The organism is Sphingobacterium sp. 1.A.5, assembly GCF_002734235.1.
Classification (GTDB): Bacteria; Bacteroidota; Bacteroidia; order Sphingobacteriales; family Sphingobacteriaceae; genus Sphingobacterium; species Sphingobacterium daejeonense.
In genome coordinates this window covers 1-85060 of the sequence record NZ_PEBA01000008.1, presented here as the reverse complement: position 1 = coordinate 85060, position 85060 = coordinate 1, and the positions used below count along the sequence as shown (strand labels likewise).

Annotated in this window: 69 protein-coding genes and 1 pseudogene; 15 read left to right on the top strand and 55 right to left on the bottom strand. The window is 39.8% G+C overall.

The features are described 5' to 3' along the window. The 36 genes from CRT24_RS20610 to CRT24_RS05660 form a co-directional block, all read right to left on the bottom strand. A partial coding sequence (locus CRT24_RS20610) for a hypothetical protein (RefSeq protein ID WP_218962586.1) occupies positions 1–619 on the bottom strand: 619 nt, incomplete at its 3' end. Between the two features lie 920 nt (positions 620–1539). Next, positions 1540–1929: a hypothetical protein gene (locus CRT24_RS05830; protein WP_144034514.1), complete on the bottom strand. Its 390-nt coding sequence runs from the start codon at positions 1927–1929 to the stop codon at positions 1540–1542. A 557-nt stretch (positions 1930–2486) separates the two neighbouring features. Continuing rightward, a complete protein-coding gene (locus tag CRT24_RS05825; protein WP_099370309.1) occupies positions 2487–2780 on the bottom strand; it encodes an AlpA family transcriptional regulator in 294 nt (97 codons plus the stop codon). Between the two features lie 233 nt (positions 2781–3013). Next, positions 3014–5407, bottom strand: a complete 2394-nt coding sequence (locus tag CRT24_RS05820; protein WP_099370308.1) for a polysaccharide biosynthesis tyrosine autokinase — start codon at positions 5405–5407, stop codon at positions 3014–3016. A 22-nt stretch (positions 5408–5429) separates the two neighbouring features. Next, positions 5430–6185 carry a polysaccharide biosynthesis/export family protein gene (locus CRT24_RS05815; protein ID WP_099370307.1) on the bottom strand — a complete coding sequence of 252 codons (756 nt, stop codon included), beginning with the start codon at positions 6183–6185 and terminating at the stop codon, positions 5430–5432. A 134-nt stretch (positions 6186–6319) separates the two neighbouring features. After that, complete coding sequence (locus CRT24_RS05810; RefSeq protein ID WP_257213978.1) at positions 6320–7288, bottom strand: glycosyltransferase family 4 protein; 969 nt, start codon at positions 7286–7288, stop codon at positions 6320–6322. Further along, a complete protein-coding gene (locus CRT24_RS05805; RefSeq protein WP_099370306.1) occupies positions 7285–8187 on the bottom strand; it encodes an NAD-dependent epimerase/dehydratase family protein in 903 nt (300 codons plus the stop codon). The genes CRT24_RS05810 and CRT24_RS05805 overlap by 4 nt, the downstream gene beginning before the upstream one ends. Then, complete coding sequence (locus tag CRT24_RS05800) at positions 8184–9440, bottom strand: glycosyltransferase family 4 protein (protein ID WP_218962585.1); 1257 nt, start codon at positions 9438–9440, stop codon at positions 8184–8186. The genes CRT24_RS05805 and CRT24_RS05800 overlap by 4 nt, the downstream gene beginning before the upstream one ends. Positions 9441–9445: 5 nt before the next feature. Continuing rightward, the gene (gene wecB, locus CRT24_RS05795) at positions 9446–10585 is read right to left on the bottom strand and encodes a non-hydrolyzing UDP-N-acetylglucosamine 2-epimerase (RefSeq protein ID WP_099370305.1); all 1140 of its coding nucleotides are present in this window, start codon (positions 10583–10585) and stop codon (positions 9446–9448) included. Between the two features lie 61 nt (positions 10586–10646). Next, positions 10647–11774, bottom strand: coding sequence for an NAD-dependent epimerase/dehydratase family protein (locus tag CRT24_RS05790; RefSeq protein WP_099370304.1), 1128 nt, complete (start codon positions 11772–11774; stop codon positions 10647–10649). A gap of 3 nt (positions 11775–11777) precedes the next feature. Then, on the bottom strand, positions 11778–12200 hold the full coding sequence (locus CRT24_RS05785) for a WxcM-like domain-containing protein (RefSeq protein WP_180269072.1): 423 nt from the start codon (positions 12198–12200) through the stop codon (positions 11778–11780). A gap of 28 nt (positions 12201–12228) precedes the next feature. Further along, the gene (locus CRT24_RS05780) at positions 12229–13260 is read right to left on the bottom strand and encodes a polysaccharide biosynthesis protein (RefSeq protein ID WP_099370302.1); all 1032 of its coding nucleotides are present in this window, start codon (positions 13258–13260) and stop codon (positions 12229–12231) included. 18 nt (positions 13261–13278) lie between these two features. After that, a complete protein-coding gene (locus CRT24_RS05775; protein ID WP_099370301.1) occupies positions 13279–14424 on the bottom strand; it encodes a glycosyltransferase family 1 protein in 1146 nt (381 codons plus the stop codon). Positions 14425–14451: 27 nt separating this feature from the next. Next, complete coding sequence (locus tag CRT24_RS05770; protein ID WP_099370300.1) at positions 14452–15315, bottom strand: hypothetical protein; 864 nt, start codon at positions 15313–15315, stop codon at positions 14452–14454. A gap of 11 nt (positions 15316–15326) precedes the next feature. Continuing rightward, positions 15327–16499 carry an EpsG family protein gene (locus CRT24_RS05765; RefSeq protein WP_099370299.1) on the bottom strand — a complete coding sequence of 391 codons (1173 nt, stop codon included), beginning with the start codon at positions 16497–16499 and terminating at the stop codon, positions 15327–15329. Next, complete coding sequence (locus CRT24_RS05760; RefSeq protein ID WP_099370298.1) at positions 16499–17908, bottom strand: lipopolysaccharide biosynthesis protein; 1410 nt, start codon at positions 17906–17908, stop codon at positions 16499–16501. Before CRT24_RS05760 ends, CRT24_RS05765 begins: the two co-directional genes overlap by 1 nt. Further along, on the bottom strand, positions 17892–18809 hold the full coding sequence (locus CRT24_RS05755; RefSeq protein ID WP_099370297.1) for a hypothetical protein: 918 nt from the start codon (positions 18807–18809) through the stop codon (positions 17892–17894). The genes CRT24_RS05760 and CRT24_RS05755 overlap by 17 nt, the downstream gene beginning before the upstream one ends. 13 nt (positions 18810–18822) lie before the next feature. After that, positions 18823–19680 (bottom strand): glucose-1-phosphate thymidylyltransferase RfbA, encoded by an 858-nt coding sequence (rfbA, locus tag CRT24_RS05750; protein WP_099370296.1) that lies wholly within the window; start codon positions 19678–19680, stop codon positions 18823–18825. 13 nt (positions 19681–19693) lie between these two features. Then, positions 19694–20548 (bottom strand): dTDP-4-dehydrorhamnose reductase, encoded by an 855-nt coding sequence (gene rfbD, locus CRT24_RS05745; protein WP_099370295.1) that lies wholly within the window; start codon positions 20546–20548, stop codon positions 19694–19696. A gap of 9 nt (positions 20549–20557) precedes the next feature. Continuing rightward, positions 20558–21097: a dTDP-4-dehydrorhamnose 3,5-epimerase gene (gene rfbC / locus CRT24_RS05740; protein ID WP_099370294.1), complete on the bottom strand. Its 540-nt coding sequence runs from the start codon at positions 21095–21097 to the stop codon at positions 20558–20560. Between the two features lie 6 nt (positions 21098–21103). Next, on the bottom strand, positions 21104–22153 hold the full coding sequence (gene rfbB / locus CRT24_RS05735) for a dTDP-glucose 4,6-dehydratase (RefSeq protein WP_099370293.1): 1050 nt from the start codon (positions 22151–22153) through the stop codon (positions 21104–21106). Between the two features lie 14 nt (positions 22154–22167). Next, positions 22168–23451: a nucleotide sugar dehydrogenase gene (locus tag CRT24_RS05730; RefSeq protein WP_099370292.1), complete on the bottom strand. Its 1284-nt coding sequence runs from the start codon at positions 23449–23451 to the stop codon at positions 22168–22170. Between the two features lie 36 nt (positions 23452–23487). After that, positions 23488–24456, bottom strand: coding sequence for an SDR family oxidoreductase (locus CRT24_RS05725; protein ID WP_099370291.1), 969 nt, complete (start codon positions 24454–24456; stop codon positions 23488–23490). A 15-nt stretch (positions 24457–24471) separates the two neighbouring features. Further along, the gene (locus tag CRT24_RS05720) at positions 24472–24951 is read right to left on the bottom strand and encodes an adenylyltransferase/cytidyltransferase family protein (protein ID WP_099370290.1); all 480 of its coding nucleotides are present in this window, start codon (positions 24949–24951) and stop codon (positions 24472–24474) included. 19 nt (positions 24952–24970) lie between these two features. Beyond that, complete coding sequence (locus CRT24_RS05715) at positions 24971–26350, bottom strand: nucleotide sugar dehydrogenase (protein ID WP_099370289.1); 1380 nt, start codon at positions 26348–26350, stop codon at positions 24971–24973. Positions 26351–26396: 46 nt separating this feature from the next. Beyond that, positions 26397–26945, bottom strand: a complete 549-nt coding sequence (locus CRT24_RS05710) for a winged helix-turn-helix domain-containing protein (RefSeq protein WP_257213977.1) — start codon at positions 26943–26945, stop codon at positions 26397–26399. 158 nt (positions 26946–27103) lie between these two features. After that, positions 27104–28843, bottom strand: coding sequence for a lipopolysaccharide assembly protein LapB (locus CRT24_RS05705; protein ID WP_099370287.1), 1740 nt, complete (start codon positions 28841–28843; stop codon positions 27104–27106). A 199-nt stretch (positions 28844–29042) separates the two neighbouring features. Beyond that, positions 29043–29912 carry a glucose-1-phosphate thymidylyltransferase RfbA gene (gene rfbA, locus CRT24_RS05700; protein ID WP_099370286.1) on the bottom strand — a complete coding sequence of 290 codons (870 nt, stop codon included), beginning with the start codon at positions 29910–29912 and terminating at the stop codon, positions 29043–29045. An 18-nt stretch (positions 29913–29930) separates the two neighbouring features. Then, complete coding sequence (gene rfbD, locus CRT24_RS05695) at positions 29931–30800, bottom strand: dTDP-4-dehydrorhamnose reductase (protein ID WP_099370285.1); 870 nt, start codon at positions 30798–30800, stop codon at positions 29931–29933. Between the two features lie 2 nt (positions 30801–30802). After that, a complete protein-coding gene (gene rfbC / locus CRT24_RS05690; protein ID WP_099370284.1) occupies positions 30803–31369 on the bottom strand; it encodes a dTDP-4-dehydrorhamnose 3,5-epimerase in 567 nt (188 codons plus the stop codon). A 171-nt stretch (positions 31370–31540) separates the two neighbouring features. Continuing rightward, positions 31541–32593 carry a dTDP-glucose 4,6-dehydratase gene (gene rfbB, locus CRT24_RS05685; RefSeq protein WP_099370283.1) on the bottom strand — a complete coding sequence of 351 codons (1053 nt, stop codon included), beginning with the start codon at positions 32591–32593 and terminating at the stop codon, positions 31541–31543. Between the two features lie 69 nt (positions 32594–32662). Continuing rightward, entirely contained in the window at positions 32663–33775 is a 1113-nt protein-coding gene (locus tag CRT24_RS05680; protein ID WP_099370282.1) for a hypothetical protein, read from the bottom strand. A 417-nt stretch (positions 33776–34192) separates the two neighbouring features. After that, positions 34193–34978 carry a tyrosine-protein phosphatase gene (locus CRT24_RS05675; RefSeq protein ID WP_099370281.1) on the bottom strand — a complete coding sequence of 262 codons (786 nt, stop codon included), beginning with the start codon at positions 34976–34978 and terminating at the stop codon, positions 34193–34195. A gap of 111 nt (positions 34979–35089) precedes the next feature. Then, the gene (locus CRT24_RS05670; protein ID WP_099370280.1) at positions 35090–36079 is read right to left on the bottom strand and encodes a mannose-1-phosphate guanylyltransferase; all 990 of its coding nucleotides are present in this window, start codon (positions 36077–36079) and stop codon (positions 35090–35092) included. A 2-nt stretch (positions 36080–36081) separates the two neighbouring features. Next, on the bottom strand, positions 36082–36606 hold the full coding sequence (locus tag CRT24_RS05665; protein WP_099370279.1) for an exonuclease domain-containing protein: 525 nt from the start codon (positions 36604–36606) through the stop codon (positions 36082–36084). A 23-nt stretch (positions 36607–36629) separates the two neighbouring features. Beyond that, positions 36630–37910 (bottom strand): replication-associated recombination protein A, encoded by a 1281-nt coding sequence (locus CRT24_RS05660; protein ID WP_099370278.1) that lies wholly within the window; start codon positions 37908–37910, stop codon positions 36630–36632. 214 nt (positions 37911–38124) lie between these two features. Here CRT24_RS05660 and CRT24_RS05655 point away from each other — a divergent pair, with 214 nt between their 5' ends. Further along, positions 38125–40248 (top strand): catalase, encoded by a 2124-nt coding sequence (locus tag CRT24_RS05655; RefSeq protein WP_099370314.1) that lies wholly within the window; start codon positions 38125–38127, stop codon positions 40246–40248. Between the two features lie 904 nt (positions 40249–41152). After that, on the top strand, positions 41153–41377 hold the full coding sequence (locus CRT24_RS20605) for a hypothetical protein (RefSeq protein ID WP_144034513.1): 225 nt from the start codon (positions 41153–41155) through the stop codon (positions 41375–41377). 181 nt (positions 41378–41558) lie between these two features. On the opposite strand, the pseudogene CRT24_RS21390 reads toward CRT24_RS20605, so the two are convergent. The 3 genes and pseudogenes from CRT24_RS21390 to CRT24_RS21385 form a co-directional block, all read right to left on the bottom strand. Further along, positions 41559–41963: pseudogene (locus tag CRT24_RS21390) on the bottom strand (CinA family protein); the annotation flags it as partial. 178 nt (positions 41964–42141) lie between these two features. Beyond that, positions 42142–42819 (bottom strand): DUF421 domain-containing protein, encoded by a 678-nt coding sequence (locus CRT24_RS05640; protein WP_099370313.1) that lies wholly within the window; start codon positions 42817–42819, stop codon positions 42142–42144. 281 nt (positions 42820–43100) lie between these two features. Further along, complete coding sequence (locus tag CRT24_RS21385; RefSeq protein WP_373604700.1) at positions 43101–43253, bottom strand: hypothetical protein; 153 nt, start codon at positions 43251–43253, stop codon at positions 43101–43103. Positions 43254–43577: 324 nt separating this feature from the next. Between CRT24_RS21385 and CRT24_RS05630 the strand changes: the two genes are divergently transcribed. The 4 genes from CRT24_RS05630 (at position 43578) to CRT24_RS05610 (ending at position 47790) form a co-directional block, all read left to right on the top strand. Further along, on the top strand, positions 43578–44087 hold the full coding sequence (locus tag CRT24_RS05630) for a ferritin-like domain-containing protein (RefSeq protein WP_099370274.1): 510 nt from the start codon (positions 43578–43580) through the stop codon (positions 44085–44087). Positions 44088–44606: 519 nt separating this feature from the next. Beyond that, a complete protein-coding gene (locus tag CRT24_RS05620; protein WP_099370272.1) occupies positions 44607–44858 on the top strand; it encodes a hypothetical protein in 252 nt (83 codons plus the stop codon). Between the two features lie 1712 nt (positions 44859–46570). Beyond that, positions 46571–46951: an AraC family transcriptional regulator gene (locus tag CRT24_RS05615; protein WP_257213976.1), complete on the top strand. Its 381-nt coding sequence runs from the start codon at positions 46571–46573 to the stop codon at positions 46949–46951. 83 nt (positions 46952–47034) lie between these two features. Then, positions 47035–47790, top strand: coding sequence for an SDR family oxidoreductase (locus tag CRT24_RS05610; RefSeq protein WP_099370270.1), 756 nt, complete (start codon positions 47035–47037; stop codon positions 47788–47790). 983 nt (positions 47791–48773) lie between these two features. Here CRT24_RS05610 and CRT24_RS20830 read toward each other — a convergent pair. The 6 genes from CRT24_RS20830 to CRT24_RS05570 form a co-directional block, all read right to left on the bottom strand. Next, positions 48774–48980 (bottom strand): hypothetical protein, encoded by a 207-nt coding sequence (locus CRT24_RS20830; RefSeq protein ID WP_180269071.1) that lies wholly within the window; start codon positions 48978–48980, stop codon positions 48774–48776. Between the two features lie 2666 nt (positions 48981–51646). After that, positions 51647–52012 carry a response regulator gene (locus CRT24_RS05590; RefSeq protein WP_099370267.1) on the bottom strand — a complete coding sequence of 122 codons (366 nt, stop codon included), beginning with the start codon at positions 52010–52012 and terminating at the stop codon, positions 51647–51649. Between the two features lie 42 nt (positions 52013–52054). After that, entirely contained in the window at positions 52055–52864 is an 810-nt protein-coding gene (locus CRT24_RS05585) for a protein-glutamate O-methyltransferase CheR (protein ID WP_099370266.1), read from the bottom strand. Position 52865: 1 nt separating this feature from the next. Beyond that, positions 52866–53234 (bottom strand): response regulator, encoded by a 369-nt coding sequence (locus CRT24_RS05580; RefSeq protein WP_099370265.1) that lies wholly within the window; start codon positions 53232–53234, stop codon positions 52866–52868. A gap of 13 nt (positions 53235–53247) precedes the next feature. Beyond that, on the bottom strand, positions 53248–56829 hold the full coding sequence (locus CRT24_RS05575) for a response regulator (RefSeq protein ID WP_099370264.1): 3582 nt from the start codon (positions 56827–56829) through the stop codon (positions 53248–53250). Continuing rightward, positions 56829–58301 (bottom strand): ATP-binding protein, encoded by a 1473-nt coding sequence (locus tag CRT24_RS05570; protein WP_099370263.1) that lies wholly within the window; start codon positions 58299–58301, stop codon positions 56829–56831. Before CRT24_RS05570 ends, CRT24_RS05575 begins: the two co-directional genes overlap by 1 nt. A 93-nt stretch (positions 58302–58394) precedes the next feature. Between CRT24_RS05570 and CRT24_RS20595 the strand changes: the two genes are divergently transcribed. Continuing rightward, the gene (locus CRT24_RS20595; protein WP_144034511.1) at positions 58395–58598 is read left to right on the top strand and encodes a hypothetical protein; all 204 of its coding nucleotides are present in this window, start codon (positions 58395–58397) and stop codon (positions 58596–58598) included. Positions 58599–58912: 314 nt separating this feature from the next. On the opposite strand, the gene CRT24_RS05565 is transcribed toward CRT24_RS20595, so the two are convergent. Continuing rightward, a complete protein-coding gene (locus CRT24_RS05565) occupies positions 58913–59422 on the bottom strand; it encodes an RNA polymerase sigma factor (RefSeq protein WP_099370262.1) in 510 nt (169 codons plus the stop codon). A 2399-nt stretch (positions 59423–61821) separates the two neighbouring features. On the opposite strand from CRT24_RS05565, the gene CRT24_RS21380 reads away from it, so the two are divergent. The 4 genes from CRT24_RS21380 (at position 61822) to CRT24_RS05540 (ending at position 67006) form a co-directional block, all read left to right on the top strand. Beyond that, positions 61822–62082, top strand: coding sequence for an LD-carboxypeptidase (locus CRT24_RS21380; RefSeq protein ID WP_099370260.1), 261 nt, complete (start codon positions 61822–61824; stop codon positions 62080–62082). A gap of 205 nt (positions 62083–62287) precedes the next feature. Beyond that, positions 62288–62797 (top strand): hypothetical protein, encoded by a 510-nt coding sequence (locus CRT24_RS05550; protein WP_099370259.1) that lies wholly within the window; start codon positions 62288–62290, stop codon positions 62795–62797. A gap of 770 nt (positions 62798–63567) precedes the next feature. Then, positions 63568–64680 (top strand): lipopolysaccharide assembly protein LapB, encoded by a 1113-nt coding sequence (locus CRT24_RS05545; protein WP_099370258.1) that lies wholly within the window; start codon positions 63568–63570, stop codon positions 64678–64680. Positions 64681–64858: 178 nt separating this feature from the next. After that, entirely contained in the window at positions 64859–67006 is a 2148-nt protein-coding gene (locus CRT24_RS05540; RefSeq protein ID WP_257213975.1) for a carboxy terminal-processing peptidase, read from the top strand. A gap of 486 nt (positions 67007–67492) precedes the next feature. Here CRT24_RS05540 and CRT24_RS05535 read toward each other — a convergent pair whose 3' ends face one another. Both CRT24_RS05535 and pgi read right to left on the bottom strand, forming a co-directional pair. After that, positions 67493–69091 carry a M20/M25/M40 family metallo-hydrolase gene (locus CRT24_RS05535; protein WP_218962584.1) on the bottom strand — a complete coding sequence of 533 codons (1599 nt, stop codon included), beginning with the start codon at positions 69089–69091 and terminating at the stop codon, positions 67493–67495. Positions 69092–69535: 444 nt separating this feature from the next. Continuing rightward, the gene (gene pgi / locus CRT24_RS05530) at positions 69536–71182 is read right to left on the bottom strand and encodes a glucose-6-phosphate isomerase (protein WP_099370256.1); all 1647 of its coding nucleotides are present in this window, start codon (positions 71180–71182) and stop codon (positions 69536–69538) included. A 72-nt stretch (positions 71183–71254) separates the two neighbouring features. Here pgi and prfB point away from each other — a divergent pair. After that, positions 71255–72338 (top strand): peptide chain release factor 2 gene (gene prfB / locus CRT24_RS05525; RefSeq protein WP_144034510.1). Its coding sequence is split into 2 segments (ribosomal slippage): positions 71255–71314 and positions 71316–72338, totalling 1083 coding nucleotides; the frame shifts between segments, so codons are not numbered across the junction. 129 nt (positions 72339–72467) lie between these two features. On the opposite strand, the gene dcd is transcribed toward prfB, so the two are convergent. Next, positions 72468–73004, bottom strand: a complete 537-nt coding sequence (gene dcd / locus CRT24_RS05520; protein ID WP_099370254.1) for a dCTP deaminase — start codon at positions 73002–73004, stop codon at positions 72468–72470. A 258-nt stretch (positions 73005–73262) separates the two neighbouring features. On the opposite strand from dcd, the gene CRT24_RS05515 reads away from it, so the two are divergent. After that, positions 73263–73901, top strand: coding sequence for a 4'-phosphopantetheinyl transferase superfamily protein (locus CRT24_RS05515; protein WP_099370253.1), 639 nt, complete (start codon positions 73263–73265; stop codon positions 73899–73901). A gap of 301 nt (positions 73902–74202) precedes the next feature. Here the strand turns inward: CRT24_RS05515 and CRT24_RS05510 are convergent, their stop codons facing one another. Both CRT24_RS05510 and CRT24_RS05505 read right to left on the bottom strand, forming a co-directional pair. Then, on the bottom strand, positions 74203–75237 hold the full coding sequence (locus CRT24_RS05510; protein WP_099370252.1) for an AI-2E family transporter: 1035 nt from the start codon (positions 75235–75237) through the stop codon (positions 74203–74205). Beyond that, a complete protein-coding gene (locus CRT24_RS05505; RefSeq protein WP_099370251.1) occupies positions 75200–75469 on the bottom strand; it encodes a hypothetical protein in 270 nt (89 codons plus the stop codon). Before CRT24_RS05505 ends, CRT24_RS05510 begins: the two co-directional genes overlap by 38 nt. Positions 75470–76185: 716 nt before the next feature. On the opposite strand from CRT24_RS05505, the gene CRT24_RS05500 reads away from it, so the two are divergent. Together CRT24_RS05500 and CRT24_RS05495 are read left to right on the top strand one after the other, a co-directional pair. Continuing rightward, positions 76186–79083, top strand: coding sequence for a SusC/RagA family TonB-linked outer membrane protein (locus CRT24_RS05500; RefSeq protein WP_257213974.1), 2898 nt, complete (start codon positions 76186–76188; stop codon positions 79081–79083). Between the two features lie 17 nt (positions 79084–79100). Further along, on the top strand, positions 79101–80696 hold the full coding sequence (locus tag CRT24_RS05495; protein WP_099370249.1) for a RagB/SusD family nutrient uptake outer membrane protein: 1596 nt from the start codon (positions 79101–79103) through the stop codon (positions 80694–80696). 117 nt (positions 80697–80813) lie between these two features. On the opposite strand, the gene CRT24_RS21195 is transcribed toward CRT24_RS05495, so the two are convergent. From CRT24_RS21195 to CRT24_RS20825, 4 genes are all read right to left on the bottom strand, one after another. Beyond that, positions 80814–80939, bottom strand: coding sequence for a hypothetical protein (locus CRT24_RS21195; RefSeq protein WP_257213973.1), 126 nt, complete (start codon positions 80937–80939; stop codon positions 80814–80816). Positions 80940–81241: 302 nt separating this feature from the next. Continuing rightward, entirely contained in the window at positions 81242–82012 is a 771-nt protein-coding gene (locus tag CRT24_RS05490; protein WP_099370248.1) for an enoyl-CoA hydratase/isomerase family protein, read from the bottom strand. Position 82013: 1 nt separating this feature from the next. Next, on the bottom strand, positions 82014–84533 hold the full coding sequence (locus CRT24_RS05485) for a DUF5686 and carboxypeptidase-like regulatory domain-containing protein (RefSeq protein ID WP_099370247.1): 2520 nt from the start codon (positions 84531–84533) through the stop codon (positions 82014–82016). A 256-nt stretch (positions 84534–84789) separates the two neighbouring features. Continuing rightward, positions 84790–85060 (bottom strand): hypothetical protein (locus tag CRT24_RS20825; protein WP_218962583.1); only part of this gene is annotated, 271 nt, incomplete at its 5' end.

Here is an 85060-nt window from a genome sequence, read left to right as displayed (position 1 = left end):
TGAACGTTGAATAGTACCTGTCATAGATGGCAATGGAGTCCACGGGCAGTTCCTCGATCCAATGGGAGGCCAGGGTCAGCTCGCTGGTCCGGTATGGGGCTATGCAGGCATGGGTCACCAGGTCGTTCAGCACATCGTAGTGATAGAAGGTCTTTGCCTGCACGAAGCTCGAGTTCTGGTTGCTCTGGCCGCCAAAGTTGGCCTGCAGGGAAGGTGTGTTCACCAGGGCAAGGTTGGAGCCGTCAACTGCGATCAGGCGATAGCCCATCCATCTCCKGGTATCCCCCGGTGCATGGCGCAGGAAGCTCTCGCAGAGCACCCGGTTCCAGACCAGGAAGAAAAGGGGGCTCAGCTTGCTCCTCTGCTGGGAAAAGGCACTCACCGAGCAACTGATCTTCTTGCCCAGCTCACCAAAGAAACCTTCCAGTTCGACAGAGAGGGTCCGCTTGCACATCTTGGCGATCAGCAGGACCAATCTCTCGAAATTGAGCTTCCGGTCCCGGGTGAAATGGGTTTTGGAATTCCTGAAAAGATTGAGCAGCAGAGGRTCTGTTAAACAGATAGAAATAAAATTTTTTAGGTCTGAKAYGATTTTAAGTGCTATTTTTACATCGGCCATAAACGCGGTTGTTTAGATTTGTTTAGTAGTGAATTCAAAATTAAACATTTACGTGATTTATGGCCTTCTTTTTTTCTTAACTTAATGACATTGCCCGATGGGGTTTTGCTCCTTTCGAAAATCACATTTCACGCCACACAACCCCGCTAGGGGGGTGCAACTATTCTAGAAATGATTATTCGATGCCATCCAACCCTGTAGGGGTGTCACTATAATCCCTTTCCCACGACATGCCTGTCATCCCTAATCGCAAGATTAGGAAACTATTTTTATGATTTAGAAACAATAGTGGTCGGTGTCTTCACTGACCACGGCGAACCACGTCCAACACAACGCCATCGCCTTGGCATGTTTGTTAAACTCCAGCTATAATAGTGTCACCCCGATGGGGTTTTGCTCTTTTCGAAAATCACATTTCACGCCACACAAACCCGCTAGGGGTGCAACTATTCTAGAAATGATTATTCGATGCCATCCAACCCTGTAGGGGTGTCACTTTAACCCCCTTTTCCACGACATGCCTGAAATCCCTAATCGCAAGATTAGGAAACTATTTTTATGATTTAGAAACAATAGTGGTCGGCGTCTTCACCGACCACGGCGAACCACGTCCAACACAACGCCATCGCCTTGGCATGATTGTTAGATTCTCTTAACTTAATGACATTGCCCATCGGGGTGTAACTATTATAGCGGCAGGGGAGGACACCTGCCACGGCGGAGCAACGCCATCGGTGTGGCATATTTATTTAAACCACCATGATTTAAACATTTATGTTGTACTAGGAATTAAAATTGGAAATTTACTGGATTTGGGAATTAAGAAACTTGTAATGACTGCGTTGGTTCTGGTGGTTTTGTGAATACTTTGCTTAAAACCCTTTTAACTAATGAAATCATTTCAAGCACTAGACAACCACTCAATGTAGAGAATTCTTTTTAAAAATTCTTTTCCATGGAATAATATAAACGAGTAAAGTAATTGAAAAGAAAAACAATCGATACCGTGCTGTCACCAGTCCATCTTGTTTATAAAAATAATCATATTTATCGTTATAAACTAATTTGATCTCAGCTCCAACTGGATATTTTGAGCACTCCTTACTCCCCACTCGAACTTTGTATAGATTTTCCTTATATCTAATTTCGATTGAGTTATTTTTACGAGATCCACAATATTGCTTCTCAACTACAAAATTTTGAGAAGCTACCTTCTCCATCTTTATAGATTCCCTATAAAAATATATGTTATAAACAATCCCAATAGCGAGAATACCAATAATAAATGGCCTTGCTTTTTGTTCACTCATATAATTCATTGTATTCTATTGGCATGATTCAAAGTAAATAAAAAAAGCGCTGCTTAAATATAGTATTTAACAATTCTATAAAAATAAATGATAATACCACATCTATAGGATTGAATAGCGTAGGCATATCATATCTAAAACATTGAAATCAACTCAAACATCAACACCATCGGTGTGGCATATTTATTTAAACCACCATGATTTAAACATTGTTTTTGGAAAAGGAATTAAAATGGGAAAATGCTGGATATGTGGGCGGGCAGGTTGTAATGGCTGTGTTGGTTTGGGTCGTTGCGTTGGTTGCCCTTCGGCTCCGCTAAGGGACCCGGTCGAAACCAGGAGCAGAAGAGCCAAACCCAAAAACAATAAATAAGACTTCAAGATTTTTAGTGGATATTTATTTCTAGAATAAATATCTTGAAGTCATAGAAGTACAATTAACAGCTAGATTATTTGGACAAGTAAATATCTAAAACTGATAAAAAGTACTAAAACAATAAACAAGAAGTTTATTTTGTTTTTTTTAAACTGAGAATTCGGTCAATATCTTCTTGTCGCTAATAATCCCTTCCACCGACCTTAGTTGGTTTTAATTCACCGGAATTTCTTAACCGAAAATAAGTTGATTTACTGATTCCCAACATTTTGATGATATCATCCATGTTGTAGAGCCTAGGGGCAGGGAGTTCAGGAGGGGAGGTAGAATTATTGATTTTGGTAATCTTGGCAAGGTATCTAGAAATATGGGTTATTTCACTTGTTTGAATGCTACTATTATCATAGAGCCTCTCTAGAGTTTTACGAATTCTAAGAATTGTTTTGTTGTTGGGGTTCTGGGAATCTGTTGACATACGAACTATATTAATATTGGATTAAAAAAATAAAATCAAAACCTTCTCACTAAACAATATAAATTTGATATTTAATTAATTATTTATCGAATAAATAATTTTAAGTATTGATTACCAGAATGTTACCAAACAAAAAATATGTGAAAAATAAACTGATGTGGTCGTAAACTAAGGGGTATTTTGAAGAATAAAAAAAGGGAGCTGAGTTCCCTTTTCTTTGTTTTATCTGATTATTACTTTTTCTTTTTGAAAAGCTTTTTGAATTGTTTCCCAATTTTAGCTCTTAATGATACTGAACTCGCATCAACATAGCCATAACCATAACCGTAGCCATAGCCATAGCCATAACCTCTCGCAAAGTCAACATCATTTAAAACTACTGCCATATTGCGCAGTTTGCCATCTTCATAAAGTTCTTTAGGAACGTTTAACAAACGTTTATCAAGGTAGTTCGCCCTAGTAACATACATAGTCAGATCTGCAAATTCAGAGATCAATAGGGTATCAGTTACCAAACTTACCGGAGCAGTATCCACAATAACAAAGTCATAATGTTCACGACCATACTCGATTACTTCCTTAAAGTGGCCATTCATCAATAATTCAGCTGGGTTTGGAGCAATATAACCAGAATAGATAATATCAAAATCATAAGGAGCAGGCTTGCGTATAATAATATTATCAACAGGCATATCCGGATTGATCAAATACTGAGTAATACCAATATTGGTATGTTGCAAATGTGATAAGCCCAAATAATCCAATACTTTTGGAGAACGGATATCCGCACCGATCAACAGAACCCTTTTACCAGACATTGCTAGAATTCTGGAAAGATTCGTCGAAACAAATGATTTACCTTCACCCGAAGTGGTTGAGGTGACAAAGATTACAGCTGAGTCCTTCTTGGCCCCCAACATAAAAGCAATATTTGTACGCAAAATCCTAAATGCCTCTGCCAAGGATGATCTATCATTATCCTTAACTACTGGATCATCAGAAGCCGGAATCTCACCCAATATAGGAGCATTGAATTTCTCTTCAATATCCTTTCTGGAATGAACCTTATTGTCCATTAAGAATTTAAGGTATAAAATACCAAATGGAATTAACAATCCTGCCAATAATGCCCCTGCAAGGACAATTGATTTTTTTGGAGATACAGCTATATCAGATCCGTAAGCTTCATCAATAACTTTTAAAATCGCAGGCGTCGCCGAAGCTTTAATTTCAGTTTCTTCCCTTTTCTGCAATAAAAATAAATATAATGATTCAACAATTTGTTGCTGCCTAGAAATATCTTTAAAGCCTCTTTCTTGATTTGGCAATTGATTTAACTTACCTTCAAATTTATTCTTTTGTCCTTGCAAAGAATTAACATTACTTTGCAAACCTTGTTTATAATTATTTAAAGATATTCTTAAAGTACTACCTAATTCATTAATATTTTTGTTTAAATTTTGAACAACTGGATTGTCTGGCGTAGCAGATTTTAATAGGTCATCACGTTCTAAAACCAAATCATTATAACTTTTTACAGTCATTTGAATGGATTGGTCTTCTAGTCCAATATTTGATGGCAAAAGGTTCCCAGTATTTGAATTAACAGCAGATCCCATCATCTCAGCTAACCTCAACTGGGTTTGATATTCAACTAATTTACGTTCATTTTCTGAAGCATTTTGCATATATAGTTGAACCTCAGAACTCATATCAACCATATTATTGCGGTCTTTATAATCTGCCACTTTAGAATCTGCTGAAGCTAAATCTTTTGAAATTAATTCTAATCTAGAATCAATAAAATCGGATGTTGCACGACTTACCCTGGTTTTATCTTCTGTTACATCTTTATTATATTGATCTATTAAGGAATTTAAAATAAGTTCTGCTTTATCTATATTTCCAGAATTTAAAGAAAAATTCACCACATAAGATTGCTTTTCTTTATTAGGTGTTATATTAACATTTTCAAGTAACTTATCGACTGTGGTGTTTACAGGCTCAAAAGCTATTACAACATCATCTTTAATTTGCCTATTCCCTTGCGGCAAAATCATAATTGGACCAATACTTGAAACTACTTTTTGTCCAAGAGTATAATTCTTAATACCGTTGGATTTATCTTCAAGTTCAAATGCGTCACCACGTTTCCTTAATATTAACTTTATTTCGGTTGAATCTAACCTTCTATTATTTGGCTCTAAAATAACTAAACGAACAGGAGATAAAGATTCAACCATTTCAGAACTTTTAACATTTCCCTTTATAGAATAAGAAATGTTTAACCTATTCTGTTCAACTACTTTTTTAAAAATTCTTCTTGACTTCATTACATCAATTTGATCAAGTACAAATGCTGATCCTGCAGTAACATTCGCCAATGATGCTAATTCAGTCAACCCAGATAATTCGCCAGATGCTTTATCCTCATCTTGTAGCAAAATTTTAGCTGTAACACTATAAATTTTATCAGCATAACGCAAATAGATAATGGCACCAATAATCAAAACTAAAACAGAAATAATAAACCATTTCCAATAATAAGCATATTGTTCAAAGATTTGCTTTAAATTTATTTCCGGTTCCTTTGAATCATTTGGCAAAGTGTTCTGAATATTATTCATGAAAAATATTTTACTAATTAAATTAACGAACTACGACCGCAACTATAGTTATAATTAAACTTGCAATCGATACAAAAATAGATGTATTTTGAGTGTACTTTGAGGATTGAATTCTTGCTCCATTTGGCTCAACGTAAACAACATCATTTTGAGACAAATAATAAACAGGTGAATTTAAAGCGTCCCTTTTAGTTAAATCTACTCGATATTCAACTTTTTGACCATTTTGTTCTCTTATGACTAAAACATTTTTTCTAACTCCATTAATAGTTAAATCTCCCGCCATTCCTAAAGCTTCTAATAAAGTTATTCTGTCATTTTCTACTTCGTATGTTCCAGGTTTAAGAACCTCACCTAATACTGTGACCCTAAAATTTCTAATGGTCATGTTTACTCCCGGATTTACAATATATTTTCCAACTTCTTCTTTTAAATCCTTTATAGCTTCCACTCTTGTTTTCCCTGCTAGTTTGACTTCCCCTAATTTAGGAAATTCAATATTACCCTCACTATCTATAACATAAGTTGGAATAAATGGATTAGCATTTTGGGGCGTCCCTGTTTGATAGATGTTTATTTGATTAAATGGTTCAGTAGCACGAATATCGTCAGCGGTAATTGAAATAGTTAAAATATCTCCTGGTTGTAATCTAGGAGCATTTAATTCATAAGATGTATTCAAAGCTGTTGAATCAGGCTGAAAATAAATTAAATCTTTCTTTGAAGCACAGGATCCAAACAATGACAGCAAAACAATTAAAACCAAAAAAATTCTCATAAATATTTTATTTAATTGAGCAATTACTCAAAAATTAGTCCAAGAATTATAAATCATCAACAAATGTAATCTTTTCCTTTAATATGGAAGAATCCCTCATAATTTAATTCGAAAAGCATTCTATTATAATTCGCCTAATTTTTTAGATTGTTAATTCTTGTAATAAATGTATTTTTTAATAAAAGATATATGATGCTTAAAAATACAATTAGACCTAAGGAAAATAGTATTTGAACTCCATAAGTATATTTTGATATATAGATTATGAGTAATCCAATAATAAATTGTAATAAACCATATATGGTTGAAATCAACAATCTATTAATTTTACCTTCATTTGCTAAAAATTGATACAAGTGGCTCCGATGGGCTTGAAAAATATTCTCTCTTGAAATCAACCTACGGATAATTGTCCAAACTGAATCTAAACCATATACAAGCAAAAACAATAAATAAATTATATTACCAGTTTTGATAATTAATAGCCCAAGTGCAAAGATTAAAATAAATGCTATACTAACTGATCCAACATCACCCGCAAAGGTTTTTGCTTTATTTCTAAAATTAAAAAATGCAAAAACCAACACACCTAAGATGGTGAAAATTAAAAATTCTGGATCAATAAAATGTATTTGTTGATTTGCGATTAATAATAAACTGCCAACAGCCAAACTATTAGAGGCAGTAATCCCATTTATTCCATCCATAAAATTATAGGCATTTATAATTCCTACAATAACTATAAAAGTTAAAACTAAATTATACCATGGAAGAGAAAAAACATTCAATTCATAAGCCATTAACAAAACAGAAGTAAAATGGATCAATAAACGAATCCGATTGGACAAAGTGAATATATCATCTAAGAAAGAAACAATAGTCATTAGCGTTAACCCTAAAAAAAACCAAGGATAATTAAATCCAGACCATATAAAATAAAACAAGGCAGCAAAATAAAAAATAATCCCACCCCCTCTTAAAGTTATTGTGTTATGAGATGATCGTTCGTTAGGTTTATCGATAATATTAAAACGATCAGCAACCTTGAAATAAAATATTTCAAGAATAAATAATAAAGCAAATACAATTAAATATACCATCATTTAAATGATTCAATAGTTCTTCTTAATCCATCAATTGCAGAAATAGGTAATTTTGTTATATTTAAATCTGCTTTAATTTTTTCATTTGAAACTCGATAAGACTCTGTTAATTTCTTTAATCTTTCTGAATTAATTGGCAAAGGCAAAATATCTCCAATTTTAACCAAACTTTTGACAATTGATGAATTTATTTTTAACTTTTGACTTTTTTTACCAAGAACATCCGAAATCAAATCCACCAATTCATTGGTTGAAATAAAATCATCATCAGCTAAATTATAAGTATTAGATTTTAAATTTTTATTATCAAGAATTTGATACACTAAAAAAGATAAATTATCAACACTCAGAAAAGATCTTTCGTTTACAAAAGAGGCCAATGGCCATGGTAAACCCTTTTCAACAACTTGGTAAAGCAGATTTAAATTGCCTTTATTTCCAGGACCATGAACCATGCATGGTCTTAAAATAAAAACTCTCTTGCCTTCTTTTAATATTGCGTTATTAAGGAAATTTTCTGCCTCTTGTTTTGATTTACCATATGGAGTATGTGGTTCTGTAGCTATTTCCTCAGTCAAAACTCCTTCCACAACATCTGCAACCGCTTTTACTGACGAGAAAAATAAAAAATCCCTAACATTAGAATTTTTAAATTTTTCAAATAGCTTTATTGTCAAATCCCTGTTGATCCAATAATAACTCTCAGGATCAGAAGTATTTGAAGTATCGTGAGCTTTACCCGCTAGGTGGATTATAGCATCAAAACCATCGAAATTCATTTCTTCCCAGTCCTTTCTTCGCAAAGAAAGGCTCTCTGTTTCAATACTAGTATTTTCTTTAAAATATTTTATCAGATTTTGTCCAACAAATCCTGAAGCCCCTGTGATTAACACTCTCATGAAGCAATAAGTTTATCAATTAGTTCAACATATTGTTGGGTTACCTTCTCTTTAGTATACCTAGCTTGAATTACTTGATAACCTTTTTCACCCATTTGTGAAAGTTTTGTACTAGATACATTTGTAATAAAATCTACTATACCATTCACCTTATTTTCTAATAGGTCTGATTTAATTAATTCAGCACAGCCAATCGGTTCCAAAAAGTTAGTGATTGGTGTATTTTCACCTGAACAAACCAATAAAGGTTTCTTACATGACATTATAGTATATACCTTCGATGGAAAGCCATGACCTTCCATTTCTTTGGACATAAAAATAAATTGAAGATCTGAAAAAGCTAATAGTTGAGGCATCTTTTCTCGTTGTTGGTATGGAAGAACATGTACTTTTTCTAACCCAAATTCGCTTTTCTTTTGAATTACATAATCCTTCATCACTCCCTCACCTATAATATAAAATTCTACTTGTAAATCTTTTAATCTCTTTGCAGATTCTAATAATGGCTCCCAATCTTGAGCATGCCCTATATTACCAGCATACATTAATTTTAAAGAGCTATTTTTAACAAAAATAGAAGTATCTAGATTAATGCTATCACTATCAAGAGGCTTGTATAAATCTGAATCAACGAAATTTGGAATAATATGTAGCTTATTTTTATCTTCAAATCTATTTACAATTGTATTATAAAAAACTTGATCAATAGTTGTGACCGCATCCGATTTATTGTAGATAAATCTCTCCAACCATTTTAAAATTTCTATAATTGGTTTAGATTTTAATCCACCTTGTTCAATCAGAAAATCCGGATAAATTTCTTGTACATTATAAATTACCTTTGAACCCTTGATCTTGCCAATTAATAAATTTATAAACCCAATTGTCAATGGGGGTGAGGGAGATAAAATAGCATCAAATCTTTTAAACGATAATCCTAATATAATTGCCAGTAAATGCCAGTAAATAAACCCCAATATCCTTAAAAAGGTAGATTTGAATTTTTTCTGTGGCACATGAATAACCTTTATTCCATTAAAATTACTAGTATAATAAAGTCCCAACCATTGTTTTTCCAAAGGCTGTTTTGCCAACTCTTCTTTTACAACATTGTAATGGGGAGTAGTAGTTAATACTGACACATCATATCCCGCCTTTTGAAACGCCAATGCGATATCATTATATAGATAAGCAGTTGACACTCCATCAGGGCTAAAAGCTATCCCATGTATCAATATTCTTTTTTTCATCATCAAACCTATATTTCCTCCGACCAAACAACTCTTTTCACATAATCAGTATAGGACAAAATAATCCTTACCATTTTTTCGGAGACATTAGGCATTGAATAATCAGCTACTGGTCTAAAGTTTCTCTGTTCGCCTACTTGCTGTTTTAATACCTGTGTTAAACCCTGCAGTATTCTTTCTGGAGATAACCCCACCATCATCACCGAAGCTTCTTCCATGGCTTCAGGTCTTTCATGAGCCTGACGAATATTTAATGCTCTAAAATTTAGAATTGAAGACTCTTCTGAAATAGTTCCTGAATCTGATAAACAAGCATATGAATGCATCTGTAGTGCATTGTAATCATGAAAACCTAATGGTTTCAAAAATTGAATTTCTGGACGCATTTCAATCTTCATCTTTTCAATCATATTCCTTGTCCTTGGATGGGTTGAAACAATAATAGGGTACTGATATTTCTCCGCTATTGCGTTCAATGATTCCATTAAACCTCTAAAGTTCTTTTCATTGTTTATGTTTTCCTCTCTATGAGAAGACACCACAAAAAATTCACCTTTATCCAATCCTAAGTCTTCCAGCACTTTGGAAGCTTTGATTTCAGGTAGGTAATGGTTCAAAACTTCATACATTGGTGAACCAGTTTTTATGATTCTATCTGCAGGCAATCCTTCTCGTAAAAGATATTCCCGTGCAATATCAGAATAAGTAAGGTTTACATCGGCTGTATGGTCAACAATTTTACGGTTTGTTTCCTCAGGCACCCTTTGATCGAAGCAGCGATTACCTGCCTCCATATGAAAAATAGGAATATGTCTCTTCTTGGCAGGAATAGCGCAAAGACATGAATTAGTATCTCCTAGAACTAAAAATGCTTCTGGCTTTAATTCTTCCAATAATGGATCGATTTTGATTAAAATATTACCCACAGTTTCAGTAGCAGTTTTTCCTGCTGCCTCCAAAAAGTAATCTGGTTTTCTTAATCCTAAATCTTCAAAGAAAATTTGGTTTAATTCATAATCATAATTTTGTCCCGTATGTACTATTATATGGTCAACAGCTTCGGAGGCATCTAAAGCACTCAGAACTCTTGAAAGTCGAATAATTTCAGGCCTTGTTCCAACGACCGTCATTACTTTTAATTTTTTCATTTTTATTTTTTTGTCGGATAAAATAATCAGTGTTCAATTCTTGTTGATCTAATGGGTAAAATTATACTTCCAAAAAGTAAGTGTCAGGATCAGAAGGGTCATATGGTTCATTGATCCAAAACATGGTAATCAACTCTTCTTCACCTATATTCTTAATATTGTGTGTATACCAGATTGGCATATCTACATAAGAAGGCTCATTACCATCAAGGTAAAAATCCAACACTTCATCGCTGTCCATCTTACGCAATTGGATCAAAGCTTTTCCTTGAATCACAGCAAAACGTTCAATCTTTCGCGTGTGATAATGATTTCCACGGGTAATTCCGGGCACTGTTGTTGAATAGGATGATTGGCCACCAATGCCCATACGTATAATTTCTACAAAAGTCCCCCTTGGATCTGTATGTAATTGAAATTTTCTGGGATAGATTGAGGAATGATCCATATAACTTCTAAAAGTATTGAAGAGATTAAGCTCAAACTTACTGTTTAATACAGGAATTTCACCTTTATCTAAATATAATGCTTTGAAATTCTCCAATAATCCTAAAACCTCTGAAACCTTTTTGGAATCTCTTGCCTCAACAATGTAAGAAGGTTGATGTTTTGACTCTTTAATAAGTCTAATAATATCATCCACTAATTCTTGCACATAAATCAAGTTGACTTGCCCATCATTAGCAATGGCAGGCGTCTCACCATGGGTTAATTGATGGCAAAAAGTAGCAATAAATGAATTATAATAAGGACGACCAAATGAACCATAAACATTCGGAATCAATAATCCAGTAAGTTTTCCACCGAATTCTTCAGCCCATTTTTGTAAAGCTTCTCGACCTTCCTTTTTAGACTTCCCATATAGATTGTCTCTTTCTTCTTGGGTAGAAGATGAAATAAATACATGTGCCTGAGAATTTGTGCGCTTTAAAGAAGCTATTAAATTGTTTACTAAGCCTACATTGGTCTCATAAATAAATTGTTCACTCTCATGGCGATTCATTGCGGCAAGATGAACAATAACATCGCACTGTGACACAAACCCATCTAAGGCTTTCTCATCTGAAAAATACTCTTTATTAAAGTCTACTAATTCAAAAACCTCTGGTTCTAGGCCTAATGTATTATACAAATGCGTTCCTACAAAACCATTCTGACCTGTTATCCCAACTTTAATTTTACCTTGCATCAATTATTTTTTATTAATAAAGTAGTCCAATGGATAGGTATAATCATCATTTGGAGCGTTTTCAATTCCATAATCTGAAAAAACCAATAATTCACTGTTTTCAGTCATTGCTTGGAAGGCTGTGCCATATCCAGCAGATAAATGCAACACTTTATTTTCTGAGCTATCAACAATTTCTGTACGTACATTTAAATCTCTAGAGGCTTCTTCCCAATTATCTATTTCTACTATATCAATTTTAAAGGATCCGCTCAAAACATAAAACCATCTTTGTTCCATCTTATGTGCTCTCCAGCCTCGAATTAATTCTAAATCAGTGTTTTTAATAATATAAAATCTTTTGACATCGGACATATCAAAATCATTCACAAAACGTATTTGTCCTCTATGATCTTTAGCGATCCCTCCTTGAATATATTCCACCATTTTTTTAATTAATAATATTATTAGATGATTATGGATATTGTAAAACATCTTCTCCAAAAATTTCTTTTCGGATCAAAGGTAATTTTGATATTAATTTTTTAAGCCCCTCTACTCCTTGTTGTTCTGTATTATGAGAATGATAATCCTCAACTTTAGAAATATCCTGATCGCCTTCAGAGAAATACTTGGCATAATTTAGGTCACGATTATCTGCAGGAACTCTATAAAAATCACCCATATCCTCAGCTTTCATCATTTCCTCTCTGGTACACAATGTTTCATACAATTTTTCACCATGACGTGTACCAATTACCTTTACAGGAACTTCCTTACCTGTTAATTCAATCAATGCTTTCGCCAAATCACCAATAGATCCAGCAGGAGCTTTATTCACAAACAAGTCTCCAGGATTACCATGCTCAAAAGCAAACAATACCAAATCAACAGCATCCTCTAACGACATAAAGAAACGAGACATATTTGGATCTGTAATCGTAATTTCTTCTCCTTTTTGAATCTGGTTTAAAAACAATGGAATTACAGATCCGCGAGAAGCCATTACATTTCCATATCTGGTTAAACAAACAACCGTATCCTTTAAATTTCTTGCTTCAGCAACTGCCACTTTTTCCATCATAGCCTTGGAAATTCCCATAGCATTAATTGGATAAGCCGCCTTGTCTGTACTTAAACAGATTACTTTTTTTACTCCATTAGATGCTGCTGCGCGTATAACATTTTGTGTTCCTTCAACATTTGTCTTAACAGCCTGCATCGGAAAAAATTCACAAGAAGGAACTTGCTTTAAAGCAGCAGCATGAAAAATATAATCCACGCCTCTAGTTGCAGGCTCAACACTAGCAAAATCCCTAACATCTCCAATATAATATTTGATCTTGTCATTTTTATAGAGATTCCGCATATCATCCTGCTTTTTCTCATCTCGTGAAAAGATTCGGATCTCACGAAAATGATCTGAACCTAAAAATCTGTTAAGAACCGCGGTACCAAAAGATCCAGTTCCACCGGTTATAAGAAGTACTTTATTGTTTATTTCCATTTCTATTAATATCTTTTTTTATTTCGACTGACCACATTTTGCTAAAAACTGTAAGGTTTCAGATGCACATTTATCCCAAGAATATTTAGTAGACAAAGTAGTTGATTTAGTGGCTAAATTAAATCTCATTTCACTATCTAGAATAACTTCTTTGATACATTCATAAATAGATTCAACATTTTCTACATTAAAATATTTTCCTGCATTATTTAAAAATTCTGGCATAGGTTGTTTCTCACTACAACAAATAGGCAAACCGCTCGTCATAGCTTCAATTAATATGTTTGGCATATTTTCACATGTTGATCCATAAACAAATAAATCAGCTTCTTTATAAATATTTTGAATTTCTTCAAAAGGAACTTTTCCTAAATACTTTATGATTTTTTCATTTCCTTCTCTTATTTTCTCAAAATTTGAAAATCCCCCTGCCTTTCCACCAACCACTAAAAACTGTATATTGAATCCATCTCTTTTTTTAAGGTTTACAATAGCTTCTGCTATCTTATCATGATGCTTATATACATCTAATATTGAAACATATAGTATTTTATATGGATTTGATTCTGTATAATGTTCAATATTTCTTTGATATTTAACAGAATTTCTAAAACGGTCCGAGATCCCATGATGTATTACTTCCCAATTTTTTATATTTATTGAATTATAATTTCTTGATATATAATCATGCGCGTATTTAGATATAAAAATTGTTCCTTCAGCCTTATTGAAAGAAATAGACTGAAAAATTCTTAACAATACAAATTTCAACCTATATAATGAAAAACCAAATCTATTAGCTTCTTCTGTTTCAAACACCAACATATTTCTACACATGGTTACAAAAGGTAGCTTTCCTCCAAAATAACTTCCTCCTGGATTAAAAATTAAATTTATTTCCTCATCCGTAATGATTTTTTTAAAATTTTGTTTTTTCCATAAAAATCTTTTTAAAAAATTTGAATCTTTGGTTTTCGGAATAGAAATTTTTTTTAACCAATTATGATTTGGCAATTTATTTAAAATAGGTTCTATACCAACTACAATAAATTTAGATATTTCATTTCGTCTTAATTTATCATCATCAATTGCAAATAATAATTCTGTTAAATGTGATACTCCACCGCCTGAGATTATATTAGTAGCATCAATTAGTATGTTCATTCAAATTAATTTCTAAAACAATTAAAATTACCCTAAATTATATTTCTTAATAAATTTTTGAGTTTCAATCCACCAAGCGCGGTTATTATTCCAGTTTATTGGTTTCCTATTATCAATATTCATAGGGGGGCTCCAAATTACAACTCCATCACAATATTGATACAAGGTTTCTAAAATAAATGCCCAATCTTTAGCTGAAACAAATTCTTTATTCCAATATTGTGGCCAAATAAATCCATATACAGGAATATTAGGATTATTCTTTTTTAAATTATTAATTTGATGTTTCGTTGCCCATTCCCATAACTCCATACTCTTATTTCTAGTATAAAATGCTGGAAAAGCAACATCATTTGATTTGGTTATAAATTTGATATCGTTGTTTAGTTTTTCCCATTGAGCTATGTAATTAATTCTCTTAACACTATTAGCTCCTGACCTTTGGTTATACAAATATAAATCTCTATAAGGCATCATGCCAAAATAGCCAATATTCCTATTTGGTAGTTTATCTTTGAAATAATTAAATACTGTGACGTATTTATTTCCATTTGATTTGTGTTTCGCATCTCTTAAATCCCAACTCTCTATATCTAAACATATGGGATAATTGTTTTTAGAAACTCTGTTAATCTCTCTATTAAGTTTATTATAGTTAATTTTACCTTTATCTAACAGGCTATCCTCATAAATAACATTTATATTCTTAAGCCCATATTTAGTTAGGTCTGGTTTGTCTTCAATCATTATACCATCATAAATGACAAATTTTTTATTTTGTATTTTTGCAAAATTTTCAATATTTATATCCTCATAGGGTTTAATAAATAGAAAAGCACTACAAACGATTCCCCCAATTATAATAATAGCCAATAATATTTTCTTTTTCATCAAATTAATTTTTATTTTTTACTGTCGATATATTCTCTACTTATATCAAATGATCTATAAAATAACAGCTCTCTAGTTTCATCTTCTTCTTTTTTAAAGACACTAGTATACGGCAGATATAAATTATATTTATGAGTACCTGGAACATTCTCTGAAGTATCTCGCATATAAAACATATATTTCGGAGCGAAAGCTATGCCAAACACAATTGGAATGATAAATATTTTAATTTGCCTATACCTTTTTACAGTAGATAACATAAATAAAAAATTAACAAAATATATGGTTAGAAATGGCATGAAATAATTAATGAAACGGCTCAATCCGGTTAAATAAGAAACTACTACAGCTATTGTAAAATATATAAAGATTAAATTAGGAAACATAACCTCTCGATATTTTACATATTTAATATATATATATATTGGTCCTAAAAAATAAATTAAGAAATAAAATGTAAATCCAGCAAAAGAAGGAGTAAACATTTGATATTCAAGCACCCTAGTCCTCAAATCTTGATTAGGGATAAAGTTAGTAACAACTTGTAAAAATAAAAAAGCACAGATAACGATTATGAACATTTTAAAAAGGACCCTCTTAGTTAGATATGCCTCTTTAATAAACGGGATAACAAATAGTATTACTGCAGATCCATGAAACATCACTGCACAAGCAATTATTAAATAATATTTTAACAATTGCCTTTTTTCTAAATAAGGATATGCAATTAAAAACAAACAGATTGCTATCGATTCCCTTAAAATTTCAAAATTTAGATACAAATAATAAAAAAGAAAATAAATTAAAATTGCAGTAAATTTATAGGAAGTGTATTTTTTAAAAAATTTGAATAAAATATAATTAACGAAAATAGCATGAACAAATTGGAGAAAAGAGAAATCATCAACTATAGATTTGCAAACTGAATTAAAAATAATCCATAATGGCTCATACCTTAAATTTGTAAAAGTCTCTAATTTTAATTGCCCTAATTTTGGGATTTGAGACTCAAATGATCTGAAATATTCTAAAGTATCTCCACCTACCTTATATCTTAGACCAGAAAGAATAACTAAAGTCAAAAAGGATAAAAAATATAAAATTTTTCCAGAGCCACTATTGATTCGGGTATCATAAAATGTTACTCCTAACAATATAAATATCAAAGGAATTAAGTATACCATTATTTATTTATTAAAATAATCTTCTTGCCCTTTTTTAAATTATATATGATACCAATAACATAAAATACTAAAACAAAAACAAGAATAGTTAATCTTTCGTTTAAACTAAATGTATAATTCATCAAAATTATAGCCAAAGCAAATGCAGGAGTTGCAAAAATTATAAATTTTAAAATATTAAAAGGAATATAATATAATTTATTTGAAACATACCAACTTAAAACAACTAATACTACATTAGTTATTATCATTGATAATACAACGCCTTGTATTCCAAACTTTGGTGTTAAAATAAAAAGACTGACCATATTTACTAATACAGAAGCAAAAAAATTGTACGTTATAAATTTAGTTTCTTCTTTGATTTTAGGACCAATATCAACTATTTCTTTAAAAATCATTAAGCAAAAGAATAAAGAAAGACCTCCAATATATTTTGCCGATTCAGAAAATTCAGAAGTAGAAAAATATTTCACCAACTCATTTGAAAATAAACAAATTACACAAACTAATAAAAACACCGGCGCAGCTACTATAGGTAATATTTCCTTCAATATTATATCCGAATTTCGTTTTTTTAATGTAGAAAATAAAAACGGAGTCCACGCCATTATAAAAGCAGTATAAATTATTTGTACTGCTGATGCAAACCTTAAAGATAGAGAATACACTCCTATAGCAGAAAGAGATAAGACATAAGCTAAGAAAAATCTATTTGCATAAGTAATGACAAAGCTTCCTACCCTAGCAGGCACCATAGGTATGGAAAATTTTAGGGATTTTTTCAAAATAACTTTGGAATATCGAAATTGAACAAAATTTTTTAAATAAAACCATAGAAAAAAGCATGTAATCACCGAACTCAAAAATTGAGAAATTATTACTGCATTAACTTTATTTTCTAGCAAGTTCAAAAACAATATTGTTAAAACTAAAAGTGAAATTGATCTTAACAATACATAAAAAAGAAATTTTTTAGTATGATTTTCAAATCTCAAAATAATAAATGTTATAATTGAAAAATTTGAAAATGGAATTTTTAAGATAGACCAGAAAAATGCTTGGGAGTATTTTTGAGAATCAAACAAATATTGATTTAAAGGATTAGCAATTAAAAGCAGTAATAAAGCAATTACTATTGAAGAAAATCCAAGAAATAGGAATATAGAGGATACATGAATTTTTTTTAATCTTCCTTTAAAATCTAAATAATATCTTTGAAATGCCGATTCTAATTGAAGTAAAGCAAATATTGATCCTCCTTCAGCTATAACCTGCATGAGATCTACGACTCCAAATTCTTCTTTTAATAGATATTTAGAATATATTGGAATAAATAAAAACAATAACACTTTCTCAAGTGTAGTTGCCAATCCAAAAGATAAGAAGTTTTTAAATAACTCCTTCATATTTATCTAAAGTAAATCTTTTTAACCATTCACACACATCATAATATTTTTTCAATTTGGGATCCAATTTTTTATAAGGTTCTTCAACAAATCTCTTTAAATCAGTAAGATTGTCCTTACCTATAATAAATATATTATCCTTAGAATAAAAGGGTTGTGATATTATAGACTCATCATTTGTGATCAATTTTTTCTCAAAAAAGATTGATTCCATTGCTCTTAATGTTAATCCTGATTGATTTTCTTGAATTAAATCTAAAATAGCTTTTGTCCCTGAGATTAATTTTAAATACTCTGGATATGAGATAGGTTGGTTCCCATCATATTTTCCTAATTTATTTCTATCTCCAACAATATAAATATGACTATTTAAATCAAAGTGTTTAATATTAATTTGGAAATCCTTTAATTTTTTGCCTCTACCCTTATCCAATCCTACAAATAAAATATCAAAAAAACTGGTAGTCTTAGGTAATTTAATGTTGTCGAAATAAAAAGTAGTATTGAAACTTATTGAATAATTTTCACAATCATTTGGATCAAAAGAATAAGGATGAAAATTTGAGGGCAATAGATTCGGAAGACCTCGTTTATATATTTTTGAAGGATTCCAATACCAAAAAATCACATTAACATTATATTTATTGATATAATTCCAAACATCAACCTCATCATTTGCAAATAAAATCACATTTTTATATCTACCTGTCTTCAGTTCATTTTTCCAATCTTCAAACCAATAATACCTACTAAATCCAATTTTATACAAGATTTTTCTAATTACTTGGGAAAAATAATTGACTCTTTTGTAAAAAGTAAAAGTTTTAATCCCTTTTTGATTAAAAAAATCAACAAAGTATTCAACAGAATTATAAATAACTAATGTATTTGACTTATCCATTAAAATATCTTTATTAGTTTAATCTTATTAAATATTCTCCATATCCGCTTTTCTTCAATGGGACTGCAATTTTTAATAGTTGATTTTTATCAATATATCCCATTCTATAAGCAACTTCCTCTATTGCTCCGATCTTCATTCCCTGTCTTTCTTCGATAACTTGGACAAATTGTCCAGCCTGCATTAATGATTGAATAGTTCCAGTATCTAACCAAGCTGTACCTCTATCAAATACACCTACTTTTAGTTTGCCCCTCCTTAGATATTCTTTATTGACATCGGTAATTTCCAATTCCCCACGATGAGAAGGTTTTATTGATTTTGCAATATCAACTACATCATTATCATAAAAATAGAGCCCTGGAACAGCATAATTAGATTTGGGTTCTGTTGGTTTTTCTTCAATAGATACAACATTTTTGTCTTTATCAAATTCTACGACACCATATCTTTCAGGATCATGGACAGGATATGCAAATACATAGCCTCCATCAGGATCTGCGCATGACTGTAATAATTTAGACATTCCAGAACCATAAAAAATATTATCACCTAAAATCAAGGCTACCTTATCTTTCCCTATAAAATCAGCCCCTAGGATAAATGCTTGTGCAAGTCCATCAGGTGAAGGCTGCTCAATATAAGAGAATTTACATCCTATTTGTGAGCCGTCACCCAATAATTTTTCAAAATTTGGTAAATCTTGAGGAGTAGAAATAATCAGAATTTCATTAATTCCAGCCAACATTAAGGTTGATAATGGATAATAGATCATAGGTTTATCATAGACTGGCATCAATTGTTTTGATACAGCCAATGTTAATGGATGAAGTCTTGTACCAGAGCCTCCGGCTAAAATAATTCCTTTCATATTGTGTTCTATATTATTTTAATAGATTAATCATTTCTTTCAAACTGTCCTTCCAGAATGGAACTTCTACATTATATGTATCTTGAATTTTGCTTTTGTCTAAAAGAGAAAATTTAGGTCTTTTTGCAGGTGTAGGATATGAAGATGTTGGTATCGGATTAATTTTCGTTCTAAATCCTTTGATTTTTTTGATTTCTTCAGCAAAATCATACCATGAAATTTCTCCATCATTTGAATAATGAAAAATTCCTCCAACCCACTTATCCGATTTGATAATCTTTAATATAGCCTTTGCTAAATCTCTCGCATAAGTAGGTGAACCAATTTGATCATTTATAACCGAAATTTCCTCTCTTTCACTCATCAACCTAATCATAGTTTTAACAAAATTATTCCCGTAAGTAGAGTAAACCCAAGAAGTCCTAATTATTATTGCATCAGGACATTCCTTTTCAATAGCCTTTTCCCCTAATAATTTTGTCTTTCCATAAATATTTACAGGATCTACTTCAGCATTTTCTTTTAATGCAATACTAGAGTTACCATTAAATACGTAATCGGTTGAAATTGAAATTAACCGGCAGTCATTTGACTTACAATAATTCGCAATTTCTCTGCTTGCCAAATGATTAACTTTATCAGCTAACTCAGTTTCGCTTTCTGCTTTGTCAACAGCAGTATATGCGGCAGAATGAATAATCAATCCAGGTTTGAACTTTGATAGTATAGATTTAATTTCTTCTGTTTTTTCTAATGCTAATTCAGCTCTTGAAAGATAATTTACATCAAAAGTTTCTTCATTTGCCAACAAATCCTTTAATTCTGAACCTAACTGGCCATTTACACCTGTGACTAATATTCTAAGCATAATTTAATTTTATTTTTTATTAAAAGGCCTCGCAACTTTATCTTTATCAGATAGAATTATTTTGTCCACTGGAATCTTCCAATCAATTGCTAAAGTTTCATCCAAAGGATTTACACCATCTTCGGATTCCTTATTATATAGATTATCACATTTATAATAGAAAGTTGCTTTTTCAGAAAGCACAGCAAAACCATGCAAAAATCCTCTTGGTATAAAGAGTTGAAGTTTATTTTCAGCAGAAAGTTCTACCGCAACATATTGTCCATATGTTTCAGAACCTTCCCTTACATCCACTGCAACATCCAAAACCTTTCCCTCAAGTACACGAACTAATTTTGCCTGCGCAAATTCTCCAGTCTGTTGATGCAAACCTCTTAGTACCCCATAACTAGAACTAGATTGGTTATCCTGTAAAAACAAAGGGTCTACACCAGTTAATTCTTTGAATTTTAACTGATTATAAGATTCAAAAAAATAGCCTCTAGAATCTCCATACACTGAAGGTTCAATAATAAAACATCCTTTTAACTTGGTTTCTGTAGCTTTCATCTATATTTATGAGTATTGTTTATTATAATAATTCTGATAATCACCTGAAGTTACATGATCCAACCATTCTTGATTATTCAAAAACCAATCAATTGTTTCAGATAATCCTTCCTCAAATGTAACCGATGGTTTATATCCTAATTCTTGATTGATTTTTGTAGCATCAATAGCATATCTTAAATCATGACCTGGTCTATCTTTAACAAAAGTGATAAGTTTTGCTGAAGTTCCTGGTTCTCTATTTAATTTTGAATCCATTTGATTGCATAGCTCCTTTACGAGATCTATATTTTGCCATTCATTAAAGCCACCCACATTATACGATTCACCTAATTTTCCATTATGGTAAACCAAATCAATAGCTTTAGCATGATCTTTTACAAATAACCAATCTCTAGTAAATTTGCCATCACCATAAATTGGTAGTGGCTTATTGTTCAAAATATTATGGATACATAATGGAATCAATTTTTCTGGAAAATGATTTGGACCATAGTTATTTGAACAGTTCGTAATAACAACAGGCAAACCATAAGTGTCATGGTAGGCTCTAACAAAGTGATCTGAGGAAGCTTTAGAAGCTGAATAAGGAGAATGAGGGTCATAAGATGTTTCTTCTGTAAAAAGTCCGGTTTCACCTAAGGTTCCATATACCTCATCTGTTGAAACATGATGAAACCTTTTTCCTTCAAAGTTATCTTTCCATAGTTCCTTTGCAGCATTCAAAAGATTTACCGTTCCTATCACATTGGTCATTACAAATGCCGAAGGATCAGTTATTGAACGGTCCACATGCGATTCAGCAGCTAAATGGATAACCCCATCTGGTTTATATTCCTGAAAAATAGCATTAATACTATTGGCATCAGTAATATCAGCCTTTACAAATGAATAATTAGGAGCATCTTGAATATCAATTAAATTCTCTAAATTCCCTGCATAAGTTAAAGCATCTAAATTTATTATTTGGTAATTAGAATACTTCTGAACAAATTCCCTTACAACATGTGAACCTATAAATCCAGCACCACCTGTAATGATGATTGTTTTTTCCATTTCGTTAAAATTAATTATAAATTACTATCAGATTTATCTCTAATAATACCTTTAACATCGTAAACTATAGCATTATCTTTTTTGAATTTCTCCAAGTCCAATTCCAAAAATTCCTTGTGAGCAACTCCCAAAACAATAGCATCAAATTTACTGGATGGGATATTTGTTGTGCTTTCTATGCCATATTCATGATTTACTTCCGAAGGATTTGCCCAAGGATCAAAAGTAGAAACCTCAATTCCATAATCCTCCAATGCTTTTATTACATCAACAATTTTAGTATTTCGGACATCAGGACAGTTCTCTTTAAATGTTACGCCTAACATTAAAGCTTTTGCCCCATTCACATTAATCCCCTTCTTAATCATAGTTTTAACAACCTGTGAGGCTACATATTCACCCATTGAATCATTCAGTCTTCTTCCAGCTAGAATAATTTCGGGATGGTAACCATGTTCTTGTGCCTTCTGAGCCAAATAATATGGATCTACACCTATACAGTGGCCTCCCACCAATCCTGGTTTAAATGGCAAAAAGTTCCATTTAGTGCCTGCAGCTTCTAGAACTGCATGGGTATCAATTTCAAGAATATTGAAAATTTTCGCCAATTCATTTACAAAAGCAATATTTATATCCCTTTGAGAATTTTCAATAACTTTAGCAGCTTCCGCAACCTTAATTGCAGGGGCCAAATGAGTTCCAGCAGTAATTACAGATTTATAAACTTCATCAACTTCTTTTCCAATTTCTGGGGTAGAGCCCGAAGTAACCTTTAATATTTTTTCAACCGTATGCTGCTTATCTCCTGGATTAATTCTTTCCGGCGAATAACCAGCAAAGAAATCCACATTAAATTTTAATCCCGAAACTTTTTCTAAAACGGGGATACATTCTTCCTCAGTTACTCCTGGATAAACTGTGGATTCATATACGACAATATCTCCTTTTTTTAAAACTTTACCTACGGTTTCTGATGCTTTATATAGAGGAGTGAGGTCTGGCCTATTATGTTTGTCAACAGGAGTTGGAACAGTAACTACATAAAAATTAGCATCCTCTATATCTGAAAGAATATTAGAACAGAATAATCCATTAACTTTATTATTGAATGGATTTTCCTTAACCAAAACAGATTGAAGAATGTCATCTTCAACTTCCAATGTTAAGTCCTTGCCAGATCGTAATTCATCAATTCTTTTTTGGTTAATATCAAAGCCTAAAACTGGATATTTTGTAGCAAATAATCTAGCTAAAGGCAATCCAACATAACCCAATCCTATTACAGCAATTTTTTTCATTTTTCGTGTTTTTTCGGTAAAAATTTGAATTACCTATTATTTTAAATTATCCCAATACCATTTGGTAGCTTCTTTTAAGCCATCCTTAATAACGTGACTAGGTTGATATCCTAGTAAGTTCTTTGCTTTATCAACAGATGCTAATGAATGCGGTATATCACCTTGTCTATTTGGTCCATGGATAACTTTAACATTCGCAATCTCTGAATCATATTCGGTTAAAAATTCCTTTAAATATCCAACCAATTGATTTAATGTAGTTCTGTCCCCGACAGCGGTATTATAAACAGTATTTACCGCATCTGGATTATCAGTTAGCATAGCTCTTTCATTCATCTGAATTACATTATCTATATAAGTAAAATCTCTAGAATAATCGCCAGTTCCATTAATTACTGGGCTTTCATGATTCATGAATTTCTTTACAAATAAAGGTATAACTGCTGCATACGCTCCATTAGGATCTTGTCTTCTACCAAATACATTGAAATATCTTAAACCAATTGTTTCAATACCGTATGTTTTTGAGAAAATTTCTGCATAAAGCTCATTGACATATTTAGTTATAGCATAAGGAGATAATGGTTTTCCAATTTTGTCTTCCACTTTAGGAAGTGATTCAGAATCTCCGTAGGTTGAAGAAGACGCCGCATAAATAAAACGCTTGACATTCGCATCTCTAGCGGCAACGAGCATATTTAGAAACCCAGAAACATTCACCTCATTTGAAGTTTGTGGATCTTTAATTGAACGAGGCACTGATCCTAAAGCAGCTTGATGTAAAACATAATCAACTCCTTGAACAGCTTTTTCACAATCAGCAGTATTACGGATATCACCTTCAATTAATTCAAAATTTGGATTTCCTTCATGTTGAACCAAATTATGTCGATGTCCGGTTGCAAAATTATCCAGTACAACAACTTGTTGACCTTTACCTAAAAAATATTCAGTAAGATTTGAACCGATAAAACCCGCTCCGCCAGTAATTAATATTTTACTCATTTATAATTTTTTTTGCTATTTATTATTCTTTTGATTCTCCTTATCTGCTACAATCTTTCTTAATCCAGAACTAGAAAACCTATGATCTCTACTGTTAAAATACAGCTCAATTCCTTTATCTTCACAATATTTTCTGCCAGTAAAATCCCTATCCTTATATTCATCACCTACAATTCTGACATCTAGCTTAAAAGACCTCAATATATCTTCAAGATCTTGTTCTGTTGAATAAGGAACAATCTCATCCACATAAATACATCCTCTTAGCTGTATATATCTTTCAACTACGGTCTGTGTTGGTGCATTTTTCTCAGGACGGTCCAAGGTAGGGTCCATTTGCAGTCCACAGATCAAATAATCACATTGACGTTTTGCTTCTGCCAGCATCATAATATGTCCGGCATGCAATAGGTCAAAAGTAGAAAAGGTTATGCCGACTCTTGGCCCTGGATTATAGTCTTGATGTTTTACATCAATGTTTTTTTGCTCTTTCATATATGGAAAATATTAGTTTTTACTCACCTATAGCATAGTAAACAAATCCCAAACTCTCAAGTTTCTGTTTATCCAGAAGCTTTCTCCCATCAAATATAAATGCGGGTTTTTTCATGGATTCTTTGATTCTTTTCCAATCAAGGTCCTTGAATTCATCCCATTCTGTAAGAATTGCCAAACCATGGGCATCCTTTGCAACCTCATAGGGGTCATTGATGACCTTTAACAATTCTTTATTTTCATCAGCGCTTCTTGTAGCAAGGTAATCCAAATCCTTATAGATTTGATTTTCCTGCACTTTAGGGTCGTATACTGAAATCTGTGCTTGTTCATCCAATAAATGGTCTGCTACATAGATGGCGGCTGATTCACGGGTATCATTTGTATTTTTCTTGAATGCCCAACCCAAGAACGCAATTTTCTTGCCATTTACTGTATTGTACATCAATCGGATGATCTTTTCTGCAAACCTTGTCTTTTGATGGTCATTGATCAGGATCACTTGCTCCCAATAATTGGCAACCTCAGTCAGATTATAGGATCTGGCAATATATACCAGATTCAACAAATCTTTTTGAAAGCAGGAACCTCCGAAACCCACAGAAGCTTTCAAAAACTTAGACCCTATCCTGGAGTCCTGTCCAATTGCATGAGCAACCTCATCCACGTTGGCTCCTGTTACCTCACATAGTTCAGAAATTGAGTTAATGGAGGATACACGCTGCGCCAAGAAAGCATTGGCGACAAGTTTAGAAAGTTCTGAAGACCATAAATTGGTCGTAATAATCCTTTCCTTTGGCACCCAAGCTTCGTATATTGTTTTTAGGGCATTGATTGCTTTTTCGTCTTCTCCACCGATGAGGATTCTATCTGGATTATGGAGGTCGACAATTGCTGTTCCTTCAGCCAAAAACTCAGGGTTGGACAACACATGGAATTGCACACCCTTCCCAGTATGGTCCAAAATGCTTTTTATGGTTGCAGCTGTTCGAACAGGAATGGTTGATTTTTCAACGATTATTTTTGACGATGTGGCGACATCGGCGATCTGTCTAGCGCAGAGCTCAATAAACTTAAGGTCTGCAGCTTGGCCTTTTCCTTTTCCGTATGTTTTTGTGGGGGTATTGACAGAGATAAAAATCATTTCAGCTTCTGAAATTGCCCTTTCTACATCTGTTGAAAAGAAAAGGTTTCGACCTCTGGCCTCCGCTACGACCTGATCCAGTCCCGGTTCGTAAACTGGCAGTTCATCCAAGTTCTCGGAATTCCAGGCGTCGATACGTGCGCCGTTCAAGTCAACTACCGTTACCTGTATATGTGGGTTTTTCTGGGCAATAACGGACATTGTTGGCCCTCCAACATATCCTGCCCCAATACATGCAATCTTTTTGATTTCCATTTCTAGTAAACCGAGTTCAAATTGGCTATCTACCAATTTACAACTTTCATTTTTCTTTTTGATACAATATTATCTGTTGTTTCACTTCCAACGGCTTTTCAAGATAGATCTTGATGTTTTTGCCCAACAGCTTCTCGGTTTTGCCGCTTAGCTGCAATAAATATGCCGAATCAAGATCCTTCCCCATCACCAGCACCTCGATTGTCCCTGAATCTATGCCATTGGCATAGTCGCCCAACAACGAAACCTGCTCCACATCTCCCGCTCTATCGAGAACCTGGTCCACCGCTTGATCGATCCCCAAAAAAGTGCGAACCAAATTCTGCAAGCTCTGGAAAAGAGGATGCTCTACATTGGCGCGGTAATAGATCTTGTTGTTTTCTTGGGATTTCTTCAAGTAACCAGCATCGGTTAATTGATTCAGTTCTTTCCGGATGGAGTTGGTAGATTCATTGAACTCTTCTGCAATGCCACGCAAATAGCCCTTGTTGGTCGAGCTTACAAAAAACTTGATCAACAATTTTAAACGCGTCTTTGAGGTTATCAATGAATCCAGCATACAGAATAGAAAGTGAGCAACAAAAGTACTCAACATTATTTGCAAAGCAAAATTAATTCTATGTTAAATGGATTAGTAGAAAGTATATAGTATTTAGTATTTAGATGCCCTTAAATTAGCCCGCCTTCACGCCATGGTTGGTGTCCCCACCAACCATCTTCAGCAATTGCTAGCGCAAGTCTCTGACTTGTGCTTCAATTACTCAGCGACCGACTCGTGCTGTCAACATCCATCTTTTTCTTAAGCCTTTGCTTCGCTTTTTTTACTCCTTCTAAGGAAATACCCAATAGATCACCAACACTGCGGTTTGTTAAACCCAACTTCATTAAGGCAAGCAGCCTTAAGTCATATTCCGTAAGTTTTGGCACGGATTCTTTCTCATTATCAAGATAGCCTGGGTAAACGCGGTCAAAGATATTCTTGAACTTGATCCATCGTTCATCGGTCATCAACTGGTTCTCCAGCATTTTGTTGAGGTTATCGTTGAATTTTTCCTGTCGATCTGGAAAATGATCGAGATTATGGATTACCTCATTGCGCAATCTCTGGATCGTAAGGTCATTCTGCTTGATGGTTGCAGTAAATTCCTGCAAGGAATTATTGAGCACAATCAACTCTTGATCCACCAATTGCTTCTCATAAGACAATTGCAGCTGTTCCTTTTCAAGTTCTGTATTTTTAAAGAGTATTTTATTCTTGGACCGGTTGACAAGGAGAAGGATAATCACAAACAGAAGCACAAAGAACACTACGACATAAAAATATGTCTGATTGATCTGTTTTCTTTTGAGCTCAGCGTTCTCCAGGTTCTGTTGATATTTCTCTGCTTCCCATTGCCAGGAGACTTTCTGGAACTTCTCCTGATCTCGAATATTGTCCAGGCTGTCCTTTAAGTGGAGGTAGGTATTTAGATATTTCAGTTCTTCTGCTTGGTTTCCGCTGCCATGTGCGATTTCGGCCAAAACCTTATAAGCGTCAGTTTTGTAAAGTAAAAAATAAGGCTTGTCGCTCATTCCTTTTTGGGCTTCATGCACATGTTTTCTTGCAGAATCCCAATCCTTGAGCTTCACATACATGGATGCCAGAATAAGGTTAGCACGCATGGCGTCTAAAGGTTCATTGAATTTATTGGAATATTCAATATTCTTCTTCACAAGTGCGATGGCCTTGTTGTAATTGCCTTTTTCCCACTCCCTATCCGACAGGTTACCCGATACAATCCCGATCCAAACGGAATCCTTGGCTTGTTCGGCAATATCCAGGGCTTGTTCAAAATAACGAAAAGCTTCGTCTTTTGCTGAGTCCCTCAGATTATAAACGGCTATGGCATTGACCATATCAATTCTGTTACGGCTCAGAGGCTCTGAATATGGCAATGCTGATTTGAGGTAATCAGATGCTTTTTTCTGGTCTCCGATAAAACTGTAGAAGCTTGCAACAAAGCCATAATGAAGGGTAATCCTGGGGATTTCATCTGGATCGATCTTATCCTTGAGATCATTGGCTTTCAGGAAGCAAGGAAAGGCTTCTTTGATATTTCTATAGACATAAAAATAGTAACCTTGGCGAATGTAGCCCAGCTGTTGGAGTTCAAACTCTCTTGTAGGTTCTACCAATTCTTGTGCCTTCGCATAATATTCATTGGATTTATTATTGACGCGGTCGAATGCTATGGAATAGCCATCCGCCATCAACTGGTAATACGCCCACTTCAGAGGAATACTGCGTCTTTCGTCAGCAAGAATACGAACAGAATCCAAGCGTTTTTTAAGTGCAATGGTATCTGTCTTAAAATTAACATCGATATTAAGTACTTCCTCTAACTCCTTAAGAGCTTTGGATCGTTCGCTCTGCGCTTTCAAAGGAATATACACCCCAAAAGAATAGAGTAAAGTTAATAGAAGTATGGTTAATTTGGTTGGTATAAAATTCATTTCCCTAAATTTCGGGAAAATTTAGATATAAAAGGAAAAATTAACCAATATGGATATTGGTTGAGGTTAATCTTAGTGGTCGATGTTTGCTAGCGCACGCCTCGACTACGCTCAACGACCGCCCGCTACAATATGCGCTGGGTGGACTTGTGCCTCAGACCATCTTCAGCAAAGCTAGCGCAAGTCTCCGACTTGTGTTTCATCCACTTATCTTTTTCAGATAATCAAAATATACTCCTTTTAAGTCCTTGACTCTGTTATATAAATCTTCTTTTTCAATATATCCTTTGGATAGTGCAATTTCTTCTAGGCAAGCTACTTTTAGGGAGGTTCTTTTCTCGATTGTTTTTATAAATTCCGTAGCTTCAGATAATGATTCATGAGTTCCCGCATCCAACCAAGCAAAGCCACGGCCTAATAGCTGAAGCTGAAGGTTATCTTGATTAAGATATTCTTGATTTACGGTGGTGATTTCTAATTCACCCCGGTCAGAGGGCTTTACATTCTTAGCAATTTCTACAACGGTGTTCGGGTAAAAGTACAAACCCACAATCGCGTAATTCGATTTTGGTTCTTTTGGCTTTTCCTCAATATCAGTGACACGTCCGGATTCATCAAATGCAGCAACTCCATATCTTTCTGGATCATCGACATAATAACCAAAAACTACAGCCTGTTTATTCTCTTCGACCTTTTTCTTGGCATCCAATAATTGTTGCTGAAGGCCTGCTCCATAGAATATATTGTCCCCCAATATCAAGCAGACATCATCGCTGCCAATAAATTCTTCCCCTATAATAAAAGCTTGTGCGAGTCCTTCAGGCGAGAGTTGCTCAGCATAGGAAATCGAAATTCCCAACTGACTGCCATCTCCAAATAAACGTTTGAAATTAGGTAAATCAACAGGTGTAGAAATAATGAGAACCTCTTGGATTCCTGACAACATTAATACCGATAAGGGGTAATAAATCATGGGTTTATCATATACCGGCAACAATTGCTTAGAAACAACCTGTGTCAATGGGTGCAACCTTGTCCCTGAACCACCTGCTAAAATTATTCCTTTCATAATATCTATCTATTGTTTTTATTGGTTAGCTTTCAACTTATCAAGCATCTTATTCAAGCTTTCTTTCCATTCCGGAACATCAACTTTAAAGGTATGTTTTACTTTCTCCTTGCTCAACAATGAATAATGTGGGCGCTTTGCTGGTGTAGGGTAACTAGCACTTGGAATTGGGTTCACCTTACAGTCTAGATCAGATTGATCTCTGATTTCTTTTGCAAAATCATACCAGCTGATTCTACCTTCATTGGAATAATGATAAATTCCAGCAACCCATTTTCCATTTTCTATGATATACTTTATCAGAATAGCCAGGTCATATGCATAAGTAGGGCTACCGATTTGATCTGAAACAACATTGATTTCATCCCCGCTGTTCATCAAGTTGAGCATGGTCTTGACAAAGTTTTTCCCAAATGTAGAATATACCCAAGCTGTTCTGATAATTATGGCATCATTGCAAAACTCTTGTACAGCCAATTCACCCTTTAATTTGGAAGCTCCATAGATATTAATTGGGTCCGTCGGTAGATCCTCACTTAAAGCTTCGTCTTTATTTCCCGGAAAAACATAATCCGTTGAGATATAGATCAACTTGACAGAATTATTACCAGCATATTTGGCGATTTCCGATGTAGCAAGATGATTGACAACATTGGCAATATCAGGCTCCTGTTCCGCCAAATCAACAGCAGTATAGGCCGCTGAATGGATGATATAATCCGGTTGATAATGATTAAGGATTCCTTGAATTAGGTCAGGATTGGTTAGATCTAGATCTTTTCGCTCCAGAAAATACAATTCAAAGCGATAGTCAGAATACCAAATATCTTTTAGCTCAGAACCCAATTGGCCTGAACTTCCAGTAACCAATACTTTTTGCTTTTTCAATGTTAGTTAGTCTTTAGCTTTAATTGAGCAATAGCATCCTCAAAGGACGGCAATAACCTGTCTTTGTCAGATACCAAGAGGTTGTCAGTTGGCAATGACCAGTCAATATTCAGTTGACTGTCGTTGTAGATCACACCCCATTCCGCGTCTTTATTGTAAAGGTTATCGCATTTATAAGAAAACTCAGCAGTTTCGGATAATACAATAAAACCGTGCAAAAATCCTCTTGGCACAAAAAGTTGTCGTTTGTTTTCAGCGCTTAACAGGACTGCAACATGCTTACCAAATGTGTTTGAGTCCGGTCTAGCATCAACAGCAACATCCAGCACCTCACCTTGTAATACTCGCACCAACTTAGCCTGTGCAAATTCACCAGCCTGTGCATGCAGACCACGCAATACAGCTTTGGTCGAGAAACTTTGGTTATCCTGAACAAAATCCACGTCCAAACCAATAGCTTTCTTAAAAACAGACTTATTGTAACTCTCAAAAAAATAGCCTCTGCTATCACCAAATACTCGAGGCTCTAAAATGAAACAGTCCTTAAGACCAGTTTCTATTGCATTCATATTATGAATCTAATTAATTATCCTTTTTATTAACCCCTTCAAATTCTACCCCTAAATTTAACGTTTCTTAAAACACCATTCAAACCCAATTTCAATCAACCATTCCATTAAACTCTCTCCTTCTTTCCCTGTCTAATGTCTTATGTCTATTGTCTTATATCTTTTTCACCCTCACATCTGATATCTACTCTCATAATACCTCTGATACTCTCCCGAACTCACCTGTTCCAGCCATTCTTGATTTTGCAAGAACCAATCAATGGTTTTCGACAGACCTTCCTCAAAAGTAACACTTGGCTCCCACCCTAGTTCATTCTTTATTTTTGTAGCATCGATTGCATATCTCAGGTCATGTCCTGGGCGGTCCTTTACAAATTGTATCAATTTTTCAGATGTTCCGGCCTGGCGACCTAGTTTATCATCCATTTGCTTGCACAGTTCCTTTACCAAATCTATGTTTTTCCATTCATTGAACCCACCAATATTGTAGGAATCACCGTTTTTCCCTTGATGGAAAACTGTGTCTATAGCTCTCGCATGGTCAATTACAAATAACCAGTCACGTGTATATTTCCCGTCGCCATAAATTGGCAAGGGTCTATTGTTGATTATATTGAGTATACAGAGAGGAATAAGTTTTTCAGGAAAATGATTGGGGCCGTAGTTATTCGAACAGTTTGTAATCACAACGGGCAGACCATAGGTATCATGGTAGGCACGCACAAAATGATCTGAAGCAGCTTTTGAAGCGGAATAAGGCGAATGAGGATCATAACTGGTATCTTCCGTAAAAAACCCACTGTCGCCCAATGCTCCGAATACTTCATCTGTGGAAATATGGTGAAATCTCTTCCCTCCGAAATCGCTGTTCCAAAGTTTCTTTGCAGTATTCAATAGATTGACAGTTCCAATTACATTTGTGTTTACAAATGCCATAGGGTCGGTAATGGATCTGTCCACATGCGATTCTGCAGCAAGATGAATTACGGAGTCGGGTTGAAACTGTGTAAAAACATCATTCAATGCGCCTTCATCGCGAATATCAGCTTTTACAAATGCATAATTGAGATGTCCTTCAATATCTACAAGATTCTCCAGGTTACCAGCATAGGTCAGTGCATCCAAATTAATAATCTTATAATCCGGGTATTTCAGCACAAAATGCCTTACAACATGAGATCCAATAAATCCTGCTCCTCCTGTAATTAGAATTGTCTTATTCATTCCACAAAATAAACAAATAAAACTAGTTACTTAATAAGGACTTTATTTCTTTAACTAAATATGTAGTCTTTACTTTATAGCTTTCTGCAATTCCGGAATATTTAATTTGGAAAAACAGTTTGATAGTGCAGTTTTTAGAAATTGACCATGGACAACTTTTTTCTTGATGATTTGGACATTGAATTTTATATCTGCATATACTTGAGCAGTGATTTTTTCGAAAATCTCATCAATTTCAGATAAGCTATGTATGGTAAAACCAATATTATTCTCCTCCACGAAATTTGCCATTGCCGATTCTTTCCAAACAATAACTGGTAAGCCTTGGGACAGATACATTGACAATTTATGGGGAGTTGAAAATTTTAAATATTGTCCAGCCAATCCGGTACATGTTTCTACACTACTACCTTCCCAAACCAAACCAAACGAAACACCACTGACGTCCATGGTAGGACTGCTTGGATTGAAAAAACCCAAATATTCCATATTTTCTGGTAATTGCGTTTGTTTCAAATTGATTCCATAAAGTTTTGCTTTGAAATTAGGCTTCCATTTATAGAGGAATTCTGCTTTTTCCGGGGTTAGGTTTCCTCCGAAAATAATATTCTTTTCAAAAACTTCATTACTAGCCGTGATCACTTGATAATTTGCATCGAGCCGGAAATCGAAAAGGTCTAAATTAACGATCTTAGCAGGATTTATTCGGTTACTTATGAGCCATTTTGACATTTCCGCATTCTGAGAAATCACGATATCTGCAAAGTCCAGATATTTAATTTCATTTTCAGGATCGATTTGCCCAATCCTTCGGATCGAATCTAAATCAATGATCATCATGATGATGCGAATCCCTCTTTTGATTTTCGCACTATAAAGACTGTTGTATACAGCTTTAGCTACGTTAAACAAACTTTCAAAAGGAATCAAAACCAAAACCACATCATTAGCGTCTAGTTCTGCAATATATTTTTTGAAGGTTAGGTAATTGTAATAATTTGCATATCGCCTGGAAAAGATTCTCCTGATTCTATATTTCGAATCCATTAAATTGACCTTGTAAAAATTATAGGTATTGGAAGTTGGAATATCTGATTTTATGATTTCGTAAACATCATATCTTGCTTTAAAGCCGGCATGGAAATCTTTATAATATAGATCGTTGATAACGTGGAATCTCATATTTTATGTGAACTCGCTAATAAAAGGTTACATGTATTTTAATTATGCAAATGTATTTAAAATAAGCTCATAGAACTGCATAATACCTTATTATTCAAAATTTTACACAACAATAAAAATTCATTATTTACGAGATAAAATTATAGAAATTTTCGGAAAGCTAGTGGATTCTAAAATTAAAATTTATCTATTTTAGGTATTTTAGGGTCGAAAGCCGTTGGTTGCGTTGGTCGACCTTAGTCGAAAGCAGGAACCGAAGAGTTGTCCCTATCCTTCGACTACTCGGGGACCGGGAATCGAAGGTGGTATCTGCCCTTCGAATGCTCAGGGACACCCCTTCGGTTTTTGTAACGGAGCCGAAGCCCCCAAAGGGCAGCAACAGGCGCTAACCCGACTTATGCTGCGCCTTCATATATATTATGCCGTTTTTTTTTCGCTCTTTGATTCTATCAAATTAGAGTTTTTGATAGGGCACCCTTTCAGTAATTCTTGGACATCATATTTTGAAACCACGGCTTTTAGAGCTTCGAGGTGTCTTGTATGGTGCATATCAGTGCCTACAAAATCGTACATACCAGCACGGATCAAGGTCAATGCGCATGTTTTAACATTTTCGCCATAGTACTTGCTGATGGACAATAGGTTCAACTGCAGGTAGCAGCCGGCACTTTTTATTTCTTCGAAAATCTTGAAATTGTTATGGTAGTAATTGTATCGTTCTGGGTGGGCTAGGATGGGTTGGTACCCGCGGTCTTGGATGTCTTTGATAATGTTGAAAAGAGCTTTCGACTCCGAAAGATAGGACATCTCGATCAACATATATTTATCGGCGATCAAGCATAACTTGTCGGTTTCGATCCATTGGTCGATCTGGTCATCGATCATATACTCAGCACTGTAGTTGAGCTTGAAGTCGATGGAATTCGACTTGAGGTAATCCTTCAGTTTGCTGTGAGCCGCCTTAATTGTTTCAGGCGTATTGTTGTGTACACCGGCCATAACATGGGGCGTAGAAACGCTGTTGTGAATGCCCAGTTCCTTAAGGCCATTGATCAATTTGATGGATTCCTCCACGTCAGGGCTACCGTCATCGATTCCTGGAAGGATATGATTGTGTATATCCCATCCGACCCAGTTCAGTCGATTTTTGTACGAAGGTCCTGCCTTCTTGTTGCCCCCAAATAAATTACTCCAAAATCCCATTTTCTCAATTATTTAGTTGTTTGGTCATAGGTAATATCTGTTTATTAGATGTTCTGTTTGTCAATAAGGTTTAATTAATACGTTAAAAATGAACCTTATGCTACAAAAATTTTAAATCAGCCCCGAATTGTCTTTCTCAAGTTGTTCATAAACGGCCTTAACATCCTGTGCTCTGTTCCTATCCAAAACCAATACTGCATCGTCTGTACTCACTAACATACAGTTAGTTAAGCCTACAAATACCGTATGCTTGTTAGTACCTACAACAATATTGCCATTTTCATCTACAGGATGTCCTTTGCTTTTAAAATATTCGAACAATGAGTCAAATGCCCCCATATCTGACCATTCGAATCGCGCCGGAACCACTTTTATCAAGTCACTTCTTTCCATGACCGCATAGTCTATGCTCTTGGAAGGGATCAGCTTTGAATGTTCTTCATCCAACACCAGATCCTCCGCGTATTCAAAAGCTACTTCTGCGGCATTGTATAACTTGGGTTCAAATCGCATCAATTCTTCGAGGTAAACACCGGCCTTAAAGCAGAAGATCCCTGAATTCCATAGAAAATTGCCTTTCTTCAGGAAGTCCCGTGCGGTGTCCTCATTGGGTTTCTCACGAAATGAAAGCACGGTATTTCCTTCATGTTCAATATAACCATAACCGGTCTCCGGCCTGGTCGGTACGATACCGAAAGTCGCTATAAACCCCTCTTGCGCATACATGATGCCCTGGTTGATGGCCTCCCTGTAGTTTTTCAGGCCTTCGATCAGATGATCTGAAGGCGTTACGATCAGAATATCGTCCGGGTCGGCATGAAATGCCGCAAATGCAATTGCTGCTGCCGTGTTGCGTGATGCAGCCTCAGCGATAATATCATAGCTCACAGGCTTTAAATAAGGCTCTGCGATAGTCTTGTTCTGTGCTGACCCCACTAGGATCACTTTGGATGCTATCTCTTGGTTCCTGGCAATCGTAAGCTCAAAAAGGGTTTTGCCATCGAAGATCGGAAGGTATTGCTTTGGCTTGGATTTGCGCGAAAGGGGCCATAAACGGGAACCCACCCCTCCAGACAGTATTACATTGATTATTTTTCCCATAATTATCCTAGTTTTTTCATTTCAATGGCATCATCAACTCTTAGGTACAGCTCGGCAGTTGCCCTAGCGTCTGAAAGTGCATCGTGGTGCTTCAGTTCAACGCCCATGAGCTCACAGCAGATACTCAATTTTGTACGCTCAAACCCCAGTGACCTGTAAATCTTACTTGTACAATCCCACATGGTGTCAAGACCAAGATCTTCGTAGGAGAGGCCGTAGAAGGACATCGTTTCCTTCAGGACGGAACGGTCCAGGAGTTCATCGTGAGCAACCATATGCCTGGAAACCAATAAGTCCCTGATTGTTGGAAATATCTCCAAGAATGTAGGTGCCGAGGCAGTATGTTTCGGCTTGATGCCATGCACACGGGAAGTTTGCCACATATATCTGTTCTGGGGCGGCTGAACTAAACTGTAAAACTCATTGACAATTTTCCCATCAACCACCTCAACAATTCCGAGGGCGCAAACGCTGCTGTATTTCGCAGTAGCTAATTCAAAGTCTATAGCGGTAAATGTTTTTGACATCCTTCTGTTAAAAAAAATTAAACTCAATAACCATACTTACCTTTCCATCTTTCCCTAAGGGAAACCCTTAGTTTGTCTTCCGCCGGGTTCTTGCCCGGCTCATATAACTTCTCAGAGGCCAGTTCTGAGGGCATATACTCCTGTTCAACGAAGTTCCCTGCATAAGCATGGGCATACATATATTCCGTGCCATAGTCCAGTTCCTTCATTAATTTTGTCGGCGCATTCCGCAAATGTAACGGTACTGAAAGGTTCCCGGTCCTCTTCACCATGGCCTGAGCTTTATTGATCGCCTCGTATGAAGCGTTGCTCTTAGCTGAACAAGCCAGATAGACAACTGTTTGCGACAAAATTATCCGCGACTCCGGCCAACCAATGACGTTGACCGCCTGAAAGCAATTGTTCGCCAGCAAAAGAGCATTGGGGTTCGCATTCCCGACATCCTCCGAAGCGAGGATCAATAGCCTCCGGGCAATAAATTTTGGATCTTCACCACCTTCTATCATCCTTGCCAGCCAATACACCGCAGCATTTGGGTCTGAACCACGAATGGACTTGATAAATGCTGAGATGATATCATAATGCTGCTCGCCTGATTTGTCATAGCGGATCCGGTTCTGCTGCACATGCTTGGCTACAAACTCATTGGTGATCTGGTGTTTGCCGTGTGAGGCTGCCTGAGTTACCAGTTCCAGGATATTCAGCAGCTTCCGGGCATCGCCTCCCGAGAGCTGAAGCAGGGCTTCATATTCCTTGACCTTGATGTTCTCTTCCTTCAGGAATTCATCCTGCGTCAATGCCTGGTCCACAATCTCTACCAGCTCATCCTTGCTAAGTTCCTTCAGGACATACACCTGGCAGCGCGAGAGCAAAGCGGAGATAACCTCAAAGGAGGGGTTTTCCGTTGTTGCGCCAATCAAGGTCACGGTGCCCCTTTCAACCGCTCCCAACAACGAATCCTGCTGGGATTTTGAAAACCGATGGATCTCATCGATAAACAAGATAGGCTGTTCCTGGTTGAACTGGCGCATCTGTTCTGCTTTTTCGATTACCTCTCGGACCTCCTTGACCCCGGATTGAATTGCGCTCAAGCTATAATAGGGCCGGTCCAGGGATTTCGCGATCAAGAGCGCCAGGGTAGTCTTTCCTACTCCTGGAGGACCCCAGAAAATCATGGATGGTATGGACTTCTGTTCTATGGCGTTCCACAGCACGGCACCCTCACCGATGATATGCTGTTGACCAACATATTCAGCAAGACTCTTGGGACGCATCCGCTCGGCCAAAGGTATCCGTGTTGCCATGATATACAAAGCTATCGAATTTTCACAGTAAAGACAATGTAAAACGCATCAAGTAATATGAATGTGGCAATATGTCTATCCCCTGGTACCTCGTTACTGCTTCTCTCCTTTCTTTTTCCATGCCTGATTTTCCGCAATTAAAGTTAGAACTTTATCGAACCATTGGGACTACTTGACTGTTCTTGAGAATAATCTACAATTTAAAACTGTTCATATGGCACATCAAACAAACCGGCCCGACCCACAGGACGACAGAACCGGGAAAGGCCCTTTCACCAGCAACCAGGGAGCACCGATCTCCGATGACTTCAATACCTTGAGGGCCGGATCTCGGGGACCTGCCCTGCTTGAGGATTTCCTTTTCCGGGAGAAAATCTTTCATTTCGACCACGAGCGGATACCCGAGCGTGTGGTCCACGCCAGGGGAGCCGGGGCCCATGGGACATTCCGGCTTCACACACCCATTCCCGAACTCACCCGTGCCGGGCTTTTCACAGATACCCAAAGAGAGACAGAGGTGTTCGTCAGGTTCTCCACGGTGGTCGGGTCAAGGGGTTCCACTGACCTTCCCAGGGACGTCAGGGGCTTTGCCATCAAGTTTTATACCCAGGAAGGTATCTTTGACCTGGTGGGCAACAATATACCCGTGTTCTTCATTCAGGATGCCATAAACTTTCCGGACCTGGTGCACTCGCTGAAGCCCGAGGAGCGCAGCGAGATCCCTCAGGCGGCCTCTGCCCACAACACTTTCTGGGACTTCGCATCCCTTATGCCGGAGACCGCGCATATGGTCATGTGGCTCATGTCGGACAGGGCCATCCCAAGGAGCTACAGGATGATGCAGGGGTTCGGTGTGAACACCCTCAAGCTGGTGAACCAGAACGGTGAGGGAACACTGGTAAAATTCCACCTGAAGCCCACCCTGGGAGTACATTCTGTGGTCTGGGACGAGGCACAGAAGATAAGCGGAAAGAACCCAGATTTCCACAGGGAGGACCTCTGGGACAATATCGAAAAGGGAAACTTCCCTTCCTGGGAGCTCGGTGTCCAGGTCATCACCGCAGAAGTCGAGGAACAGCTGGACTTCGACGTGCTCGATGCGACAAAAGTCATTCCCGAGGAGCTCGTTCCGATCCGCTTCATCGGTACGATGGAACTGAACAGGAACCCGACGAATTTCTTCAGCGAGACCGAACAGGTAGCCTTTCACCCGGGCCACCTGGTTCCCGGTATAGACGTTTCGGACGATCCGCTGCTCCAGGGCAGGCTCTTTTCGTACCTGGACACACAGCTTAGCCGTCTGGGTTCGCCAAACTTCCATGAACTTCCCATCAACAGGCCGAAGAGCCCCACACGGAACTTCCGCCGAGAGGGCGCCATGCGCCATGACATACCCGACGATTCCGGAAACTACAACCCGCACTCGGACCCAAAGACGGCATGTCCGTTCCTTTCATCCATCCTTAACGGCGGACAAGGATTCAGGTCCCATCACCAGGAGGTCACTGGCGAAAAACTCCGCAAGCGGAGCGCAACCTTTTCGGACCACTTTACCCAGGCAGCGATATTCTACAGGAGCCAGACGGCGATCGGGCAGAAACACATCCAGGACGCTTTCTCCTTCGAGCTGGGCAAGGTCACGCGTGAGGAGGTCAGGACCCGTTACCTGGGGATTCTCTCTGTCATCGACACGAGCCTGGCCGGCACAGTTGCCACCCGGCTTGGACTCCCGGTCCCTGAAGGGCTATCAGAGGAGACCGTGATGACCGCAAGGCAGATTTTCGAGGAATACCCTGTCCTTCCGGAACATGACCAACCGACGTATCCTTCGCTCACGGTCAAATACCACGCGCCCAGCGACAGCATAGCCACACGGAGGATAGCCGCCCTTGCAGCCGAGGGGTTCGACATGGAGGAATACCTGGGAATGCAGCAGGCACTTACCTCCCTGGGCGCTGAACTCCTGCTCCTTGGTCCGCACTTTGGCCAGCTCAGGGCATCGAACGGCGAGGGGCTCAATGTTGACCATACGTTCCTGACCATGGATTCTGCCCTTTTCGACAGCGTATACCTTGTGGGCGGTCCACAGAGCCAGCAGAAGGTCACAACTGACCTGCAGGCAAAAGCCTACCTGGAGGACGCCTACAAGCACAATAAGTTCATCGCCATCGGTTCAGGACCAGTACAGCAGAGCAGCAACCTGCTGGGCAACCCTTCAATGCCGGTGGATGAGGGAATCGTACCACTGGTATCGCCAGACGGTTTTGAACTCTTTGCCAAGGCCCTTTCGATGCACCGATACTGGTCACGCGAACTGGCGGCAACACAGAAAATCTGACCTCTTCAAAGGACTTTCAGATGGCAAAACCCTACATTAGCCTAGAATATCAACATAGGCTTACAGAGAATGGGTGCAGGAGCAACATAGCTCCAGCGCCCAATCTTCATTCGGATTGCCCCCGGCCCTTCCCTAGATCATACCGAAACTTTCAGTCGACTCCAAATCTCCAGAACTACCGTTTCAGTAAAGGGGCGTTGGAGTCGGGGTACGGTTTTGGCCGTGCTGGACCGAGAGCAGGGAAATCTGAACGTTGCAAGCCACCGGACGGGGGAGCTCTATGAGGGCAGTCCAGTGGATTTGAAATAGAAAAACCCGGGACTGTCCTTGTTCCGGGTCTGTAATAAACTAAATAAATAAAACACTTTTCCCGTGTGAACCGATCCCAATTGGGCTGTATAGACCATACAAATCAAGAGCCTCCTGAAACTAGTGCCCACGGATGGCAATATAGCACTTTTTCCAGAACCCAAAAAGAAAAAAAAACAACTGGTTTCCCCTGGCCGGAGGTCTTCTCCCTTCCAGGCCAGGTGACACCCCAATTAATTTAACGGACAGATATATCTGGCTGCCAGAGCAATTTGTGTGGTCCTAGAGCAAGGCCCAGGATCCACGGCACCGCAGTTGCAGGAGAGATTAGTTCGTGATTTCTTGGAGGGAGGATGCCCCAGACAGAGGCCTTGACTGTGGACTTATCCCAAAATAGCGGTCAACGTGTGCTCAAAAAAGCAACCCGCAGACGTTCTGCCAAGTGCTGATTGGCCGCCATCTGCCAACCTCTCCGTCGAAGCCCACAAACAACCAAACAAATGGGCGCTAGATTTGTTGTTACTCAATAGTAATTGAACCGCGGACCAAGGCCGTGCTGAAATACAAACGTTCAACAGCAACCAAAATCTAACACATGGCGAATATGGAAACCGAATTTCCCCTACAGGACCTGATTTTGTACAGGATTCATCATAATAAACCCCTTCTCGAGCTCGAGGTGTTCGGAAATTTCAGGAAGGAACTTCAGGAACTCCTTCGCTCGGGAATGATCACCTGCAATTCTTTTCGGGAAGACCCTACCGATTATCCCTATGATTTCACCCTGACCCTGAAAGGCACCAAGAAATTGTTCCGATGACCATGGGATGTCCAATTGGACACAATTTTCGCTTACTTTTAGATGCAGCGGGCGAGCCAACCATGAAATGCACCAAATGGTCACCGCAGTGCCCTAAGGTCAAATGGGTCATGGAAACGATCATGGAAAGCCGGGGTCCGCAGAGGGTCCTGCAACCAGAGCCGGGCCTGGCCAATGAGACTCATTCAAATCTACCATCCAATCCGCACAGATACAGGTGAACATAGCTCGCTACCTCAAAGGTGAGGGCTTCGGCTATCTGGGACGGGCTGCCGCGGAAGACCTTCTGCACCTCCAAAGCACGGTCCTTTGAAGATAGGCAGAAAAAGACCGTTCCGACCGGTTTTTCGTCAGTCTCGCTCCCCCCCGGGGCCAACAGCCCGGTTATCCCGACCCCAACATCAGATGCCAGCAGGTCCCTGACCCGTACTGCAAGGATTCTTGTGACCTCTGCCGATTCGGGTGTGTGCTCATCTATTACATACCGGGGCACTCCCAAGACCCTGACCTTTACCCCTGCGTCGTAGCAGACCACCCCTCCTTTGAGCACTTGCCCCGCTGATGCCGTCAGGGAGAACTCATAGGCAAGTTTTCCAGCCTAGGCACTCTCTGCAAAGGATATTGTCAGGCCCGCCTTTGCCAACATTTGGATGCACGCGGACACCATACCTTCTACATTTTTTTCCATATTGATCAAAAAAGTCTAGTAAATTGTTTCCGATGAAAATGCCATCCTAGGTTCCTAACCTGGGGATGGAACGCGGTCAGACCCGCTGGGTATTCATCGCTAGGGCCCACCTGTTCCTTGAGCACCTAGGACATTCCTTACCTACGGGAATCTCTTTTATTACCTTTCCACATAACATGCAGGCAAAGGGGCCAGGACCATGGTATCCTGATATTTCTCGGTACCTAGAGGGGAAAAGCGGCAGTCCGAACCTCACTTGGGAGGGTGCGTAGAAGAGCACGCTGAGCGTACCGTCAACCTCAAGTACCCCCTCCCTGACCTGTCCCAGGTGCTCCACGCTGAGATTTCTCAGTTCAGAGAAGAACTCCATCTTTGAAAAGGTCAGGTCCCGATCTTCCTCCAGGGCAAACATGCCATCCTGGACCACGGTCAGAGCGGTACCCTCCAACATCTTTTCCATGGGCCTGTATTTCATGACGATCCAAGTGATCCCCTTATATAGGAGCACTACCGTCATGAAGACAATCACGGCATAGGAAATCGGAAGGTCGTCCTGAAACATAGGATCACCGGCCGCAGAGCCCAGGCTGATGATCATGGCCATCTCGAATAGCGTCAGCTGCCTTACCCCTCTCCTGCCCAAAAGGCGAAGCACCAGCAGCACCAGCAGGAACATGATGAACGTCCTTATGAATATCTCCAGGAGAAATTCAGTTTGGGAACCAGAGAACAATATATCAGATAATCTCTCCATTGAAAAAAATTTATCCAAGAACACCCCAAAGGGCATGTTGGTTCGATACAAAGGTTTTTTTTTCTAGTGATTCCCTACCCTGAATCGGCTCAGTAGATCCAGGCCTCAATCGCCCCGTCTTCTGTGCACCAAGCTATGAACATCCGATGGCTATTGAACGAAATTCCCACCTCCCCAGTGTGGTCTATGCCGATGACTCCCATATCGGCCCGTTTGGACCTCCGCCGGTGGCCTGCAGAGCTGCAGTGTTCCTGAATGTTGCCCGGAAGTGCTTTTTCAGCCTAGAAGATGCTAAGGGCGGTGAACTCACTCATGAGGAACCCTCCTTCCCTTTGCAGGGAACACCTGTGGCTATATAGTGTGGGAAGGAGCTGGAATAACCTCAGGGTGAACCCCTCGAGCTTGTTGCTAGGGAGCATTTCGTACTCGCCGATGTCCAGTCTTAACTGGATGAGCTGACTCCGGTTTACGGACCAGCGGGTGGGGCCCCTCCGGACCCTTATGCTTCATGGGTTTTTCTTGGTGAACACCCAAGCCCGCAAAAAGATTGCGGGACAAAATACCGGTTTTTCATCGGGTAGTATCATCGGAGTCTTGAGTAGAAAGCCCCGGCGTTACTGGATCCTACGTTCAGAGACCGCAAGCTGGGTGGGAACGGGATTAATGCCTGTACAAAAAAATTTCAGATAAAATGAACAGTTCCTCGCATCGATTGTTCTCAGGTTACATTAATCGTCACAAATAGAAAGAATAATATTATGGCACAGAAAAAACAGAGCGGCAGCATGCCCAATGCACACCTCCATGAATTGTTCGTGGATGAATTGAAGGATATCCTAGGAGCTGAGAGACAATTGCTCAAGGGACTTAAGAAATTGAAGGACGCTGCAAATAGCGAAACCTTGTCCAAAGCATTTCAGACGCACTATGAACAGACCGAAGGCCACATCGAGCGTCTCAAGAGCGTCTTTGGTGAACTGGGGCTTACGGCAAGGGGCAAGAAGTGCAAGGCTATGGAAGGACTGCTTTCCGAGGCCGAAGAAATAATCGAAGAGTTCCAGGACAGTCCAGAGGTGGTGGACGCCGCGCTTATCGCTGCAGCCCAGAAAGTAGAGCACTATGAGATAGCCAGCTATGGATGCTTGGTGACCTATGCGAGCCTTATGGGCCACAAGGAAGCCCAGGAGCTCCTGGGAATGACCCTTGCCGAGGAAAAGGACACTGATGCCCTGCTCACGGAAATAGCCATGAGCGAGGCAAACTCTTAAAAATACTTTTAGATCGAATTGTTGTGCGGACCATAGCCGCTCCGTCTGCGACGGAGCGGCTATGGTCTCTTTGTTTTGCAGCATGGACAGCCGGTCACACCCCTACTACGCATTTCCTGAATTACTTTCATATGAATAAACAATGCTTTTGCCAAACTCCTAAGGGAGGCTCATTGTATAAGTAAGGCGGCCTTTTTCCTTGTAGCTCCCAGGAAGCCCTGCCCGGGCCTCAATCGGATACCTTCCGAGGCATTCGAGTTTCAGGACCGCTCAAAGTAGTGGGTAAAGGTTATGGCTATAAAAAACTTAGGAAGGGGACGCTTGGAGACCTCGGTAAGGAAACTTCGGGAAAGGAGGCTCCAAAGAATGGTTTGGGTCCAATGAAACCTATCCCGCTGAAGATACAAGCGGATTTCCGGGAAACCGGTCTGCTCCGCCAGGGAAATGAACCCGCCACATCGAACCCCGGATGCTGCCCATCTATCGTGCATTAAATTACAGTAAACTACATATAACGATATGGAAAAAACCATAAAAGGAAATAACATCAGGATCGTGGCCAGCATTCAGGACCCAGCCACAGGTACGGTCGAAGAAAGGGAAATTGTGTCCTGCAAAGATGACCAGCAGGTCATTAGTGAGATGGACAGGATTGCCCGGGCCCATGCCGGGGGTGAGTTTTTTGAAGACCTTACCCCCGAGGAAAGTCCAATGAAACTGATCTTCAGGGATAAGGGCTCTGGCCGGACCATCACCTTTACCGCCGAATGATTAATCGTGCACTCTATCACGCTCCATAATCTGATCGGGGAAAGGATGCATTATTATCGGAGCCATGGGGTGCCTGAACAGAACTGGCTCCTCGCATGTCCAACAAGCATAAATCTAATGATGAACGAAAAGAAAATCGGACGCCTCAAAAACCTTGAAAAGGGTAAAACCCATCAGAAGAGACTGCGAAAGATGCTCAGGGTGCTGTATTCAACAGACTTAGCGGGGTACTGCCTCAAGGGACATGCCCTTACCCGCGGGAGTAAGTTTTGCAGCTCGCGGCTCGGCAGTAGCAGGGACAGCAATACCCGTGAGGATCCGTACAGGTGAACCTCTATTGGTGAATTTTAATGCCTTTCGTCGAAGGCGACCTTGCAGCCCCTAGAGCATTTGTGTACCATAGAGGGCAATCGTCCCAACGTAGAATATGACAATTGGTTCGTGCTTGGAGAACTTAATTTTTAGGGGGAACTTTTAGAGGATTTTTTATTCATATTCATATCAGGGACATAGGCTGCGACGGTAGATATGAGAGCCAAGTTACTCATCGGTGCCGATTCCCGGGAGGTCTAAGAATCGCTAACTAAGGCAGACGGCCTTTTGGTCGTGGTGGACCACGGATGTCCTCGCAACAGCAGAATTTGGCAGTATTGCCGAATTCCATTTGGAAGGAATAATTTAAAGCTCATGAAAATCGTGGAGTTGACGCCAAATGAAAGCGTTAAATGGCATTGCTTGGAGGGAGACCCAGTGTGGCTGCACACTGCACTCTCTTTCAAGCTCGTGGGAAAGGGTTTCTCTATTTGATGAGAGCAGCACCCAGAGGTAAAGGACAATTTAAGCAGTGCACGGTGCAGTAATGACCATGGTGCCGTTTGAGCACAAAAACTGGAAAGGTACACTCCGTCCTATGCCGAATGCAGTTATACGCGGGCTATTTTTCCTGGATAGCCTCAAATGGTTTTGCGAAACCCTCAAGGACAGCCCTTGTCCTGCTCGGCATGGATCATTTTAGCATGACTGTGCCATATTGGGCGATAAAGCTCTTTCCAGCACGGCTGCATTTTACCAGCTCGAAGCCAACAGAATCGTATGGTCAAAACATAAATACCGGCATTGCGGCGACCCACCGAATGGTTTTGTACTTGGGACAGCAGTGAATAGTACCACCGCCTGCGCGGCACCCAAAAGAACATTTTTGTTACCCTCATCGAGCCCCGAGAAGAGCATGTACCCATCAGGTCCGCTTAGATTTGCTACAGACCTCCTTGTCTAACATCAACCTGCTTTGGATCGGTCATATCAAAGGAAACGCTGCTTCCGGCTGAATTGAATTGGGTTGAGATATACCCACCCCTGAAGGAAAGCCATCCATAGCTGAGGCAGGCCTTTTACCCGTTTCAATGGGGACACCATGACCCATCTCCTGACCATCCTCCAGTTATTTACAGTAAAAATGAACTTGTTCCTTCTTTTTTGCAAGCCTGTCTCTAGAGGATTTTTTTTATTAATATAAGGAAAAGACAACAGAAACAGCTAAACACGCTGATAAACAGCCCCATGCAAAAAAGCAATCTCTGTTTGGAACCCTTTATCAAATACGATTCAGACTTGTAAAAACAGTGTGAGGTTCCTAAATTAGTTACCGGGTGCCATAAAAAAGCCTGCTAAGTTTAGTTGCAACACCACATATTGTATATTTTCCGAATATCATGATGAGCGAAACAAAACAGAATGTATTAAAAAGAAGCAAAGAAATTACAGAAAAATATTTCCTCTTTCTGGACGGACATATAGCCGATGTGGTATCGGGAAAAGTAGGTGAATTCATGGAGATCAACCGGATTGCAGGTGAACTCTTCCTTTCACACAAACACCTTACCGATACCGTACAAAAAGAAACAGGCAATCATCCCTGTCATTTTTATGATCTCAAGATTATTGATGAAGCTAAAAGAATGCTTTTGGAAACCGATAAATCTATATCCGAAATTGCAAAAATCCTGACATACGACCCATCCAATTTCTCCAAATTCTTCAAAAAATTTGTAGGATTAACACCCGGACAATTCAGGCATCAGAACAAAGAATAATTTTCCGAAAAGTTCACCATGAAAAAAAAATATATTCTTGCCAGCTTTGTATTTACAATTGTATAACATTAAAATCTAATAATATGGCAAGAAACGATGTAAATGGTAAAGTAGTTCTGATTGCGGGTGGTGCAAAAAACCTGGGAGGCTTATTGAGCCGCAACTTTGCCGAGAAAGGAGCAAAAGTAGTGATTCACTACAACAGCGATGCTACAAAAGCAGATGCCGAAAAAACATTGACAGACATTACTAACAAAGGCGGGAAGGCATTTTTGTTTCAGGCAGACCTGACAGATGTAAAAAACATCACAAAACTTTTTGATGCAGCTATCGAAAAATTCGGTGGTATCGACATTGCCATCAATACGGTAGGCAAGGTGCTGAAAAAGCCTTTTGCAGATACAACGGAAGAGGAATATGACAGCATGAGTGACATCAACTCAAAAGTGGCATATTTCTTTATTCAGGAAGCGGGCAAGAAGCTGAACGATAACGGAAAAATCAATACGATTGTCACTTCTCTGCTGGCAGCATTTACAGGTTATTACTCTACCTATGCTGGTGCAAAAGCTCCGGTGGAACATTTTACGCGTGCCGCATCCAAGGAATTCGGTTCACGTGGCATTTCGGTAACTGCGGTCGCACCGGGGCCAATGGATACTCCTTTCTTCTACGGACAGGAAAGCGATGATGCGGTAGCTTATCACAGATCAGCTTCTGATCTGGGCGGGTTGACAGACATCAGAGACATCGCTCCTTTGGTAGAGTTTCTGGTAACAGATGGTTGGTGGGTCACGGGACAAACCATCTTCGCCAATGGAGGTTACACCACGAGATAATTATTAAATGAGTGGACAATCCAAAATCCTGTAATTGTCCACCTCTCATTTTAAACAGATATTTATTTATCCGATGAACCTAACAAAAAATATTATCGGGAGAACCGCAAAACATACATTGCCTAGAAAAAATTCTTTGTTTGGTTTCCAATTCAATTCTTTTACATTGAATGGGAGCAGATTTTTTGCAGAAGAAATGACAGGGCCCTTTCGATTTTTCCCAGATTGGATAGGACGTAGATCTTGTTCTCCGAAAGATGGACCGTTACGAATTGATGCACATAGAAATCGGGCAAATCCCAAAAGCTGTTATCAGGACGATCTGATCGGTATCGGTTTGTTTGCCATTAAGAATCTGGAAAATGGATGCAAAATACCATACCGATTAAGGAAATAAAAATTGCCTAGCAGGTAGAGGTACTCCGTTGATCACCATCAAGGATGATGAAAGACTGCATCATTAATTGCTGATTTTTTATGAAGCGGGTAAGTCGATGTCGGATCCGTCAGCACTAGCTTATTGCTTTGGACAAAATTAAGTGATGGGGAACTGGATGCCGATGGGAAGACCTGGACAAGCTTTGCTCAGAGCGAAGGAAAAATTGTTAATTCAAGGTTTGGAATGACAGCTAATGGCTGCATCTTCGAACCAGAAGCCCGAAAAATCCGAAAACAACATTTGAAGTTGCCGGAGCATAGATCCTTTCACTGTAGGCGATGGAAGAATGATTATCGTTCAGCGAGAGCACAGAAACTTTTTTTAGCATCTCATTGGGGAATCAAGCATTGTCAGGACAATTCCAACATATATAGAAGATTGGTCAATTTCATAATCTATATAGCTCTATTTAGAATGCAATCCAACGTATTATGGCCTTAAAAATTATAAACTCAATCCTGATCTTCTATGCAGTATTAATGGGAACTCAGCACGGATGGAATATACTCAAGGCAAATCCCGAAATCCTTGAAATCTCCGCCAATTAGAATTTCAGCAAAAATGAAGTCATCATAAATGGAGCTGAAACACTCCTGGCATCGGCCATGATATTGTTTCCCAAGACATTTGTTTGGGGAAATTTTCTGATGGCAGCAGGAATATTGCTAATTATCTGTTTGCAGTTATTGAACAGAGATTTGAAAGGCGTTGCCGTCGAGACCCCATTTTTATTGCTTAATCTGATCATCATCTATTTACAGCATCCTTTGAAATCACATTAAAGTGGTTACGAACTGGACCGCACCGATCTCGGCAATAACGGAAGCAGGATCCAACTACCCCCAGAACCTGGAGAGCTCCGCCAACCTGGTCCTGGTATCGGCTTCCCTACCGGCACTGCTGTCGGGGGCAATGGTATCCGTCCATTACCAACCAGATCCCACATGGAACGGCTCCCTGAGCATAGAGGCTCGCAGGACCGGGAATGGTCAGACCCTCTGCCTGCTCTGTGCGGTTACCGGAGGAACTACATACCAGCCGGTCACAACGGTAATAACAGAACTGTTCAGGATCCAGACAGTGCCCACTCTGACCACATTTAACCACATACCTGTGCAGTTGCGCCTGAGTGGAGCCTCGGTAACAATCCCAGCAGCGGCATACCGAGCCAGGATTGTGTTCACAATAAGCGGCATCCAGTAAATAAAACGGCGGTGGTAAGGATGGGCTAGATTGCATGCAATGTTAGGCTTATGGGCGTATCCAATCCAGACCCTTAGATCCCAGTTGATATCCGTTGATTTGGACTGTTTATTGTAATTAGGATAGATTTCCTAAGCCATAATAGTGTTCAGGGCTGGACCCTTTTGAAAGGGAACTTGCCTAAAATACCATCGAGAAATTGGGCAAACAGGGAACCAACCGTAAAATGAGCGGTACCGGGGTACCGCTCAGTGGACCGATCCAAAAAGATCATGTACACTTGGTTTTTTTATTTTCGACGCAATGGATAAAGACCCATAAAAGAATCATTCTAGAAGGTGCACTAGTTTCTCCAAAAAGCAAAAGCTTGCTAAAAAAAAGGAATTGCCTAGTTCAAAGCGTAGCGTAGCGGAGTGGTATTATTAAGCATGCTTTTCGGGGAGGTACACGGTAGTATCTTGAAAACACATACTTTCGGGGCCCCATAACTGGGGAGATTGCTTCCACCCTCAAAAGGCCTAACCGGCCTCAGTGACCACGCAGTCTACGCGCAGGTCAGAGCCCTTCCTTAATGACAAAGCTGATTTTGTCTTGTTTTTCCTTTTTCATAAGAACACTTCAGGCCGTATTTGGTTCTGGCACCTCTAGAATATCTGGGATGATGAAAACCGGAATTTTTTCCAGATAGGCCAAATCTAACCAGATATTCAAGCGTGACTATTCGCAGTGCAATTATAGGTATTTTATCATCGCCCTCAAAATACGTTGGGAGAAAACCCCTCTGATAACCCCCGAACTACTTTTGCAGTTCAAGGTTCCACTGCCCGTGTAACGGTGGCCTCACAGGAATATACCCATTGTGCTAAGGAGAATCAGGTTCGTGAATGAGCCAATATATAGAATGCCGACCAGTCCGAAGGTGCATTCTTCTCCCGCATGAAGCAAAAGAATTTCCTGAATCGAACCTAGATGACCTCAAACCATCCTATATGCTCTCACTGGTATGGACTTGAAGCTCTGGATTATGAGCGAGCATTTGCACCGAAGCAAAAAATCGAGCCCGGCCCCAAGGGGCCGGGCTCTTTACCAAGTGTTCACAATCCCAAAGGACATGAATTGCAAATTTAGTACCTTATACCCCGAAAAAAATGACAGCTGCGATTATTTTTCGTGACATTCAACAGATACCGTAAGGCATTACAGGAACCCGACGGACAATTCTCCTTCTATGGGATCAAAGGAACATGGTCCAGCAAGAAGCACTCAGTAAGGCAATGCTTCTTAATGGATGGTCCGAACCGCTGAGTGAAAAGGTCCACATTTTCTCCAGCTCAAAATCAAGCATGCGATATTACTCGTAAGTAAAATTAGGATATAAAACCTATATAAAGATGCTATGATGGTACGAACGCAAGAATTGATAACTTCGTTGGCAAGGATGCTCACAATGCGAGCGAGCGGCTGAACAGAAGGATTTTCTGAAGATCGTTGGAGCAGGGTTTTCCGCGATCGCAAGTTCAGACCTTCTGGTATGCCACAAGGATGACGATGATCAGTAAATGGAAGTAAAACGGACTTATTTTAGCAATGGCTTTTGTCATATTAAATCATGCAATCGCACTCGCACAGCTGGAAGCAGAATTGATGATCTCCAGATGAAAGTGTGGAACCTTTGGTAATGCCCTGCCCGTTCCAGTGAAGGTCTTTAGAGCCTCCGGATCAGGACCTGTCGTGGCCAGCCACGGTTGGGATTTCCGCTATATCCCTTGCCGAATCATGGGAAATCGAACCATCATCATGTTCCTTGGTACGTTCCTGCGGGCAGAAACCAATAGGATCACCGTTTTTTCAAATTCTACATCTTTCTTGCTATCGACAGGCCATCTGCCCGATCTCCGCTTCAATCCTGTCCCTTCCCTTCCTGATTGCCGGCATTACAGGAAAGAAAGGTCGGACGATTTTAACAGACGGGGAAAGAAAAACGATCCTTAACCCATGACCAACATCACGGAACTCCTGAGTCTCAAAAGGCATAAGGTAGGTTCTAGATTTCTGGATTCTGTATTTTCCGAGTTTTTGCACGTTGTCTGTAAGTTTATCTTCTACATCAACACATCAACTCTATCCAGCTCCGGTTTAAAAAAGAACAAATTCAAAGCATTCCTTATTCATAAACTCATTGGCATGCAGGGGAGGGCATTTTGATCCAATGGATTATTCTTGTAGAAATTCTCCTACCAGCTTTTCTAACCTATCCAGATCAAATGGCTTTCCCAGGAATCCATCTGCCAACGCATTTTGCGCCAGTTCTTCTACCTCGCTGTTAGCCGACACTAGAATGACTGGAATTGACCGGAATTCCGAATGGCCTTTCAAAAGTTTAGTTGCGGCAACACCACCTATTTCAGGGATCCAGTTGTCCATTAGTATCAAGTCAGGCTTATATCTGCTCACTTTTTCCAAAACATCGTGGGATGTAGTTGAACGTTTAATTGTATAGCCCATATCCTCGAGGACTATGGAAAAAATTTCCTGCACATTTTGATCGTCGTCAAAAATAAGTATCGTTTTATTGTTCATTCTAATTTTCAAAATTATTAAACCTATATGCTTTGTGAAACATCACTTACATTTTTGCCACAGTTTTTCGGGCCCAACACGCTGAAATCGATCGGAAAGTGGAGAAAACACTATCGTTTCCCTCGGCCCCAACCCCAAATAACCGGCATTTTCCAAACTCTCGTAAAAGAGATCAAGAACACGGTTCTGCAGGCTGCGGTTAAAGTAAATGAGAACATTCCGGCACAGGATAAGCTGGAAACTGTTGAAAGAGCTGTCAGAGACAAGGTTATGGGTAGAAAATACCATTCGAGAGCGAAGTACGCTATCGAACTGGACAAAACCGTGGTTCGCCATATAATGTGCGGACAGCCCTTCCGTTCCTCCTGATTGAACATAGTTTTCCACAAAATCGCGAACGTTCTCCACGGGAAAAATACCTTTAGAGGCCCGTTCAACCACATGCGGATTCAGGTCCGTTGCATAAACGAGGGACCTTTCGAGCAATCCACATTCTTTCAAGAGTATGGCCAACGCATAAGCTTCCTCACCCGTGGCACATCCGGCTATCCAAACGCGAATCGTTGGGAACGTGCTCAAATAAGGCAAAACTGCCCTCCTCAATTCAAAAAAGAATCCGGGATCACGGAACATTGTGGTAAAGGGGACAGTAATCTGTTGGACGAAAACAGAAACCAATGAAGGATCGCTTTGCAACCTATGGTATAGGTCTCTCAAATCTGGTGACTTCCAGATTGACATTATACGCAGTAACCTCCGCTCCAGGGAACCTCTGCTATAATCCCTAAAGTCAAAACCGAACCGCTCGAAGAAACGATGCACGAACCATTCTACCTGTCCACCCTCTTCCATACTATTTCTTAGATATTATTGACCTTATCTCGGCCAATAGTACATCGATATCCACTGGTTTGGACACATAGCCCCCTGCACCTGCCAGAAGACAACGTTCCCGGTCGCCCTTCATTGCTTTCGCAGTAACAGATATTACCGGAGGATAACTAACGCCAGAGGAACTGAGAATATGGTCCAAGAATTGGAACCCATCAAATTCTGGCATCATCATATCCAACAGGACCACATCAAATTCAATTCCACGATCCAACAAACCCAATCCTTCCAGAGGATTGAGGCAACCCAATGCTTCTACACCTCTCGATTTAAGTGCAGTTTTCAATGCGAAAATATTTCGGTTGTCGTCGTCAATAATTAGAACTTTCATCTGTATAATTGGTTTAACGTCCAAATAGCCAAACCCTCAGAAGGGATACCAGCTGGTCTATATCGACAGGTTTAGAAATATAATCGGATGCTCCTGCACTCATGCAGCGCTCTCGGTCCCCTATCATGGCCTTGGCAGTAACAGCAATGATCGGCAGATCACGGAAACTGGGCTGGGAACGAATTTTTTCGATCGCCTGGAAGCCATCCATATTTGGCATCATGATATCCATCAGCACAATATCTATCCCTGGGTTTTTGTCCAGTATTTCACATGCCTCCTGGCCATCCATTGCTGAAAAGACCTCAACATTGTATTTTTCCAAAGCCCTGGATATGGAGAAAATGTTCCGGATATCATCGTCTGCAATCAGCACTTTTCGATCCTGGAGGATTTCAGTGAGCTTTCTTTCACCAGGCAAGGAAGCAGTTGGAATGTGCTCTGATTTACGGTCAACCAAATGTAGGAACAGGTTTACCTCATCAAGTATTCGCTGATATGAATGGACCGTTTTAACAACAATTGAGTCGGCATATTCTTTTATCCTCATTTCCTCGTGCCCTGAAAGGCTTTTCCCGGTGAAAACAATGATAGGAAGCTCCTCTAGACCGCTGTTGCTCTTAATGGTTTCCAGGGTCTCATAGGCGATCTGGTCTGGAATTCCCATATCAAGGATCACACAGTCTACCTTATCTTCGGTCAGGGCCTGCACACTCTGTTCCAGTGAGCCCTTGATTTCTGTTGAAATGTCAAAACTCTCCAAATAGTAGGAGAGAGCCGCAGCGTGCTTTGCATTTTCCTCAACTATGAGCACTTTCTTTGGCCCATGCTTCAGCGCAGCATCGATCTTAGTGAAAATGTTCTGGAAACCCTGTTTCTGAAAAGGTTTCTGGATAAAATCAATCGCTCCTCGCCTGATGCTCTCGTTTTTCTTGATCTGTTCTGCAGACATCATATGAACAGGGATGTGCTTTGTATAGGAACTGGACTTGAGGGAATCCAATACCTGCCACCCGTCCATTATCGGGAGAACGATGTCCAGTAGAATGGCCTTGGGTCCATATTGTCGAGCTGCACTCTGCACCACGTCCCCTCGCCCCACAACTACGGCTTTAAATCCTGCCTGTCGAGCATATTCCATCAGCGCCCTAGCAAAGACAGTGTCATCCTCTACTATCAACAATACCTTGTCCTGAGGTAAAAGGTCGTGTCGGTCATCGGGAATCTCCTCTGGAATGGAGGATTCGGACCGTTGGGATTGGTTTGCCGCTTCAGCAACCTCCAATGAATCACTTTCTGCTGAATCCTCCTGGTGATCAAATTCAGTCGGCAAAGCACCATCTATAGGTAGGGAAAGGGAAAAGGTACTGCCCTTACCCGGCTCGCTCTGTACACTGATCTCGCCTTTTAACAAGCGTGCGATCTCTCGGCTAATGGAAAGTCCGAGGCCAGTACCCCCAAAACGGCGGCGGGTGGAGCCGTCAGCCTGTTGAAAAGCTTCGAATATGAGCAGTTGTTTTTCTTGCGAAATTCCGATCCCTGTATCAATAACGCTGATAAGAACACTTTCTTGAGATCCATTTGGATTCTCCACTCTCATGGTCACGTGGCCCTTTTCGGTGAATTTTATGGCATTGGACAGCAAGTTCCTGAGGATTTGCTCGACCCGCAATCGATCGCTGTTTAAGCGAAATCCACTTGCCAAAAAATTCTCAATCTGAAAATCGAGCATTTTTTCCTTTGTTAAAGGCCTGAACATCTGCTGAAGGTCAAGAAGCAGGTCTTCAATTGAAAACGCTTCCCTCTCTAGGGTCATCTTTCCAGCCTCGATCTTGGACAGGTCCAAAATCTCGTCTATCAAGTTGAGCAGTCCCCTCCCGGAAGACCAGATCACCTGTGCGGACTCTATTTGCTCGGCACTGAGATTCCTCTCGTTGTTTTCGGTCAGAACCTTGGAGAGCAAGAGAATGGAATTGAGCGGAGTGCGCAGCTCATGGGACATATTGGCCAAGAATTCCGATTTATACTTCGTACTCAGCGCCAGAGCCTCTGCTTTCTCCTGGATCTCCCTATTTCGGACGGCGATCATCTGATTTCTTTCCTCCAGCGACTGGGACCTCTTTTCTAATTCCCTGTTTGACATCAGAAGTTCCTCTTGTTGGGACCTGAGTTCCTCTTCGGAGACCCTCAGCTTATGGGCCTGCGCTTCAAGTTCGGTGTTCAGGTTCTCTAGCTCTGCATGCTGTACCTGCAGTTCTTCGGTCTGGGTCTGCGTTTCCTCAAGTAGCTGCTGGACTCGGGCACGGCTCTGGGCGGCAGCCACTGCTATGCCGATAATTTCGCCAAATTCTTCAATTACCTTGACCTTATTTTCATCCAAGGTGGCTCGTGAACCAATTTCAATGATACCCATGCACTTCTGTTGGTACATGACCGGTATCAGGGCAATTTGGCTAACAGTTAGCTCACCTTGGGCAAAGCTTAGTTTAAATTCCTCTGGAAGGATACCGTTCAACACCTTGGTTCGCTGTTTTGCATAGACCTCCCCGATCGGGCCACCTCTTAACGGGAGATCTGAATCTGGGCAGCCTTTTAGCCCTACGGTATGTGCAAGCCTAAAACTATTCCTTTCCACGAGATAAAGGGCCCCATTTTCAACATTCAGGTAATCCAGAATAAAATTCAAACTGAATCGAGCGATGTCATCTTGACTAAGGTTGCCCATTAAACCAAAGTTTAGTTCCGAGAGCCCGTTCTTGCGCCAATCGTTCCATTGGAGCTGCTCGAAGTTTCTCTGGAGCGATTCGGTCATGATTCGCAGACTCTGAGCGATAGTCCCCAGGTCGTCCTCTTGCGAGTCGTCGATGGAAACGTTATAGTCTCCTCTGGTGACCTGTTGGGCAATAGTCCTGATTAGATTCAGTCGTCGTTTCATCTCGTTATCCTTATCCATCAGGTCGGCCTGCAACTGGGCCCGACGGTTGTAGTCGGATCTCAGTTTCAAAAAGAGGACCGAGGTTATTACCAAGGAAAGCAGGGATGCAAAGGCTATCAGGATTGTTGTTGTCAATGCAGAACTGTCCAGTTCATCAGACCTTTTACCAGCCCTTATCTCCTCATTCTGCCTGATCGTGCCAATCAGATTTCGACACGAGTCCATGATTGTTTTCCCCCTATCCAAAAGGTTAGGGTCCAATACGTGTGAATCTCGTCGCTGCGAGATCAGTTCTTCCAATATATCGAGCCTTTCCAGGGCCAATGCCTCAAGTCTTTCCGCACGAGAATACTGTTCGGCGGTCAGGTCCCCACTGAGCAGTTGGTCGACCCGTTGAGGGAGCGAGCTCCTGCTCTCCCTATAGGGTGAGAGGAATTTCTCCCGGCCGGTAAGAAGGAATCCTCGCTGACCTGTCTCCGCATTCTGGAGGTCCATCAATATCAACTGCGAATTTGTTATATTGCGCAGGGAGTTGTCCATGAGCTCCTTATTCTCCCGCTGATGCTGTAGAGAGAGAAACATGAACAAAGTCGAGACCACAAGGACAGCCATGGAAAAACCGAAGCCTAATTGGAGATTTCGTAGTACTTTCTGTGCCATTATCTAGAAATTGGAAGGGTAAAATAAAAGACTGACCCCTGGCCGACCTTGCTTTCGACCCCGCAGGCCCCACCGTGCTGCGCGATGATTTCTTTGCATATATGCAGGCCCAGGCCTAGGCCCTGGAACCGAGCAGATGCGTCCTGAACGCGAAAGAATTTGTCAAATACATAAGGAATCTTTTGCTGTGGGATTCCGATTCCATTATCACGGACCTCTATGGTCAGGAAATTTTCATCAACGGTGGAATGAACGATCACTGAATCTGAGTCGGGAGCATATTTAACCGCATTGGATAAATAATTGCTCAGAACTTGTTCTATTCTCAGCGGATCGGCAAGCACTGGCTTGGCAAATGCATCTCCAGTCCTTTCGATGTGCAGTGGGCGGTGCTGGTTGGTCATCAATGTGGACTCCATTGCCTGATGGATGATCTCCTCCAAGTCCACTTCTTGCATGTTGACCTTCAGACCTCCGTTTTCCATTCTGGAAATATCCAGTAGATCTTGAACCAGGGAGTTGAGCTTTTCTGATTGGTCCTGAACTTTGGACACATAGCCATAAGCTTTATGGGTGGTAAGATCTTTCATGGCCCTCAAAGCTATTTCCGAAAAGGCTTTAATGCTCGTCAGTGGCGTTTTTAATTCATGGCTCGCAACGCTCAGGAATTCATCCTTTTTCTTTTCCAGCAGCTTGCGTTCATCGATATCTGTCATGATACCGACCCATCTGGTTCCATCTGCACCTAGAGTAACCGGTACGATTTTCACAAGATGGTAGCGGTAAATCTGCGAATTGCACTCCAGCAGCCGAACTTCTTTTTCCAATGGCTGCAAATTCTCCAATTGAAGTTTCCAATCCTCAAAAACATGCAGGTCCTGGGGATGGAGTGTTGGCCAGCTCGATTTATCAGGAGCATACCGGAACCACTGTTCGTTGACATAGTCTACCTCCCCCTCTGAGTCAGTAGTAAATGCCAATTGCGGCAGTGCTTCCATTGTCACTTTCAATTCTTCGAGTTTGTCCGACAGCTCAGACTGCGCCTGTTTGCGATGGCGGATTTCTGTCCTGAGAACTTCCTGCATTCTTTGGAGCTCCGAAGTCTGCTCATACAGCCTGTAAAAGGTCTTGACCTTGAGCAGCAGAATATCAGGGTCAACAGGTTTGGTAATGTAGTCGATCCCCCCAGATTCATAGCCTTTTGTGATATACTGTTTTTCGCGGTTGACAGCCGACAGGAAGATTATGGGTATATCCTTGGTTCTTTTGATGCCCGACAAGGTCTCCGCGACTTCATAACCGTCCATACCCGGCATCTGTACATCTAGAATAATCAATGCATAGTCCTTTTTCAGGCATTTTTTCAGGGCCTCTTCACCAGAAAGGGCAGAGTCAGTATGGAAACCCTTAAGTTGTAACGTTTTTTCAAGCGAAAAGATATTTTCCTGCTTGTCGTCAACGATTAGAATCATTTATCAGAAATTTATTGTTGCGCGACAGGCTTGTGATTGCGACAGTCGCACGAAGGTAGATCAATGGACTAAAATATTAAAAAAAAGTAAGAAATGAATAGGAATCAACTTAAAATATTATCTATAGACCCTTACCCATTTTCTCGGTCATATCTTTCAGTGGATTGGCAGGATGGACAAGGATCTGCACGCCAGGATCCAAAATTGAATAAGAGGCGTTTTTTTTCTGATTTGGCATTATACGAGCTCAATACAGTGTATCCGTTCAAAAAGATTGGAAATGAACAGAAACGCTAACCTCCTTTTCGGCAAGATTACCTTGGGTAGCAGTATATGAACCCAGTTATTTTCATGACAACACTAAAGTTTGATCTAATCCAGTGCGGTCCTTAGCCTGTTTGGCTCAGACCTGGGGTTAACGGCCCTTAGATGTTAACCATACAAATGTACGCAACCCATTCTAACTTGATTTATTGAATGTGTTGATAAAATAATTTCTGGTACTGAACCTTTTACATTCTTGAACTCTCCCAATAATGACCAAGACAGATATAAAATCCGAAAAGTTCCCAGCCCTTAATCAACTGAAGCGCGGAACAATTCAAAAAGATTCATGGTTTCAGATCTCGGTAATGGGAAAGTTTCTTTTGCAATAATTTTCTAGCGGCATGAATTCGGGTCTTTACCGTCCCCTCCGGCACGTTCAAGTATTCAGCTATTTCATAATATTTGTAACCTTCAAAATGCATAATAAAAGCGCTCATGTATTTTTCGGGCACGGTTTCCATAACAGCATTAATATCTTCCATTAAGAACCGGTTCTCACTCTTATTCTTTGACGAGTTCAAGGAAGGATCATTTACCGAAAGAGAATTATTCATATAATTAGCGGCAAGTTTCTTTTTACGGCAATCATTCAAAAAACAACTCCTCATTATTGTATAGACCCATCCAAGAAGGTTGCTGCCTTTGGAATAATTATTTTGATACCGGAAAACCTTCATTAGCGTATTCTGCAGAAGGTCCTCAGCATCACTTTCATTCTTGGTAAACCGGTTGGCATACTTCAATAGGGTATCCGAATGAACCAACACTTCTTTATTTATAAAATCATTGTTCATTGTTAAACTATTTTGTGAAAAACTGCATTAATAAAAATGTCCTTGCGCAAAGACTGTTGAGATTAATCAGACTGGCTTTAAACCTCGCGTTAAAAAGCCAGTCTAACTGATGTTTAATGGTTGTATGCATACCATAAAACAATGTGCATGCCAAAGTGAGATGATTTCCTTCATGATAAATACGTGTTTAAAACAAGAAAAAACCTGAATAATTTCTTTGACTTTGCGTATTTATACGTTAGATATAAAAAAGCACTGTACCTCGTCAAATTAAGTTTAATCAAGGATCATATAGCCCTGAGCTGAGTTTTCACCATCAATTCTAATCTTCTCGACATCCAGAGTGGGAAAAATGGCATACACCTTTTGAGATTAAATCGGGGCACATCAAGATTCCATTTGAAATATTCCTATATTTTCTCCGTGGAGTACCTTTAATTAGCTTTCGTTGGCGATAAAATGGATCTCATTCTAGTTATTTTTTGATTGGGTGAGGAATGATAGCGCCCGACTGTAGCAATCCCTCTACATATATACTATATAGCTTATATTATTTTTCTGAATATAAAAATTTTATCTTTTTTTAATAACCGTTTAGATCCTTTCGTACTTTTCAATTGATTAGGAAGATCTGTTGGGTGAAATGTTTGCAGGAGCTATCGACTAAATGAGATCAAGGCGTCCTTTATTCAAACTTGGTGAAGATTGGATTCCCAATCTCAACAGTCGCTATGTAAGAAAAATAAATAATCGATTGATAACGAAAAATAAACCTACAGATTATGCAAGGCAGGAAAATATGGGAATTTTATCACGAGCTAAAAGATACTGTTCAAAAATTCAAGAGAGTCTATATATTCGAACAAGAGGAAGAAGATTTTTCAGATCCAACCGCTATAATCATATTTGATCTAATCAAGATTTTATCCATAATAATTTTCGGAATGCTAGCATGGAATTTTTGAGATATTACTTTCCTTCATTCTCATTTCTCCGCAGAAATAAAACAAAGATTTACTCAGAGCATTAAGACTTCTAGAGAAAGAAGCAGTTCCAGTTGATTAACTGGAAAGAATGATTCAAAAGATAAGTCCCGAGCCAAAAGGTAATATATTACTAGATAATAAAATCATTTGGCCCGATTTCAGAAGATTTCATCCTTGCAACCAAGTGTATTTAACACGGCAACCCGAATTAACTGTCGCTATCTACCAAAATGATAATGTCCGCAATTGCATTTACACTTGCTTAGTGCTTTATTACAATAGGTTAAGGGGATCCAACCAGAAAAATAACTTCAAACGAATCTTCCGAACAGAAGTTGGGGATTAAACAGGATGCATTAAAAAGGTTATCACATGGCACGGCATATCTGTTGAAACATCACAGCGATACTTAGTTTACAAGTAGGTCATTATTTGTTGGCTGTCCTTTGGTCGGCATTCCAAGCACAAATAATTATAGAATTTAAACGGGCCGATAACAGATTTATGGTTGAAAAAATGGTCGGCCTCCTCCCGATTCCATTGGCCAGGCACTTAGCGGGCAAGCAGGAAGCTTCCAGTACCCTTTCAATAACCACAGCAGCAGCTTATACCACACTCGATATTTACTGTAACTGTAAAGATATAATAACTATTGTCTGCATCCCCTAAGTTGGCCCGATCAGTGAAATATTCTCAAGCATTAATCAAAGCAAGCTACCCTTTGAGTTTATGCCATTTGGTTACCAACAACTAGAACTCTCACCTTATACATCTACTGGCCATACAGTATGGTCAACATACGGGCGGAAAGCTAAATGAGCAGGCCAGAAGAGATATAGGAACTAGGGCCCTTAACGCATCAGAAATCAAAGAAAGCTTGCATCCGGAGAAATAAATACTAGGTATTAGTGTGTTAAAGAATACTCGCATATAAAGAACAGCCCGGGGCAGCATATGCTTCAAGGCCATAAATGTTCCAAAGATAGAGTTGCGACTCCATAGCTGTCCTCAAACTTAACCTTTAATATCGATCTAGTTGGCCCAGAAGCGGGAAAGGAGATAAGAATGATTTAGGTTTCTTAACAGAATGTAACGGACTTCAACCCATGTTTAAAACCCGTCCAGAATGATAATGGGGGTAGGATATGAATGCTGATCCGGTATATGTTCACGGCAGGAAAACGGCAGATCACTTAACGGATCATACCGTTGGAAGATTTTGGCCTGGATTTACCCTCTATTCTAACTCTCCTAAGCGACCATCTAAGAATCTCACCTAAAATTGACTTAAAAAACAGGATAACCAAAATGATAATGGGGTAGCTTTTGTCTGAACTTTTCTGCCCAAAAAGTGTTATCCTGGTAAAAATTATATCATTTGAAAAAAAGGAAATAATTAAGTTAATGTGATTTATGATTCCAAAAAAATTGAGGCAAGGTGACCATATGAGGATTATCTCACCTCCTAATAGTTTGCTCCCGAAATTGGCTCCAGAAATAATTGAGAGGGGAATAAAGAGACTTAATGAAATGGGGCTCAGCGTGAGTTTCGGCAAACACATTCTGCAGGTTGATGAGTTCAAGTCCACCTCTGTCAAGCATAGGTTGCAGGACCTCCATGATGCGTTTTTAGACAATGTCGTTGATGGGGGTTCTAGCCCTCAGGGGATGTAAAAGTTCTAACCAGTTATTGAGCCAAATCGACTATAGCCTTATTCAGTCCCACCCAAAAATACTATGAGGGCTGTCAGATATCACAGCCTTGGTAAATGCTATATCCTTGAAGACCGGAATGGTGACTTACTAAGGCCCAAATTTCGAAGTGATAGCCGCAAGTAGGGATGCTAGCCTCACCCTTGACTGTTTTAAAAGATGCCTCATGCAAGATGAGCCATTCAAACTTATACCCAGTGAAACTTTCTATAATACTCTCTGGGCAGGACAGGAAATTAAAAATAGCGGATTCTGGACTGTTAATGCTGGTTCCGCGGAAGGAATGGTCATCGGAGGTAATTTTCTGACTTTCAATTTCATGCAGGGCACCCCGTTTGCAATGAGAGATGACCCGACCAGTCCGTTGATCTATATATTGGAAGACAATGGAGCGGAGAGCGTCTATAATGTTCAAAACCAGTTACAATTACTTATTCTTCAACCGGATTTCAGAAACGTTAGGGGTATTTTAATCGGGACGTTCAGAAGGGAATCAAATACGACCAGTGACCTACTCACAAAAATTATAAAAACAAAAGAGGAACTTAGGAATGTACCTGTGATCGCAAATGTTGATTTCGGTCAAACCGTCCCCACAGTTACGCTTCCGATAGTAGGTTACATGAGAATCGAAGCTAAAGACAATAGCGATGAAATTTTTATTTTAAAGAAATAACGGTCAGGTTCGATTGTTTTTTGATTGGGGGTTTCCTTTTTTCTGGGAAATACCATTCCTTGGTTTAAAATAGTTTATCCTTAGGTATGCATTATACATATTAATGTTTTACCTGGAAGGTACTTTTGTTTTTTGTCATTTGATGTCCCGATACCTTACATTTCTTTGATTCCATGTTGGATGCTGATTAGGTTAGGCTGATCTATTAATGCAAGTTTAAACCATAGATAGGACGCAAAATTGGTTCGTTTGTCAATCCTGGACCTTAAGGTAGCCCGATGGAGTTCAATCTTTGGTCTTCTTATTTTGAAAATTTTATTACTTGTGCACTTGCAAACTATTTGTCTTCCAACTCGTGGTCTTCACGGAAGCTACTTATTATGGTGTTGTTGGATTTGTATGGCAAACAAGCACAATTTTACGTCTGCTCTCTATCTTAAAGATTACGGCAACAGGTTCCGTCCTTTTACCTCCCGAACTCTTTTTGCAACGACGTAGATTTTGATCTGTTAATGCTCCGGTCCAGGCTATATAAAATAATCATGAATTCCCCCATTTTTCAGGACCTTGGCTGAACCCCTCTGTTTTGCGTAAACGGAGCTGGGACCGACCTAAGGCATGGAAAAACTGCCCAGAGAAAGCCGTTGAAGGAATATGGACGGTAGAAAAGATAGTTTTAACATAATTTAATGATTTCGACTGTCATTCAAGAAGACGAATCAGGCATTTTTAGAAAATAATTTGATATTTTTGAAAAAAAAGAATTGCGAATGATTGATAAAGTGCGTGTTATATTTGCAGTAGGTTTAGTTATTACAACGTTTAACCTTAATGCTCAGAACAGTGATAAACCATTAGATCCTTCCGGATTTGTTACAAAATACGACAGCACTTTCGCAGGGATCGGCCCTAAAGTATATGTACTGCCGGCACCAAGGACCAAGGAAGAAGAACTAGTCGATTCCTACAAAGAGAAAAAAGGATTTTATGATTCAATTGCCAGACAATTGGATTATCAGAATATTATAGAAGACTTTAAGCCTACTTCCAATGCAGGCTATATTAAACAGAATTTCAACCCTTTCCCCAGCAATGAACAGGACTGGAATGCCTTGTTGACCAAGCTCGAACAGAACAGAAATCTTCCGCTGGCCGCAGGATTGTCCAATGAATATGCGCTGGAACTGCTGAAACAAGGCGAGATCGGCAAGTCTATCGCTATCTTGATTCGCGGTCTGAATATGGCGAATTCTGCAAATACGGGCGAGAAGTTCGCCTTGGAGCATAACCTCGCGAATGCTTACCTATACAACGGTAACATTTCCGACGCTTCGGCAATGCAGGAAACATTCCTACAGTCAGCCGTGTCTAATAAAGCGCAGGTAGACCAAGCAAATACATTGGTGAGAATAGCAATGGTACAAGCTTATCAGAAAAATTTCAAAGCAGCTGAAAATACCATCATTAGACGCGCATTCCCCATCTTCAACAAAACAAAGAATTATACTGGCAAGGTTAATGCTCTAATCAACTTGGCGAAAATATACCAATTGCAGAACAAGCATACCGAAGCTCAATGGTTCCTTATTCAAGCAAGAGACTTGGCAACTCTAAGAAGAGTAGACAACCAACTCCCCGAGATTGAATATATGCTCGCATTTTCAAAATACGTACAGCAAAACTATTCCGTTGCTCAACGAGAATTTGAAAAAGCAAAATCATTGGCAGATGAAGAAAAGAACAAAGTCCTGCAATTGGCCATACACGACAAGCTCGGCGATATCTACCTCTTGCAAGGAAACTTTGAAGACGCAGAACAAGAACTGTCTGATTATTGGAGACTCAGAAACGAACTTTTCAGATCAAAACAGGTCGATTTATAGAAAACAACAACTCCGAGTTAAGGAAAAGTTAATAAACCCTAAATAAACGGTTTTTTGACAATTTGAAATGAATATTTTACGTTGTCACTCATATATTGATTTAATTTTTAACTAAATTTAGCGGTTAGAAATTTCCCAGATCTAAATAATGCTGGGGGTATACTGATAATAAAACTTAATGAACAATTTCAAGAATTATACTTATATGTTTAAACATCTCATTTTCTGTCTTGCGTTGATCTCAGTTGTTGCCTGTGGAGCTAAACCACGCGTAAACCTGGATCAAGATGGTTTGGAGCTTAAACCAACGACGCAACACGAAATAATCGCAAAAGAAGTTGCCAATTTATTGGAGAACTTCAGTTATAAAAAAGTACCAATGGGAGATTCACTCTCGAATATTGTTTTCAACAATCTTCTTGAAGGTATCGACCAAGGCAAAAACTACATGTTGCAATCCGACATAGACGATTTCCAACAGTTTAAAAACACATTGAGCCAAGATTTCAGGGAAGGTGACCTGTCAAGTGCATTCTATATATTCAATAAATATACGAACAGATATTTGCAGGCCATGAACTATGCCCTGGAACAAATCGATGCTCCCCATGACTTTAACAAAGACGAAACATACACCAGCTTCCGTGAAAAAGAAAATTGGTTCAAATCAGATGCTGAATTAAAAGATCAATGGAGAAAACGTGTAAAATACGATTTGTTGAACCTTCGCCTTACTGCGGGTGATTCAGCAAAGGTTGATATCGAAAAAAATAAAGAGACATTGCGCAGCAGGTACAACAACTTGATTTCTCAAGCTAAGAAAACCAATGCCAACGATGCCTTTCAAATGATCATGACATCTTTGACAGATGCTGTAGATCCACATACAACTTATTACAACCCATCATTTGCGCAGGCTTTCAATGAAAGCATGTCCAATACCTTAGAAGGTATCGGAGCCCAACTACAGATGGAAAATGAAATGGTGACCATCAAACAGATTATCGCTGGTGGCCCGGCATTCAAGGACAAAACATTACATATCAACGACCGCATCGTAGGGGTTGCCCAAGGTGATAACGGTGAATTCGAAGATATTATTGGATGGAGACTGGACGCTGCAGTAGCTAAAATTAAAGGCAAGAAAGGAACAGTCGTAAGATTAAAAATCCTTCCTGCAGGTGCTGAGCTATCTGCTGCTCCAAAAATCGTTAAACTTACACGTGAGAAAATAATCTTGGCCGAGGAGTCTGCAAAAAGAGAAACTAAGGTGATAAAAGGTGAAGATGGCAAAGAATACAAAATCGGTATTATCAACCTTCCTAAGTTCTACATTGACTTTGAAGCTGTACGCCGTGGTGACAAAGATTATAAGAGTACCACAAGAGACGTGAGGTTATTGTTGGACAGCTTGAAACAAGACGGAGTTGACGCTGTATTAATGGACTTAAGAAACAATGGCGGTGGTTCTCTTCAAGAGGCGATCGAATTGACAGGTCTATTTGTAGATCAAGGTCCTGTAGTACAAGTAAGAGATACTAGAAACCGTGTTCAGGTAGACAGCGACCAAGAGGTTGGATTGGTATGGGAAGGACCATTTGGTGTTATCATCAATAGGTTCTCTGCCTCCGCATCTGAAATTTTCGCTGGTGCAATCCAAGACTATGGCCGTGGAATTATATTGGGTTCTACAAGTTATGGTAAAGGAACAGTACAGAACGCCGTTGATATGTCACGCTTTATCAGTGCAACCAACAAATTGTTGATCAAAGCAGCAGGTGAGTCAGATCCTGACACTCCAAACGGTGCTCCAGAATTCGGACAGATCAATATTACAATGGGTAAATTCTACCGCGTTACTGGTAGCAGTACTCAACATAAAGGGGTTACTCCGGATGTGACATTCCCAACTCAATACTCAGCAGAAAAATTCGGCGAAAGCTCAGAACCTTCTGCATTGCCTTGGGATCAAATCAAGCCTACAAAATTTGCTAAGATCGGTGACCTTAAGCCTATCAGCACACAGCTTGAAGAAATACACAAAAAACGTTTGGAGAAATCTCCTGCTTACACCTTCCTATTGGAGGACATCGCAGAATTCAACAAAAATGAAACAATGCCTGCAATCTCCCTTAACGAAGCAAAATTAAAAGCAGAACGAGAAAAAAGCAGAATTAAACAACGCGAACGCATTAACAAACAGTTGGCGTTCCAAGGTGAACCTCTCTGGAAAGAAGGTCAACCACAACCAAAAATCGACTACGACTTTGTACTTGAAGAAAGCGCAAATGTATTGACGGATTTTATTAGGTTGAACAAGAAATAGGTAATAATAGACAGTAGACAATAGACATAAGACATAAGACATTAGATACTGTATAGTTTATTAATATGCAAAAAGGTCTGAAGCTTACGCTTCAGACCTTTTTCTTTTATTATGCTTTAGCACGGGCTGAAAACATGACTATGTGATTTAACCCCATACAACACTGTAGTTACCATCTACACTGATCATCACCTTGAAATACTAAATGTCTTATGTCTATTTCAAAAAAACAGTTTCCTTAGCAAAAGCTAAGGAATGACACGAATGTCGAGAGGAAGAGGGGGCGATTTTTGGGGGAATGACTTGCGGCGCGCCGCAAGTCATTCCCCCAAAAATCGCCCCTTTTTTAAAAAAAGAATCTGTCATTCCAGAGCTTTAGCTCTGGAAACTATTTTGTATTTGTAATAGCACAATCCCATCGGGATGACACTATTATAGCAGGCAATATAGCAAAGAAGACACACCAATGTCTTGCTCCAAATCACATTAATAACCAACCCCTGATCTTCTAGGTTGGCGTATTGCTGGCCAGGTCGCCGGTTGACCATTCCTGTCTGCTGGAAGCACTCTTTTCTCGCGATCCACCAACTTCGGTTCTTCAGTAGCTTTGTACGTCAGTACCGCTGTCAAAATAACGTTCGACAATAAGTCATCAAATACTAACTTATCATAGGTGTCCAAGTTGGTATGCCAGGTATTGCTGAAATATCCCCATGACAGGGAACTCAGCATAAACCCCGGAACACCCGCCGCAACAAATGAGGCATGGTCCGAACCTCCACCACCCGGAGAACCCGGAAAATCTGTTTTTATATCTTTTGTAATTTCATTCGGAACGGCCGCCAACCATCTTCCCATAAAATCATAGGAATGCACAAAGCCCGATCCGTTGATATTGGCAACCCTACCTGTTCCATTATCCAAATTGAAAACCGCTTGCGTTTTTTCGACAATTTCCGGGTTGTCAAGCACAAACGCCCGAGATCCATTCAGGCCTTGCTCCTCACTGCCCCAAAGACCAATAATTATACTGCGCTTAGGATTAGGTAATACTTTCTTGAGTACCCGCGCTACTTCCATCATGGCAATGGTACCTGTACCGTTGTCAGTAGCACCTGAACCCCCTTCCCAGGAATCCAAATGGGCAGACAGGATAACATATTCATCCGGAAACTCCGTCCCTTTGATTTCCGCAATCGTATTGAAAGAAGGAACATTGCCCAAGTGCTTCGATGAAGTCTCCACCTTGATCTTCGGCTTATATCCTTTTTCTGCCAACCGATAAAGAATACCGTAGTCTTCCAGGGATATATCCAATGAAGGCGCTTTATGCGATCTTGCTCCAAATATCTTGTTGGCACCGAACTCCCCTGACCAGTAGCTGCTCAAGATGCCCACCGCTCCTGCATCCTCCAATACGGTAGGAATTGAATATGGTGCTAATCCGGTTGCTTTAATCCTATTGTTCCAGGCAGCAGAGAGGGAATCTCTGTTTTTGTTCATCTTTTCGATGGACTCAGGCGTACCATATTCCTTCCAGTTGGCATCTGGGCGACCCGTTGGTTGTGGCATTGAAATCATGACGTACTTGCCTTTTACCTGTGGCAACCATGCTCTGAATGCCAGCGAATCCTTAAAGTCAGCCAATGGTATGACCTCGGCTTCAATAGCTTTCCCATTGGTAGTAGGGCTCCATGCCAATTGCGTCCCAGCCAATGACTTCTGGCGTGGGTAGGTCAAATCGATATGCGAAATCCCGCGTTCCCAACCGTGCCACTCACCGAACTGCTGATTCTTGGCTGGAATCCCCCATTTCTCAAAAGTCTGCAGTGCCCACTCGTTTGCTTTTGTCATCTGCGGTGTACCCACCAATCGCGGACCAACAACATCCAACAGCTCAAAAGCAAGTTGCTCCAATTCAGAATTGTCCTTTGCTTCCTTTACGATCTGTTCAACGATGGGATCCAACTTTTGGGCTGCCCGCCCGGGAAAACGCTGTGCCTGCAAATCAGTGCTAAAACCGCATGCAAGCACTAAAATTGCCATTCTACCGAAATAAGTAATAATTAGATTATTGAATTTCATGTGTATTTTTTGGGTTAAATATTAGGTATTACCCTAAGGTCGGCAATTTTTGGGAATTATAAAAAGAGAAATAGCCTTGACGGGTAATGTCATCGCCCAAAAACCAATACATAGATCACTGCCGTAGGATGTGATGGTTGGTGAGACACCATCCCTGGCGAAGAACAGACACTTCACAAATATGATTTCAGTGGCAGGTGGGGAACCTGCCACTGAAATCATATCATGCCATGCAACCCTGTAGGGGTGCAACTATTATAGAATTGATTACGTTTTGCTACACAACCCTGTAGGGGTGTAACTATCAATTGCTGATTGAAACCAAACGCTTGAAAACGACAAAGCCGTGGTCGGTGTCCTCACCGACCACGGCTTCGTTACTCGATTCCTGCACAGCTATCGCAAGTCTTTCGCGTTGGATTTGCGTGCAGGCCTGACTTGCGTTTATCTCCAATCTTTATACTGGTTGATCAAGCCATTTGTTGATGAATCATGAGATACGACCGGCGCATTATTCTCTAACTCCGGCAATATCTTGTTTGCCAGTTGCTTTCCTAACTCAACACCCCATTGGTCGAAGCTGAAGATATTCCATATAATTCCTTGAACAAAGATCTTGTGCTCATAGATAGCAATCAGGGAACCTAATGTCTTTGGAGTAATTTCTTTAATCAAAAATGAATTTGTCGGTCTATTTCCTTCAAAAACTTTAAATGGTGCAAGCTCCTTGATCTCTGATTCTGACTTTCCTGCTTTTTTAAGTTCCGCAACCACCTCTTCCTCAGATTTCCCATTCATTAACGCTTCTGTCTGTGCAAAGAAGTTCGAAAGCAACATCTGGTGATGCTTACCTAATGGATTATGGGAAATTGCCGGAGCAATAAAATCACAAGGGATTAATTTCGTACCTTGATGTATCAATTGATAAAAGGCATGCTGACCATTTGTTCCCGGTTCGCCCCAGATAATAGGTCCGGTTTCATAGTCCACACGCTTGCCGTTTCGATCAATATACTTTCCATTGCTCTCCATATCTCCTTGTTGGAAATATGCAGCAAAACGATGTAAATATTGATCATAAGGCAATATGGCGTTGCTTTCAGCTTCAAAGAAGTTATTGTACCAAATACCTAAAAGTGCTAGGATAACAGGGATATTTTCTTCAAACTCCGTATTTCTGAAATGCTCATCAGCTTCATAAGCACCTGTCAACAACTGCTTGAAGTTATCAAAACCTACTGCTAGGCAGATCGACAGACCGATTGCAGACCATAATGAATATCTTCCCCCTACCCAATCCCAAAACTCAAACATATTCTTGGTATCGATTCCAAATGCTGACACTCCAGACTCATTGGTACTCAATGCAGCAAAGTGTTTCGCAACATCTGCCTCTTTTGCACCGGCCTTCAAGAACCATTCCTTTGCTGAATTGGCATTGGCCATCGTCTCTTGGGTGGTAAATGTTTTGGAAGCTATCAGGAACAGCGTGGTTTCAGGATCTAAATCCTTCAGCGTCTCTGCAATTTGTGTTGCGTCTACATTGGAAACAAAATGCATGTTCAGTCGCGTTTTATAGGACTTTAATGCTTCGGTGACCATCACTGGCCCTAAATCAGAACCACCAATACCGATATTCACAACATCGGTGATCTCTTTTCCAGTATATCCTTTCCATGCTCCGGAGATAATACGATCAGAAAAGTCTTTCATTCTTTCCAATACCGCATTAATCTCTGGCATAACATCTTTACCATCCGTCAACACCGGATTACCCGACTGATTCCTCAGGGCGGTATGCAGTACTGCACGGCCTTCGGTTTCATTAATTTTTTCGCCATTGAACATGGCCTCAATGGCATCTTTCAACTGGCACTCACGTGCAAGCTGAATCAATAAAGCCATTGTTTCTTCGTTGATCCTGTTCTTGGAGTAATCCAAGAGGATATCGCCTAGATAGACTGAAAATTTACCGAACCTCTCCGGATCAGCAGCAAAAAGCTCCTTGATGGTAGATTCATTTATGGTAATGAAATGATCGGCTAAATATTTGAAGGCTTGGGTTGTTGTAAAATCAATTTTTGGTAACATAAATTATTGCTTTTGCTCAAATATAAGGATTACAGCCTAATCAATCCTCAATTTTATGTTATCTTTGTTCTTATGACCAAAGAACAAATTCAGGACTTGAGGGATAGAGTAACATCCCTGAGGAGGCATCTTTGACATTGATGTCAAAAAAGAAGAAATAAAGCGCGAAACCCAGATTACTCTACAGCCAGATTTTTGGGATGACCCCAAAGCTGCAGAAAAGGTATTACATTCCATCAAGAACCATAAGGTATGGACCGATCAGTTTGATGAGGTGGACGCTTCTGTTGAAGACACTGGCATTATTTACGAATTCTATCAAGCAGGTGATGCCAGCGAAAAGGAGCTCGAAGAACAATATCAAACCGCTCTTGCAGAAATTGAAGAGTTGGAATTCAAGAATATGCTCAGCGCGGAGGAAGACCAACTGGATGCGATCCTACAGATTACCGCAGGTGCTGGAGGAACGGAGTCCTGTGATTGGGCGGCCATGTTGATGCGTATGTATATTATGTGGGGTGAAAAACACGGCTGTAAAGTTACAGAGCAAGATTATCAGGAAGGAGATGTAGCTGGAATCAAAACCGTAACCCTGCAATTTTCCGGAAACTTCTCTTACGGTTACCTAAAAGGTGAAAATGGTGTACATCGTTTGGTTAGGATCTCACCGTTCGACTCCAATGCTAAAAGACATACTTCCTTTGCATCCGTTTATGTTTACCCATTAGTGGACGACAATATCGAGATTGAAGTTAAAGATTCTGAAATTGAGTGGGATACTTTCCGTTCAGGTGGTGCTGGTGGACAGAACGTGAATAAAGTTGAAACGGCGGTTAGGTTGCACCATAAACCTACCGGTATTATCATCAAGAACCAGGAGTCTAGGTCACAGCTGCAGAACAAAGAGAATGCCTTGCGTTTACTGAAATCTCAACTTTACGAAATCGAAATGCGCAAGCGCCAAGAAGCAACCGCAGCCATCGAAGGTTCCAAAAAGAAAATTGAGTGGGGATCCCAAATCAGAAACTACGTCCTACACCCTTATAAACTAATCAAAGACCTCCGCACAAACACGGAAACATCAAATACACAAGCCGTCCTCGACGGTGACCTCGATGAATTCCTGAAAACTTACTTGATGGAGTTTGGGGGCTAAGGGATAGACATAAGACAATAGACTCGGTATGGCTTACCAAACGTCTTAATACTTGGAAGGTTTTTTACCATAATTAAGAATAAAAAAAACCGATAAACTATATCGTTTCTTATGTCTATTGTCTATTGTCTAAAACGCATTTTTCCACATCATACTTTCTACGGGGCGGATTGTTTTGTTATTATATTTTGCGTTTCCTTTGCTGTTGTACATGGTTTCGATATCACCTTCAACTACGAAGTAGATCAATTGACCAATTGGCATACCTGCGTATACACGAACTGGTTGCGCTACGGAGATTTCTAGTGTCCAGGTATTGCAGAAACCGACATCACCTTTTCCTGCTGTGGCGTGGATATCGATCCCTAAGCGGCCGGTGCTTGACTTTCCTTCCAAGAAAGGAACATGACCATGGCTCTCTGTATATTCCAGGGTAACCCCTAGGTAAAGCGTTCCGGGCTGAAGGATATAACCTTCGGCAGGTATTTCAAAATGTTGGATTTCATTGTGCTTCTTGGCATCTAGCACCTCATCTTTATAAGTGGCCAAGTATTTACCTAAATGTACATCGTAGGAATTTGTACCTAAGCATTTCCTGTCGAAAGGTTCAATAACGATCATCCCTTTGTCGATTTCCTCTAAAATTCTCTTGTCTGATAATATCATATTCTGGAGCTAAACATCTGCGAGTTAGCAGGATTCAAAAATACATAAAATTAATGGATAGACAACCTGGAATTAAACATCTCATTTTTCACCAAATACCACCTCCATTTCACCCTTTCTATCTCACATCTCATATCTCATGTCCCAAATCCATTTCACCCTACCATGTCTTATGTCTTGTGTCTTATGTCTTATGTCTAAACCTATTCATCTCAAATCTCATATCCCACATCCCAAATCTAATCCCTACCTTTGTCTATGTCACTAGCCTATCTCAAAGAATTAGACGCTCACAGTCGTATTGCATTATGGAAAATTGAAGAGTCGGAGGACGAATTGATTTCTATGTTGCAGCTTGATGAAGCAGAACTTGCGAAACTCAGCAGTTTGGCAAAAGGGAAAAGAACGTTGCATTGGCTTGCAACAAGAGTACTACTACGATACTTGCTGCAGACACCTGAATTTATCAGCTGCCCTTCAGATTCAAACGGCAAGCCATATCTTCCTGATTTTCCTTATGAAATTTCATTGACGCATTCTTATGATTATGCAGGTGTGATGTTGAGTTCGGCTGGGGTTTGTGGCATTGACCTGGAGATTGTCAAGGAGAAGGTGGTACGAATTAAAGATAAGTTTTTGAAGCCTGAGGAAATAGGTTTTATCGAAGAGGACCAGTTTGTAGATCAGCTGTATGCCTGTTGGTGCGCTAAGGAAGCTGTCTATAAGCTCCAGGGCAATAAGGGGGTATCTTTTTATCAAGACATGACGATTGAACCTTTCAGGTATACGCCTCAAGGCGTAATGACCGTTAACCTCAACAAGAATAATGAGGTTAGGAAGTTTAATGTGTTTTATGAGAGGTTTAATGAGTATATGTTGGGATATGTGGTGGGTTGAGACACCCATGTTGGCTCAACCGACACCATGATTGGTGGCCACATCATCGCCATAGTTAGTGTCCCCAACAGCCATCAATTAATTCAATGCCAGCGGCATTATACGCCGTAGGCGTTATATGTTTTTTAAATGCCAGCGGCATGCCATATCTATAGAAAATGCATAGCAAACAATAATTAACGCCATAGGCGTGACATGTTTGATAATACGCCAAAACGACCGCCATGGTTGGTGTCCTCACCAACCATCTAATGGCTAAGCTAATTCAAGTCTTGCGTGTTTGACCGTGCAAGGCCATGCTTTAACAACCGTCCTGTTTTAGCGAAAGTCGCTTATTAGACTTATAGATCCTGACCGCAATCAAGAAATACGCCAGCAGAAGAGGTCCGTACACTAAGCCGATCAAGCCAAATAATGGAATACCAATGATAACCCCAACAACCGTAATAATGGGATGTATATCCCCCAACTTTTTGGCGATCACCAAACGCAGAACGTTGTCGATATTGATCACCAACCCAAATCCCCAAACCAAAAGACCAACACCCTGCCAGGTCATCCCATCTGCCAACAGGATCACCGCCGCCGGAACAAATATCAATGGCGGACCCAATAATGGTATAAAGGACAAAATAGCACAAATGACCCCCCAAAAGAGCGGATCCTTGGCTCCAAAGATCCAAAACCCGACAGCCAAAAATGCACCTTGAATAATGGCGATTACGGTCTGGCCAATTATATTGGAATAGGTTATATTTTTTAGTTCCTCGCCAAATGCAACGGCGTTTTCATCATCGAATGGAAGATAGTGAATCAGGCTTCCTTCAAACCCTCGGTAGTTGACGAAAAGGAAATAAAGCAAGAAATACATAACGGCTACCTCCAGAAACACATTGGCAGCACCGCTGAGTGCAGAAGTCAAGAGACCTCCGAAATAGGAAGAACTCGCTTCCAACTGTTTCTCGATAAGATCCGGCTGACCCAATTTATCGCCGACAAAATGGTTGATGGCATCCATGATCTTGCTGATCCATTGCGGATTCTGCTGGAGTTCGATGGCTTTGCTAAAAAGCATCTTCCCAATCCCAAAGAATGGAAGTACAATAATGAATATCGAAAGAACAATAATAACCACTGCAGAGACCGGTTTTGGCCAATTCCATTTCTCGATCAAAAAGATATTCAGATTCCTGAATAAAGTATACATTACCATGGTCCCCAGGAATGCCCCAAAAATTCCTGAAGTAGCATATAAAATTACCCCCCCTAAAACTACAATTATAATCAGGATAATAATATTACGCTCTTTCTGTGAAAAAACATCGTTGTTGCTCATAATTGATTTTAAAATTAGATAACAACTTTTGAGAAATTTGGTTTAGAAAATCAGAAAAAAAGTCGCCAAGGTTGGTGACGGCAAGAACGTCATGGTTGGTGTCTCCACTAACCATCTTCAGCACTGCTAGCGCAAGTCTTGCGCGCTGGCCATGTGCGTAGGCATGACTTGTGTTAAAGCCTTCGCTGGCCAGACTTAGCCTTATTAATACCAATAAATAATGCCATTTCATGGCAGGATGACGTTACTTTTGAAGCGCAAAAGTAACCAAAACGCTTGCTCATTTAAGGTGGGTTGTCACACTAGTCCAACGCACATGGAGAAAATGCCTATAATAGTTGCACCCCTACAGGGTTGAGTGGCGTAGGGATATTTTTAGTGGCAGGTGGGGACACCCGCCACGGCTTGAAGTGGCGGACCCTGTGTTGGTTGAGCGGAGTCGAAACCAGGAGCCGAAGGGCAAGCCCAGCGCGAGCTTCGACTTCAATAAGCTAATTTTAACCTTCCTTTTTTTTTCTTTCTTTTTTTTGACAGACGACTAAATAAATTCTAGTAGGAAAATATTAACCTTAAAATTCTTGTTACAAAGTGTTTTTAATAAAAACAAGCAATTATATGTAGCGAAACGGTATTAACACACGTTATAACATTCAAATATTTAACTATAATCCCTAAAAAAACACAAAATTAAATATTAACATAAATTTTACATATCATTTTTTAACCAAAAGAAAGACAATTATATATAATTTAATAACTTAGTAACCATTATATAACCATTACTTAACTTTAAAAGTTAACCTTTGTGCCAACACTACTGAAGAACTTATGAAAAACCTATACTTATCAATTCAATTTTATAATATTTTATAATCCATAACACCCTAATTATCCATGAATTTAACTTCGAAAAACACAGCGAGGTCAATCTTTGTATTGCTCATTTGCATGTGCTGTTCTTTCACAGCAATTAGCCAGCAACGAACGGTAAGCGGTAAAGTGCGGACTGCAGACAACGTACCATTATCTAATGTTTCGGTACTTCTTAAGGGAACAAACATTGGTTCTCAAACCAACTCAGGGGGTGAATTTCAAATCAATATTCCACAAGATGGGATTTTGATATTCTCGAGCATTGGATTTATAACTCAGGAAGCGGCTACCAAAGAAAAAAATTTCATTAACATCATCTTAGAAAATGACAACGAAAATATTGATGAAATCGTTGTAGTAGGTTATTCCCAGGTTGAAAAGCAACACGTGGCGTCTTCTGTAGCGACTCTTGATATGGAACAGACGAAAACAAGGCCGATTTTTAAGATGCAGGAAGCTTTTTCTGGCACAATCCCGGGAGTCACGATGCTCCAAGGATCAAATATGCCAGGTGCAGTACCGGGCACCATTTCTATCCGTGGTATCAGTACCCTCCAAAATGCAGACGCACTGGTTATTGTTGACGGAATGGAGCAGCCCATTACAGACCTGGACCCAAATCAAATCAAAAGTGTGACAGTCTTAAAAGACGCGGCTTCAACATCCATGTATGGATCTCGGGGTGCAAATGGAGTAATTATAGTGGAAACAAATCGTGGTTACACTGGCCAATTCAAGGTAGACCTAAATACCTGGGGCGCTTTTAGCAGACCTATTGACCTCCCTAACTGGGTCGATGCAGCTCAATACATGAAACTTAACAACGAAACGCGAGCCCATCAAAATCAAACGCTCCTTTTTTCTGATGAAGATATCCGAAGGGCAGAAAGCGGTGAGACAAAAAGTGTTAATTGGTTGGATGAAATAATGACACGAAACCCTTTTGCGAACAATACGACTGCAAGTATCTCCGGAGGCGGGGGCGTTGGTACATTCAACCTGATGTTGGGCCATATCGGAGAAAAGGGTTTGAATGATATAGAAGGAACAGAAAAATTCTCCGCTCGTTTCAATACAAACATCAATATTGCTGACAAATTTGTGCTATTGGCTGATTTCTACGCACATAGACTTCAGGTAGACCGCCTTATGGCCAATGACAATGGTCACGGACTTTATCAGATAGCCTGGAGAATGAATCCTACTCAACAAATATTCTATGAAGGTTCAGATCTACCTGACCATTACATCTTACACAATAACATGAACCCATTGGCATCTATTGCTAAAGGGGGTATAAAAAATTATTTATACGATCGCAGCACAATCAATCTAAGACCGCGATACAACATCAACAAAAATTTGAATATTGAAGGTAATGTGTCTTACATGATCAATAAATCTGCTAATAAAGCCGAGAGAAGAACTTTTAAATTTTTTGATGGTGATGGCGCGCCAGTAACTATCTGGAACAATTCTGTAACGGCTGAACAGGGAGTCAGCTCATCTCAATTGACCGCTCGTGCAATGGCAAATTATACCAAAGATCTGCGTGGAGACAAAGATAAAATTTACCTGACCTTGGGCACTGAAATGATGAGTTTTACCTATACGGACTATAGAGAGGAAAATAAAGCTTCATTCTTTGGTAAATTGAACTATTCATTTGACAACAGATATATTTTGGAGTTAACCGGAAGGTCTGATGGTAGCAGCAAATTTGCTCCGGGAAATAAATGGGGCTTCTTCCCCTCAGCGGCAATTGCATGGAATATTCACAATGAGTCATTTTTCAATTCCCTCCATGAAAGCGGAGCAATTAACAGTTTGAAATTCCGTGCCTCATACGGTTTGATCGGCAATGAAAATGTCGCTCCTTACCTATGGCAAGAAATTGTGAACAACTGGGGTTGGACCATCCGTGTCCCTAACCCTAACTTTTCATGGGAGAAACAAAAACAGTGGAACATCGGTATGGATTTGACTGCCCTGAACAATAGGTTGTCATTCACTGCTGAGGTTTACGATAAATTCTCCTACGACTTAATCTATGACAACTTCCCGGTGCCTCCATTGACTGGATCAAATTCATTAGAATCTGCCGTGAATATCGGTGAAGTTCAAAATAAAGGTTGGGAGCTTTCAGCAAAATGGTCAGATAAAATTGGAAAGGTTTCCTACAACGTGAGCGCCATGTTATTTGATAATGTCAATAAGGTATTGAAAGCTGGTTATAGCAATTCTGATACACTAATATTCAAAGGAGATAGTGACAAAATTTGGTACAATGGAACTTCTATAGACAACTATTATGGATTTGAAAGCAACGGTTACTTCCAGAATGCTGATGAAGTGGAGAATACTGCCGCTAAATTACCTAACACCCTTCCAGGTGATATCAAATATATTGACCAAAATGGTGATGGCATCATCAACGATCAGGACCGTACTTATTTGGGCGACCCCTTTCCTCACATGAATTACTCTATCAACTTAGGCCTGAATTACAAAAACTGGGATTTCTCCGTCATGGGACAAGGTGTAGGGAAAAGAAATGGAAGATTGGTAGGTATGGAAGGGTATCCTGTATTCGTAGACGGTGACAGCAACTCCTTGGGTACACCACGACAGGAATATGCAGACAACCGCTGGACGGAATCTAATCCGAACGCCCGTTTCCCAAGGATTTGGAGCGGAAACAGTTCTAATGCTTATTTGAGTGACGTATGGCTGGGAGATGCTTCTTATTTCAGAATCAAAATGATCCAATTGGGCTATACATTTCCTGGTATAGGAAAGAGCATAAAGAATATCAGGTTATATGTGAATGCACAGGATGCCTTTACATTTACTAAATGGGAAGGGCTTGAACCCGAACGAGGATTGGACAAATCCAAAACTGAAAACCAAGGAAATGGAGTTTACCCAAGAATGGCAACTTACAGTTTTGGAGTCAGAGCAACCATATTTTAACCACTTATTTTACCAAAATGAAAAAGACAATATTTGCAATAGCATTAATAACATCCTTAGGAACAACCAGCTGTGAAAAATTCCTTGACAAAAGAGATCCAACAGCTACCAATTTCCAGGAATTTTTCAATACGGAAGAAGATTTGAGGAGGGTTGTTTACAGCAGCTATAGGGATGTGTTTACACACCCAACCGAAAGAAGACTTTTATTCTATATGATGGATGGTAGATCGGACAATGGCTATGCCCGAATCGAAACAGATCACCATGGGATCATGGCCAATGGCAACTATAATAGTAATTCCAGAGCGGCGGAGTATTATTGGACTTTGTTCAACAAGCACGTTGGTCGTTTGAATACATTTATTGCAAATGTAGACATCCCTTATGTGGAGGATGAAGCAGTCCGCCAAAAATACAAAGGTGTATTGGAAGCATTAAGGGTTTGGCATTACTTCAGGATTGTCGGTCATTGGGGTGATGTTCCATTTGTATTGGAGCCGGCAACTTTGGAAACCGCAAAACAACCTGCGACTCCTAAACAAGAGATCCTGGACAAATTATTCCCTATGGCTGAGGAAATCGCTGCCAGACTCCCAGAAAATGAAGGGACGACAAACGCCTATATGTTCAATAGATATTCTTTCAAAGCCATCATTATGCGATACGCCCTATATTACGAAAGATATGATCTAGCTGCTAAATTGGCTAAGGAAATCATGGATTCAGGCAAATTTGAGCTTCACTCTAAATATGGGGATATGTTTGGTTACAAAGCCGATAAAACCAACAAGGAGTTTATCATCAAGTTTGACATGGAGAGTCATGACAACTCAGCTACGGCTTCTTTTGAACATTTGGGGCCTCATTACAGAACCGGAAAAGGTCAATCATACCTAGTTCCTACCAAATCTTTAGTGGATAGCTACTGGACTTTGCAAGGAAAACCAATTGACCAATGCCCGTTGCATTCAAAAGAAGAGTATGAGTTGAATCCAAAATTAAATAGGGATCCCCGGTATGCACAAAGTATTTTTGGACATGGCGACAATTTTGCAGGTGAGGTTATCGACATCTATAATCCCAACAGCCCAATGTACTACCAACAATTAAGAGGAAGCAAATCCGGCTATTGGTTCAAGAAATTTGTTGACGAAGCCGATGCCTTCAGGTCAGGTGGGAACATGAATTTTCCATTGATTAGATACGCAGAAGTTCTGTTGACTTACGCTGAAGCGAAAATTATGTCCGGTGAGCCAGATGAACTTGCTAAAGACTGCATCAACAACATCCGTAAAAGAGCTGGCTTGGACATGACCGAAGCAGATGTTAAATTAACAGCCAAATCTAAACAGCAATGGATTGACCTCATCAGAAATGAGAGAAGGATTGAGTTTGCAGGTGAAGGAATTAGGTATGACGATATCATTCGTTGGAAGATTGCTGACAAAGTGTTAAACCAACCTGCCATGGGCCATACGCGCAAGATTAACAATGTACTTCAATCACTTAAAATCGAAGACCGCAGGTTTACCAACAACCAATATAAATGGCCTTTCCATGAAAGTACCCTTAAAGTTGAACCAAACTTGGTTCAGAATGCGGGATATTAAATGATGATTTAATTGTAGATTCTTAGATTTATAATAATCCTATCAATAATAAGGAAAACCAGCCCCGAAATGGGCTGGTTTTTATGTATACTGAATATCGCAACCCATAATGTTCATTCACAAAACAGTTTTGGTAGAAGTCACATCTCCATGGTTGGCGACCCCAAGTCCGTCATGGTTGGAGTCTCCACGAGTGTCATGGTTGGAGTCTCCACGAGTGTCATGGTGGGTACCGCATGCCATGGTTGGTGTCACCACCAACCATCAATTAATACAATGCCAGCGGCATTATACGCCGTAGGCGTTATATGTTTCTTAAATGCCAGCGGCATGCCATATCTATAGAAAATGCATATCCCCCAAAATTTAACGCCATAGGTGTGACATGTTTGATAATACGACTAGGCGATTTACAAGCACCGTTTTGTTACGAAGAGGGCTAGTGGTTTTATAAACCAGCAATTTATAGTTTCGCCCCGCTGGGGCGGTATGGTGTGATATGTCTTTTCAGTGGCTGGTGGGGACACCAGCCACGGCTTGAAGAACTAAAAATTAGCTTTTCTTTTTTCCAAAAATGCGGATACGCCTTCTTTAAAATCATCGGAGCCAAAACAAACACCAAAGGCATCTATTTCTTCCTTGAAGCCATCCTTGTTTTTATCAAGACCAGAATTTACAGTCTTTATGGCTGCTGCGACAGCAGTTTTCGAACGTGAATATATTTTGTTGAGGATATTTTGAGCTGTTTCTTCCAGTTCATACAACTCGACCACCTTATTGACCAACCCCCACTGCAGGGCATCCTGCGCATTGATCATATCGCCGGTCAGGATCATTTCCAAGGCTTTACCTTTTCCAACGAGTTCAGTTAATCTTTGCGTTCCTCCATATCCTGGAATCAGTCCCAATGACACTTCTGGCAGGCCCATTTTGGCACTGTTGGAAGCGACACGAAGATGGCATGCCAGAGCGAGCTCCAATCCGCCGCCCAATGCGAAGCCATTGATCGCTGCAATAACTGGCTTGGAAAGATTTGATATCCTGTCCATCAGGTCATGCCCAAATTCCGAAAGGGCCATAGCTTCCTCTTTGCTCTTTCCCAAAAACTCCTGTATATCCGCACCCGCAACAAAGGCTTTCTGTCCCGAACCGGTAATAATCAAACCCCGTACAGATCCATCATTTTCAGCTTCCTCAACTGCAGATTTCAACTCACCGATGGTATCCTTGTTCAGGGCATTTAACTTGCTCTCCCGATCAATGGTAATCCATGCAGTTTTATCTTTTATTTCAAGTTTTATGTTTTGGTAACTCATATTAGAAATTGATATTTATTGAAACTCTAAATCGGTCATTGTTAACATTTGGAAGGCCGTTAAAGGAAAGTCGCTTTACATATTCTACCTTTAAAACATTCAGAATATTATCGATCCCAACAATTCCTTCCCAATAAGGTTCACTGTTTGGAACGTGAGTCAATGTCAGCCCCTCCTTATTGGTATCAAACTCAACAACATTATTACTAATATACGGGTTATTTCTGTCACTTAACTGACCATAGAACATCTGTGCTCCCCACACTTCCCTAAGGTTCAATTTCTTGATTAGCGGAATTTTGTTGAACAGGAAACCTTGCATTTGGTGGTAAAACTTAACCTTTAAATACTTGTCGGCCACAAATTCCATAGGGTTCATCATATCGAAATCCACGGTATGGCGGTCTTCCTTTTGTTTAACATTCGGAAGTTCCAACATGGTGTAAGGTAGGGTTCCCCATATCTTACCACCGGTTACCTTTAGGTCAGCGAACCCCAATTGATTCAGGAAAAAACGCTTGGATGCAGAAGCCGTCAGCTTATCGTACTTATACGTGGTGTTCCAAAAACCATCCAAACTATGGGTATACATAATATTGAAAACCGGATGTTTTTCAATAATAGTTTTGCGGGTCAAGTTTCTGTAGTAGAATTTTTCGAATGGTGCCCATCTAAAATCAATGTGAGCTTCATTGCTCTGTATATGGGTCAGCAACAGATCTGGGTTGCCAGAGTTGATTAGCCTAAGATCACCTACTGTATTTTGGTTTCTATGGGTAAATCCAGTGCTGATGCTAAAGTGATTGCCAAATTCAAAGACATGCTGCAATTGATAAGCGCGGGTATCAAACCATTTAGTCGGACGGTTTCTTCGTATAGAACGGAAGAAACTATCTCCTTTTAGAAAGCCTATCTGTTGTCCAGGCTCCATGATGTCATTTTGAATAGACCCTTCGATATAATGTGCCGGAAAGGTAACTATCGACTTACCATTCAGGGATACTGCTGTCCGAAGAAAGTATTTCAATCTTGCATCATCTTGACCATATGCAATATAACCTTCAAAAAATGCTTTATCCGTCAAGGCCTGGGTGGTACGGCCACCGATTCTAAATCTGTTGCCTTCAATATTGTTTTGGCTATATACATATTCCAGAGGCCCGAGTTCAAACATCCCCAGATTATAGTAACCTTGAGAAAGCAGGTAACCAACTGCCATCAGGGTTTTGAAGCTTTTCTTTTGATTTAGAGTTTCAATGTTTCTATATGTATTTTGTTCAGCTTGATTTAGGGCAATTGGCCGTTCGGGAATTGTTATCCCTGCTTGGGGCAAGATTTCCGTAGGTGGGCCAGCAAAAACATCGGCAGGAAATTTTTCGCCCAGCTTATAATTATTATTTACACTAACACGATCAGCAAATATAGACTCGCCTTTTCGAACACCAAAGGTTAGGAACGTTCGGGTACTGTCGATAAGCATAATTCCAGAGTCATTCTTCAGGTAATGGAAATTGATCTCCCCTTCTTTCACCCAATTCAGGTTGGACTCTTTATGGATCTTTAGGTTAGCTTGTTTTACGGCATAGGAACCATCCATGCTCACTTGGAGAACACCTTTAAACAACAGATCGGTCTTATTGCGTGGTTCAAAACGCAACTGTATGAAATAACCTTCATCGTTAAAGATGGTGTCGGTGATATAATATTTATAGAATACCTTCCCATTGTCGGCGATAGGACTTAGGAACTGCTTGTTCAGGATATAGATACTTTCATCATATACATCGACCTGTTGAAACATAAAGTTCAGAAACTCCTGTATATTGGGGTTGTTGATATATCGTTTGTCAAACTCGGTCTTTTTCTGAGCGGTAATTATCCTTTTAAATTTTGAAGGGTTCTTTTTGCCAAACACTTTGGCGTTGGTTTCTTCCAGATAGAGGGATAATAATTTCTTTCCGTCATAGCTGCTGCTATCGATGTTTCGGAACAGGAAGTTTAATCCTAGCATTCCTTGTTTACCGGATATTTTGGGATCTAGGAGTCCAAATTTTAGTTTATCATATTGGTCAAACTCGAGGCTATCTTTTCCTGAAAGCCTGTTTTTATGTTTGTTTCGGATGACGAGGTCGATCAATTCGACAGCAGGGTTGTTCTTGTTGCTGTATTTCTTTTTATGGCTTATCGATACCGCTTCGATCCGGTTTGATTCATCGACCAATTCAAAAACATTGTTTCCAGGTTTAATTGGTAGCGGGACGACAATGGGTTTATAGCCCATTGCACGGATTTCGATTTGCTTGGCATTAGAGTCCAGGTTGAGGGTAAAGCTTCCGTTTTTATCTGCTGAGGTACCTTTTTTGCTGTTGAGGTCGGTAATGGTAGCTCCGGGGATTGCTTGTTTTGTTTCTTTAGATTGTACTTTTCCGGAAACAACGGATTGGGCCAACGATGATTTAGCCGTTAAACAAAAAACAAACACGAATGCACACCACAAATAGAAGGAAGGAACACTTCTCATAATTAAACCTGAACTTTATAAAGATACAATTTGTTGCGAAAGTTCAAATTATTAAACGAAAAAAGGGAAAAAATATGTTTCCCTTTTGTGAATTTTGTATTAAGCCATGCACCGGAAGGTAACACATTAGCCGTTCCTGAAGTCCAATTAGCCGTGGGTGGCGCCTCATTTGCCGTGGCTGGTGTCCTCACCTGCCACCGAAAAGATATCACGCCATTCAACCCTGTAGGGCAATGTCATTAAGTTAAGGGTTTTATCATGCCGGTTTGTAGTTTGTGTAGGTCCTGTGCTTGCACTTTTTATTCGAGGTCTTAAGCTGCCTTGGGAACGATCTTCCCTTTCGAATGGGCAATGTGTCCTTGAGGAAATAGGCCGTGAGCTCCCTGAGGATTTCCCTTTCCCTGTTTTTGAAAAAGATGGCTATCAGGTTTTCCTTTAATTTTCCGAAGGATTTGTTCCCGTTGACCTTTTGGGGGTACTTTTTCGTGGATGTATCGCGGTCGAGCCGGACCTGGGCATCCCTGATC

What these genes read in the sequence shown, in the direction of transcription:
- CRT24_RS05830 (WP_144034514.1), bottom strand. Translation starts at nt 1,929, where the DNA reads ATGAGTGAACAAAAAGCAAGGCCATTTATTATTGGTATTCTCGCTATT.
- CRT24_RS05825 (WP_099370309.1), bottom strand. Translation starts at nt 2,780, where the DNA reads ATGTCAACAGATTCCCAGAACCCCAACAACAAAACAATTCTTAGAATT.
- CRT24_RS05820 (WP_099370308.1), bottom strand. Translation starts at nt 5,407, where the DNA reads ATGAATAATATTCAGAACACTTTGCCAAATGATTCAAAGGAACCGGAA.
- CRT24_RS05815 (WP_099370307.1), bottom strand. Translation starts at nt 6,185, where the DNA reads ATGAGAATTTTTTTGGTTTTAATTGTTTTGCTGTCATTGTTTGGATCC.
- CRT24_RS05810 (WP_257213978.1), bottom strand. Translation starts at nt 7,288, where the DNA reads ATGATGGTATATTTAATTGTATTTGCTTTATTATTTATTCTTGAAATA.
- CRT24_RS05805 (WP_099370306.1), bottom strand. Translation starts at nt 8,187, where the DNA reads ATGAGAGTGTTAATCACAGGGGCTTCAGGATTTGTTGGACAAAATCTG.
- CRT24_RS05800 (WP_218962585.1), bottom strand. Translation starts at nt 9,440, where the DNA reads ATGATGAAAAAAAGAATATTGATACATGGGATAGCTTTTAGCCCTGAT.
- wecB (WP_099370305.1), bottom strand. Translation starts at nt 10,585, where the DNA reads ATGAAAAAATTAAAAGTAATGACGGTCGTTGGAACAAGGCCTGAAATT.
- CRT24_RS05790 (WP_099370304.1), bottom strand. Translation starts at nt 11,774, where the DNA reads ATGCAAGGTAAAATTAAAGTTGGGATAACAGGTCAGAATGGTTTTGTA.
- CRT24_RS05785 (WP_180269072.1), bottom strand. Translation starts at nt 12,200, where the DNA reads ATGGTGGAATATATTCAAGGAGGGATCGCTAAAGATCATAGAGGACAA.
- CRT24_RS05780 (WP_099370302.1), bottom strand. Translation starts at nt 13,260, where the DNA reads ATGGAAATAAACAATAAAGTACTTCTTATAACCGGTGGAACTGGATCT.
- CRT24_RS05775 (WP_099370301.1), bottom strand. Translation starts at nt 14,424, where the DNA reads ATGAACATACTAATTGATGCTACTAATATAATCTCAGGCGGTGGAGTA.
- CRT24_RS05770 (WP_099370300.1), bottom strand. Translation starts at nt 15,315, where the DNA reads ATGAAAAAGAAAATATTATTGGCTATTATTATAATTGGGGGAATCGTT.
- CRT24_RS05765 (WP_099370299.1), bottom strand. Translation starts at nt 16,499, where the DNA reads ATGGTATACTTAATTCCTTTGATATTTATATTGTTAGGAGTAACATTT.
- CRT24_RS05760 (WP_099370298.1), bottom strand. Translation starts at nt 17,908, where the DNA reads ATGAAGGAGTTATTTAAAAACTTCTTATCTTTTGGATTGGCAACTACA.
- CRT24_RS05755 (WP_099370297.1), bottom strand. Translation starts at nt 18,809, where the DNA reads ATGGATAAGTCAAATACATTAGTTATTTATAATTCTGTTGAATACTTT.
- rfbA (WP_099370296.1), bottom strand. Translation starts at nt 19,680, where the DNA reads ATGAAAGGAATTATTTTAGCCGGAGGCTCTGGTACAAGACTTCATCCA.
- rfbD (WP_099370295.1), bottom strand. Translation starts at nt 20,548, where the DNA reads ATGCTTAGAATATTAGTCACAGGTGTAAATGGCCAGTTAGGTTCAGAA.
- rfbC (WP_099370294.1), bottom strand. Translation starts at nt 21,097, where the DNA reads ATGAAAGCTACAGAAACCAAGTTAAAAGGATGTTTTATTATTGAACCT.
- rfbB (WP_099370293.1), bottom strand. Translation starts at nt 22,153, where the DNA reads ATGGAAAAAACAATCATCATTACAGGTGGTGCTGGATTTATAGGTTCA.
- CRT24_RS05730 (WP_099370292.1), bottom strand. Translation starts at nt 23,451, where the DNA reads ATGAAAAAAATTGCTGTAATAGGATTGGGTTATGTTGGATTGCCTTTA.
- CRT24_RS05725 (WP_099370291.1), bottom strand. Translation starts at nt 24,456, where the DNA reads ATGAGTAAAATATTAATTACTGGCGGAGCGGGTTTTATCGGTTCAAAT.
- CRT24_RS05720 (WP_099370290.1), bottom strand. Translation starts at nt 24,951, where the DNA reads ATGAAAGAGCAAAAAAACATTGATGTAAAACATCAAGACTATAATCCA.
- CRT24_RS05715 (WP_099370289.1), bottom strand. Translation starts at nt 26,350, where the DNA reads ATGGAAATCAAAAAGATTGCATGTATTGGGGCAGGATATGTTGGAGGG.
- CRT24_RS05710 (WP_257213977.1), bottom strand. Translation starts at nt 26,945, where the DNA reads ATGTTGAGTACTTTTGTTGCTCACTTTCTATTCTGTATGCTGGATTCA.
- CRT24_RS05705 (WP_099370287.1), bottom strand. Translation starts at nt 28,843, where the DNA reads ATGAATTTTATACCAACCAAATTAACCATACTTCTATTAACTTTACTC.
- rfbA (WP_099370286.1), bottom strand. Translation starts at nt 29,912, where the DNA reads ATGAAAGGAATAATTTTAGCAGGTGGTTCAGGGACAAGGTTGCACCCA.
- rfbC (WP_099370284.1), bottom strand. Translation starts at nt 31,369, where the DNA reads ATGAATGCAATAGAAACTGGTCTTAAGGACTGTTTCATTTTAGAGCCT.
- rfbB (WP_099370283.1), bottom strand. Translation starts at nt 32,593, where the DNA reads ATGAATAAGACAATTCTAATTACAGGAGGAGCAGGATTTATTGGATCT.
- CRT24_RS05680 (WP_099370282.1), bottom strand. Translation starts at nt 33,775, where the DNA reads ATGAGATTCCACGTTATCAACGATCTATATTATAAAGATTTCCATGCC.
- CRT24_RS05675 (WP_099370281.1), bottom strand. Translation starts at nt 34,978, where the DNA reads ATGGGATTTTGGAGTAATTTATTTGGGGGCAACAAGAAGGCAGGACCT.
- CRT24_RS05670 (WP_099370280.1), bottom strand. Translation starts at nt 36,079, where the DNA reads ATGGGAAAAATAATCAATGTAATACTGTCTGGAGGGGTGGGTTCCCGT.
- CRT24_RS05665 (WP_099370279.1), bottom strand. Translation starts at nt 36,606, where the DNA reads ATGTCAAAAACATTTACCGCTATAGACTTTGAATTAGCTACTGCGAAA.
- CRT24_RS05660 (WP_099370278.1), bottom strand. Translation starts at nt 37,910, where the DNA reads ATGGCAACACGGATACCTTTGGCCGAGCGGATGCGTCCCAAGAGTCTT.
- CRT24_RS05655 (WP_099370314.1), top strand. Translation starts at nt 38,125, where the DNA reads ATGGCACATCAAACAAACCGGCCCGACCCACAGGACGACAGAACCGGG.
- CRT24_RS20605 (WP_144034513.1), top strand. Translation starts at nt 41,153, where the DNA reads ATGGCGAATATGGAAACCGAATTTCCCCTACAGGACCTGATTTTGTAC.
- CRT24_RS05640 (WP_099370313.1), bottom strand. Translation starts at nt 42,819, where the DNA reads ATGGAGAGATTATCTGATATATTGTTCTCTGGTTCCCAAACTGAATTT.
- CRT24_RS05630 (WP_099370274.1), top strand. Translation starts at nt 43,578, where the DNA reads ATGGCACAGAAAAAACAGAGCGGCAGCATGCCCAATGCACACCTCCAT.
- CRT24_RS05620 (WP_099370272.1), top strand. Translation starts at nt 44,607, where the DNA reads ATGGAAAAAACCATAAAAGGAAATAACATCAGGATCGTGGCCAGCATT.
- CRT24_RS05615 (WP_257213976.1), top strand. Translation starts at nt 46,571, where the DNA reads ATGATGAGCGAAACAAAACAGAATGTATTAAAAAGAAGCAAAGAAATT.
- CRT24_RS05610 (WP_099370270.1), top strand. Translation starts at nt 47,035, where the DNA reads ATGGCAAGAAACGATGTAAATGGTAAAGTAGTTCTGATTGCGGGTGGT.
- CRT24_RS20830 (WP_180269071.1), bottom strand. Translation starts at nt 48,980, where the DNA reads ATGATGATCAGATTAAGCAATAAAAATGGGGTCTCGACGGCAACGCCT.
- CRT24_RS05590 (WP_099370267.1), bottom strand. Translation starts at nt 52,012, where the DNA reads ATGAACAATAAAACGATACTTATTTTTGACGACGATCAAAATGTGCAG.
- CRT24_RS05585 (WP_099370266.1), bottom strand. Translation starts at nt 52,864, where the DNA reads ATGGAAGAGGGTGGACAGGTAGAATGGTTCGTGCATCGTTTCTTCGAG.
- CRT24_RS05580 (WP_099370265.1), bottom strand. Translation starts at nt 53,234, where the DNA reads ATGAAAGTTCTAATTATTGACGACGACAACCGAAATATTTTCGCATTG.
- CRT24_RS05575 (WP_099370264.1), bottom strand. Translation starts at nt 56,829, where the DNA reads ATGGCACAGAAAGTACTACGAAATCTCCAATTAGGCTTCGGTTTTTCC.
- CRT24_RS05570 (WP_099370263.1), bottom strand. Translation starts at nt 58,301, where the DNA reads ATGATTCTAATCGTTGACGACAAGCAGGAAAATATCTTTTCGCTTGAA.
- CRT24_RS20595 (WP_144034511.1), top strand. Translation starts at nt 58,395, where the DNA reads ATGAATAGGAATCAACTTAAAATATTATCTATAGACCCTTACCCATTT.
- CRT24_RS05565 (WP_099370262.1), bottom strand. Translation starts at nt 59,422, where the DNA reads ATGAACAATGATTTTATAAATAAAGAAGTGTTGGTTCATTCGGATACC.
- CRT24_RS21380 (WP_099370260.1), top strand. Translation starts at nt 61,822, where the DNA reads ATGATTCCAAAAAAATTGAGGCAAGGTGACCATATGAGGATTATCTCA.
- CRT24_RS05550 (WP_099370259.1), top strand. Translation starts at nt 62,288, where the DNA reads ATGCAAGATGAGCCATTCAAACTTATACCCAGTGAAACTTTCTATAAT.
- CRT24_RS05545 (WP_099370258.1), top strand. Translation starts at nt 63,568, where the DNA reads ATGATTGATAAAGTGCGTGTTATATTTGCAGTAGGTTTAGTTATTACA.
- CRT24_RS05540 (WP_257213975.1), top strand. Translation starts at nt 64,859, where the DNA reads ATGAACAATTTCAAGAATTATACTTATATGTTTAAACATCTCATTTTC.
- CRT24_RS05535 (WP_218962584.1), bottom strand. Translation starts at nt 69,091, where the DNA reads ATGAAATTCAATAATCTAATTATTACTTATTTCGGTAGAATGGCAATT.
- pgi (WP_099370256.1), bottom strand. Translation starts at nt 71,182, where the DNA reads ATGTTACCAAAAATTGATTTTACAACAACCCAAGCCTTCAAATATTTA.
- dcd (WP_099370254.1), bottom strand. Translation starts at nt 73,004, where the DNA reads ATGATATTATCAGACAAGAGAATTTTAGAGGAAATCGACAAAGGGATG.
- CRT24_RS05515 (WP_099370253.1), top strand. Translation starts at nt 73,263, where the DNA reads ATGTCACTAGCCTATCTCAAAGAATTAGACGCTCACAGTCGTATTGCA.
- CRT24_RS05510 (WP_099370252.1), bottom strand. Translation starts at nt 75,237, where the DNA reads ATGAGCAACAACGATGTTTTTTCACAGAAAGAGCGTAATATTATTATC.
- CRT24_RS05505 (WP_099370251.1), bottom strand. Translation starts at nt 75,469, where the DNA reads ATGAAATGGCATTATTTATTGGTATTAATAAGGCTAAGTCTGGCCAGC.
- CRT24_RS05500 (WP_257213974.1), top strand. Translation starts at nt 76,186, where the DNA reads ATGTGCTGTTCTTTCACAGCAATTAGCCAGCAACGAACGGTAAGCGGT.
- CRT24_RS05495 (WP_099370249.1), top strand. Translation starts at nt 79,101, where the DNA reads ATGAAAAAGACAATATTTGCAATAGCATTAATAACATCCTTAGGAACA.
- CRT24_RS21195 (WP_257213973.1), bottom strand. Translation starts at nt 80,939, where the DNA reads ATGGCATGCGGTACCCACCATGACACTCGTGGAGACTCCAACCATGAC.
- CRT24_RS05490 (WP_099370248.1), bottom strand. Translation starts at nt 82,012, where the DNA reads ATGAGTTACCAAAACATAAAACTTGAAATAAAAGATAAAACTGCATGG.
- CRT24_RS05485 (WP_099370247.1), bottom strand. Translation starts at nt 84,533, where the DNA reads ATGAGAAGTGTTCCTTCCTTCTATTTGTGGTGTGCATTCGTGTTTGTT.